Genomic DNA, 115,343 nt, shown 5'->3' on the forward strand with positions numbered 1-115,343 from the left:
GCCGATCTGGAAGCCGCGCGGGATCTCGGTCATGGCGTTGTAGAGGGGCATGAAGCAGGAGGTGTCCTGGTGGCCCCAAGCCAGCCAAACGAGACCGCCGATCGGGTCCGGCAGGCCGGCCCGGGCCTGGGTGATCGTGACGTACTCGGCCCGGTTGACGCTGATGATGCGGGAGGTGTTGTACTTCTTGCCGTCCAGAGTGAAGCCGTAGGGCAGGAAGTTGGGGTTACCGAAGGGGCCGCCCTGCAGGCCGCGGGCCGGATCGAAGATCGTCCCCTCGCAACGGTCGCGGACGATGGCGATGACGTCCTTGAGGCCGAGCTTCTTGTCGGGCTTGGCCGAGAAGGGCAGGTCCATGTTGGGGGTCTCGGGGCCGAGGCCGAGCGAGGGCGCGACCAGGTTGAAGAACCGCCACAGCCGGACGCGCGAGCCGCCAGAGGCCAGGGCGCTCGTCTCGGTCGGGTCATAGGCCCGCTTCCAATTGAAAGGCTTGCCGCTCTTGGGATCGTACAGCTTCTGCTCGACGGCGAAGGAGATGACGTTGGGCGAGGCCATGAACATGTCCTTGTTAGACAGATCGATCTCGCCGATGCGCGATTCGTTGGGGCAGACCGAAACGTGGTCGTCAGGGACCCGCTGGGCGCACCAGACCGCTCCGGGCTTGCCGCTCGTAGGCGTCCAAAGGGCGCCGGCCGGCATGATCTCGAACAGCCAGACTTCCTTGGGATCGGCCACGGCCAGCATCTCGCCGGAGTCGGTGAATCCGTAGCCGTATTTTTCGGCCAGCGCACCCATGACCTGGATCGCTTCGCGGGCCGTTCCGCCCCGCTCCATGGCGACGAGCGTCAACATGGTGATGTCGAACTTGGGGGCGGAGGTCGTGTTCTCGATCTTGGCCACGGCGCCGATCGTCGATTCGCCGATCGAGACCTGCTTGTCGTTCATGTAGCCGAAGTCGCCGTGGATGTAGCCGTAGGTGTGGGCCGGCTGGGGGAGGTCCAGCCCGGTGTAGCTGTCCCCGACCCGGTCCCACTTGAGGCCCAGGGCGGGGCTCATGGCGTCGAACTGGCCGATGTGGTAGATCTTGCGCACTTCGCCGGGCTTATGGTCGGCGGCGGGGATGCGGCGGAAGGTCCAGTCGCAGCTGCCGCAGTCGCAGGTGTGGGTGGTCATGACCGAGCCGTCGATCGAGGCCAGGCGGCCGACCAGGACGACGGTGCAGGCTTCCAACCGCGGATCGACGTCGCCGCAGGTCGGGCAGACGGCGGGGGAGATAGCCGCGGCCGGCTTGGCCTGCTGCGGTCCGCTGAAGACCGGTCCGCCGGCCAGTGCCAGGACGGCGACGGCCGACACGAGAATGACGAGTCGGGATTTCGGTGTCATGAGGTCCTCCTTCGCCGACTACTATAGCGGAAAGGAGGATCGGGGTTCAAATAGGTCCGCCGCGGTCATGCGGAGGGCGGGGGAGGAGACGCTGGCGGGGGAGGCGATCGCCTCCCCCGCGCGGCGGAAAATCGCTTAAAAACCGGGGTCGCTGATCTTCTTCTCGGTCCAAGTCCCGAACTTGGCCAGCTGAGCCTTGATCTCGGCGCTCTTCCCGACCACGACCAGGACGTAGCCGTCGGACGGCAGCAGCCGGGCCGCGGCGGCCTTGACGGCCGCTTGATCGGACTTCTGGATGCCGGCCAGGTAGCGGTCGTAGTAGTCGAAGCCCAGGCTGAAGAAAGCCAGGCGGGCGTAAGCCCCGGCCTTGCTGGCGTTGGTCTCGAGGGTCGGCGGGAACTGGCCCTGGATGTAGTTGCGCGAGCTCTCCACCTCCTCGGCCGAGAAGCCCTCGGTGCGGGCCTTCTTGAGCAAGTCGAAGGCGATCTGAAGCATCTCGCCGATCTTGTCGTTCTTGGTATAGGAAGAGGCGGTGAAGGTGCCCCCCGAGCTGAACACCGCGAACGAGCTGGAAGCGCCGTAGGTCAGGCCACGCTTGATCCGCAGCTCGGTCGAGAGCCACGAGGTGAAGCGGCCGCCGAAGAGGGTGTTCATGACGGCGGCGGCGGGTGTTTGGGGATCGCCCAGGGCGTAGCCGGGAGCGCCCAGAATCCAGTAGGCCTGGTTGGCATCCGGCTTGTCGACGAGTAAGAGCTTGATGCCTTGCGGTTTGGGCAGTGGGGGCAGAGTGACGGCCGGGACCTTGGCCGCCCCCTTCCACTTGCCGAATGTAGCGTTGAGCAGGGTCGTCAGGGCGGCCTTGTCGATGTCGCCCACGACGGCGGCCACGGCTTTGGCCGGGCCGTAGTAGGATTGGTGATAGGCCTTGACGTCGGCCGGGGTCATCTTGGCCAGCGACTCCTCGGAGCCGTTGCCCAGGTGGCCCAGGGGGTGGGTTCCATAATAGGCTTTGGTGAAGTAATAACGGACCGCGGCGCCGGGCGAATCCTTAACCGATTTCAGCCCGTCGCGCCGGGTCTTGACGGCCTTCTGGAACTCGTCCTCCTTGAAGGAGGGGATGGCAATACAGTCGGCGGCGATGCGCAGGAGCTTGGCGAAGTGTTCGCTCAAGCTGTCGGCCGAGACCGTGACCATCTCCTCGCTCGAGCCGATGGCCAGGCGCGCTCCCATGAAGTCGACCGCCTCGGCCACCGCGTCGGCGTCGAGCGATCCGGCGCCCTTCTGCAGGAGCTCCGCCGTGAGGCTGGCGATGCCCTCCAGGGCGGCCGGCTCCTGGGCCGAACCGGCGCCGCGGAGCATGAGCCGGAAGCTCACGATCGGGGTTTCGGTTGTCCGCAGGAAATAGACGGTGATCCCGTTCTTGAGGACGAATTTTTCCGGAACGGGCAGCTTGAAAGCGGCCGAGGCGGGCAGGGCCATAGCCAGGGCCAGCAGGATGAGGACGGCGATCGTCCGGGTCTTCACTTCTCACCTCCCGTCGGGACGAGCGTCCCGACCGTCTTGTTGTTCTCGTTGAAGACCTTGCGGGCGGCCTCCGCGATCCGCTCTCTCTTGACGGCACCGAAGTCGTCCATCCGGTTGAAGGCTTTCTCGTAGCTGCCGTAGAGTATCTCGGCCTGGCCTAGGGCGCCGGCCTTGCCGTTGATCGACTGCAGCCCGAAATAGTATTGGCTGCGAATCATGTTCAGGGACTTCTGGAGCTCGGCCTCGGTGATCCCGTTCGTCTTGATCTTGCCCAGCTCCTCCTCGATGACGGCCTCGATCCGGGCCAGATCGGCACCGGGCCGCGGCCGGACGTCGATCGTGAAGAGCATCGGATCGATCGTCTCGGACACACCGCCGCCGACGCCGAGGGCGAGCTGTTCCTCGCGGACCAGCCTCTTGTAGAGCCGGCTGCTGGTGCTGCCGAGGAGGGCGTTCTCCAGGAGGGCCAAGGGTAGATAGTCGGGGTCGGAAGCCGCGGGCGCGTGCCAAACCGCTTGGAACGAGGGCGCCTGGGCCTCCTTGCGGATCAGAACCCGCTTGGGCCCCATCTGGGGCGGCTCGACGGTGGTCACCGCCGGCGGGGGCGTGCCCTTGGGAATCGGCCCGTAGTAGCGATGGATGAGGTCGGAGGCCTTGGCCGGGTCGAAGTCGCCGACCAGGATCAGGATCGCGTTGTTGGGGGCATAGTACGTGTGGTAATAGCCCAGAATCTCGCCCCGTTTCCAGCCCAGGATGTCGCTCATCCAGCCGATGACGTCCCAATGATAAGGGTGGGCCATGATGGCCGTGGCTTGGACGTTCTCGCTCAGGATGGACTCGTTGCTGTTCTCGCCGTTGCGGCGCTCCGAGGCGACGACCCCGCGCTCGGACTCGAGGACTTGCGGGTCGAAGGACGCGTCCTGCATCCGGTCGGCCTCCATGGCCATCATCGATTCCAGGGCGGCGGCCGGGAACCAGTCGGTGTAGCCGGTCATGTCGTTGCCGGTGAAAGCGTTGTTGGCGCCGCCGGCGAACTCCATCCGGCGGTCGAACTCTCCCGGGCCGAACTTGGGCGAGCCGTTGAACATCATGTGCTCGATGAAGTGGGAAACGCCCGTCAGCCCCGGCCGCTCGTTGCGCGAGCCGACCCGGAAGTAGGTGTAAAGGGCGACATTGGGGATGGCGTGGTCCTCGACCAGGAGGACCTTGAGCCCGTTGTCCAGGCTGAAGACCTTGACGTCCTGCTTGCGGAAGGCGGCCGTCGCGGCCGCCGCCAGGGCGGTCGTCAGCAGGAGAGCGAAGACGATCTTTCTTTTCATGAACAGCCTCCGTGCGGATTTCCACTGTAGCAGAGCGGGGGGGAGGGGTCAATCCGATCCCCGACGGGCGCCGGCCGGGCGCTCTATCTGTTCCTCGGAATATCTTGTATAATAAATACGAAGAGGGTTTTGTCATGCATCCGGTCGATCAGATCAAAACGTTCGCGTCCCTTCTCGCCGACGAGATCTACCACACCTTCTCCTACCTGCGTCGTCGGCGCGGGGTTCTGCCGGGCGAAGTCGTCCATCAGCTGTACGCCATGGGCTACCGGTCGGCGCCCATCGTCTGCCTGATCACCTTCCTGATCGGCATCACCATCTCCATGACCTCGGCCGCCCAGCTCAAAATGTTCGGGGCCGACATCTACCTGGCCGACCTGGTCGGGATCGCCATGATCAAGGAGCTGGTCCCGCTGATGGCCGGCATCATGCTGGCCGGCAAGATCGGGGCCTCGATCACGGCCGAGATCGGGACCATGAGCCTCATGGACGAGATCGACGCCCTGACCACCATGGGGGTGGCGCCGGTCCGGTTCCTGATGGTGCCCCGACTCATCGCCATTACCCTGGCCGTGCCCCTCCTGGTCGCCCTGGCCGATTTCGTCGGCATCGCCGGCGGCGCCTTCGTGGCCCGGACGACCCTGGGCATCCCGATCACCGCCTTTCTGCGCGAAATCCTGACGGTCGTCACCCTGCGCGATTTTCTGACCGGACTGGGAAAAACGCTCGTCTTCGGCTGGGCCGTGGTCATCGCGGCCGGGTTCAAGGCCTTCACCCTCGAGCGCGGGGCCGAGGGCGTGGGCAAGGCGACCACGGAATCGGTCGTCCTGTCCATCGCCCTGATCATCGGGCTGGACTGCGTCTTTGCCTTTGTTCTGTATTAGGCAGCGCATGGATATCATACAGGTCCGCGATCTCGATGTCGGCTACGGGGCCGAAACCATCGTGCGTGGACTGAGCTTCACCGTCCCCGTCGGCCGGATCACCGTCATCGTCGGCGAAAGCGGGTCGGGCAAGTCCACTCTACTTAAAACCCTGATCGGGCTGCTGCCGCCGTTGCGGGGCGAGGTCCTCCTGTCCGGCGAACGGATTGACTTTGGCTCCGACCGGGAACTTCGCCGCTTCTACCGGAGGATCGGTGTCCTGTACCAGAACAGCGCTCTGCTCAACTCGCTGACCCTTTACGAGAACATCGCCCTGCCCATCCGGATGCATCATCGGGACTGGGCGCGGGAAAAAGAGGCCGAGCGGGTGAACGCCATGCTCAGCCGAGTCGGGCTGGACGGCCACGGGGCCAAGTACCCCTTCGAGCTGTCGGGCGGGATGCGCAAGCGGGCCGCTCTGGCCCGGGCTATGGTTCTCGAGCCCGACCTGGTCTTTTGCGATGAGCCTTCGGCCGGACTCGACCCGATCACCTCATCCGGATTGGACGCCCTCCTGAACGATCTCCGCACCGCCCACGGCGTGACCTTCGTCGTAGTCACCCACGAGCTTCGCTCGATCGCCCGCATCGCCGACCGGATCCTGGTCATCCGCGATGGACGTCTTCATTTCAACGGCGAATATAGCGACGCGACAGCTTCGCCCGATTCCTATCTTCAGGCCTTTTTCCTGAGAAAGGCGGCGTCATGATCAGCAAAGAGCAGAAGACGAGGCTGACGGTCTTCAGCCTGGCTTCACTGGCCCTGTTCATCCTCTTCCTGGCCCTTCTTGTCGTCCCCATGCTCAAGTCCCGCGGCCTTCGCTACGTCATCAACTTCACCGGGACGTCGGTCAACGGATTGGTCTCGAGCTCGCCCGTCAAGTACCAGGGGGTGGAGGTAGGCAAGGTGTCCGACATCAGCGTCCATCCCGACGACCTGGCCTCGATCCGGGTCCGGCTGGAGCTTTCCCGCGCCTTCCCGGTCAAGAAGGACATGACCGCGACCTTGGCCTTCGGCGGCATCACCGGATCCAAGTTCATCGAGCTGGCTGGCGGCAGCAACGGCTCCCAGCGGCTGCCGCCCGGAGGCGAGATCCTGACCGCCCGCGGCTTAAGCGAGAGGGCCGAGGACATCGTGACCAATATCGACACGGCTGTCCGGCGGATCAACAATTTGCTGGGGCCGGAGAATCAGACCCGGATCTCGGCCTTCCTGGAGAACACCGAAAAAAGCGCGGCCATCATCTCCGGCGTCCTGGAGGCCAAGCGGGAAAACCTGGCCAACGCCATCACCAACATCGAGAAGGCGGCCAATGACTTCGGCGCCGTGACCGAGAACCTTCGCAAGATCACGGGCGATCTGAGCGGCCTGACCTCCAAGCTCGACGCCAACGCGGGGGACGCCCTGGGCAACCTGACCAAGCGATTCTCGGACGAGGAGATGGGCAAGGTCCTGCGCAACCTGGAGAGCTTCATCGAGGTCGCCTCCTCCAGCCTGAAGAAGATCGAGAACATCATCATCGTCCAGCAAGTCGACTTGAAGTCCACCGTGGAGAGCATGAGCGCGGCGGTCGACAACCTGTCCAAGCTGTCACGCGATCTGATGGAGGATCCGACCATGTTCCTGCGCAACCGCAAGGGGAAGAAGTGATGAAAAAAACCGTCCTCCTGATGTTCCTGACCGCGAGCCTCTGGGCTTGCTTCTCGGCCTCGCCCGACAAGACCTACCTTCAGCTTCACCTGGAAGCGGCGGGCGCCCCGCCACCGGTCTTCGACAAGGCCCTGTTCATCGACCGCATCGTCGTCGACGAGCTTTATGACGACTTCCGGATCATTTACCGGGTCACGCCGTTCGAGATCAACTATTACGCATACAGCTTTTGGGCCGAGAAGCCCGCCCGGATGGTCCGCGATACCCTGGAGCATTATTTCGCCGAAAAGAAGACTTTCCGCCGGATCCTGCCGGATGCGACACGGGGCGAGCCCGACTGGATCCTGCGTACGGCCATCCACGCGATCGAAGAGATCGATTCGGTGACGTCCTGGTCGGCCAGGCTGGCGATGGAACTGGAAATGGTCGAGGCCAAGACGGGGGCCATCCTGGCCACGCGCCGCTTCGATCGCCGCGAGCCGATCGGCCGCAAGGACGTGGCCGCCGTCCCCCCGGTCCTGTCCCGCATCCTGGTCGAGGAGCTGGACGCCTTCCTGCGCGCGATCGAGGGTCGCTGACGGCAGGCCGGAATCAGAAGACCGGATCAGGCTTGGGGGCCGGACGCTTCCGGCACGTTGAGCACGCTCTTGCGACGGCCGTAGAAGACGTAAATGGTCAGCCCGATGATCAGCCAGACCAGGAACCGCTCCCAGGCCGTCCTGGGAAGGTTGGCCATCAGGTAGCCGCACAGCAGCACTCCCAAGGCCGGCAGGAAGGGAAAGACGGGGGTGCGGAAGGGCCGGACGATGTCGGGCCGGGTGTAGCGCAGGACGATGACCCCGGAACAGACGATGATGAAGGCGAACAGGGTGCCGATGGAGCATAATTGGGCCACGACTCCGATCGGCATGAGGGCCGAGGCGACGGCGACGATCAGCCCGGTCAGGATGGTTGTCCGGTGCGGCGTCTTGAAGCGCCGGTGGACTTTCGACAAGCCCGGCGGAAGAAGGCCGTCGCGGGACATGGCGAAGAGAATGCGCGGCTGGGCCAGGATGAGGACAAGCAGGACGCTGGTGATCCCGGCTAGGGCTCCGACGCTGACGATGGCCGAAGCCCAGGGCATCTTGAGCTGGTTGAGGACGAGGGCCACCGGGTCGGGTACGCCCAACTGCTGGTAGGGGACGATCCCGGTCATGATGGCGGAGACCGCCATATAGAGAACCGTAGCGACGGCCAGCGAGCTCATGATGGCGATGGGCATGTCCCGCTGAGGATTCTTGGCCTCCTCGGCTGCCGTCGAGACGGCGTCGAAACCGACAAAGGCCAGGAAGACGATGGCCGCCGCCGTCATCACCCCGCCGAACCCGAAGGGCATGAAGGGGTGCCACAAGCCGGGCTTGACGTGCCAGACGGCCAGGACGATGAAGAACACGATTACCGCCAGCTTGATGATGACGATGATCATGTTGATGCGCGAGCTTTCCTTGATGCCCCGGACCAGGAGGATGGTCAACAGCGCGACGATGAAGATGGCGGGAATGTTGATGACCGCGCCCGTGGCGACGAATTTATGGAGCGCGTCGCTCCATTCGAAGGGCGCGTTGACCAAGGCCGCGGGCATGGCGATTTTCCAGGGGCGGAGGATGTTATTGACCAGGTTGGTCAGATAGGCCGACCATCCGATCGCCACCAGGCAGGCGGCGACCATGTACTCGAGGAGGAGATCCCAGCCGATAATCCAGGCGGGGAGCTCGCCCAGCGTCGCGTAGCCGTAGGTGTAGGCCGATCCGGCGACGGGGATCATGGCCGCCAGCTCGGCGTAGCAGAGGGCGCTGCAGGCGCAGGCCAGGCCGGCGATGGCGAAGGACAGGATGATGCCGGGGCCGGCGTGTTTAGCCGCTTCGACGCCCGGCAGGACGAAGACGCCGACGCCGATGATGCAGCCGACGCCGAGCGCGATCAAGTCCCAGACGGTCAACGCCCGGCGGAGCCTGTGGCCCTCCGTCTCCGTGTCCGACAGGAGCTGGTTCAGGTGTTTCTTGCGGAAAAGGGCGTTGGCCATGGCTACCTCGCGGGTTCGGGTTTGAAGCTAGGCTTATAGCACAGCCGCAAAGCGGCGGTCAATTCGCGGGGGGCTCGGGCGGTTCTATGTGAATGACCACTCGGCCCAGCCGGGGCAGGCGCCGGCGCAGGGCCAGCTCAAAGCGCTCGGTGAAATGGTGGGCTTCCTCGAGCCCCGTGGCCGCGTCCACCGTGCAGTGGAAGGCGACCCGGACGCCGTCCGCGGCGGTCCGGATGTCGAAATCATGGGGGCGGCAGCGCAGGCCCATCCGCGGCGCCAGATCGGCGATGACCGTCCGGACCCGCTCCTCCTCGGCGGCTTCCGCCCCCGCTGCGGTATCGGCCCGCGGCCGGACGGGCTCGAGGTGGGTGACGATCCGCTCCAACCCCGGCGAGGCTTCGCGCAGATCGGCCTCGAACTGGCTGGCCTGTTCGTGGGCGTCCCCGACTCGTTCGGCGTCCCGGATCTCGAGGTGAAGGTCGACCGCCAGGTGCCCCTCCTCCTCGTGGAAGAGGATGTCGTGGGCGTCCATGTGGCGGCGGGCGGCCAGCGAGCGGACCAGGCCCACCAAGTCCTCGCCCCCCTCCCGGCTGGGGGCGACGTGCACGATGATGTCCGCGCCCGGCTGGCCGAGGGCCCTGCGGATGGCCGCTTTGGCCTGGTTGGAGATCTCGTGGGCGTGTTCGAAGGCCTCATGCCGGTTGACGAAGACCACCACGTCCACGAAGAGCTCGGGCCCGGCCCGGCGGATACGGGCCTGTTCCACGTCCAAGACCCCGGGGACGTGGGCGGCCTGGATCACCTCCTCCCGCAGAGTCGCGGGAACCCCGTCGAGAAGGTCGGTGATGGTCTTCTTGCCCAGCTCGAAGCTGACGAAGACGACGATGGCCGAGACGCCGAGGGCGGCCACGGCGTCGGCCTTGGCCAGCCAGGGCAGACCCAAGGCCTTGGATGCGCCGACCAGGGCCAAGCCCAGGATGACCACGGACGACGACCAGACATCGGTCGAGAAGTGGAGAGCGTCGGCTTCCAGGGCTTGGCTGTGGTGCTTGTCGGCCGCCCGCTTCAACATCCGGGAGCGGGTCAAGTCGATGAGGATCGAGATGGCCATGACTAGAAAGGCCCAGGCCGAAGCCTCGACGTGGACCTCCTGGAAGAAGAGCCGCCGGACGGCCTCATAGATGATCCAGACGCAGGTCAGAAGGAGAAGGGCCGTCTCCAGCAGGGCCGAGAGGTTTTCGACCTTGCCGTGGCCGTAAGGGTGGTTGGAGTCGGCTGGGCGGCTGGAGACCGTGACGGCGATCAGGGTCATGGCCGCGGCGACTAGGTCGAGGCCGGAGTGGGCGGCCTCCGCCAGGATGCCCAGAGAGCCCGTCAGGAGGCCGACGGCAATCTTCATCCCGGTCAGGAAGACGGCGGCGATGACGGAATTCAGGGCGGCGGCCCGCTTTTCCCGGTCGGAAGCGGCCAAGGGCGCTCGTGCGGCTTTGCTCATGATCGGCCGGAATATCATAAGGCCGTCGGACTTTGCAGGCAAGCCTCTTTTCGGTGGTTTGCATTTCGCCCGCCCGTCCGCTATAGTGCCCTCCGTCGCAACCCCAATCGAGAGGCGCAGCGCATGGCCGCCAAGAAGAAACGCCTGACCCTTTATATCTTCATCGGCATGGCCCTCGGCTTGGCCGTTGGGGCCGTCTTCCCCGACATCGGCGTCAAGCTCCGGCCGCTGTCCATGATCTTCATCCGGCTCATCAAGTCGATCATCGCTCCGCTCATCTTCTCCACCGTCGTTGTGGGCATCGCCGGGCATAGCGATCTCAAATCCGTCGGCCGGATGGGGCTGAAGGCCCTGCTCTATTTCGAGATTGTGACCACCATCGCCCTGTTCTTGGGTCTGGGCTTCGTCAACCTGATCCGGCCCGGCGTCGGCGTCCAGCTCGTATCCGGCGGCGACCTGGCCGGCATCGCGGCCAAGCCCCAAACCTTTGCTGAAGTCCTGGTCCATATCTTCCCCCAGAGCTTTTTCCAGGCGGCGGCCGAGGGCGACATTCTTCAGGTCGTCATTTTCAGCCTTATTTTCGCCGCGGGCTTGAGCCTGGCCCACCATAAAAAGAAAGTCCTTTTGGACGTCCTCGACAGCGTCGCCGAGACGATGTTCAAGTTTACCGGCATCGTCATGCGCTTCGCCCCGATCGGCGTTGGCGCGGCCATTGCCGTGGCCGTCGGGAGCAAGGGCCTGGGCGTGCTCGTCAACCTCGGGCTCCTGATCCTGACCTTCTATGCTTGCGCAATCACCTTTGTCGTCTTAGTCTTCGGCGCGATCATCCTGATCTTCAAGGTTCCCCTCCGGCTCTTTATCCGGGCCGTCAAGGAGCCGGCCATGATCGCCTTCTCGACGACGAGCTCGGAAGCGGCCTTGCCCAAGGCGCTTCAGAACATGGAGGCCATGGGCGTCCCCAGGGAAGTCGTTTCCTTTATCCTGCCGACCGGGTATTCCTTCAACCTTGATGGGACTTCGCTCTATCTTTCCCTGGCCTCGGTCTTCGTGGCCCAGGCCGCCGGCATCCATCTCGGGTTCGGCCGGCAGCTGATCATGGTCTTCACCCTGATGCTGACCAGCAAGGGGGTGGCCGGCGTGCCGCGGGCCTCCCTGGTCATCCTAGCCGGCACGCTGGCCTCGTTCGGCCTGCCCCTGGAAGGGGTGGCCATCCTGCTCGGGATCGACGAGCTCGTGGACATGGTCCGGACGACCGTCAACGTCATCGGCAACTGCCTGGCCTCGGTCGTGGTGGCCAAGTGGGAGAAGAAGTTCGTCGAGACCGAGGCGCCGGTCTTCGACTGACCCGGTTATTTCCGGCTGGAGGCGATCATGCGCGTCGAACGGATCGAGATCCGGCACACCAAGATGGAGCTGGTGTCGTCCTTCGAGACCTCGATGGGAGTCGAGCGCCATGAGGAGCACATCATCATCCGGGTGGACGGCGAGGGGCTGACCGGCTGGGGCGAGTGTGCGGTTGCGGACGCGCCCCTATATTCGTCCGAAACCGTCGGCACGGCTTGGCCGATCTTGCGGGATTTCCTGATCCCGGCCGTTTTGGGCCGGACCTTGGATCGGCCCGCCGCCGCGACCGCTCTCTGGTCCCGCTTTCGCGGCCATCGCATGGCCAAGGCCGGGCTCGAGGCGGCCCTCTGGGATGCTTTGGCCAAAGCCCGCGGCTTGTCCCTGGCCCGGATGATGGGCGGCGCGCGCGACCGCGTCCCGGTCGGCGTCAGCGTCGGCCTGCAAGCCGACCCGGAGGCCTTGATCCGCATGGTCGGGGCCTATCTTGAGGAAGGCTACGGCCGGATCAAGATCAAGATCTCCCCGGGCCGGGATGTCGCGCTGGTCAAGGCCTTGCGGGCCGCGTTCGGCGGCGTCCCGCTCCAAGTCGACGCCAACTCCGCCTACCGGCTCGAGGACGCCCCGGTCTTCGAGGCCATGGACGGTGAGGGCCTGCTTCTGATCGAACAGCCGCTCGGCTACGAAGACATTTACGACCACGCCAAGCTGCAGAGCCGGCTGCGCACGCCGATCTGCCTGGACGAGAGCATCCACAGTCTGGATGACGCCCGGGCCGCCATCGAATGGAAGAGCTGCGGCGTCATCAACATCAAGCCGGGCCGGGTGGGGGGGTTCCTGGAGTCGACGGCCATCCACGATTTCTGTGCCGGACGGGGCATCCCGGTCTGGCATGGGGGCATGCTGGAATCGGGGATCGGCCGGGCCGGAAACGTGGCCTTGGCCTCGCTGCCGAACTTCACCCTGCCGGGCGACATCTCGGCCAGCCGCCGCTATTACAAGCAGGATATCGTGGAGCCGGAGTTCGTGCTGGGGCCGGGTTCGACCCTGGCCGTCCCGACCGGGCCGGGCCTCGGGGTCGAGGTCATCCCCGATCGCCTGGCCCGGGTCACCGAACGGGTTCAGGAATTCCGGGCCGGCTGAGTCGGCCCCGCGGCTTGGGCCTCAGATATGGATGACGAGGCCGAAGCGCAGCGAGCCGCCCGTGAGATCGAGCTTGGCCTCCCGCACGCTCAAGTAGCCGGTCGGCGTCGCTTCGGATACCATGACGACCAGGAAGCGCTCGCTACCGACTCCCGGGATTTCGACCGCGTAGAACGTCCCCGTCGTCTCGAAGGAGTTGGAATTGTCGCTGGAAGAGAACGTGCCGGTCAGTCCGCCGAACTTGGCGTAGCGGCCGGCGATCTCCAGCAACAATCCGATCGAAGGGGACAGCCTGAACTCGAATGCGGCCGCGGCCTGGAAACCCAGGCCCGTGCCCTTGACGGTGTTTTCCTGGCGGATGGTGTCGGATCCTTCGGTCAGCGTCCAGAGCGTCGAGGCCCGGGCCAGATGCAGCTCCGGCCCGCCGCTGAGAACCACACTCATTTTAGAGGAGACCGGGATGGTGTAGAAAAGGCCCAGTCGGATCGGCACCGAGCCATAGGCGGGCTTGACGGTCTCGGGCAGCGTCTCCGAACCTTGTCTGAACTCAATTGAGCTCTCGCGCGCGGCGTTAATATATCCGGCGCCCAGCCCGATCCCCAGGTTCGGGCTGATCTGAAACACGATGTCGCCGCCGAACTCCAGACCGAAGCGGGCCGGACCGAACGCCCCTGTGACCGAGTAGCCGGCCATATCCGCCAACCGGCTCCAATAATCGGACATGCCCTGCTGGCCGTCGTTGACGTCGCCTCCCGAAAGAAGGGAGGGGGCGCCGTACAAACGGATCGAGAATCGTCCGCCCTGGGCGGCGGCGGGAACGGTCAGGCCGAGGACGGACAGGGCTAGGACGATGATCGCGGCTTTGAATCGATGCATGGCCAACGCTCCTTCGGCCGGGAGAGGCCCTCCCAGCCAATTCCTATAGTAATTGTCGGAAATGGTCTTGTCAAGGGCGGGCGGACCGGGCCGGTCCGGACCCGGGGGGCGGCTTGCATTCCCGCAGCCGAATGAATAGAATCCATCCTTCGAGGCTGCCATGAAATTCCTGCTTCCCAAAGAACCGGCGTTCTCCGAAAACTTCCAGAAGATGTCGGGCGCCCTGACCGACCTCACGGCCGTCTTCCAGGACTTCACCCGCGAATTCCGCGACTTCGAAGCCTACTGGCGGAAGACCAAGTCCATCGAGCACAAGGCCGACGAGATCGCCCACGCGATCATCGGCCTGATCAACAAGAGCTTCATCACCCCGTTCGACCGCGAAGACATCTACCAGCTGATCCACGAATTCGACGACATCATCGACCTGATCGAGAACACCGTCCACAACATCTACCTGTACGACGTCAGCGTCAAGAAGCCCTTTGTCGACGAATTCTCCCTGCTCATCGGCCGGGCCACCATCGCCCTCAATAAGCTGGTGGCCGAGATCTTCCACCAGCAGAAGTACACCGAGTCGATGTGGAAGCTGATCCGGGAGCTGCACGACCTGGAGGACGAGGGCGACCTGGTCTACCAGCGATCCATCCGGGCCCTTTTCCAGGAGGAGAAGGATCCCATCGCGGTCATCAAGTGGAAGGACATTCTGAATACGCTCGAGCACATCATGGATGTCTACCAGAACATGAGCAACACCGTCGAGGGGATCGTCGTCAAGGGCAGCTAGACATGGCCTGGAGCTTCGGGTTCATCGCCTTCATCATCGCCGTTGCCCTGGCCTTCGATTTCACCAACGGCATGCACGATGCGGCCAACTCCGTGGCCACGATCGTCTCGACCCGCGTGCTCTCCCCGAAGCAGGCCGTCATCTGGGCCGCCTTTTTCAATTTCGTTGCCTTCTTGATCTTCGGGACGGCCGTGGCCAAGACGATCGGCAAGGGCTTGATCGACATCACCGTGGTCACTCCCGTGGTCATTTTGGCCGGACTCTTGGGCGCGATCGCATGGAACCTCCTGACCTGGTGGTGGGGCCTGCCCTCCAGCTCCTCCCACTCGCTAATGGGCGGCTATATGGGCGCGGCCGTAGCCAAGGCCGGCTTCGGCGTCGTCATCCTCTCGGGCTGGATCAAAATCGTCATCTTCATCTTTCTGGCCCCCCTGATCGGCATGATTTTGGGGATCATTCTCGAGATCGCGATGACTTGGTTCTTCCACCGCCAGCCCCTGGCCGTGGTCAACGTCTGGTCCAAACGGCTGCAGTTCGTCTCGGCTGCCCTCTACAGCTTGGGCCACGGCGGCAACGACGCCCAAAAAACCATGGGCATCATCGCCAGTCTGATCTACTCTTCGGGCCACATGAAGGAATTCCATATCCCGCTCTGGATCGTCCTCTCGTGCCATGCCGCCATCGCCATGGGGACGTTGTCGGGCGGCTGGCGGATCGTCAAGACGATGGGTCAGAAGATCGTCAAGCTGCGGCCGATCGACGGCTTCTGCGCCGAGACGGCCAGCGCGGTTTCGATCTTCACCGCCACTCACCTGGGCGTCCCCGTTTCGACGACCCACGTCATCACCGGGGCCGTGGCCGGCGTCGGCGCGGCCAAGAACGCGGCGGCCGTCAAGTGGCAGGTCACGTTCAAAATCGTCTGGGCCTGGGTCCTGACGATCCCGGCCGCTGCCGCGATGGGGGCGATCCTCTTCAAGCTGGCTTCTCTCGTCTTCGGACGCTGATTTTTACCGGAGGTGCCCATGCCCCGTCCTCTCGCCTTTGCCGGGTCCCTGATCGTCGCACTGGCGGCCTGCGTCGGCCTCGCCGCCGCGGCCGACTCGTTCCGCCCGCCCGCCGTCCCTCTCATCACCCACGACCCGTACTTCAGCATCTGGTCGACGGCCGACCGCCTGACCGACGACTGGCCCAAGCATTGGACCGGCCGGGCCCACGCCCTGTCCGGCCTCGTTCGCATCGACGGCAAGCCGTATCGGATCATGGGCCCGTACCCGCGGCGCGTGCCTGCTCTGGCCCAGGCATCGCTGGAGATCTTCCCGACCCGGACCGTCTACACCTTCCGCGACGCCGGCGTCGAGCTGACCGCCTCGTTCCTCTCGCCGCTTCTGGCCGAGGATCTCGACGTTCTTTCTCGGCCCGCGAGCTATCTGACCCTGGCGGTCCGGTCGACGGACGGACGCCCTCATGAGGTGGCGGCTTATGTCGACTCCTCGAGCGAAATCGCGGTCAACGACGCGGGGCAGAGTGTCGTCTGGTCTCGTCTGCGGCTGAACGGCTTGGAGGCGCTGGCGATGGGCACCCGAGACCAGCCCGTCCTGGCCCGTAAGGGTGACGACGTGCGCATCGATTGGGGCTTCTTCTATCTCGGTGTCCCGGACGGCCAGGGCGCCCGAACCTGCCTCGCCCTGGCCCAGCCGGCCCGGGACTCGTTCCTGGCCGACGGACGCCTGCCGGCCCGGGACGAGACGGACATGCCGCGCCCGGTCGATGACGGCTATCCCGTGGCCGCCGCCGCCTTCGATCTGGGGCCCGTCGGCGCCGAGCCGGTCGCCCGCCGGGTCATCCTGGCCTATGACGACCGGTTTTCGATCGAATACTTCTTCCGCAAGCTGCGGCCGTACTGGCGGCGAGGGGGCTGGGACGCTGCGGATCTGCTGGAGGCCGCCAGCCGCGATTACGCCGGACTGACCGAGCGGTGCCGCCGCTTCGACGCCGAGGTCATGGCCGATCTCACTGCGGCGGGGGGGGCCAAGTACGCCCTGCTCTCGGCCTTGGCCTATCGTCAATCGCTGGCGGCCCACAAGCTGGCCGCGGACATCGACGGCACGCCTCTCTTCTTCCCCAAGGAGAATTTCAGCAACGGCTGCATCTCGACGGTCGACGTCATTTATCCCGAGGCCCCGATGTACCTGCTCTTCAGCCCGGCCCTGATGCGGGCCTTGCTGACGCCGGTCTTCGAATACGGCCGGCTCGGCGAATGGAAATTTCCGTTCGCCCCGCACGACCTGGGCACCTATCCGCTGGCCAACGGCCAGGTCTACGGCGGGGGAGCCAAGACCGAGGAGGATCAGATGCCGGTCGAGGAGAGCGGCAACATGATCCTCATGGCCGCGGCCCTGGCCCGGGCCGAAGGGACGCCCGCCTATGCCCTCCGCTATTGGGACCAGATTAAGACTTGGGCCGAATACCTGAAGGCCAAGGGGCTCGATCCGGAAAACCAGCTCTGCACGGACGACTTCGCCGGCCACCTGGCCCACAATGCCAACCTGTCGCTCAAGGCGATTCTGGCGCTTCGCGCCTATGCCGATTTGTGCGAGAAGACCGGGAAGAAGACCGAGGCCGCGGCTTACAAGTCGCTGGCCTCCGATTTCGCCGCCCGCTGGGTCAAGATGGCGGACGACGGCGACCACTACCGGCTGGCCTTCGACAAGCCCGGTACCTGGAGTCAGAAATACAATCTGGTCTGGGACAAGCTCCTCGGCTACAACCTCTTCCCGCCCGAAGTGGCCCGCCGCGAGCTGGCTTATTACCGCAAGGTCCAGGCGCCCTTCGGTTTGCCGCTCGACAACCGCAAGGAATACACCAAGATCGACTGGCTTCTCTGGACGGCGACCTTGGCCGGGACGGCCGAAGAATTCGCCGCCTTCATGGATCCTGTCTACGCCTGGATGAACGCCACAACCGACCGGGTGCCTTTGACGGACTGGTACTGGACCAACACCGGCCGCAAGGCCGGATTTCAGGCCCGGCCCGTGGTCGGCGGCATCCTGGTGAAGATGTTGGCCGATCCGGCCTTGGCGGCCAAGTGGGCCCGCCGGTCGGCCCCGACCGGAAAATAATCTCCGCAATCCGAAGAGGAGGATGATCCCATGACTAAAAAAGCTCTCATCATCGTCGCCGCCGCTGTGCTTCTGGCGGCGTGCGCCAAGCCGGCGGCGGAGAAGCCGAAGGCCGACCAAACACCGTCGGCCGTCCCGGCAGGAGGCATCATGTTCAAGGACGACGTCGATTTTCTCAAGGCCCACACCAAAGTCGAAGTCCTGACCGACCCGACCGGGATGGCCCAAGTCGCGGTGAATCCCGATCTCCAGGGCCGGGTCATGACCAGCACGGCCGGCGGCCCGCAGGGCCCGAGCTTCGGCTGGATCAACCGAGCCCCGCTTCTTTCGGGAGAGAACAACCTCCACATGAACGCCTTCGGCGGCGAGGACCGTTTCTGGCTGGGCCCGGAAGGCGGCCAGTTCTCGATCTTCTTCAAGAAAGGCGAGGCCTTCGACCTCGATCATTGGTTCACCCCCCCGCCCATCAACGAGGGGGCTTTGCCGGTGGCCGAAAAGAGCGCGGATCGGATCGTGTTCAAGGCCCCGATGCGGCTGACGAACTACTCGGGAACGCAATTCGATCTGGAGGTGGTCCGGGCGGTCTCTCTCCTGAATAAGGAGCGGCTGGCGGCATTGGGCGTGGACGCTCCGGCCGGTTTGTCATGGGTGGCCTATGAAACCAGCAATGAGATCACCAATACCGGGACGGCGCCGTGGACCAAAGACACGGGCCTGCTCTCGATCTGGATTCTGGGGATGTTCAACCCCTCGCCGGCGACGACCATCGTGGCCCCGTTCCGGGCCGGTGCGGAGAGCGAGCTGGGACCGATCGTCAACGACGCCTATTTCGGCAAGGTCCCGGCCGACCGCTTGAAGGTGGACGTCGATAAGAGCGTCATCTATTTCAAAGGCGACGGCCTCTATCGCAGCAAGATCGGCTTGACGCCGAAACGGGCGGCGGCGTTCATCGGCAGCTACGACGCCGCCGGGAAGGTTCTGACTCTGGTTAAGGTGACGGTCGATCCGGCCGGCGACTATGTCAATTCGATGTGGGAGATCCAAAAGGAGCCGTTCCGGGGCGACGCCGTCAATTCCTACAATGACGGCCCAGCCTCGCCCGGGGCCAAGCCGTTGGGCCCCTTCTACGAGCTGGAGACCTCCTCGCCCGCGGCCGCGCTGGCCCCGGGGGCGAAGCGCGTCCATCGCCATGTGACTATGCATTTCCAGGGCGACGAGGCGGCGCTGGACGTCATCGCCCGCAAGGCGCTGGGCGTCGGCTTGGCGGACATCAAAGCTGCATTCGTAAATTAGATTCAGATCCCGTTTCCGAGGGCGGAATAAGCGTCGCGGTATCCGGCCAACGGCGAAATTGCGAGGGCGACGCCTTTTTCCATAACTCTCCGAGGGAAGCTAGCGGCCGCCGAGGGCTGTTTGAGCATGCGACAATCTGCCGGAATCGAAACGGAGTGGGTGGTCTCCGGGACCGGGCGATCTCGCATGCGGAGTTCCGCCCTCGCGGGGACTTTCGAAGCGACGTCCCGACGAGGACTGCGAAGCGCTGAGGCGCCGAGAAGAGTAACGCAAAAAAGGCGTTAAAAACCCGCGCCGCCGGGCCGATCACCGTGCCGCAGGCCCCGAAAACGGAAGATTATAGTTTGGCGATCCGGGCCAGGGATTTCCCGAAGCGGGCGATCTCGTCCCGGGTGTTGTAGTGGACCGCGCCGACCCGAACCATCCCGCCCGTCTCCTCGACGCCGAGGCGGCGGGTGACTTCCAGGGCGTAATAGTTCCCTTCCCAGACGAAGATCCCGTCCTTGTCCATCTCTTCGGCGATTCGCCGGGGCGATAGATGGGGCAGGCGGAAGGCGAAGGTGGGCGCCCTTTCCTCGAAGCGAGCCGGATCGGTCAGGCCGTAGACGGTCGCGCTGGGAGTGTCCTGAAGCGCCTTGAGCAGGGCCAGAGTAAGGTCTTTTTCATGAGCCCGGATCGCGGCCAGGGCTTGTTTGAAAAGAAGTGCGCGCCCCTGAAAGCGGTCGGCCAGGACGGAGCCGAAGTCTTTGCCGTATTCACGGCCCAGCCACTCGAAATACTCCAATGTGCCCAGAAGTCCGGCGATGGCCTCGTGATTCTGAGTCCCCGTCTCGAACTTGGTCGGCAGATCATCCGAGGCGGGCCGGACTTTGTATGCGAAGAGCTCGTCCAGAAGCCCCCTCCGGCCGTAGAGCACGCCCATGTGGGGGCCGAAGAACTTGTACGGCGAGCAGGCCAGGAAATCGAAGCCCCCGGCCCGGACGTCGATCGGGCCGTGCGGCGCGTAGTGCACGGCGTCGATGAAGACGAGCGCTCCGGCCCGGTGGGCGATCTCGGTCAGCTTCTCGACCGGGTTGATTGTGCCGAGGGCGTTGGAGGCGTAGCCGAGGCAGACCAGCGCCGGCTTCTTCTCCATGGCCTTTTCGAATGAGCCCAGGTCCAGCGTTCCGTCCGAAGGATTGAAATCGACCCATTTGATGGAAGCGCCGCGGTCCTCGGCCAGCAGGAGCCAGGGCGAGATATTGGCGTCGTGGTCGAGCCGGGTGACGACGATGGCGTCGCCGGGCCGGATCTGTCTGGCCAGGGATCGGGCCAAGTGGAACGCGAGAGTGGTCATGTTGGCCCCGAAGATGATCTCCTCCGGTCCGGCCGCGTTCAGAAAGTCGGCCATGGCCGCCCGGGAGCGGGCGATGATCTCGTCCGAGGCGCGGCTGGTGGCGAAGACCCCCTCATGATTGGAGTTGGTCTCGATCAGGTACTCGAGCATGCGGTCGAGGGCGTGCTTGGCGACCTGAGTGCCGCCGGGATTGTCGAGATAGACCTCCGGCCGCTGGAGGGCCGGGAACTGGTGGCGGATCTTGTGCGGGTCGAGTGCCATGAGGGGCTCCTTTCATGCGGCCGGGGAGATGATTGCGCAGCCGCACGCTCCTGTCAAGGAGGGCTCACAGTGCGGAGGTTCGCTCTGGCGGAAATTTTTGCGCCGTGGCATCTCGTTTTTCTCGGCGGCTCGGAACTCGCGTCTCGCATCGATTTTACGGTTTTGGTACGGTCCGCTCAGACATCCTCGCCGTCCCTCTTCTTTCCGAGCGGGATTCCCTCGACACCTGCCGGAGCCGCATGACGTATCCTCCCCTGTTTAGGGGAGGCAGGAGGGGTAATATCAATAAAGGAAATTGGAATGCGGCTACGTTTAGGCGAAATTTCCGCCCTCGCGACGACGGGCGAAACGCCGGTCGTAACGAGGACTGCGAAGCGACCGCATCGGCGCTCACCTCCACACCGTTCGCCCCAATGGAAGAGTCTTTCGATAACGATCAAATTGAGTCTAAATGACGAAGATGGAACAGAAGTGAAGTTATGATTTGACCGGGACGATCGGCTTGGGAATAATAGCCGCATGACAGCAGCGAAAAGACCCAAGGTCATCATTCGCAATGCGCCGGCTTACGACCCGGCCAAGATCGAGGCCATCGTCCGCGAGGGGATCGAAGAGCTCGGCCTGACCGGCCGGGTCCGAGGCCGGATCACGATCAAGCCCAACCTGGTCATGGCCCACGCCAAGATCGCCCCCTCGGCCTACACCAGGCCCGAGCTCATGGCCGGCATCCTGGGCGCTCTGCGCGGTGCCGGCGGGGCCGAGGTGCGGCTCTCGATCGCCGAGAAAAGCGGGGCCGGCCTCCCCACGCCCCGGATTTTCCGTCGGGCGGGCTACCATCGCCTCCGCCGGCCTTACGGCGTGCGCCTGGTGGCCATCGAGGAGGCTCGCAAAGTCCGCGCCCCGCTCTATAAAGGCAAGGTCCACGACCACATCCTGACCGCGCCCGAGATCGTCGACCGGGATTTCCTGGTCTACGCGCCCAAGCTCAAGACGAATTACTTGACCCATGGCTTGACCGCGGCCGTGAAGCTCAACGTCGGCATCTATCGTGACCGGCAGCGGATGAAAGACCACAACTATCTTCTGGACGCCAAGATCGTGGATGCCCTGGAGATCGGTTATCCCGACCTCATCGTCACCGACGCCATCGAGGTCGGATTCGGCGGCAACCAGTTCACCGAGCACGGCCGACATTTGGGCCTTGTTCTGATCTCCGATTCGCCCTTGGCCCACGACGTCGTCTGCGCTCTTTTGCTGAACCTCGAGCCGCGCTCGATCGGCCACCTGGTCGAGGCCGAGGCCCGCGGATACGGTTCGCTGGATCTAGCCGGGATCGATTTCGGCGGCGATGTGACCCTGGCCGAAGCCCGGGCCCGCACCTTGGGCTGGGATCCCAACGTCATCCGGGTGGAGAAGGCCCACGGCAACATCCGGGTCTTGAGCGGAGAGCCCTACTGCACGGGCGGCTGCCACGGCGTCTTCCTGGATTGGCTCTACATGATCAAGGACCGCAAACCGAAGCTCTGGCCCAAGCTCCCGGCTTGGACCGTCGTCATCGGGGAATATACGGGCGACGTCGAAGCGGACCGGCTGCTGCTCATCGGGACTTGCACCAAGATCAACGGCCAGGTCCGGGCCCGGAAGGTGCGGCGGGTGCGGGGCTGTCCGCCCAAGCACAAGGTCCTGGTCCTGTCGCTCCTGCTGAAAGCCCGGATCTGGAACCCCTTAATCCGGCCCGAGCTGGTTTTCGACGGCTACATCTATCAAGCCTTCGCCATCGTGCGCCGCTTCCTGCGCGGCCGGATGGGATGAGAACGATCCGGACTAGGGCTTGCGGCCCGGAAGCCCTTTTTCCATCTCCCGGTTGAGAAGGAACTGCTCCAAGTACGACTCGATCTGATCGGCCGTCCGTTCGTAGGCGTCGATACCCAGCCCGCAGGGGTCGACGACATCCCAGCCGTATAAGCGCTCTTGCGGTATCTGCGGCATCCCCGAAAGCCGCAGGAAGACCGAGTTATCCATGGCGATGATGTAGTCGAAATCCTGCGGGCGGCTGTCGAGGACGAAGCGGGGGACATGCGTGGACAGATCCAGCCCGGTCAGGCGGCGAATCACCAGCAAGGCCTCGGGGAACATCCGGCCGGGGGAGGGCGAGACTCCGGCGCTCGAGGCCTCGATCGCGGGGGCGTGCCAGCGGCGGGCGATGGCCATGGCCATCGGGCTGCGGCAGAGATTGGCCAGGCAGACAAACAGGATCTTGACGGGCTTGGCGGCCGGATCGTTGGCGTTCATGAACTCCCGGATGTTATATCCGGGCGGAGGCCTTTCGTCAAGAAGGCTCGGATAATGGGGGGCCAAAGACGCTCGCTCCCCCAGCGAGGGAGCTCGCTCCGGCCGACTCGGTCGCTCCCATCCCTTCGGGGCTGGACCATGCCCGCTCCCTCGTCGATGGCTTTGGCCCCCCATCACCCTCGCCTAGATTAAGCTCTGGCGAATATATGCGGAGCAAAACGAGAAAGCTATGTTGACCCGAAACCGAACTCGGTCGATAATGAAGGCATGAAAACAGCGCTTCTTCTCACCACGATTCTCCTGGCCGGAGCCGCCGCGGCTCCGCGCCTCTCCGAGGACAAGCCCCTGGCCACGGTGCCTTCCGTCGACTTGCAAAAGTATATGGGCGTCTGGTTCGAAATCGCATCCTTCCCCCAGAAATTCCAAAAGGGATGCCACTGCACCACGGCCGAGTATTCGATGACCGACAAGGGATACGTCAGGGTCGTCAACACTTGCCGGAAGGATTCCGCCGCGGGCAAGGTCAAGACGGCCTCGGGCAAAGCCTTCGTCGTCGCGGGAAGCCATAACGCCAAGCTGAAGGTCCAGTTCTTCTGGCCGTTCCGGGGGGACTACTGGATCATCGACCTGGCGGCCGATTACAGCTATGCCGTGGTCGGGGATCCCAGTCGGAAATATCTTTGGATCCTGGCCCGGACGCCGAAGATGGAGGAGCCTCTTTACCGGGAGATCGTGGGCCGGATCGCGGCGAAGGGCTTCGACGTCGCCAAGCTCGTCCTTCAGGACCAGGCCTGCGCCGGGAAATAAGGTCCATCTCCCGATTCCGGGAAGCGTGGCCCGGGGTGTCGGCCCGCCTCACTTCTCCCAGCGGAAGGGGGCCGTCAGCCGTTCTTCGATCCAGGCTTTGTTGATCAGGATCCCGAACTGGTCGTGGCGCATGGTCTGGCCCGTGTCGTAGCGGAGGGCCTCCCGATAATGCCCCAGGGCCTCGTCGCGCTCGCCCAGCAGATCCTTGAGCATACCCATCCAGGCGCGGGCAGCGAAGCGTTCCAACGTTTCGGGTGTCGTTTCGGCCAGGGTCGAGAAGGATTGGAAAGCCTCCGGCCAATACCCGCCGTCGAAGAGGACGAGGCCTAGCCGGAACCAGACGTTGCGGTCGGGAATCTTTTGGGCCCGGGCGATCTCATAGAGGCGGAGGGCTTTTTCGCCGGCGCCGGTGGATGGAAGCTCGAACAGAACGGCGGATTGAAGCTCCTCTGCATCCATTGGAATCGGATCCTGCCGCAAGGCGAAAGCCCGATCCGGATCGAGGGCGACCGTCTTCAGCGGGGACCGGCTTTCGAAGCGCAGGACGGTCAGATCGGACAGCCGGTCCGTCGTCGCCGTCCGGGCCGTGCCGTCCTCGAACTCGGCCCGAACGGGCACCGGCATCTGCATCGTCCCCTGTGAAAGAATCCGGATCTCGCTGACGAACCCGGCACCCTCGGGACGGCAGGTTTGGGCCGTGATCTTGTAGCTCGGGTAGGTATTGGAGCGAACCCAGGCCAGGAAGAACCAGCCCAGGTCGAGCCCGCTCTCCTCTTCGGCCAGGCGGCGGAAGTCGCGCCAACCCAGGCGGCGGCCGCCGTATTCCCGCAGGGCCCGGGCGTAGACGCGATGGAACGTCTCGCGGCCCAGGACGCCGTCCAGGGCGCTGACGACGCTGAATCCCTTGCCCTCGACGACAGTTTTGTTGCGGTCCCAATCGATCAGGGTCTCCTGGGCGGGGGGGATGTCCAAGGTCGTGTCGAGGCGCTTCTCCATCCCTATCAGGAACTGGGCGAAGAAGCCCGGATGGCGATCGGGCGAAAGGCCTTTGGCCCGGGTGTATTCCCGGTCGGCGAAGATACCCAGGCCGATCCACAGCCAGGCCGGATCGTCGGCGTCCAGAACGTACTCTCCCCAGTATTGGTGCCCGACCTCGTGCGAGGTGATCCATTGCCAGAAGTCCGCGTTGCGGGAGGCCATCTTCTCCTGGCCGTGGATGACCACGATCCCCGTGGCGAATGGATAGCCGCCCCAGGGGTCCGAACCGCCCGGGATGACGGTCAGCGATGGGAAGGGATAGAAGCCGAGCCATTTTTTGTAGAAACGGACGGTGTCGGCGGCCGTGGCCAGGCAGAGGCGGGCGCAATCCGCCCCGGCCTCCGTAAACAGCGCCCGGATCAGGACGCCGTCGGCCGCGATCTCCTCGGCCTTCATGCCGCGCCCGAGATAGAGCCCGAACGTCGCGGCTGCATCCGTCTTGTACGTCCCGGTCCCTTGGTCGAGCCGACCGCTGGCCGCCAGGGCGTAACCGGGCGGCGCGGCGACCTTGACCTCGAACGCGTCATGCCCCGCCATTCCGTTCCACCAGAGCCGCGGATGCCAGCCGGTCAGCTTGTACTCCCGGCCGTCCCCGCGCAACAGGTCGGACGCCGAGAAATCGATCTGCAAGATCAGCTCGGCCTTGGGCGCGAGAGGCGCCGGCAGGTCGAAAAGCAGGGGAGCCGCCAGCCGCTCCCGTCCGACCGGGTTAAGCGGCTCCAAGCGGCGTCCTCCGACCCGGACCTCGACCGATCGCGTTTTGGAAACGGTCCAATCTAAGGCGATCCGGGTCATAGGGAGCAAGCCCGGGTTGACGAGACGGACGGTTTCGCTCCCGGAAACGGTCCCGTTTTCGGGGCTGATCGCCGCTTCGATCTTGTACCGGGACTTGGGGGGATCCGCGGGAACGCGGAGGGCTTCCCCGGCGGCGCCTCCAACGAGGCAAGCGAAGAATAGGGCGGCCAAGCCCGCGTCGCGAAGAGTCATGGCGTCTCTCCTCTGCGAATCCATTATAAAGGAAAAGGGGAGGCATCGTCCCGTCCCGATGACAACCGTCCTGCCACGAGGGCGGCCGGGCGCCCCGGCATCCGCCGTCAACAGGCGGCCCGAATCGGCACGATTCTTGCGTGTTTCAGTACGTTCGCGGCGCTCGGACCCCGATTTTCAAATCGGGGGATTATGCGCCGCTCAGTATGAACCCTGCTAATACCCCGGGCTCGGGGTATCGAGCGGGTTCATTTGTCCGAGCTGACGACAAATGCTATCATGGACTCGTCAGAGGGAACGCACTCGCGAGGAGCAGGGACTATGAAATCAGCCCGTTGGATTCTTTTATTTACGGCCGCGGCGGTCTTGAGCGGTTGCGCCATGAACATGCTGCCGTCCAAGGACCCCTGGTACGCCCAGCACTATTTCTTGATGCAGAAGTTCGAGCAGGATGCCTATCGGGCCATGAGCGAAAACGGTCGCCTGGAGTTCCAGAAGATCTTCTGGGCCGAGCGTGCCCCGGCCGCCCGCGCCGAGTTCGATCGGCGGCTGGCCTATATCGACCAGACTTTCCGGCGGGAAAACTCGGCTCAGCCCTGGAACACCGACCGGGCCCGCATCTATCTTCTCAACGGCAGCCCGGCCTCGATCGAGTACAGCCAGAACGACGCCTGGGGTATGCAGGGGGCCGGCGGCGGGGCGGCGGGCGGAGCGGCCGGCATCAACAGCCGGACCAACGAGGACATCCAGGCCAACACCCTGGAAGTCTGGTCTTATCCCTACCAGCAGTACCTCGTCGCCTACGCTTTCAACTTCCAGCCTCCGAACAAATGGAAGGCCGTCTCGATGACCGCCGGTGGGGCGCGCTACATCGGTGACCTGGAGTCGATGAACCGGATGGGCGTGTGGGGCCCCAAGGATCCCGACGGCTACACCCGCAAGCTTGACGAGCTTCTGGCCATCAAATAGTTCGGTTGACACGCCGTTCGGGTATTCGCAATAATAGGTCCTCTTGACGAGGAGGACCGCATGATTCTGACGTCCCGTTCGCACGCCTGGAAACGCATTCTGTCCGTGGGCCTGCTGCTTCTGGCGGCCGGCCTGATCAGCGCCTCGGCCGCCAAGGCGCCCCAACCGACCTCGCCCTGGGCCAAGCCCTGGCCGGCGGAGTTCGACGGCTGCACCAGCATCATGGTCGGCCGCCTGGCCTCGGCCGACGGCTCGGTCATGACCGCCCACACCTGCGACGGCAACTACCGCCAGTGGGTCGCCATCGTGCCCCACGGCAAGTTCCCGGAGGGAGCCAAGAACAAGATCTATTCCGGACTGATGCACACCGAGACCCCGGTCGAGATGCGCAACGTCAAGCCAACCGGCGAGATTCCTCAGGTGGCCGAGACCTATGCCTTCATGAACACGGCCTACCCGTGCATGAACGAGGCCGGTCTGGCCATCGGCGAGACGACCATCGGCGGCCGCCGGGAGCTCTTCAACCCCGAAGGCCAGCTCATGATCGAGGAGATCGAGCGGATCGTCCTGGAGCGCTGCAAGACCGCCCGCGAGGCCATCAAGCTGGCCGGCGAGCTGATCAAGACCTACGGCTACGGCGACTTCGGCGAGTGCATCACCATCGCCGATGCCAAGGAAGTTTGGCATTGCGAATTCATGGGCGAGGGCCCGCTGCAGAAGGGCGGCGTCTGGGCCGCCGTCCGCATCCCTGACGACCAGGTCGGCATCTCGGCCAATATCCCGCGCATCAGCGAGATCGACCTCAAGAACCCCGATCGCTACATGGCTTCGGAGAACATCTTCAAGGTGGCCCAGGACATGGGTTGGTACGATCCTGCGAAGGGCGAGCCCTTTAAGTTTTGGAAGGCTTACAGCGGCATGAAACCGTTCATGATCCGCGAGTTCTACGTTCTCAGCACCCTAGCCCCTTCGCTCAACCTGAAGATGGACATGGCCGAGCTTCCGTTCTCCGTCAAGCCCGAGAAGAAGCTCTCCATCAGCGACGTTCTCAAGTACTACCGGGAAACATACGCCGGAACCGAGTGGGATCCGACCAAGAACCTGATGGTTCCGCGCCGCCAACAGATGCGCCGGCCCGGCTCTGAACCGGCCCAGCCGACCGCTCCGGCCCCGGCCCCCGAGATGGTCAAAAGCCCGCTGGCCCAGCCGTTCATCTCCGGCGACCTGGCCCAGCTCGTCAACGCCCTGAAGCCCGGGACGGTTTCCAATAGCCGGGCCATCGCCATCAGCGGCTGCGCCTACGCCACGGTGCTTCAGTGCCGGGCCAACATGCCGCCCGCGATCGGCACGGTCTGCTGGTTTGCCTTCGACAATCCCGGCTTGAGCGTGCGCATCCCCATCTATGCCGGGGTCACGGAGCTCCCTCCGAGTTTCGCCATCTGCGGCCAGTGGCGCTACCGGATGGATGCGGCGCCCTGGGTCTTCCGCCGGACCAATCGCCTGGCCACCGTCAAGTGGGGCGCGGCCGAGAAGATCATGATGGACAACCTGGCCGCCTTCGAGAAGAAGGCCCTGCTGGAGATGCCTCTGGTCGAGAAGACCTACCTGGAACTGCTGGCCTCCAAGACGCCCGAAAAGCTCCCCTTCACTCCGGCCCAGTACCTGACCAAGTACACCAACGACTTCGCCTACGCGGCCATGGGCAAGTCCATCGAGCTGGGCGACCAGTTCATGTTCCTGCTCCGCGGCGGGTTGTAAGCCGCGATTCCGTAGACGGACCGGCCCTCCGCCTCGCCTCGGAGCGATCCTCCGGGGCGGGGGGAGGGCTTTTTTTTAGTAGAGGTCGATGCCCCGGACGCTGCCGTTGAAGCGGTCTACGGCGCAGCGGAAGTTCATCCGGATGCGGCCGCGGTCGCGAGCCGAACGGTAAAAGGTGATCCGGCCGAAGACCTGGGCTTCAACCCGGCTGAGGGCCCGGATGTCGAGGGAGGACATGCCGGGCTGGGCGTCGCGCCCATATCGCCGGATGACGTAGTCGTAGACCGCCTGCCGGGCCATGTTCAGAATCTCGCCTCGCGACAAGCCGCGGTCGTAGCCGTAGCGGCCATAGGGGCCGACGCAGGCCGACGCGGCCAGGAACAGAACGAGAACAAGGAGAATCCATTTGCCCGCGGGGCGGGTTGCGCTGAAGAGCGGATTGATCATCGGTCAACCTCCTGAACGGATTTTCGAAGCCTCCGCCGGAGACTGAAAGCCCCCTTGCGAAAGGGCCCCTTCCGACGCCTTCATAATGCCGCGAAGCCGGGCCCTTGTCAAATGGCGGCGGGCGTGCTACCTTCTTTCTTCGGTCTGCGGCCCGCGGGACGCGCGGAGCGGGCCGGACTTGCGACGACGAACCCGCTCTGCGGATGCCGGTGGCGGGACCGCCCGGCGTCCGGAAGGAGACCCGCCATGGCCAAGTTCGAAGGCATCCGTTGGGCCGACAAACAGCTGCGCTTTCTCCTGACGGACAAGTCCGTCCAGATCCTTCCCGGGGACGCGCCGGTGGCCGCCTGCTCGCGCTCGACCAACTATGCCATCTTCCTGGCCTTCGAGGGCATCCGCTTCTTCTGCCGGAAAAACGCGGCCGGCCGCCTTGAGGTCGTCTTCCTGAACTGGGATAGGAACCTGGAGCGCTTCCGCCGCGGCATGGCCTTCAACATCGGGGCCGATCAGGAAGCGCTCGTCCCGACCCGGGAGGAGATGGAGGAGGTCTTTGTCCGGCGCTATTTCGCGGATCCGGCCATGCGCCCGTTCTTCGAGGAAATGGCGGCGATGGGGGCTCAAGGCTACCTTCGTCCGTTCACGATCGACGAAGAGCAGTCGATCGGCGTCACTTATCCCGCCCAGCCCGCCATCCGGGTCCTGGCCAGCCGGTATGACCATTACCTGGGCGAGCCGTTCGAGGGGGTCGTCATTCCCCATCTGGTCCGGGCGGTCGCGATCAACGCTATGGGCTGCCTCAAGCTGGGCGTCAACTATGTCGTCAGCATCAAGGCCATCGAGGCGGCCCGCAAGATCCATCCGGGGGCGGCGGCCGCGCTCTTCCTGGACGATCAGACCCATATCCCCATCGAAGACCGGCACATTACGGAGTGGGACACGTCCTGCTGCCTGTTTGCTTTCACCGACGGGACCGTCGTCAAGATTCCCGAAAGCAATCTCATCCTGCCCTCGATCACCATCCAAGGCATCACCGCGATCCTCCGCCACCGGGGGGTCGCGGTCGAGGAGCGCCATCTGCCCTACGGCGAGCTTGTCCGCCGGGCCGAGACCGGCCAGCTCGTCGCCGTCTGCAGCGTCGGCACCGCCGGCATCCTCAACCGCTGTGCCGGGCTCGTCCTGGTCGACGGCAAGGGCGGGCGCCGCAGCCTGCATCGCCCCGATCCCACGCATCCTCTCTACGCCGAGCTGGCCGAAGCCCGGGCGTATTATTGGGACATCTACAAGGGGCTGGCTGAGCCCCTGCCCGGGATGAATCTGTTCCGGTACGAAATCTAGTATTTCCAGCTCGTCAGGTCCGCCCCCAGCGGCGCCGTCTTGCGCATCCGCTCGACCGCCTGGGGGATATACATTTGATGATAGCGCAGGCGTGATAAGGCGTTCGGCCGAGTCGGGTCGCCGTTCCAGCAATGCTCGGCCCGGTCGCCGTAGGCCACGTCGCCCGCGTAATAAGGGTCCTTGGTGCTCTTCAGGAATGATTCCACGAGATACACCGCGTTGTTGAGATAGTAGTTGTCCATATCGCCGACATAGATGCGGATCTTGCCCTGGAGCTTGGGGCCGAGCGTCTTCCAGTCGCGTTGGAGAATGGCCCCTAGATCATAGTGCTCCTTCCAATAGGCCGCCACCTGGGGGTCGATCACTCCGGTCCGCTTGTCCCAGATGGGCTTGGGGTAGCCGTCCGCTCCGACCGGGGAGAAGACCGCCTGCCAGATGTCCCACTGATCGCCCGATCGGCCCTTCGAGGCGATGGCCAGCTCACGGTGGTTGGCCTGCTCCAGGGTGGTGGCGACTTCGCCCAGGTAGTTGCGCAGGCCCGGGCGCGGCGTCTTCTTCCATGGGCCGTCCGGATAGTAGGCGTTTTTCTGGGAATAGATGTCGACGACCGTATAGGCCCGGAAGTCAATCGGGTCGGGGCATGCGGCGACGCAGCCGTTGAACTCGTCGGGGTAGAAGACCTGGGAGGCCAATGCCTCCCAGCCGCCGGTGGATCCGCCGTAGAGATAGCGGGCCCAGCCCGCGCCCAGGCCGCGGAAAGTTTTTTCGATATAGGGGATGAGCTCATAGACGATCGCGTCGCCGTAAGGCCCCAGGTTGGCCGAGTTGACGGCATAGGAATCATCATAGTAAGGGTTGGCGTGCTGAATCTCCATCAAGATGGCCCGGGGGAAGTCCTTGCCCGTCCAGTCCTTGTAGAACTGATAGGCGTACTCCTCCTGGATGCGGTTGTAACCCGGCAGGTGAAAGCGGTCGCTGTAGTCGGGCTTCAGGTTCGGATCGGGCGGCTCCTCCCGGAAGCCGTCCACCGTATACGGGAAATGGCCGTGGTAGACGATCAGGGGATAGCGTGCGTTTGGATGTTCGTTGAACCCCTCGGGCAGGAGCAGGCAGGCGCCCAGCTCCACCGGGCGGCCCCAGAACGCCGACAGCTTTTCGCTGCGGATCTTGATGTGCTTGACGTGTTTGGTGTCCCGGGGCGGGGCGATCGGCGGAATTTCCTTGTTCAGAGAAAGGCTGATGGTTCGCGAGGCCATCGGGTCGATGGTGATCTTTTCCGGCGCGCTGTAGAGGTTGCCCGGCTTGGCGTTCCAGCGCTGGCCCTCGCCCTTGTCGGGCGGGAGTTTGACGGTGTGGCCGTCGGAACGAGTATACGTCTCGTAACGGTTGAACAAGGCTTGGACGTAGTATTCCCCGGCCGGGAGGTCGGCCAGGCTGGGCAGGGGATAGCCGAAGACCGAGGCGTCGATGACGGCCTCCGTTCCGGGAGCCAGCCCGTCGACGTCGATCCCGAAGACGATCTGGGTCGCGGCTCCGTCGCTGACCTGAAACCGCGGCTCGGCCGAACCGTCGTTGGAGATGAGAAGCAGGATTCGGCCGTCCAGCGGGGCGGCGCTCCGCTCGGCCGGGAAGGAGACGGCGAATTTCAACAGGACGCTGGCCTTGCCGTTAGCGGCCGGCTGGCAGGAGAAGGCGGCGAGCAACAGCACGGCCAGTCCCGTGATCCGAGCGAACTGCGAGCGGAGGCGGCTTAGGATGTTCGACATGGCATTTCCTCCTTGTATTCGGTAGGCGCGCGGCCGAGCGGGGACTTCTTCTGCCCGGCTTGGCCCATTACAATGCCGACGGGGCCGGCTTGTCAATTCCTCCGCGCCGTCGTTACGACGGAGCTTCGGTCGGGGGGGCGGGGGCTTTCTGAGGAATTTTTTCGTGGTCATAGCGAGTCCTGCCCAAAGGGCAGAGAGTGGCTATCTCAACGTTGGCAGGGAACGAGGTTGCCGCGTCATCGCCTTCGGCGAGGACGCGCAACGACAAAAAATCCCGCAAGGTCGCCGGTCCAATTCGGATTTGGAAGAAACAACTAATTTTGGGTTAGAATGAATCCATACTCTGCTGGAAGCGCACTCTCGGGAGGTGAGCCCATGCCGTTCGGGAAAGCCGTTCTTCTCTACGCCCTGACCGTTCCGGTTTTCTTCGCCGTTGATATGGTCTGGCTGGGGCTGATCGCGAAGCCTTTCTATGCCAAGCATATCGGTCACCTGATGGCGGCCAAGGTCCGCTGGACGCCGGCCCTGATCTTCTATTTCCTGTATATTGCCGGCATCATCTTCTTTGCCGTGCTGCCCGCCTTGGAGAGAGGAGGGCTTGGCCGGGCGGTCCTATCCGGCGCCTTGCTGGGGCTTATCGCCTATGCCACCTACGACCTGACCAACCTGGCGACGCTGCGCGATTGGCCCGTCCAGGTCACCGTCATCGACCTCGTCTGGGGAATGGTCTTGACCGGATCGGTCGCCGCGGCCGGTTTCGGGATCGCGGGGAAAATTCTCTGAGGGGATCTCCCCCCATCCGCGCTGGAACGGAAGCCCGTCCCTCTGATAGAATCCTCCCCATCCGGCCCGGCCGGAAACAGGAGGCGACATGATTCCGTTCGTCCTCGCATTATCCCTGGCCCTGGCCGCCCCGCCCGTCCGTCCCGCTGCGCCGGAAGTGAATCCCCGGGTCATCCTTCGAACCGAAATGGGGGATATCACCATCGAGGTCGCCGTCGATCAGGCTCCCCTCACCGCGGCCAATTTTCTTCGCTACGTGGATGCGGGCCGTTACAATGGAACAGTCTTTCATCGGACTGTGACCCCGTCCAGTCCCCGCAACAAACCGGTGCCGATCGCGGTTATCCAGGGCGGCCAGGTTGTCGGCGACAAATCCTTTCCGGCCATCGCTCTCGAGCGGACAAGCGCCACCGGACTCCGGCACGCCGACGGAGCGGTCTCCATGGCCCGCTCGGGGCCGGACACGGCGACATCCAGCTTCTTCATCTGTGTCGGCGACCAGCCCGAGCTCGATTTCGGCGGCAAGCGCAACGCCGACGGGCAGGGCTTCGCCGTTTTCGGGCGGGTCGTCGCCGGGACGGAAGTCGTGCGCCGGATTCACCAGTCCCCGGTCGATGAGCGGGAGCTTCTGACGCCGTCGATCCGCATTCTCACGGCGTCCCGCGTCCCGCCCATGTGACGGCCGCGAAGTCGATCAGGAGATGAACATGAAAAAATGCGTTTATGCGACGATCCTGCGGCGGGCCTTGGCCGGGGTCCTGCTTCTCCCCTTTCTGGCGGGCCTGCTGGCCGCCCAGCGGGTCGGCTTCTCCAAGGAAGAATTCGTCCGTCGGCGCCAAGCCCTCTGCGAGCGGACCAAGGACGGCCTGATCGTCCTCTTCGGCGAGGACAGGCCTCCCGCCGGGGCTCCTTCCCGGCAGGATAACGACTTCTTTTACCTCTGCGGCGTCGAGGATCTGGGCGCCATCCTGGCCATGAACGCCCGCACGGGGGAGACTAATCTTTTTCTGCCCCGACAATCGGCGCGCGAGGAGATGGTCAGCGGCGCCAATCTGCTTAAGGACGAGTCGGCCAAGGCCCGACTCGGCCTGGCCAACCTCTATGATGTCGGCTACTTCGACGAATACCTGGCCCGTATCCTGCCTGGAGGAAGACCGCTCTGGCTTCGCCTCCAGCCGGGCGACACGGCGGACAACGCCCGCAGCGAAGTCCTCATCTTTGAAGCCCGCAAGAACCGGACCCATTACAACGCCCAGATGACCCGCGATGATTTCCGCATCGAGCGGTTGCGCGAGCGGTATCCCGCCGCGGAGCTGAGGGATGTCACGCCGTTCCTGGATGCCCTGCGGGCGGTCAAGAGCCCGGAGGAGATCGCCGTTATGCGCCGCAACGGCAAGCTTTCGGCCGAGGCCGTGCGGCAGGCCATGCTGGCTTCGCGGCCGGGCGTCTTCGAATATGAAATCGAGGCCGCGGCCCGATACGTGACGCTCAAGGGCGGGGCCAGCGGGATGGCCTTCGCTCCCATCGTCGGCTCGGGTCCCAACACCTGCGTCTGGCATTACGACCAGAACGGCCGCCAGACCAAGCCCGGCGACCTGGTCCTGATGGACTTCGGGGCCGATCTCGACCATATGGCCATGGATATCACTCGGACTTGGCCCGTTTCAGGCGTCTTCAGCCGCGAGCAGCGCGAAGTCTACGAGATCGTCCTGGCCATCGAACAGGCTTGCATCGAAGCCTACAAGCCCGGCGCTACGACGGCCGACGTCCAAGTCCACGTGGCCGAGGTCCTCAAGCGCAAGGGGTTGGACGCCCGCGGCGAAAGGGGCGGGTTCGGCCATTTCGTCGGCTTGGGGACGCACGACGTCGGGCCCCGGATCGCCAAGCTCGAGGAAGGCATGATCTTCGCCATCGAGCCGGCCTTGTATTATCCGGAAAAGGCCATCGGTATCCGGATCGAAGATACGGTGCTCATCACCAAGGACGGCTGCGAAGTCCTGACCCGCGACGCCCCTAAAGAGATCGCCGACATCGAGAAGCTCCTCGGCCGCCGCTGACCGGGGAATCGCGCCGAAAACAGGAGGAAAGCATGAAACGCATCGTTCGCATGTTCGCCCCGCTCATTCTGGCCGCGGTTTTGGCGGCCCAGACGGCCGCCCCAGCCCAGAAGCCGGACGGCGAGCCGGATCGGATCACCCTCCAGCACATCCTGATTTCGTTCCTGGGAAGCGCCGGGACCGTCCCCGACGTCACCCGGACCCAGGCTGAGGCCAAGGCCCTGGCCGAAATGATCCTCGGCCTGGCCCGCCAAGGCGGGGATTACGGAGCCCTGGTCAAGCAGTATACCGACGACCGCGCGCCCGGCATCTACAAGATGGCCAATTTCGGCGTCGACCCGATCCAGGGCCCGCCGAGCAAGAAGGAATACGCCCGGGCCAAGATGGTGGCCGCCTTCGGCGACGTCGGATTCAAGCTCAAGGTCGGGGAGGTCGGGCTGGCGGTCTACGACCCGATCAAGTCTAAATATGGCTGGCATGTCATCAAGCGGCTGGAATAATCTCCGGCCGAAGGCCAAGGGAACGCACCCATGAGAAACTCGTCGCATCGCTGTCGCTTCGGATACGGGTTCGCTCTGATCCTCCTCCTGGCCGGCTTGGCCGCGGCCCAGTCCCGGGGGCTCAAGCTCATCCGGGCGGAAGACATGAGCCGCTGGCTGGAGTTCCTGGCCGCTCCCGAGTTCGAAGGCCGCAACTCGCCCTCGACGCCCTACACCATCGCTGCCCGTTATGTCGCTCTGGAAGCCCGGCGGATCGGACTCAAACCGCTTCTGCCCGGCGGCGAATGGTTTCAGCCCGTGCCGGTGGAAGTGACGACTGTTTCCGCGGCGAAGTCCCGCCTGCGCGTCGTCGGCTCGGGCGGCGAACAGACGTTTTTCTTTCCCCAGTCTTTCGTCGCCAATCCCCGCGGGATGAACGAAGGGACGGCGTCCGGCGGGCTTGTCTTGGTTGAACCATGGCCCGCCCTTCCGGCCGCCGAGCTCGAAAAGGCGTTGAACGCCGTTGGCCTGGATTTCCGGGGCAAGATCGTGGTGACGCTCGCCTCGACCCCTCCCGCCGCCGCTTCATCCCAGGCCGGCGGCACGGCCGCCATGATCCTGGCGCGATTCCTGCGGAGCAAAGGGGCGGCGGGTATGGTCACCATCATCACCCCCGAAAGAGAGAAAAACCTGGCCCAGAAAGGGCTTTGGTTCGATGTCGGCGAGCGGCTACGCTTCCCGGATATCGACACCTCGATCCCCGGCTCCGCGGCGCCGGCCGTCGCGGCGCCCGGCGCCGGCGCGGCTCCCGCTCCCTTCTATCAGGCCGAAGTCCGTCACGACGCCGGGGCCGCCATCCTGGGCCTTTCCCGCCCCGAGCTCGAGGCGCTGTTCGACGGCGCCGGCCGGGCCGCCGCCGTCACGGCCAAGGAGATGGCCGGCCGGACGGTCGAGATTGCGATCTACTTCGATGTTCGTGCCGCCTCGACGCCGAATGTCGTCGGCTGGATCGAAGGCTCCGATTCGAAGCTCAAGGACGAGTTCGTCGTCCTCAGCTCCCATATCGATCACCTCGCCTCCCGGGAAGGAAGGATCTTCCCCGGGGCCGACGACAACGGTTCGGCCACGGTCGGAATGCTGTCCTTAGCCAAAGCCTTGACGGCGGAGCGGCCGCGCCGTTCGATCGTCTTCCTGTGGAACACCTGCGAGGAGGATGGACTGGTTGGGGCCTATTATTTCGTCCAGCACTGCCCGGTCCCCGTGGACAAAATCAGCGCGAATCTGAATATGGACATGCTCTCACGCAACGATCCGGGCATGATCTATCTCATCGGCTCGAACAAGATCTCTTCCGAGCTTGACCGCAGCTTCCAGGTCCAGAACGAGCGTTCGGTCCGGCTGAGGCTCGACTATACCTTCGAGTCTCCGACCCATCCCGACCGGTTCTTCTTCCGCAGCGATCAGTACCCTTTTATCCGCTTCGGGATTCCCGGCGTCTGGGTCTTTTGCGGGACGACCCCCGACTATCATCAGGCGACGGATTCGTTCGAGCGGGCCGATTTGGCCAAGGCCGAGAAGGTCGTCAAGCTGGTCTACCTGGTGGCGCTGGATATCGGCAACAAACCGGCTTTGCTCAAGCTGGATCTCAATCCCGAGATTGCGACCCGGGGCGCCCACAACATGCGGATCAACTGGCAGCGGCCGGCCGGACCGACCGAGAAGCGCTGACCGGAATCAGATCCGAGTGCGATCCTTCCAGGCCCACCACTTGAGCAGCGCCGGCTTGGGGGCCTTGCGGGAGGCGAAATAGACGAGACTGCGGAAGACGTACAATTGGCAGCGGTCGATCCTAACTCCTTTCAGGGCGCATAGCCGCTCGTACATCTCCAGCGGGTCCCGGCCTTTAAGCTCGGTCGGGCTTCGGAAGCCCAGCCGCCAAAGGTCCTCGGCCGTTTTAGGGCCGACGTTGGGGAGGGTCCGGAACCGCTTCAGGACGGACGCCCGCTCCATCAATTCCCCCCGCCGGCCTGGATCGGGTCGAGGCGGACGGCGACCTTGCCGCTATAGGCCTTGCCGTTGACGGTCAGCTTGACGGCATAAACGCCCGGCTCGGCGGTTTGGCCGCCGCCGGCGCGCCCGGCGTAGCCGCCGCCCATCATGCCGCCGCGCCCAAGCAGCGGCTGGATCAGTCGTTGGATCTCGGTGACCTTGCGGAAGTTCGCTCCGAAGGCCTCGAGCTGCTTGGCCGCGTCCCTCAAAGTCGTCTTGGCGGCCTCGCTAAGGTCGGACCGAAGAAGTCCGCCCTCGATCTGTTTTTTGAGAGTGCCTGCCAGGTTCTGGGCCGTCGGCGTAGGCGGGTCGAAGCGCAAGTCCCAAACCACCCGGTTGACGCCCGCGTCGGCCGCGTCCAGGATGAACGTCGTCTTGAGCGTTCCGGTGGCGTCGGTGATTTCCATGGTCGCCGGAGCCTGCGGCTTGTCTTTAAGATAGAAGTGGAGGAGAGCCCCGGAGGGCGGGTTTTCGCCCTTGAAGAAGAGGTCACCCCGGCCGTAGCCGCCCCGCTGGATGCTGAGCCACCGCGTGCCCGGTTTATTGCCTTCGAACAGCGCGGCGTCCTGGGCCAGGACGGCGTCGGTCGCCTGGCGCAGCCCGGTGATGTCGTCCAGGATCCAAAAGCCGCGGCCGTGGGTGGCGGCGATCAGGTCGTTGTCGCGGGGATGGATCAGCAGGTCGTGGACCGCGACCGTGGGCAGGTTGAGGTTCAGGGACGACCAGCTCTGGCCGCCGTTGCGGCTGACGAAGGCTCCGAACTCGGTGCCCAGAAAAAGCAGATTCTTGGCCTTGAGGTCCTCGCGGATGACATAGACGGGCTGGCCGTCCGGAATGCCCGCGGAAGCCGCCGTCCAGGTCTTGCCGAAGTCGGCGGTTTTGAAAACATAGGGGTGGAAATCGTCCGAACGGTGCCCGTCGAAGGCGACGAAGCAGGTGCCCTCGTCGAAGTGCGAGGCCTCGACCCGGCTGCACCACAGCCCGGCCGGTACGCCCTTGATGGCCGGTCGGACGTTGGCCCAGGTGACTCCGCCGTCGCGGGTCATCTGGACGTTGCCGTCGTCCGTGCCCACCCAGATCAGCCCGGGCGTCAGGGGCGATTCGGAGATGGTGATGATCGTGCCGTATGTTTCGGCCCCGGTCACGTCCGGGGTGATGCCGCCGGTCGGCTTGGCGGGGGCGTATTTGCTCTTGTCGTTGGTCGTCAGGTCGGGGCTGATGAGCATCCAATGATCGCCCCGATCCACCGATTTGAAGAGGTGATTGCCGCCGAAGAAAACCGTGCGCGGGTTGTGGGGCGAAAGGACGATAGGCGTGCTCCAGTTGAAGCGGAAGACGCTTGTCCGTCCCTGCCCGGCCGCGGTCTGGGGGGAGCCCGCGGCGCCGGCCGCACCGCCCCGGGCGCCGGCCTGGGGCTTGGCCGGAGGCTGTGGCGCCTGCGCGCCGCGCTGACCGGCGGCCGGCTGGGCCGGAGCGTCCGGGAAGTACTGCTTGTAGTTGGCGATATTGCCCTGGGAGGGCCGAATGCTCTTGGCTTCCCGGGTCTCGACGTTGACCCGCTGGACGGAGCCGCCCTGGCTCTCGCCGTAGAGCGTCCGCCAGTCGGTCGGATCGTTCTGGGTGTGGAATCCGTCGCCGCCCCCGACGTTGAACCAGAAGTCGGTCAGGATGGTCCCTTCCCGGCTCATCGACGGGCCGCCCCAGGTTCCGTTGTCCTGCAGGCCGCCGTAGACATAGTAGGGATCGCGCATGTCGGCGCTGACGGCGTAGAACTGGCTGACGCAGAGATTGTCATAGAAGAGCCAGGTCTTGCCGTGGTCATAGGTGATCGAGGCGCCGCCGTCCTGGCCGACGTAGAAGCGGTTCTTGTTGGCCGGATCAAGCCACATGGCGTGGAAGTCGGGGTGCAGGCCGCCGATCGTCGACCAGGTCTTGCCGCTGTCGGCCGAGAAATTCAGGCTGGTGTTGAGGAAATAAACCCATTTGTCCTCGACCGGGTTGATGTAGATGTGGCTATAGTAGAACGGCCGGTTGTTCAGCCGGTTCTGGTAGGACCAGGTGGCGCCGCCGTCCTCGGACCGGTAGATGCCCGTGCCCAGTTTGGTCATGTCGTCGTACTCGGGGTTGGGCTTGGACTCGGTTCCGGACAGGATCGTCTGCCGGGGCTGGAAGCCGTGCTCCACGACGGCCATCAGGATCTTGGGATTGGACCGCGAGACGGCCAAGCCGATGCGGCCGACGTCCCCGGCCGGGAGCCCCTTGGTCAGCTTGGTCCAGGTGGCGCCGCCGTCGGTCGTCTTGAAGATGCCGCCGTTCGGCCCGCCCGAGTCGAACCGCCAAGGTAGGCGCAGCCGCTCCCAGAACGAGACGTAGAGGACGTTGGGATCGACCGGGTCCATGACCAGATCGATGGCGCCGGTCTTGCCGTCGTTGGGCAGGCCGCCGGCCAGCTTGGTCCAGGTCTTGCCGCCGTCGGCCGTCTTGAACAGCCCCCGGTCGCCCGTGAAGCCCCAGGGGTGGCCTGAAGCCGCGGCGTAGACGATATCGGGATTCGTCGGGTGGGTCAGGACGCGCCCGATCGTCTGGGTCGTCTCCAGTCCCGTACGGACAAACGTCTTGCCGCCGTCCGTTGATTTATAGATGCCGTCGCCCCAGGCGATGCTGTTGCGGGCGCATTCCTCGCCGGTGCCGACCCAGATGAGGTCCGGGTTCTTCTGGAAGACGGCGACGTCGCCGATCGAGGCGGAGCCGTATTTGTCGAAGATGGGCTCCCAGGTGGTCCCCGCGTTGATCGACTTGAAGACGCCGCCGGAGGCCGAGGCGACCAGGACGAAGCTGAAGTCGTTGTCCAGGGCTTCGAAGTCGGAGATGCGGCCGACCATGTTGGCCGGGCCGATGGATCGCCACTTCAGGTGCTTGATCAGGCTCGACTCGTTGACGGCCGGAGCGTTCTGAGCCGAAAACGCGCCGCTGAAGGCCAGGACGAGGATGACGGCTGCGACCGCCCGAACGGTGGCTCTTCGTGTTGTCATGGGGAGACCTCCTGGAAGATGCGCCCGGAGCCCATCGATCGGCCTCGCGGGTTTATTCCAGGCGATTATATGTAATTAGGCCAATCGGAGTCCACCCGCTGACTAGACGCCGGCTTGCCCCGGCGGCCGCACGCCGCGTCCGACCCGGCCCGTCAAGGCGTCGCCCAGCTCTTGGCGCGCCTTTTCGGCCAAGGCCTGCAAGTCCTTGACGACGTCGGGATGGCTCGCGGCGACGTCCGTCGTCTCGCCGATGTCCGACTCGAGGTCGTAAAGCTCCAGCCCGGTCTTCCCCTGGGCATAAGGTCCCGGGAATCCATTTTGGCCCGGATCGACGCCCCGATAGGACCGGTAGACGTGGGGGAAATGGAGCTTCCAGCGGCCTTGCCGGACCGCCTGCAGCTCGCGGCCGTAATAGAAAAAGAAGTGGTCGCGGGGCACGGCCTTCTCGTCGCCGGCCAGGATCGGCACCAGGCTGACGCCGTCGATCGGCTGCGGCGGCAACGGGGCGCCGACGATCTCCGCCAGCGTTGGCAGGATGTCGATCGTCGAGGCGATCAGGCTGATGGTGCGTCCAGCGGGGATCCGGCCCGGCCAACGCATCAAGCAAGGTACCCGGGCTCCTCCCTCCCACATCGTCCCTTTGCCCTCGCGAAGCGGCCCCGCCGACCCCGAGCTGGTCCCGAAGTTCAGCCAGGGGCCGTTGTCACTGGCAAAAACAACCAGGGTGTTCTCGTCCAACTTGAGGCGGTGGAGCGTCTCGAAGAGGCGTCCGGCCGACCAATCGATCTCCATCATCACGTCGCCGTAAGGCCCCTGGCGGCTGCGGCCGCGGAATTTGTCGGAGACCCCGAGCGGTGTGTGGGGCATGGAGTGGGCCAGGTAGAGGAAGAACGGCCGCTCCCGATTGGCCTCGATGAATCTGACCGCCCGCTCGGTGTAGCGCGTCGTCAGCGCGTCCATCTGGGCCAGGCTCCCGATCGTCTCGACCGTCCGGGCGCCGCTTCGGTGGTCTTGTCCCGGGCGCTCCCATTTTACGTGATACGTTCGCGGCGCCAAACCCCGATTTTCAAATCGGGTCACGGCTTCATGCCTGCCCCGGCCGCCGGCCTGCTCCTGGCCTAGGAGATCCTGGACGGGCGGGCCGCGACAATCAACATCTCGCCCCTCCGGCTGGAACGCTTCCGGACGGGGGATCTGCTCAGCGAATACAACGTCTTCTGACCTCCGCGCCCGGTCGGCGTTTCTGCTACAATGGCAGCCCGGAGCACACTCATGAAGCTGTTCGGAAAACCGGCCGTTGAAGGCGTCATGGCCCGCCAGGATGGAGGCTTCCGTCTGGAGGCTTCCGTGGCGACGATCGCCGGCGGGTTTATGGCTTCCGGCCGGGTTCGGGGCCGGGGCGACCGGATCGAAGTCTTCCGCGCGCCCGCTCCCCGCCGCTTTCTCCTCAACAACTGGCAGTCTTGGGGGCCCACCCAGGCCCTTGACCTCGGCGGCCGGCTCGAAGGCGTCGCGGAACGGATGGCGAACTACAGTCGTTGGGTTTTCTCGCCCATCCCCGCAGTCTTCGCCGGGGCCGTGGTCAGTGATTATTTCATCGCTTGGGAGGACACGCTCGTCGGGTTTCTCTCTTCCCAAATCGCCCACCCGTATTTCGTCGTCGAGGGCGACGAAATCGCCGGCTATCTGGAGTATTTCGGCGCCGACCAGCCCGACTGGGTCCGGCTGGAACCCCTGGTCATCCTGCGGGGAGCTCCGATCGAGGACTTGCTCGAGGCCTACGCGCTTTTAGCGGGTTCGGACGCGGATGTCCGAGTCCCCGCCCCCAACCCGGTCGGGTGGTCCAGCTGGTATCAATATTTCACCAACCTGACCGGCGCCGACGTGGACAAGAACCTCCGCTTGGCGGGCCAGGGGTTCCCCTTTGAAGTCTTCCAGATCGACGACGGCTATGAGGCCGACATAGGCGATTGGCGGACCGTCAAGCCCGGATTTCCCAACCCGGCGGACCTGGCTCGCCGTATTCGCGAGCGAGGTTTCATGGCCGGGATCTGGACCGCGCCGTTCAGCGCTTCGGAGACTTCGGAGATTTTCGGCCGGCACCCGGACTGGTTCGTCTCGGAGGACGGACGGCCCAAGCCCTGTTATAGGAATTGGAAAAAAACCATTTACGCCCTGGATACCACCCACCCTGACGTCCAGGCCTGGCTGTTCGAGACGTTCGAGGCCTTTAAAAGGATGGGGTATACCTATTTCAAGATCGACTTTCTCTTCGCCGCAGCCATGGCGGGAGAGCGACGCGAAGCGGCGACTCCCATGCAAGCCTATCGGCGGGGGATGGACGTCATCAACAAGGCGGCGGCCGGCGGCTTCGTCCTGGCCTGCGGCGCGCCGCTTCTGCCCTCGCTCGGATTCTGCCGGGGCATGCGCGTCGGCGAGGATACGGCCCCGTTCTGGAATCCGCGGATGTCGGGCCTGCAGGGGCCCAACGCCTACATCGCCCTGAAAAACCCGATTTTGCGTTGGTTTATGCACCGGCGTTGGTGGCTCAACGACCCCGACTGCCTGCTGCTGCGCGAGATGGACATCGATCTGACCTTCGACGAGAAGGCCCTCTACGCCCGCGCCGCGGGGCTCCTGGACGCCATGCTCATCGACAGCGACGATCTGGAGCTTGTCGATGCCCGCGGCCGGGCCCTGCTGGCCGAGGCCGTATCACTGAAAGGCGGCCGGCCCCGCGTTCGCGGCGTGCTGGACGACGATTTCTACCTGATCGAATCGATAGGCGGCCCGGCAGGAGATAAGCGCTTCGCTGCCAACCTGTCGGAGCGGATGCGGGTGATGGATGGGCGCGAGGTGGGCCCCCGCTCGGGCGCTTTTCTTTAGAGTCCGAAGCCGAGCCCGGCCACGGCCCGGAATCCGCCCAGATCGACCCGGTCGTCGAAGGGGTCGACCCAGAGGACGCCGTACTTGATCTCGGCCGAGAGGAAAACCCGCTTCATGATCCGGGCGTTCAGCCCGAGGGCCATGGAGAATGAGATGTCGTTGCCTTTGACGTTGTAAGCGGTCAGAAAAGGGCTGTCGATATGGATCTTGTACATGGAAACGCCGGGGCCGATTTTGAGATAGGGGGTCAGCCGGCCGGTCGGCCATTCCTGCCGGTAGAAAAGCTCGAACCCGGAAACGCTCAATGAAAAGAGGTCTCCGAATAGGCCGACCCGGGCCTCGCGTTTGTAGGCGGCTTCATAGGACAGGCCGACGCTACCGGTAGGGGAGACGCGGAAGGTGATCGTCGGGACGGCCACGACGCCGCTTCCAAACACGCCCCGCAGGTTGGCGTCCTTGAGCGTTCGGACGCCGTAGAGGAGACCGATCTCTCCCCGGAAGCCCCAGGCGGATGCCGCCAGGACGAAGAGGAGCAGGCCGGCCGGGATGGTTTTCTTCATCGGCCGGGATGTCAGATCGAGAATTCGGCGGGGTCGCTCTCGCGGCCGTCCGCCAAGACGGCGGTGACGCGGTAGACGAAGGCGTCGTCCTTCTTCACCGCCCGGACGAAAAAGATCAGCTGCGTGGAGATCGTTTCGCCCAACAGGGCGAACGCGGCATCCGTGTCCGCCTGGGCTCGGCGGTAAATCCGGTACTTGGACACGGCCGCCGTGTTCTTGGGGTTGGCCAGCCAAGTCAGCTTGTCGACATACTCCTTGAAAAAGAAGAAGTTGTTGGTCAGCCGCTCGACCTTGAGCTCGGCCGGGGGATAGGCGGCGGGATAGCCCGCATAGGCCTTGAGGCAAAGGCTGGTCCGGGCGTATTTCGTCCCGTCGGCCGCGGTCAGATCGGTCCAAACCGCGCCGTCGGGGCTGATGAAGCCTTCGCCCGGATTGGCGGTGAATGCAGCCGTCATGTCGGCGATCGGATGTTCCAAGGGGATGGGGAACTCGTCGCCGTCTGTCTGAAGCCTGACGACGACGGAGAAGCGCTGATTGAGGAGCAGCGGAAGGGAGGTCGTCAGCGGGATGGTCATGAAACCGGGAGTTGAGAAGGACCCGGTCTGGCGGAGGGCCAGGCTGCCGCTCCTCGGCCGGCCGGGGACGGCATCCTTATAAATCAAAATCTCGTATGTGCCCGCGGCCGTGAAGGCGTAGAAGCCCACGGCGGCCAATGGGTCGGCGGACGAGGCCACGAACTGGGAGGCGAACCAGCCGGCATCCGCATCGAAGCCCAGCCGCGAGGTGCAGCCGTTGGGATCGTAGGCGTACTGGACGGTGTAGCCGGCCTTGGGCTCGGCCGTGAACGCGGCGCTGAAATAGCGGCGGGCCAGGAACGCGTCGTAGTAGGAGACGTAGAAATAACCGCCGCTTCCCCAGGCGGAGCCGAGGCTGTTCTTGCACAGGAAGGCGCCGTTGCCGGGCGCCGGGGGGGAGAACTTCGCTCGATCGAACGAGTCATCCCAGCCGGCGATGGCGACCGCCCTTGTTTCGCCTTCCGTGCCGGTGTTGAGGTAGGCGGCCTGGGGGGCGTTATAAGCGGCGGCGGTGAAGACCATATCCGCCCAGATCGCGCCGTAATCCATGACGGCCTGCTTGAGGCGGTCGTTGTCCAAGGCCGCGGTCCGGGGCGGGAAATAGGCCACGTTCTGGACGTGCTTGACGGCGCTGTCGTCGCGGATCGCCGCCGGCCACGGGTCGTCGGATTCGCGGATGGGGTCGGTCCAGCGGGCCAAGGCGCCGACCACGGCGTCGAGCGAGACGGTGCCGAGAAGCCCGGCCCGGAGGTGTTGCTCGGAGAAATCCCAGACTTCGGAAGGCTTGAGAGAAGACTCCAACGAGGCCAGGGCGGCAAAGACGGTCGATCCGCCGAGCACGCCTTCGTTCCGAACGGGCGTCATCTTGTTCAGGGCCCGCAGGTCATAGTATGCGGGCAAGGCTTCGGCTTGCATAGGGGCGGAAGCCGCCGTCAGGCGGACGGCATCATGCGTCCCGGCGACGATGGCGCCCGGGAGGAGCGAGCCCTGGAGCCGGAGAAGTCGGGCCACATCCGGGTGGAGCGGCGCTTGAATGGGCGGAACGCCCGCCGGCGCGGTCTGCGCGCCGGGCCGGGCCGAGCTGATCCCGCCCGCCGTTAAAATTAGGATAACCGCCAAAAAGGCGCATTTTCGCATGAAACACTCCGCTTTGTCCCCGATGGGCAGGGCTATTGTAACATAAAGAGGAAACGCGTTGAACGCGATGTGGGCTCACAGCGGAACCGGTCGAGGGCGGTTTTGGCGGCACCCGGCCCGGCGCCGGTCAACAGGGCGGAGATGTCCCGGCCGTTGGGCCGCCAGGCGACCGTGCGCCCTTTGTCGTCCGTTGCGGTCAGAGTTTCTTCCGCGGATATGGCGATATTCTTGTATTTTCCCGCCGCTTCGAGCGCTTTCCGGATCTCGGGGATCCGGGCGGCTGCTTCCTTGGCGGACGCAAATCGGAAGAGAAAGGCCCATTCGCCGCCCTTCTCGGCCGCGGCGGCCTCCGCGAAGCGGAGTACGTCGCCCGTGAAAAACGGGTGGATATTGTAAAGCCCGATCACGCCTTTGATGTATTTCCGATGCGGGGAGGATGCGAACTCCGCTGGGAGTCGTTCGAAGAGGTCCGGCGGAGTTCCCCGCGAAGGGAGAAGCGATGCCGCGGCCTCGCCTATCGCCCGCACGCCGGCCAGGCATTCCGGGCTATCATCGAATCCCGTCACCGTGACCTGGTAGGACCCTTTCCAGAAGTTGAGGTAATAATCCTCGAGATCGGCACCTTGGCCGATGGGCACGGATTTGCCTCGTCCGCTGGCCTTGAAGGAAAAGGCGCCGAACGCGGCCCGGGGATCGGTCATTTCGAAGATCTCGAGCGTGACGGTTCGGCCCGCGGCGTTGCGGTAATCCCGGGCGATCACCCGGCGGAATCCGTATTCCTGATAGATCTCGGCTCCGCCGTCGATGTAGACGAACAGCTCTTCGCCCTGAAAGCGCTGGATATCGCCGTTCGGCGACCAGCCGGGAACCCGGCCCGCGGGCGGGAGAAAGCCGGCCAAATCGCCGGGCCGCTCGGACTGGGTGGAGAGAGCCGCCGGTGCGAACAAGACAAGTAGGAGCGCGGCCGTCCAGGCCGCCTGCCGGAGCATCCCCGCCACGTCAGACCTTGGCCGTCTCGATCCGGACTTTGCGCAGGTCGATCTCGCCCAGCTTGCGCTCGAAGGCCTTGCGGATGCAGACGACGTCCGCGGGGTTCAGCCCGATGATCTCCTTGGCGCAGTAGGCGTCGATTGCCACCCGGTCCACCCCGGCGATGATCTTGCCGGGCTTGGCCAGGTCGCCGGGTCCCATCGGCCCGTTGCTGGTGATGATCTCAGTGGCGTCGACGATGTTGAGATGGGGCTTGAAAACGGTGTTGAGGTCGACGATGCAAGTCTCCAAATGCTCGATGTCGGCCGGGTCGGTCTTCCAGTTGGTTTTGTGGAAGGTCCGGTTGCTGGCCCCGGAGTTAAGCCCCATATGATTTTTGAGCGTGCCGGTGAACTTGTTTCCGGCATGATCCTTGGTGATCGGCATGTTGATATAGAGGTCGTAGCCGTCGAGCTCCTTGGGCACTCGGGCCTCCGTCAAGGCCTGGCCGCCGGGGATCGCAACGGCCTTGAAATTAGCCTCGTCGCGGGGGATGAGCTTGAGCGTGATCCCCTCTTCCTGGACGACCTGGGCCAGCCCGGCGCCGTCCCAGTGGGCCTGGGTCAGCAGGCTCAAGCAGGCGATCTCGGAGGCCCCGGCCGCCTTGCAGAGCTTGATGACGGAGCGCAGAATCTCGGGCTTGGTGAACGTGCCGGGATGCTTGCTCTGGACGTTGGGCAGGAGGGCCACCTTGGCCCCCTTGGGGACGAAAGCTCCCATGCCGCCCAAGATCGAGACGGCTTTGGCCGTCATAGCGGCCGCGTCCGTGCCGGAGACCACGGCCAGACCGATCGGCTGGGCGTCCGGGCGCCCGGTCCGGGCCCAGCCCTTCGTCGCTTGAGTTCCGATCAGGGCTGCCGCTCCGAGGGTCGCGCTGCGCCCAATGAATTCGCGTCTTTTTAGGGTATTTCCGGCCATGGTGTCCTCCGCGGGGATCGTTTGATCGATATAACGCTATCGCAAATCGCCAATAAAATCAATGTTCTGGACTCCCTTGGGACTCCCTTGGAGGGGGGGATCCCTTTGGATGGGGACCCTTTGGTCGGTTCCCCCTCCAACGTCGCCCCGTCTGAGAGACGGGACTCCTGCCACCCCCTCAAGGTAGCCTTCTCCGTTTGCCTTTCATCTTACTATCGGGAGAAATTAGTTTTTAAACTCGGGCGAGGGGTTCGGGGGTGAGCGCCGATGCGGAAATTTCGCTGCGTTGTCTCGGCTTTTGAGGGGAGCCGGCCCGGAAAGAGGCCGGCCGGCGAGGATGTTTGAGCGTTCCGGGCGAAATCCGTAAAATCGATCACGGAACGCGAGTTCCGAGCCGCCGAAAAAGGCGAGCCGAAACGGCGCAAAAATTTCCGCCGGAGCGAACCCCTGACCCCGAGCCCTTCTTTGACTATGGGCCGCCCATGCCTTATATTGAGTCTTCGAGGAAAAACCGATGATCCGCTCCACCACCATCCTCTGCGTCCGCCACGAAGGCAAGGTCGCCATCGCCGGCGACGGCCAGGTCACCCTGGACAAGATCGTGCTCAAGCACTCGGCCCGCAAGCTCCGCCGGCTCTACGGCGAAAAAGTCCTGGCCGGCTTCGCCGGCGCCACCTCGGACGCCTTCGCCCTGTTCACCCGGTTCGAGGCCAAGCTTGAGGAATACAAGGGCAATCTCTCCCGGGCGGCCATCGAGCTGGCCAAAGACTGGCGGATGGACAAGGCCTTGCGCCAATTGCAGGCCTTGATGATCGTGGCCGACGCCGCGGATTCGTTTCTTATTTCGGGCACCGGCGACGTAGTCCAGCCCGACGACGGGATCCTGGCCATCGGCTCCGGCGGGCCCTTCGCCCTGGCCGCGGCCCGGGCCCTCGTCAAGCACGCCCATCTGACCGCGGCCGAGATCGCCCGCGAAGCCCTGGCCATCGCCTCGGAGATCTGCATCTACACCAACGACCGGATCACGGTCGAGGAGCTGTAATGGCCGAAGACAAGGATTTCGAAGTCGAGCGCACGCCGCGCGAGATCGTGGCCGAGCTCGATAAATACATCATCGGGCAGACCGCGGCCAAGAAGGCCGTCTCCATCGCCCTGCGCAACCGCTTCCGGCGCCGCCGCGTCCCGGGGGCCCTGGCCGAGGAGATCACGCCCAAGAACATCCTGATGATCGGGCCGACCGGCGTCGGCAAGACCGAGATCAGCCGCCGCCTGGCCAAGCTGACCTCCTCGCCCTTCCTGAAAATCGAAGCCAGCAAGTTCACCGAAGTGGGCTATGTCGGGCGCGACGTGGAATCCATTGTCCGCGACCTGGTCCGCATGTCCGTGGACTTGGTCCGCCAGGAGAAGGCGGCCGAGACCCTGGACAAGGCCGCGGCCGGAGTGGAGGAAAAGCTTCTCGATCTGCTGGTGCCGCCGCCCCGCCGCCACGACGCGCCGCCCACCGAGGACGAGTACCAAAGCCTTTTCGAGACCCGCGAGAAGATGCGCAAACAGCTCCGCGACGGCCTGCTCGAGGACCGCGTCGTGGAGGTTGAGGTCAAGGACAAGCCCTCCGGGCCGATGGATATCTTCGCCAACTCCGGGATGGAGGACATCGGCATCCAGATCCAGGAGATCCTGCCCGGGTTCGCCGGCAAGAGCAAGAAGCGCAAGGTTAAAGTGCACGAAGCCCGCGAGCTTCTGCTGGACGAAGAGCAGCGCCGCCTCATCGATATGGACCAGGTCAGCCGCCTGGCCATCGAGCGGGTGGAGCGCTCCGGCATCGTCTTCCTGGACGAGCTCGATAAGATCGCCGGCCGCGAGAGGGGCCAGGGACCCGAGGTCAGCCGGGAAGGCGTTCAGCGCGATCTGCTGCCGATCGTCGAGGGCACGACCGTCCACACCCGCTACGGCCTGGTCAAGACCGACCATGTCCTGTTCATCGGGGCGGGGGCTTTCAACGTGGCCAAGCCGTCGGACCTCATTCCGGAGCTCCAAGGCCGCTTCCCGATCCGGGTCGAGCTGCAATCGCTGGTCAAGGCCGATTTCGTCCGGATCCTGACCGAGCCGGAGAACGCCCTGATCAAGCAATACGCGGCTTTGATGGCCACCGAGGGCATCCGAGTGGATTTCGCCGCCGACGCCATCGACGAAATTGCCCAGATCGCCGAAGACGTCAATCGCGAGGCCGAGGATATCGGCGCCCGGCGGTTGCATACGATCCTGGAAAAGGTCATGGAGGAGATCGCCTTCCGGGCTCCCGATCTCGACTCCAAGCACGTGACCATCGACCGGGCCTACGTCCAGGCTCAGCTGCGGGACGTGCTCAAGAGCCAGGATCTCAAGAAATTCATCCTATGATGAGAGGCCCGCGTCCCATCCCCGCCGTGCTGGCCGCCGTCCTCCTTTTGCTCGCCGGCGGGTGCGGCAAGAAGGGGAATCTGCGGCCTCCTTTGCGCCTCGTGCCGCAAGCGGCGGAAGGCCTGCGGGCTTCGCAGCGGGGGGCCCGGATCGTCCTGGCCTGGACCAACCCCGAATCCTACAACGACGGCTCGCCCCTGGGCCCCGTCGGATCCGTCGAGATCTGGGAAGGCGCCGCGGCGGGCGATTTCCCGGACGCCGCCCGTCTGGTCAAATCCCTCGCTGCCGCCGACCTCGAACCGCTGCGGGCAACACCCGATCCGTCGTCGCGCGCCTACGCGATCTCGTTTCTTCCCTCCGGCGAGTCTCCTGCCGCCGGCCGGCCGAGGCTGTTCGCCTTGCGGGTCGTCGACGCTCGGCGGAAACGGGCCTCCGCGTTCACTCCGCCTATCGGCGTGAATTATGTTCCCGTCCCCCTGCCTCCGGCCGACGTGCGGGCGGAAGTGAGGGAGGACCGGATCGTCCTGCGCTGGACGCCGCCGACGGCCAATGCCGACACCTCCACGCCGCCGGCGTTGGGGGGGTACAACGTCTATCGCGCGGAAGGCGGGGCGCCCTTGCGTCGGCTGACCGAACGCCCCTTGACCGAGCCCCCGTTCGCCGACGCGGATTTCCAGTTCGGCCGCGCCTATCGCTATGTCGTCCGCGCCGTCGCGGCCGCCGACGCCGCGGCCGAGAGCGAGGACTCGGCGCTTCTCAACCTGACGCCGCGCGACGTCTTCGCCCCGGCTTTGCCGTCGGGGCTGACGGCGACGGCGGGGGGCTCCGTGATCACCCTGCTTTGGGACCCGGGGCGGGAGGCCGACCTGGCCGGCTATAAAGTCTGGCGTCGGGACGCCGGCGGCGGCGGATGGACGCTGTTGACGGAGGCGCCCGTCGCCGGAAATGCCTATACCGACGTCTCGGCCGCGAAGGGGATCCGATACGAGTATGCGGTTGCCGCCATCGACGCCTCCGGCAACGAGAGCGCCCGCTGTGCTCCGGTTGCCGAGATCCTCAAGGAGGGGCGGGCATGAAGTTCGTCCGCTACGCGCACCGCGACGAAATCGGGGCCGGGATTCTGGAGGAAGACCGGATCCGACCGGTCCGGGGCTCGATCTTCGATTCCGTCCAGCCCGAAGATCGAACGATTCCCCTCGGCCAAGCGACTCTTTTGGCGCCCGTCCTGCCTTCGAAGATCGTCGCCGTCGGGCTTAACTACAAAGACCATGCCGCGGAGCGGAACAAGCCTCTGCCCGACGAGCCCCTGCTCTTCCTCAAGCCGTCCACCGCGGTTATCGGCCCCCACGACGCGATCATCTATCCCCGCATGTCCCGCCGGGTCGACTATGAAGGCGAGCTGGCCTTCGTCATCGGCCGCCGGGCCTACGGCTTGACCGAGGCCGATAAGGCCGAGGATTATATCTTCGGCTACACCTGCTGCAACGATGTGACCGCCCGCGACCTGCAGGACAAGGACAAGCAGTTCACCCGGGCCAAATCGTTCGACACGTTCGCCGCCCTCGGGCCCTGCCTGGTTACGGGGCTCGACCCCTCGGCCCTGGCCATCCAGACTTTTCTGAACGGCGATCTCCGCCAATCTTCGAATACGTCGAACCTGATTTTCCCGGTGCCGTTCCTGCTTTGGTTCATTTCCCAGGTCATGACCCTCCTGCCGGGGGATGTGGTTACGACCGGCACGCCCGCCGGGATCGGACCGATGCACCCGGGCGACCGGGTCGACATCCGGATCGAAGGCATCGGAACGCTTTCCAACCAGGTGCTGAAAATCACATCGTCCGCATGAGGAGGCCCGCATGAAGTTCTTTCTCGACACCGCCAACCTGGAGGAAATCCGCGAAGTCGCCGGCTGGGGCGTCCTCGACGGCGTGACGACCAATCCCTCGCTGGTGGCCAAGGAAAACCTCAAGTTCGAGGATCTCGTCCGCCGGATCTGCGGGCTCTGTTCCGGCCCCGTCAGCGCCGAGGCCGTCTCGGAGAAAGCGCCCGAGATCATCGTCGAAGGCCGCCGGCTGGCGGCTCTGGCCCCCAACATCGTCGTCAAGATCCCCATCACGGTCGAGGGCTTGAAGGCCATCAAGGTGTTGGCCTCCGAAGGGATCGCCGTCAACACGACGCTCATCTTCTCGGCGGGCCAGGCGCTGATGGCCGCCAAGGCCGGCGCCCGTTTCGTCAGCCCCTTCATCGGGCGGCTCGACGACGTGTCGCAAGACGGCATGGGCCTGATCGAGGAGATCGCCGGCATCTTCGAGAACTATAGCTTCGACTGTCAGATCATCGTGGCCAGTGTCCGCCATCCCCGCCATGTCATCGACGCGGCCCTGATCGGGGCCGACATCTGCACCATCCCGTTCTCGGTGATGGACAAGCTCGTCCGTCATCCTTTGACCGATCTGGGGGTTGAAAAGTTCCTCAAGGACTGGGGCCAAGCCTTGAAGTGAAGGGCGGGCTTTCGGGATGCGTCCAGGCCCCGCTCGTAGGACGGTATGGGGGCGGGAAGGACCTTGAGCCGGGCGAGAAGATCTGGCATCGTCGTTCTTCAATCCTTGACTGAAATCCAAGCACGTTCAGACCTCGAGGCCTGCTTCTTCTTGGCCGAAAAGATTTTCTTTAAGAAGTTTCCCTGCCTCGGCCCGCGCTGACTTTTCGCCCGAATCATGATATATTTTTATACGGAGAAGTGTGGCCCGATCGAGATGAATAAATTCCGCAGGCTTCGCCGTTTCGTCGTCTCCCTGACGATCCTGGCGCTGCTCGTCGGGGCGGGGATCGTCGTCAAGAACATCGTCCTGCGGCAAATCCGGGTCCGGATCGAGTCGACGCTTCACTATGCTAAGCTCCGGCTGACCGTCATTCCTCCCGCCATCATCCTCGAGGATGTCCGGTCCGCCACCGCTTCGCCCTACTTCTCGGCCCAGAAGGTCGTCCTGCGCTTTTCATACCTCACCCTGTTCAAACGAGACCGCCCCTTGACGGTCTTCATCGATCAGCCCGTTGTGCGGCTTTACGAGGCCGACCCATCGCGGCCGCCCGCCAAACTCGACCTGCGTTTGCCCTTCTCCATCCAGAGCGGCTACATCCTGAACGGCGATTTTTCTTATTGGAGCCGGGGCGTATCCGTCCGGGCGACGGGCCTGAAAGCGGCGTTCCGGCAGGTCAAGGACAGCTTCACGCTTGAAGTGCTGGCGCCCGAGGCCACCGTCCGGGCGGAGGCCATGGATCATCCCGTCAATGGCCGAATCCAGGGCCTGGTTGAAGGAAGGGGCAACCGGCTCTCCCTTCACCGCTTGACCTTCGACGGCCCCGACATCCTGGTCAAGCTGAACGGCCTCTTTTTCAATGCCGACCGGCTGACCTACGATCTTCAGGCCCTGGTTCACGCGCCGGCGGGCCGCCTGGCCGATTTTCTGAATCTTCCGTTTATTTGGGACGGTCAGCTCGAGGCCGAAGGCAAGGTGTCCAATACCGCGGGCGCGCTGGCCGTGAGTGCCTCCGTCCGCAGCCCCGCGCTGCGCCTCAACGGAGATCTCGTCGGCCGCGTCGAGGGGCCTCTGATCATGAGCCCGGGTCCGCGCGGAACCCTGCGTCTTACGCTGCACAAGGAATCCGCTCCGGTCGAAAGTGTCGACATCGACTTCCGGCCCGGTCTCGTTGAGGGAACCGCCAAAGGCTTTCGGGTCGACCCGATCGTCAAGGATTTCCGGATTCCCTGGCCCGTCCGTTCCCCGGTCGATGGGACCTTCAGGGTCGAGAGCGGGCTGGTCCGGGTCAAGGCGTCCTTCGTCGACGATCCGGCCGCGCTGCCGGCCTCCGGGCGGTTCGCCTTCCGCGGCCCGATCGACCTGACCTGGAACGGGCGCCAAAAACGGCTCGATTTCAGCTCGGAAAAGCTCGAGACCGTCTTCGGCACCCTGCGGGCCTCGGGCCGGGTCGAGATCGGCGGTGAAGTCGGCGTCGTCCTCAACGGGAACGTCTCCGACGTCCGGCAGGCCAGGGCGTTCACTTCGCTGATCCTGCGGGATCCCCTCCGGTTCCCGGAGATCAGGGGGCGAGGGACGACCGAGGTCAAAATCCTGGGGCCGTTTCGAAGCCCCCAGGTCAAGATCGGCTTCTCGCTGGCCCCGGCCGGTTTTGCCGCGTTCAACGCCGCCGCCGTCGACGGCTTGCTCGAAGTCGCCGGGGGCGAAGTGACGGGCCTTTTTAAGGTCGATGATCCGGACGCCAAAGGCGACCTCAGGCTGGCGGTCAAAGGCGGGGAGGTCGTCGTCCGCGCCCAGGTGGAGGATGCCCAGGTCGAGCGGATTCTGACCGCCCTGAATCTGTCGCTTCCGTTCAAGGGCCGCGCCTCCGGCGACCTGACCATCCGATCCTCGCCGGCGGGGCTGGGGCTGACGGGGAACCTGAAAGCCGATGTTCTGGAGGCGGCCGGCCTGCGGTTGACCGGTGTCACGACGGGGTTGGGATGGAGTTCGCCGTCATCGGAAATCCGGCTCACGGATCTCGAGGCCGGCTTATTCGGCGGCCGGGTTTTCGGCCGCCTCCGCATCGGCTTCGCGGACAAGACATACGACGCCGACTTAAAAGCCGAGGGCATGGACCTGGCGGGCTTGACCGAAGGCCTGCGAGGCACTGTGGGATTCGCCTTGGCCGGCCGGGGTTCGTTGGACGGCGAATTCGCCAAGGGCCCTTTCGCCGTCAAGGGCTTGGGTTTCCGCGCCTTCGGGCCGGCGGACGCGTCCGGTACAATTGAAGCCGGGTTCCAGGCCGGCCGGCCTATGGTTCGCATGGCCGGGAAGCTCGACCCGGGCGGAAACGAGATCTCGGCTTCGTTCACCGCCCCCGGGGGCGGCGAAGGATTTGTTCTTTCGGCCCGGGGCCATCTCCTCAACCCCGCCCTGTTCGGGTCCTTGACCGGTGTCCAGGCCGAGCTCGACTTTCTGGCCGATGTCCGGGGCGGCGGGAAGGGGATTCAGGTGGATGGAGCCGTCGACATCAAGGGGAAGCTCCTGCCGATCCCGGGTTTCCCCCACGCTCTAACCGATTTTTCCGCGCTCATCCGCGTCCAGAACAACAAAGCCGCCCTGCGGTCTTTCCAAGGCCGGCTGGCCGGCGGCGAAGTCCAGGGTACGGGCGAAGTGCGTTTCGGCAGCCAGGGCCTGGAAACGGCGGATCTTTCCATCGACGGCCGGAGCCTGACGCTGGTCCTGATCGAGGGGACACGCATGCTGGCCGATATCGGCCTCCGCCTGGAGGGGACAAACGGCCGGTTGGCCTTATCGGGCAACGTGGACGTCCGGCAATTGTCCTGGCGCCGAGAGTTCTCGGACAAGCTCGTCTTCGCCTTTTCGCCGCGCCTCGAGCCGAAGGCGGGACGATCCCTGTTCGACGGACTGGCGCTCGACATCCGCCTGCGGGCCGATGAAAACGTGCTCCTCGAGAACGCCATGGGCCGGATCCAGAGCCGTTTCGATCTGACTCTGGCGGGCACCGTCGAGGCTCCCGTCGTGCTGGGCGAGATCGAAGCCCTGCGCGGCGAAGTCTTTTTCCAAGGTCGGACTTTCCGGATTTTGAAAGGCCGGTTGAGCTTCTTCAACCCCGCCTCGATCGAGCCTTATCTCGATTTCCGGGGCGAGACGTTCCTCAAGGATTACCGCGTTACGTTCTCCCTGAGCGGCCGGATGGACCGCCTTCAGCCCGAGTTCGCTTCTTCGCCGCCGCTTCCGCCCGAGGATGTTCTGGCTCTGCTGGCCTTGGGCGAGTCCTTCAAGCGGACATACTCCTACGAGGCCAGTGCGCAAATGGGAACGGGTTCGCTGCTGTCGTTCCAGCTGGCCGAGCAGGCCCAAAAGCGGGCCGAGAAGCTCTTCGCCCTGGACAGCCTGCGAATCGATCCCTTCGTTCTGGGGGCGTCCACGGAAATGACCGCTCGCCTGACGGTGGGCAAGAAGATCTCTCGCAACATCATCCTCTTATACTCGACTAACCTGACCAGCCAGAGGGAAGACCTCATCCGGCTGGAATGGGACTTCACTCAAAGCTTCGCTCTCGTCGCCGTCCGCGACGAGCGCGGGCGGCTCAGCCTCGATGTCAAGGTTCGCAAGCGGTTCTAAGGTTGTCCGGGCCGCGGCCGTCGCCGCCCTGGCCTTGATCTTTGCCCTGATCGGAGCCGCTCCGGCCGGAGCCGGTCAGGCCTCGGCCACCGTGACGTCCGTCTCCGTGTTTGTGGACGGCCTCCCCGCCGACGCCGATTTCGCGGCCCTGGTCCCGATCGCGCCGGGCCTCGCCTTCTCGGCCAAGTCTTGCGACGCCGCTCTCCGACAGCTTTACCGGACCGGCCTTTTCGCGGATATCCAGATCCTCCGTCGGGAAGGGACGGACATCCGGCTGACCGTTCTGTTGGAGCGCCGGCTGACCACCCGAGCGGTGACGTTCCGTGGCGGACACGGGGTGTCCTCCCGACTGCTCAGCGAAAGCCTGTTCGCCATCCGTCCCGACGCCCCTTACACGGAGAACTTGCGGGTCCGGGCCGAAGCTGAGCTGCGCGAGGCGCTGCGTCGGGAAGGCTATCTGAACGGTGTCGTCATCAGCTCGGCCCGCCGGGTCAAGGACCGCCCGGCCGTGGACGTCCTGTTCGAAATCGTCCTGGGCGCGCGCTTCACCGTCAGCGCGATCGGTTTCAAGGGCCGGCCGATCGCCGAACCGTCCACCTTGGCCCGGCTCATCAAAACCAAGCCGGGGAAGCCGTACAATCCGACGGTAGTGGAGGCGGATCTGGCCCGCTTGAAAACCGCTTACAACGATCTTGGGTATCCGCGGGCCGAAATCTCACTCCGGGGACGGGTTTTCCACGAATCCGACAACACCGTATCCCTGAATTTTTTCGTCGTCCCCCAGGAGCGGATCGTCATCGAGGTCAGGGGAGCGAAAGTCGATCAAGCGCCCCTCCGCGCCATCTGGGAGCAGCCTGTCTTCGAGGATTGGGCCGTCGAACGGGCCGAAGCCCGCATTCTCGCCGACCTTCGAGCCGACGGCTACCTCTTCGCCGCGATCCGTTCCCGGATGGAGCGCACGCCGGAGGAGATTCGAGTCATCCACGAGGCTGTGCCGGGGGAGAAGGTCCGCCTTCGGGACGTTGTCATCGAGGGCGCGACCCACTTCGCTCCGGACGATCTGAAGCGGGCCCTGGGAGGAACGCCCAGGCTCCCGCTCGGCGGCGCGGCGGTCTATGACTTGCCGAGCCGGATTATCGACTATTATAAATCGCAGGGCTTCCCGGAGGCCCGGGCCGAGCTGAGCTTCCGATCGGCGGATCAAGCCACCGACGCCGTGTTGACCATCGTGGAAGGCCCCCGGCAGACGATCGAGCGCGTCACCGCAACCGGAGCCTTGCTCTTTACGGCGGAGGAGCTCCTGACCCAGGTGACGGCCGCCGCCGGCGGCGCCTATGTCTCGCCGTCCGTTCAACGGGACGTCGGCCGCTTGGAGGCCTTTTACGCCAACCGGGGCGTACGCGATACGAAGATCGTCGCCGCCGTCGAGACGGTGGCCGAAAACAGGCATACGGTGGAGTTCCGCATCGTCGAAGGCCGCCGCCTCCGGGTGGAACGGATCGTGGTGGCCGGTTCCCCGATCACCCAGCGGCGTCTCATCGACCGCCAGCTCCGGCTGCGGGAGGGCGATTGGGCCGGGGCCGAAGCCATCCAGGAGTCCAAGCGGGAGTTGGAGCGATTGGGGGTCTTTTCCGAGATCCAGATCGAAGAGGTCCCGACCGGCCCGGAGACGGTCGACTTGGTCATCAACCTCCGCGAGGGCGAACGGAACTTGGTCAGCCTGGGATTGGGACTGGAGACCAAGAACGAACCGATGCGGCTGGACCTGGCCAAGAATGTCATCGGACCACGAGCCACGGCCGAATACACCCGCGGCAACGTCTTCGGACGGGCCGCCCAGCTCAGCCTGATCAGCCAGTTCAGCGAGCGGGAAAAGAGGGCCGTCGTCTCCTGGGAGGAGCCGTTCCTGTTCGGCTGGTCGATGCCGATCACTCTGAACGGCTGGGCGGAGAGCGAGGCCCGGGAAAGCTATGGGTTCGACCGCCGGGGCATCAGCCTGAGCGGGTCCCGGACCCTGGCCTCGGGCTGGATTTCGCTGACGACCTTGCGCTGGGCCAGCACCACCCTGAATTCCTTGGAGATCGCGGCGAACGAAGTCGACCGCCAGTTCTTTCCCTACTCGGCCACCTCGGTTTCGGAGACCTTCCTCCTCGACCGGCGCGATGATTCTTTCAACCCGGAGCGGGGGACTTTCCTGAGCGGCGTGCTGGAATGGGCTTATCCGCTGTTTAAAGTCGAGTCGGATTACGTCAAGACCTTCGTCAAGGGCCAGGTTTACCAACCCCTCTTCGGCCGCTGGAATTTGAGCTTGACGGGCCGGGCCGGATTGGCCATGGGCCGCATCCCCATCCACGAGAGGTTCTTCGCCGGCGGCAGCAACTCCTTCCGTGGCCGGTCTTTCGACCGCCTGGGACCCAAAGACATCGGCTCGGATATGCCGGTCGGCGGCAAGGCGATTGTCCTTTTCAACCTGGAGCTGCGTTTCCCCTTGCTGCCTTCCTTGCCGGCCTTGACCGGCGCCGTTTTCTATGACGCCGGCAACGTCTTCGCCCACCGCGGCGATTTCAGCCTAGCCGGCTTGGAGAATGCCGTCGGGGCGGGCTTGCGCTACCGGACGCCGCTCGGCCCGATCCGCTTCGATCTCGGTTGGAACCTCAACGCGCCGGCCGGGCAGGCCCGGATGAAAATCTTCATCACCATCGGGGACGTCTTCTAAAATGCGTCGAAACATCCTTCTTTTGGCGGCCACGGCCGGATTCCTCCTCCAGCCTGTTCCCGCGGCGGCTCAGAATCGGCCCGTGGATTGCGTCGCGGCCGTGGTCAACGGCGGAATCATCACCCGATTCGACGTCGAGGTGGCGGATGCGTTTGGTTTATTCGAGCGGGTGGCCGTGGCCCCCCGGGTCATCTCCGCCGATCCGAGCGCTCCGAAAAGCCAGGCCCAGACCGCCGCCCCAGCCGCCCGGCGAGCGGCCCTGTTGAACCTGCTGATCGACCAGAAGCTCGTCGTCGATCAGGTCCGCCCTTCCGCCGCGGCGCCCGATCCGGCGGCCGTCGACGCGGAATGGCGGAAGCTCCTGGCCCGGGCCGGCGCGGCCTCAATCCGGAGCAGCCTGGACCGGTTGGGCATGAACGAGGCCGGCGTCCGTCCGTATATCGAAGAGAAGGTGCTGTTCCGAAAAACCCTCGATGATCGCTTTCTGCGGACGGTCAGCGTCAGCCTGCGGGAAATCGAATCCTTTTATGCCGAGACTTACGTTCCCGCCCGGAAGGCCGAAGGCCAGCCGGCGCGGCCTTTGGTCGAGGTCCTGGATGCCATCGAAGCCGAGATCAAGAAGGCCAAGATCGAAGCCCAGGCCACGGCCTGGATCGACGCGCTGAGGGATCAAGCCGGAGTGGAGATTAGAACCGACTGTTTAAAATAGAGCAGAAACCGGAGATCGCGATGAAGAAGGCCGCTTTTCTATTTCCCGGACAAGGATCCCAGGCCGTCGGCATGGGTAAGAGCTTCTACGACTATGCCGACGAGGCCAAGAAGCTGTTCCGCGCGGCCGACGACGTCCTCGGCTTTTCCCTCTCGCGCCTGTGCTTCGAAGGCCCCGAGGAGGATCTGCGGCTGACCCGCAACACCCAGCCCGCCCTGCTCGTCGTCAGCGTCATCGCCTACCGTCTTCTCGAGCGCGAGCCGGCCGTCGCGGCGGGCCACAGCCTGGGCGAGTATTCGGCCTTGGTCGCGGCCGGGGCTCTCGACTTCGAGGATGCCGTCCGGCTCGTCCACAAGCGCGGCACGTACATGCAGGACGCCGTCCCCGTCGGCGCGGGCGCCATGGCTGCCGTTCTGGGGATGCCGTACGAGGCGCTGGAGACCTGCCTGGCCCATGTGACACAGGGCGCTGTTCAGGTCGCCAACTGGAACAGCCCCGACCAGATCGTCATTTCCGGCGACAAGGCCGCCGTCGAGGAGGCTCTCCGGCTGGCCAAGCCGCCCAAGTCGGTGATGCTCCCGGTCAGCGCCCCGTTCCATTCGCCCCTGATGAAGCCGGCCGAAGACCGCCTGGCCGCGGATCTCGACGCGATCGCCTTCCGCGATCTTCGCTTTCCCGTCGTCAACAACGTCGACGCGCGCCGGATCACCGCGGCGGCCGAGGCCCGCGACGGGCTGAAGCGACAGGTCAGCCGGCCGGTTCTCTGGACCAAGGCCATGGAGACCCTGCGCGAGGAGGGGATCGACGTCTTCGTCGAGACGGGGCCGGGCAAGGTCCTGTCGGGGCTGATGAAGCGGATCGGCCGGGGCTGGCCGCACCCGTTCGTCCTGGCGAACGTCGAGGATCGGGACTCGCTGGAGACGGCGGCCGCCGCGCTCTGACCCAGACTTAGGGGTTCTCCCGGACCAGGCCGGGGCCGTACTTGACGAAATACTCCGCGGCCGAATAGACTGCCGCGGCCATGGTCAGCCACAGAAAAACCCGCGGGGCGCCGGCCAGCGAGCCCAGCCACGCGGGCTTCACGAGGAGCAGCGAGATGGCCGCGGTCTCGAGCCAGACCTTGATCTTGCCCGGCCAGGACGCGGCGATGACGATGCCCTTGGACGCGGCGATGGCCCGGAAGCCCGTCACCGCCAACTCCCGGCCGATGATGACGACGGCCATCCAGGCCGGGACATTCCCCGCTTCGACCAGGCAGACGAAGGCGGCCGTGATCAGCAGCTTGTCCGCGATCGGGTCGAGAAGCTTGCCCAGCTCGGTGATGGCGTTGGTCCGCCGGGCCAGGATGCCGTCCACCGTGTCGGTCAGCATGGCCAGCCAGAAGACGCCCAGGGCGAACCATTCATGGCCCCGGAAGCCGGCCAGCAGGAAGGCCATGAGGACGGGCACCAGCAGGATGCGGAAGGTCGTCAGGGCGTTGGGCGCGTTCATGATCGCTGGCGTAGCGTAGCGCAATTCCCCGGGCCGGTCAAACCGCCCTCCCCGGGCGGGTCCGGTTGCCACGGGGCCGCGTCGGGACTAGAATGCCTCGCGGGAGCCCGCCCTCCCCGGGCGTCGAGCTCACTCGGAACGGAGGTTTCCCTCATGCGATCCCCGCATCCCACAGTACCTCGGCTCGTTCTCCTGGCAGCCGCCGGGCTGGCCGCCTTCGCGGCCCTGCTCCCGGCCCAGCGGCCGGACCAGGCGCCGACTCGAATCGTCGGCACCGATCCGCAGCTCCGCCTGGCCTGGTACGACCAGTTCGTCCAGATGAAGGCGGTGTCCAAATACAAAGACCTTAAATGGCAGTTCCTCGGCCCGACCAACATCAGCGGCCGCATCACCGACGTCGCGGTCGTGTCGCCCAAGGGCCAAATTTATACGATCTATGTCGGCGCGGCCTCGGGTGGCGTCTGGAAGACGGATAACGAGGGCACGACCTGGGAACCGGTGTTCGACCAGGGCCCTTCGGCGGCCGTCGGCACGCTGGCCTTGGATCCCTCCGACCCGAAGACCCTTTATGTCGGGACGGGCGAAGCCAACATCTTCCGTAGCTCCCAATCGGGGACCGGCGTCTATAAGACCGCCGACGGCGGTAAGACCTGGACCCACCTGGGCCTGGCGGGGACGGGCACCATCGCCCGTATTGTGGTCCATCCCTCCGACAGGAAGATCATTTACGTAGCCGCATCCGGCAACGAGTGGACCCGGAACCCCGATCGGGGCGTCTACAAGACGGTCGACGGCGGTACGACCTGGGAGAAAGTCCTTTTCATCTCCGATGAGGCCGGGGCCATCGATCTGCGGATCGATCCCCAGGACTCGCAAACGCTGTACGCGGCGACGTGGCAGAGGACGCGCAAGAAATGGAACGATCCCCGCAACGAGCCGACTACGTCCGGCAGCGGAATCTGGAAGACAATCGACGCCGGCCGGACCTGGACGCCGATCAACGCCGGCCTGCCCGAGGCCCGCTTCCGCGGCCGCATCGGGCTGGACGTCTGCTTGACCAAGCCCAACGTGGTGTATGCCTTCCTCGATAATTACGAAAAGGCCCGCGAGCCGAGCGAAGAAGAGAAAGCCGACTCCTACGGCCTGCCGTCGGCCGGGATCATCAAGGGCGCAACGGTCTACCGTTCCGACGACAAGGGCGGCTCCTGGACCCGGGTGAGCGGCCTGACGCCGGAGCAGAAATCGTTCATGGAAAGCCATTCCAACACCTACGGCTGGGTCTTCGGCCGGATTCGGGTCGACCCCAACGACGACAACACGGTCTACACCATGGGCCTGCCGTTCTGCGCCTCGAACGACGGCGGCAAGACCTTCCGGACCGTGCCCGGCCCCGGCGGCGATCATCACGCCCTGTGGATCGATCCCGCCAATTCTTCCTACCTGGTCAAGGCCTTCGACCAGGGTGTAGCCGTGTCCTACGACAAGGGCAAGAATTGGCGCTATTTCCAGAGCCAGATCCCGGTCTGCCAGTTCTTCGACATCGCCTACGACATGGCCGTCCCGTTCAAGGTCTACGGCTCGATGCAGGACCACGGAAGCTTCCGGGCCCCGGTCGACCTAGGCCGCGGCCGCGACCGCATCCCGGCCCAGGCCTTCGAGAATGCCCCGGGCGGCGAGGGCTCCAATCACGCCATCGACCCCGGCAACCCCAACCTGGTCTATTCGGCGGGCTTCTACGGCACCATCGCCCGGGCCGAATACGGCCTGCCCGGTACGGCGTCCGGCCGCCCCTCCAGCAAGACGCTCCTGCCGCGGGCCTTCGAGAACGAGCCGCCGCTGCGCGGCCAGTGGCTGGCGCCCTTCATCCTCTCGCCGCACAACTCCTCGATCGTCTACCACGGCATGCAATTCCTCTTCCGTTCGCTCGATCGCGGCGACACCTGGGAGAAGATCAGTCCCGACTTGACGGCGCCGATCCCCTCCGAGATGGGCGATATTCCCTATCACACCCTGTTCGCCCTGTCCGAGTCGCCGCTTCGATCGGGGCTCGTCTATGCCGGGACCGACGACGGCCGGGTCTGGGTGACCCGGGACGGCGGCAAAGCCTGGTCCGAAATTGGGGCCGGGCTGCCGGCGAAGAAGTGGGTTTCCCGCCTGGTCGCGTCCAAGTACGCCTTGGGCACGGTCTACATGACCCAGAACGGCAAGCGCGACGACGACATGGCCGCCTACGTCTGGAAGTCGACCGACTACGGCAAAACCTGGGTCTCGATCGCCGCCGGCATTCCCCTCGGCCCGGTCAACGTCATCCGGGAAGACCCGGTCGACCGCAACGTTCTTTATGTCGGAACGGACGGCGGCGTCTTCGTCACCAACGACGCCGGCAAGACCTGGGCGGCGCTCGGGGCAGGACTGCCATTCGTCTACGTTCACGACCTGATCGTCCACCCGCGCGACAACATCGTCGTCATCGCGACGCACGGCCGGGGGATGTGGGCGCTGGATGCCAACCCGGTCAACGGCAAGGACAAGCGTTCGTCGCGATTCTGGGAAGAAGACTAGAGCCCATGGGAGGCGCCATGACTTCGAATCGACGCAACCGGATTTTTCTTTGTCTGTCCCTCGCCCTGGCCTTGGGCCTGAGCGGATTCTCTGCGGCGCAAAAAGCCGCTCCCGGCCGCCCGGCCCTGAAGACGGTCCAGAGCACCGATCCCGCCCTGCGCCTGAAATGGGCCGAACAGCATAAGGCCATGAAGGCCGCATCCCCGACCAAGGACCTCAAGTGGCGATTCATCGGCCCCGACATCATCGGCGGCCGCTGCACCGACATCGCCGTGCCCAAGGGCTCGAAGCACACGATCTACATCGGCTCGGCCACCGGCGGCGTTTGGAAGACCGTCAACTCGGGCGTCACCTGGGAGCCTCTGACCGATGAGCTTCCGACGCTGTCCGTCGGCGACCTGGCCATTGCGGACTCCGACCCGAATATCGTCTGGCTGGGGACCGGCGAGGCCAACATCTTCCGGGCTTCGATCGCCGGGACCGGCGTCTACAAGTCCGTCGATGCGGGCAAGACCTGGCGGCACATGGGTCTTCCCGGAACCCAGACCATCGCCCGCATCCTGATCCATCCCACGAATCCGGACATCGTCTACGTCGCCGCTACCGGGCATGAATGGACGGACAATCCCGATCGGGGCGTCTTTAAAACCACCGACGGCGGCCTGACCTGGCAAAAAATTCTTTATATCAACGAGAGGGTTGGGGCCAACGATCTGGTCATGGACCCGACCAAGCCCGACACGCTGATCGCCGCCACCTGGAACCGCATCCGCCGGCGCTACTCCGATCCCATGCCCGGCGGAGAAGACGGCCTGTTCAAGACGACTGACGGGGGCCGGACCTGGAAGCCCTGCGACTCGGGCTTGCCCGATACCGCCCTGACCGGACGCATCGGCCTCGACCTCTGCGCCGGCAAGCCCGACGTCGTCTATGCGTATGTGGACAACCACAACCCCGGCCGCGAGGCCGCCGCCGGCGAGCGCGACGCCTACGGCCGTCTCAAGACGGGCAAGAAGATCGTCGGCGCCGAGGTCTATCGCTCCGACGATCAGGGCGGGTTCTGGCGCAAGGTCAGCGTCTCCGACGCTCTGATGGAGGGCTTCGGCGGCACCTACGGCTGGGTCTTCGGCCAGATCCGGGTGGATCCCCAGGACGAGAACACCGTCTATATCATGGGCCTGGGACTCTACAAGTCCGTCGACGGCGGCAAGTCGTGGCGGGGCATCTACTATGAGAACCTGCATGGAGACCACCACGGGCTGTGGATCGACCCCGCCGATTCGAGCTACTTGATCAACGTCAACGACGGCGGGGCCAACGTGTCCTATGACGGCGGCCGGAGCTGGCGGGACTTCCACAAGGGCATTCCGACCATCCAGTTCTACAACGTGGCCCTGGACATGGCCAAGCCGTTCACGGCCTACGGCTCGGTCCAGGACCATTTCACTCACCGCGGCGTGGGGATCGCTCCTCTCGTCGGGAACGCCCGCCGATCACGCCTCCCGGCCGTCCGTTGGGAGCTGGCCCCCGGCGGCGAGGGCTCGCACATCGCCGTCGATCCGACCAATCCCGCCGTCGAGTTCTCGTCCACGTTTTACGGCCGGCTGCAGCGGTCGGAATATGCCGACGGGGCCTGGACCGACAAGGATATCTCCCCGAAGGCGGCCGAGGGGGAACCCGAGCTGCGCGGGCAGTGGCTGGCGCCCACGATCCTCTCCCCGCACAATCCCCAAGTCGTCTATCACGGCTTCCAATACCTTTACCGCTCCATGAACCGGGGCGAGACCTGGGATCGGATCAGCCCCGACCTGACGGCCTTTGACCCGCAAAAGCAGGGCCGGCTGCCGTTCGCCATCCCGTTTGCGACTCTAACCGCAGTGGCGGAGTCTCCCTTCCAGTTCGGGCTCCTCTATACCGGCAGCGACGACGGGCGCGTCCATGTGACCAAGGACGGCGGCGCGACTTGGACCGAGATCACGAACGGCCTGCCTTACAACAAGCACGTCTGGTCAATCGTCGCCTCCAAGTACGACCCGGCGGCGGTTTACATCACCCTGATCGGCCGGCACGACGACGATTTCGCCCCCTACGTTTACAAGTCGTCCGATTACGGGAAGACGTGGGTCAGCCTGGCCTCCAACCTGCCCGGCGGCCCGACCAACGTCATCCGCGAGGATCCCCGCAAAAAGGGCGTCCTCTATGTCGGGCTGGATTTCGGCGTCTATGCTTCGACCGACGACGGACGAACCTGGAATGATCTCGGTTCGGGCCTGCCCAACGCCCCGGTCTGGGACCTCCAGATCCATCCCCGCGACAACATGATCGTCATCGCCACCAACGGCCGCGGGATGTGGGTCCTGGATGATCCCTCGGTCCTGCAAAAATGACCGCGGCCGGAAAATTGATTTTCGTTTTTACCCGGTGATACAATCCCCGGGCGTCGTTCCCGAGGCGCACAGGCGCCGAGGGGATGGCCTGAACCCGAGCGAAAGGAGTCCCGCCATGACGAAAAAGATCGTTCTTCTGGCCCTGATCTTCGGGGTCGCGTTCCTCATCACCGCCTGCAAGAAAACCGAGCCCCAGCCCGAGCCGGCGGTGGCCGCGGTCGACGCCTTCCAGTGGCAGGTCGACCAGTTCGCCGACGTGAAAATCCTGCGCTACCAGGTCAAAGGCTTCGAGGCCCTCAGCCCGGCCCAGAAAGAGCTGATCTATTACCTGAGCCAGGCCGCGGTATCCGGGCGGGACATCACTTTCGCCCAGAACTACAAGCACAACCTCGTCATCCGCAAGACCCTGGACGCCATCGTCGAGGGCTACAAAGGCGACCGGAACGATCCGCAGTGGGCCAAGTTCCTGACCTATGTCAAGCAGGTCTGGTTCGCCAACGGCATCCACCACCATTACGCTTACGACAAGTTCGTCCCCGAATTCACCCCCGAATACTTCGAAGCCCTGGCCAAGGGGACCGAGGGGACGGCCTTCCCGCTGGCTCAGGGTCAGACCCTGGACGGCCTGCTGACCTTCCTGAAGCCCATCCTGTTCGACCCGGCCGTAGACGCCAAGAAGATCGGCCAGGACTCGAGCCAGGATTTGGTCAAGACCTCGGCCGTCAACTTCTACGAGGGTGTCACCCAGGCCGAGGCGGAGAAATTCTACGCCGGCCTGGCCAAGCCGAACGATCCCGAGCCGATTTCCTACGGCTTGAACTCGCGGCTGGTCAAGAAGAACGGCAAAGTGGTCGAGGAAGTGGCCAAGGTGGACGGCCTCTACGGGCCGGCCCTGGCCAAGATCGTCTTTTGGCTGGAGAAGGCGGCCGGTGTCGCCGAGAACGACCTCCAGAAGCGGATCATCGGCAAGCTCATCGAATACTACAAGACCGGCGACTTGAAGAAGTTCGACGAGTACAACGTCCTGTGGGTCTCCGATACCCAGTCGATGGTCGATTTCGTCAACGGCTTCATCGAGGTCTATAACGACCCGATGGGCCGCAAGGCGACCTGGGAGTCGTTGGTCAACTTCAAGGACCCCGAGGCCACCAAGCGGACCGAAGCCATCTCGGCGGCCGCCCAGTGGTTCGAGGACAACTCGCCGATCGATCCCCGCTTCAGGCGGAAAGAGGTCAAGGGCGTCTCGGCCAAGGTCATCAACGCCGCCATGTTGGGCGGGGCGACCTATCCCGCCACTCCCATCGGCATCAACCTGCCCAACGCCACCTGGATCCGCAAGGTCCACGGCTCCAAGTCCGTGACCCTGGGCAACATCACCTACGCCGGCTCGCAGTCGTCCTTGAGCTCCGGGTTCGGGCCCGAGTTCACCGCCTCGCCCGAAGAGCTGGCCCGGTCGCGCCAGTACGGCGCCCTGGCCGGCGACATCCATACCGACATGCATGAGGTCCTGGGCCACGGCTCCGGCCAGCTGCTGCCCGGCGTCTCGGTGGAAGCCCTCAAGAACTACCATTCGCCCATCGAGGAAGCTCGGGCGGATCTATTCGCCCTCTACTACATCATGGATCCCAAGATGATCGAGCTCGGCCTCCTGCCCTCGGTCGAGGCGGCCAAGGCCGACTACGACGGCAACGTCCGCAACGGCCTGCTGACCCAGATGGTCCGGATTCAGCCCGGCAAGACCATCACCCAGGCCCATATGCGGAACCGGGCCATGATCGCCCATTGGGTCTACGAGAAGGGCTTGCCCGAGAACGTGATCGCCAAGGAAGTCCGTGAAGGCAAGACCTATTTCGTGATCAAGGATTACCAGAAGCTGCGGGCCCTCTACGGCAAGCTTCTGGCCGAGATCCAGCGGATTACTTCCGAGGGCGACTACGAGACGGCCAAGGCGCTCATCGAGACCTACGGCGTCAACCTCGACCCCGTCCTGCACAAGGAAGTTCTGGCACGCTACGCCAAGCTCAACCTGGCCCCCTATACCGGCTTCCTCAACGTGGTCTACACGCCGGTCGTCGAGAACGGCAAGATCGTGGATGTCAAAGTCGAATATCCCACGGACTACGTCCAGCAGATGCTTCGGTACGGCAAGGAGTATTCGTTTCTCTGAGGCTCGGCCTGGTCAGCGCGGGCCGGCCAGAAGGCGGACGGCGAACCTGCCTTTGATGACGGCGCCCTTTTCAAGCGGCCGGTCGTCGACCTTGTGATGCGGGGCGAAGAAGATATCCCCGCCGCCGGTGTTGAAGTCGGCGATGAGCCATCCGATCCGATCGCCGTCGACGAAGGCCCGCGCAGCGTGCCGGCCGTCAGATGCCAACAGTGCGCCGTAGCCTTTGGCCGACGTCAGCGTGGCCCAGTCGAGGCCGGTCTTGGTGGAGCGGAAGTCGTTCGAGCCCAGGCTGTTCTGATCGTCTTTCCAGGCCCACTCGGGCGCCTGGCGAAATCGGAAATCGCGTCCGGCGGCGAGCGCTATGGCGGTGCCCCGGAGCCGGCCGATGTGGTCGTCGGGATAGACGGACCAGAGGCCTTGGCGGCTCCAATCGAGCCTGTCCATTTCGCGCGGCAGATAGAGCACCAGCCCCCATTGGCGAGGGTTCATCTTCTCTTCCACTGCGAAGGAGTACTCGATATCGGCCTGGCCCGCGCCGTCGATCCGGATCCGATACTCGCCGCGGGCTTCTTTATAGCGCCCTTTTACGGTCAAAACGACCGCACCGGCCTCCTGGACGGCCTTGACCGATTCCGCCGTCCATGCGGAGCCGACGTCGTTCAGCGGCTTGATGTCCAGGCTGAAGTCCGTCACACAAGGGCCCGAGGTTTGGGCCAGAAGCATCAGGACCGGTCCGCCGGCTAGGATCGGGACCCCGTCCGTCTCGGCGCCCAGGATGGCGCCCGTGGCCTTGTTGATCGTCCACCGGGTCGATGGGCCGGCGGCGATGTAGCGGCCGGCCTCCTCCTTGAGCTCGATCGTGCCGGCCATCGCCGCAGTGAAGGGCGGCGCGGGGATGGTCCGGCGGCCGATGGGAATCTCGACGGCCTCGGCCAGAAAGCCGCGCGGGCTCCAGAACTCGAGCTTCAAGGTCTGGCCCTGGAAATCGCCGGCCGGCGGGCGCAGCGCGAGAATGCCGCTCCGCCGCGGCGGAAGGTCCATGTGCGCCGTTCCCCGCGCCTCGCCCAGCCGCCATTCGATCCGCATCTCGGACAGGTTGGTGAAGTCGTGGCGGTTCTCGACCTCCAACCGGATCGGTTGGCCGGGGCCCGCAACGGGGATCACCTCCGGCTTGACCCGGACGGGCGAATAGCTTTTTTTCAGGTGCCAGTACTCCGGCTTTTCCCGCCGCCAACCGTCCAGCAGGCCCCACTCGCCGTAGCCGACCGCTTGGCCCGACGGCAATTGGAAGACGTCGTCGATCCCGGACCAGATGGCGCCGCCGATGACCGTGGCTGAGCCGGCCATCCTCTCCCACTGCCGCTGCAGGCCGTTGCCCCATTCGTCGCGCAGGCCCGGATCGGCGGCCAGCTCGGTCCGGTTGTAGCAGTTCAGATGGCAGTATTCGCCGTAGAGAAGCGGCCGCGGGAAGTTCAACGCCAGTTCGGGCCCCTGCGGGCCGGGGTAGTGATAATTGGCCACGGCCATGATCGAGGAGCCCAGGTTGTTGTAGTCGCCGTAAGCCTGGTCGTGAAACGTCTTGGGCCGGGTCGGATCGAGCGTCTCGGCGAAGGCCTTGACCTTGGCCCAATTGGGGCCCCAGGTCGATTCGTTGGCCAGCGACCAGAAGATGATCGATGGATGGCGATCGTCGAAGGCGATCATTTCGCCGACGGCCCGCTCGAGGAGGGGGTAGTACTTCGGATCGTTGGGCGCGTCGATCTTCCACTTGGGATTGGCGCCGTGGCCGATCCAGACCAGGGGCGCTTCGCATTCGACGAACAGGCCGAGCTCGTCGCAGGCGTCCAGAAACTCCTCGGCCGGCGGGTAGTGGGAGGTCCGTATATAGTTGACGTTGGCGGCCCGGAAAAGCTCCGCGTCCTTGCGTCCCAGCTCGGGGGTGAGGCTTCGCCCCAGCAAGGGATGGGTTTCGTGGCGGTTGACGCCGCGGATCTTGATCGGCGTCCCGTTGACGTAGACCCGCGTTCCCGCAACCTCGATTTCCCGGAACCCGAAGCGGCGGGAAACCGTCTCGACGGGGCGGCCCTCGACCGTCAGGGTCACGATCAGGGTATGGAGACGGGGATGCTCGGCGTCCCAGAGCTTCGGATCGCGCACGTCCGCTTCGAAGACCTTGTTCACCGCCGATCCCGGCGCCAAGTCCCAGGCGCTCAGAGGCGCGGTGGACAGGGGCATCGGGTTCCCGGACGGATCGAGCAGGGCGAAACGGACCTGGGCTTCGCGTGCGGCGCTGCGCCCGGCGTTCGCAAGCGATAGATCGACCCGCAGGCGGGCGTCGCGATAGGCGTCGTCCAAATCGGTCCGGATCCGCAGCCGGTCGACGTGGACCTCGGGCACCGCGAGCAGGCTGGCCTTGCGGGTGAGGCCGCCGAACTGGTAGGCGGCGTATTGGGTGCCGCTGGCCAGATCGTCGGCCGTCGATTCGTTTTGGACGGAGACGGCGATGGTGGCGGCCGAGCCGGGATGGACGAGGGCGGTCACGTCCAGCTCGAAGGCGTTGAACCCGCCATGGTGCGCGCCGGCCGGGCGCCCGTTGACCCAGACCTTGGCCTCGCTCTGGACGCCGTCGAAGCGGATGAGAACGCGGCTGCCGGCCCACGATTTGGGGATGGTCACGGTCTTAAGGTAGCCGGCGGCTGTGCCGGGCTTGACGGCAAAGCCCTGCATCGTCCAATCGCCGGGGACCTGGATGGGGGGCCAGGCGGCGGCGGAGCGCTCGGTGAGCGACCAGAAGGCCGGGGGCGGTGCGGCCTGGAATTTCCAGGCGCCGTTGAGCGGCAGGACGGACGCCTCGAGGCCGGCCACGGCTTCGGGCCGGGGCGTGAATCCATAATTGGTCGTCGGCGACGAGGGCATCGGAACGTCCGCTCCGTTCGATCCGAAGGCGATCGCAGCGACGATTCCGAGGGCAGCCAGGGACAGGCCCCGGGCGAGGGCCGAGGATTTCGTGGTCATCGAGCCTCCTTCCATTTTCCCAGTTTATCCAAGGCAGAGGAAAATTAAAACCCTTTTCGGTATAATCCCCCCGTGGAAAAAGCCGCCTTGACGCCGATGATGGAGCAGTATTTCCGGGTCAAGGCGCTTCACCCCGACGCGCTCCTGTTTTTCCGGCTGGGGGATTTCTACGAGATGTTCTATGAGGATGCCCGGACGGGCGCCCACGTCCTGGAAATCGCCCTGACCTCTCGCCAGAACGTGCCGATGTGCGGCGTGCCCTTCCACGCCGTCAACTCCTACTTGGCCAAGCTGTTGCGCCAGGGCTTCAAAGTGGCCGTCTGCGAGCAGGTCGAGGATCCCAGGACGGCCAAGGGAGTCGTCCGCCGCGAGGTCGTCAAGGTTCTGACTCCGGGGACGGCCGTGGAGATCGACCCCGAGCAAGGCAAGGACAGCGTCTTCGTGGCTGCCCTGCATGTCGGCCCGACGGGTTGGGGCCTGGCCTTGGCCGACCTGGCGGTGGGGGAAATCAGGGTTCTCGAAGGCAGTGAGTCCGACCTCAAGCCTCTCGTGGACGAGCTTTACAAGGCCGCGCCGCGGGAGATCGTCGTTGCGGAAGGCGAGGAGGATGCGGCCGCCCTGACGGCCGTCCTGGATCGAAGCGACCTACGCCGCGTCCTCAAGAGCCCGGTCGAGGCTTGGGCCTTTGAGATCGGCCATGCCCGCCACACCCTGACCAGCCATTTCGGGACGCCCACCCTGCACGGCTTCGACCTGGAAGACAAGCCGCGAGCCGCGACGGCGGCGGGAGCCCTCCTCTATTATCTTAAGAAAGTCCGCAAGGATTCGGTCTCGCTTATCGGCCGTTTGAGCTTGGTCCGGCCGTCCGACCGGCTGATCCTGGATGCGGCCACCATCCGCAATCTCGAGCTCGTCCGCAATGCCCGCGACGGCCGGAGCGAGGATTCGCTGCTCGACGTCATCGATCTGACCGTGACGGCCATGGGCGGCCGCCTGATCCGCGACTGGCTTCTGCGGCCCCTCACCGAGCGGGCCGGGATCGAAGCCCGGCTCGATGCCGTCGAGGCTTTTCTCGGAGCCCCCATCGCCCGCGGCGAGATGCGCGAAGCGCTCAAGGGCATCCTCGACCTGGAGCGGCTGACGGGCCGGATCAGCCTGGGGGCGGCCCATCCCCGCGATTGCGTGGCCCTGCGCAAGTCGCTTCTCCCCCTGCCGGGAGTCCGGGCGGCGATCGAACCGGTCGGAGGGGCGCTCCTGGACGGAATCCGCTCCTCCTGGGACGATGCCGGCGACATCGCCGGGCTCATCGGCCGGGCGATTTTGGACGAGCCCGCCTTCCTCCTGACCGAGGGCGGGATCATCCGGGACGGCTACGATGCGGAGCTCGACGAGCTGCGGGCGGTCAGCCGGTCCGGCAAGTCGTTCATCGTCGAGCTGGAGAAGCGCGAGCGGGAGCGGACCGGCATCGGCTCGCTTAAAGTCCGCTACAATCGGGTGGCCGGCTACTATATCGAAGTGACCAAGCCGAACCTGCCCCAGGTGCCGGCCGATTACATCCGCAAGCAAACGCTCGTTTCCTCGGAGCGGTTCCTGACCCCCGAGCTCAAGACCTACGAGGAGAAAGTCCTCCATGCCGAGGAGCGGATCGCCGAAATCGAAGCCCGCCTGTTCCAAGCGCTTCGCGAGACCGTGGCCGCCGAAACGAGACGGCTGCAGGCCGTCGCGGCCGCGGTGGCCCGGCTCGATGTCCTGGCCGGACTGGCCGAACTGGCTGCCCGCCGCGGCTATGCCCGTCCCGTCATCGACGAAGGGGACGCCCTGACCATCGCCGGCGGGCGGCACCCGGTGGTCGAGGCCGTCAGCCCCGAGCCGTTCATTCCCAATGACGCCCGGCTCGACTGCGAGGCCGACCAGATCCTGATCATCACCGGCCCCAACATGGGCGGCAAGTCGACCTTCCTGCGGCAGACCGCCTTGATCGCCCTCTTGGCCCAGATGGGCTCCTTCGTTCCCGCGGCATCGGCCTCCATCGGCCTGCTGGACCGCATCTTCACCCGGATCGGGGCCACCGATTTCCTGAGCGCCGGGCAGTCGACCTTCATGGTCGAGATGCTGGAGACGGCGGCCATTCTCCATAACGCGACACCGCGCAGCCTCATCCTCCTGGACGAGATCGGGCGCGGCACCAGCACCTTCGACGGCTTGAGCATCGCCTGGGCCGTGGCCGAGTATCTGCACGAGAACGAGCGGGTTCGGGCCAAGACGCTCTTCGCCACCCATTACCACGAGCTCACCGAGCTCGCCCTGACCCTGCCGCGGATCAAGAACCATCACGTGGCCGTCGAGGAAAGGGGCGGGGAGGTGGTCTTTCTCCGCCGCATCGTGCCCGGCCCTTCCGATCGCAGCTACGGCATTCACGTGGCCCAGCTGGCCGGATTGCCGCGCGAGGTCATCAGCCGAGCCCGGGAGATCTTGTTCAACCTGGAGAAGGCCGAGCTCGACGACGCCGGAACGCCGCGCCTGGCCTACGCCAAGGAGCGCAAGCCCGACCGGCGGCAGATGTGGCTGTTCGGGCAGGATCGCCAGAGCTCCGCCCTGGAAGAGATTCGGGAGTCTCTGGAAAACTGCGAGGTCGGCGCCCTCACCCCCCTGGAAGCGCTTAATCTATTGAACCGGCTGGTCGAGCGGTTGCGTCAGTAGTCTTCCTCTTCGCCCTCGGCCTCGAAAGCATCGTCCTCGTCGTCGTCTTCGTCGTCCTCGTCGAGATCGCGCTCCTCATCATAAGCGGCTTCGCCGTCCTCTTCCTTGCGCTGTTCGATGGCCGATTCGAATTCGTCCTTGTCCTCGAAACGGCGCAGGCAATTGGTCGTGGCATCGGTGTAGACGAGCTCCAGGTAGTCGTCCTCGATCTGGCAGAATACGGATGTGCTATGGCCGGTCTGGAGATTGCCGACGGTTTCGGCCACCTCCGCCTTCTTCTTCAGCGCATCCAGCGTCAGCCAGCTTGAGATTTCGATCTCTTCCATGATCGGCTCCCTCGAGTTCGTCCAAGACCATAAATAACCATTTCAACGGAAATGTCAAGCCGGCCCGGACCGGCGGCGGCTTGACTTTTCCGGCCCTAGAACCTATCTAAATAGTCAAGACAGGTTAAGGAGAAATGGCATGCGTTGGGAGCGCACCACGGTCAAATCGCAAGAGGCTTTCCAGGCCGCCGAGCGGAAGGCGGCCGAATCCGGCCACGCCGAGATTCGGGATCTCCATCTGCTGTACGCCCTACTCGGCCAGGACGGGGGGACCGTGGCCGCCGTTCTCGACAAGCTGGGCGCCGACCGCGGCCGGATGGGCGCCGAGCTGGACGGCGTCTTCCAGCGGATGCCCCGCGTCCAGGGCGGCACGGCCGCCCCGGCCGCGATGTCCGCCGGATTGGCCGCGCTGGCGGCGGGGGCGGAGAAGGAGGCCGAGGCGCTCAAGGATGAGTATGTCTCGACCGAGCATCTGCTGCTGGCGATGCTGAAACAGGAAGGCTCCGAAGCCGGCCGTCTGCTGGGCCGCTTCGGCGCGACCCCCGAAGGCGTCCTGCAGGCCTTGACCGTGATCCGCGGCAGCCAGCGGATCACCGATCCCGAACCTGAGGCCAAGTATCAGGCTCTGGACAAGTACACCCGGGATTTCACCGCGCTGGCCCGCCAAGGCAAGCTTGACCCGGTCATCGGCCGCGAAGAGGAGATTCGGCGGGTCATCCAAGTCCTGTCGCGGCGGACCAAGAACAACCCCGTGCTGATCGGCGAGGCGGGCGTCGGCAAGACGGCGGTGGCCGAGGGGCTGGCCCAGCGGATCGCCGACGGCGACGTCCCCCAGCCGCTCAAGGACAAGCGGCTTGTCGCTCTGGACGTGGGGGCGCTCCTGGCCGGGACCAAGTACCGCGGCGAGTTCGAGGACCGGCTCAAAGCCATCCTCAAGGAGATCAAGGACGCCGACGGCGGCATCATTCTATTTATCGATGAGCTCCACACCATCGTCGGGGCGGGCGCCGCGGAAGGGGCCATGGATGCCTCGAACATGCTCAAGCCCGCCCTGGCCCGGGGCGAGCTGCGCTGCGTCGGGGCCACGACCCTCAACGAATACCAGAAGCACATCGAGAAGGACGCCGCCCTGGAGCGCCGCTTCCAGCCCGTTTTGGTCGGCGAGCCGTCGGTCGAGGACACCATCTCCATCCTCCGCGGGCTGAAGGAGAAATACGAGCTGCATCACGGCGTCCGCATCCGCGACGCGGCGCTGATCGCCGCCGCAACCCTGTCCAACCGCTACATCACCAACCGCTTCCTGCCGGACAAAGCCATCGACCTGATGGACGAGGCCGCCTCCCACATCCGCATCGCCGTGGAAAGCCTGCCCGAGGACATCGACGAGCTGGACCGGCGCGTCCGCCAAATCGAGGTCGAGCGCCAGGCGCTCAAAAAGGAGTCGGATGCGGGGTCCAAGGAGAGGCTGGCCGGGCTGGCCAAGGAGCTGGCCGGCCTGAAGGAGAGGGGCGATGGGCTGAAGGCGCAGTGGCGGCGGGAGAAGGATCTCATCGACGCGGCCAAGGCCCTCAAGGGTCGGCAGGATGCGCTCAAGGCCGAGGAGCAGTCGGCCGAGCGGCGCGGCGACCTGGAGAAGGTGGCCGAGATCCGGTACGGCAAGCTTATCGAAGCCGGGCGCGAGATGGAGCGAATCACGGCCGAGCTGGCTACCGTCCAGAAGACCCGCAAAATGCTCAAAGAAGAGGTCGACGAGGAGGACGTTGCCGAGGTCGTTTCCAAGTGGACCGGCATCCCGGTGTCCAAGATGCTGGAAGGGGACGTCGAGCGGCTGATCAAGATGGAGCCGAGCCTGGCCCGGCGGGTCGTCGGCCAGGAGGAAGCCCTGCGGGCGGTCTCGGACACCATTCGGAGAGCCAGGGCCGGCCTGCAGGATGCGGCCCGCCCGTTGGGCTCGTTCATCTTCCTGGGGCCGACCGGCGTCGGCAAGACCGAGCTGGCCCGGGCCTTGGCCGAGTTCCTGTTCGATTCCGAGAAGGCCTTGATCCGGCTCGATATGTCCGAATACATGGAAAAGCACGCCGTAGCCCGCCTCATCGGCGCCCCTCCGGGCTATGTCGGCTACGAGGAGGGCGGCCAGCTGACCGAGGCCGTCAAGCGACGGCCCTATGCCATCATTCTTCTGGACGAGATCGAGAAGGCCCACCCCGACGTCTTCAACATCCTGCTCCAGATCCTCGACGACGGCCGGTTGACGGACGGCAAAGGGCGGACCGTGGATTTCCGCAACGCCCTCATCATCATGACCTCCAATCTGGGGAGTCAGGCGGTCAAGGATTTGAACCGCGACTACGAGGCCATGCAGCGCGAGGTCAAGCGCATTCTGGAGGGCCACTTCCGGCCGGAATTCCTGAACCGGGTGGACGAGATCATCATCTTCCGTCCGCTGGGCCAAGAGGCCATCCTCCGGATCGTCGACCTGCAGGCCGAACTGCTGCGGCGGCGCCTGGCCGACCGCAAACTGGGCCTCGAGCTGACCGCCAAGGCCAAGGAGCTTCTAGCCGACCGGGGCTACGATCCGGTCTACGGGGCCCGGCCGCTCAAGCGCACGATCCAGCAGGACATCCAGAACCCGCTGGCCATGAGGATCCTGGCCGGCGAGTTCCGTCCGGGCGAGACGATCGTCGTCGATGTGGACGGCCGAGGCGGCTTCGTCTTCAAGCGGGCTTGATGGGCTTCGCGGCCGGCGCGGCCGCTCCGGATTGACAAACTCGGGAGCGTCCGCTAGAGTCATTCTGGAGGTTTTTCCATGAAGATCCGCAAGATTCTAACGACCGCAGCCGCCCTCCTGGCGGTCTGTGTTCTCGCTTCCGGCAACGGCCTGAACCTGAACGGCCTCGGCAGCCGGGCCATCTCCATGGGCGGCGCCTACGTCGGCCTGGCCAACGATTTCAGCTCCCTCTTTTGGAACCCTGCGGGATTGGCCCATATCCGGAACAAGACCTTCGGCTTCTACGGCGCCGACATCCTGCCGTCGGGATCGTACAATTATTCGGTCTCCTATCCGGCCCCGGTCGGGACGCTGACCCTGGTCGACGCCAAGACCCTGACCAAGAACTACCTGGGCGGCATGGCCGTCTATGTCCAGCCCGTCACTTCGAACCTGGTTGTGGCCATGGGCGTCTACACGCCTTCGGGGTCCGGCGCCGCTTGGGACGGCGCGGACATGGGCGCCCTATCGGGCGGCGCCACGAACCTCGACTGGTCGAGCAAAGTCGGGCTGGTGACCTTCGCGCCGTCGATCGCCTACCGGCTCAACGACATGTTCACCTTCGGCGCCTCCCTGAACATCAACTACGGCATGTTCGATCTCTCCACGTACGGCGGCTCGATCCCCGGGCTCATCGATCTCGGGCAGTATACCGAATCGGAGACCGGCTGGGGCCTGGGGGCGACGTTCGGCATGCAGTTCCAGCCCCATCCGATGGTCCGCCTGGGCCTGGTCTACCGGACCTCCAGCACCGTCAAGTTCTCCGGCACGGCGGAAATGTCCCAGCTCCAGATCCTAGGCGCGTCGCCGGAATCGGACATGACCCGGGATCTGACCTGGCCGGCTTGGCTGGCCGGCGGTATCGCCATCATGCCGACCGATCGTCTGACCGTGACGGCCGACATCCAATATACCAACTGGAAGAAGATCGAGACCCTCGACACCGCCTATTTGAACCCGTTCTGGTCGCTGTTGATGACCACGGCGGGCCAGACCTCCATCCCCATGGCCTGGCGGGACGCCGTGCAGATCCGGTTCGGGGCCGAGTACAAGCTCAGCCCCTCGCTGGCGATCCGCGGCGGGTACTACAACGACCCCGCCCCGGCTCCCGATGAGACGATGACCATCCTCCTGCCCAACTACGACTTCAACGTCCTGACCTTCGGGCTCGGCTACGAGACCAAGGGCCTGAGCCTGGATTTCGGGGTGGAGGTCCTCATGGGCAAGGAGCGGTCGATCGGGGCCGAGCTCGTCGACGCCATGCCCGGCGTCTATAATATGAAAATCCTCCTCCCGACGATCTCGGTGCATTATAAGTTCTGAGCCGCGTCTCCGCTCCGGCGGAAAGCCCAACCATGCCCAAGGTTCGAAAAGTCCTCATCCCGGCCGCCGGCTTCGGCACCCGCTCCCTGCCCGCGTCCAAGGCCGTGCCGAAAGAGATGCTGCCGCTCGTCGACAAGCCCCTCATTCAAGTGGCGGTTGAGGAAGCGGTCGCGGCGGGGTTCAGCGAGATCGGGATCATCATCGCGCCCTGGAAGACGGCCATCCGCGACCATTTCGGACCCAGTCCCGCCCTCGAAGCCTTTCTGGCGAAGAAAGGCCGGGCGGACTTGCTCGACGGGCTCCGTCGGATCCAGTCCCTGGCCGAAATCACCTTCCTCGAACAACGCGAACAGCTCGGCCTCGGCCACGCCGTTTCGATGGGCGAGGCCTTTGCCGCGGGCGAGCCCGTCGCGGTGATGAATCCTGATACTGTCTACGACTGCGATGTGCCCTGCCTGGGCCAGTTGAAGGCGGTGTTTGAAGAGACCGGCGCCGCGACGGTCGTCCTCGGCCGAATCGGGCCCGAGGAGACGCGAACAAAGGGTGTTGCCCGTGTGGAGCCGATCCGGGGCAACGTCTATCGCGTCCTGGACCTGGTCGAGAAGCCCGGGCCCGAAAACGCCCCCTCGGACATGGGTGTCCTGGGACGCTATGTCTTCACTCCCGGCGTGTTCGAAGCCATCCGGGCGACGCGGCCCGGATACGGCGGCGAAATCCAGATCACCGACGCGATCCGGATTCTCCTGGGTCGGGAGCCGGTTCGGGGCGTCCTTTTCGAGGGCCGGCGGTTCGACGCCGGCGAGCCGGGGGGGTATATCGAGGCCTTCGCGGCGTTCGCCGCCAAGCGGCGGGAACCGTTCTAGTTCGCCTTGGGCGCGGCCATCAGAGCCGCGATCATCGCCTGGATCTCCGCGCCCTTGGCCTCGAATTCCCGCGCCAAGTTCTCGTCGCGCGTGGTCCTTTTCCCTTCCAAGCACAGGATCAGGCCCCGTTCGAGGAAGGTGATCTTGCCGGGCCGCTTGGGAATCTCGGCCGCCTTGGCCATCGCCTCCGCGACCTGTTCCATGATCCGATCGTGCAGGACGCGGTCTTTCTCGTCATGATAGAAGGCTTTCAGGTCGGAGGGGGTGGAGGGAGGGATATCGGGCAAGTCGTAATGCTCGGCCAGGGCGGAGAGCTTCTCGGCGTGGTCGCGGATGACTTCGAAGCGGGCCGAAATCGCGGCCGGATTGCGGGACGTCTGGATGATCCGTTTGCTCTCCTCGATCATTTTGGCGTGGCGGCGAGCGGTTTCTTCAGCCACTCGCTGGCGTTCGCGCTCGGCCGCTCGGGCCCGCCGAGCGCGGCGGAGCGATCGGACCAGCAAGGCCAGAATGAATCCGGCTAAAAGGACGGAGAAAACTCCTATCAGGACGAAATTGTTCATAAAAAATACACTCACGGGTCTGGGCCCATATTATCGAATTCGCAGGAAAAATCAAGAATCAACGACTGGGCGATATCGGCGGAGGGTAGGGGGAGGCGGGAAAGAGGGAATGGCGAGGGAGGGAATTGAACCCCCGACGCAGGGATTTTCAGTCCCTCGCTCTACCAGCTGAGCTACCTCGCCATCGGAAAGCGCCTCCGGACCCCGGAAGCGCGTCATAGTATATTTTTCCGGCCCCCGATTGTCAACAATTTCGCCGGAGCGCGGTTTCCGCGGCCCGCGAGAGCCGCCCGGTTATGGTAAAATGCCTTCGTGCCGCCGCTTCGGATCGCCGCCCTCCTGCCTCACGTGGACGTCTACGGAGGCGTCCGCCGGTACCTCGAGCTGGGCAACGCCCTGGCCGCCCGCGGCCATCGCTTCGTGCTGTACCATCCGGCGGGCGGCCCGCCTGCCTGGCTGGACTTCCGAGCCGAGACGCGCCCCTTTGCGGCCCTGGGCGAAGAGCCGTTCGACATCGGCATGTGCGGCGAGTATTCCATCCTCCCGGTCTTCGACAAGCTTCCGGCCGCCCGCCGCTTCTTCTACTTCGTCCTGGAAGGCCACAAGGCCGAGCGGGCCGTGGCCCGCCGCCGCGACCTGCTTTTCCTGGGCAATTCCGAGGGGATTTGCCGGCGGCTGGAAAAAAGATACGGGATAGTGGTCGAGCGTGCCCCGGGCGGAGTCAATCCCGCGATCTTCCACCCCGTCGAAGCAACTAGAGAGGGCGCGGAGTTCCGGGTGCTCTGCTACGGCCGGATCACCAGGAAGCGCAAGGGCGTGCCCCAAGTCATCCGGGCGGTCGAAGGATTGGCCCGTCGCGGCAGGCGGGTTCGCATGATTTTCTTCGATACCCAGGTCGGGCAGGACCGGCGCGATCCTCGGCCCCTGATCCGGACGGACGTGCCGTTCGATTTCCACCTCAACCTGCCCCAAGAGCGGATGGCCTGGCTTTACGCCCAAGCCGACGTCTTTGTCAGCGCCGAGCGCCGGGCCGGATGGTCGAACACCTGCGCCGAGGCCATGGCCTGCCGCGTGCCGGTCGTGTGCACGCCCAGCGGAACACGCGATTTCGCCGAAGATGGCCGCACCGCTCTCGTCGTGCCTCGGCCTTCGCCGCGCCTTTTACGCCGCGGGATCGAGCGCCTGATGCGCGACCCGGATCTCCGGGCCGGATTGGCCGGCAGAGGATACGACCGCATCCTGTCTTTCCGCTGGGAGACATTGGCCGAGCGATTGGAAGGAATTTTCCGGATCGCGATAGATCGTTAAGTGTCACGCCCTCTTTCCCGGGGCCTGATTAGGGGGAAAACGGTCTGCCCGGGCCAAAATTGAAAACGCCCCCCCCTTGTGATATTCTTTCAATCCGAGACGCGGCATGGACGAACAGCGGATAAAGGAACAGCTTTTAGTCTCGAATCCCGAATTCCGCCGGCTCCATGACGAGCACCGGCGGCACGAATCGCGGCTGGTTGAGATGGCCGCCAAGCCGTTCCTCAACCCGGACGAGCTGGTTCACGAAAAGGAGCTGAAGAAGCTCAAGCTCGTCCTGAAGGACAAAATGGCCCTTATGATCTCCGCATACGGGAAGTCCCTTTAAGGCGTGCGCAGTTCTGCCATGGCACCACAACCCAAGATCAAGCTGGCCCTCGTCGGCGGCGACAGCCTTCGCGGGCGGGAATTCAAGGAAGCCCTGGCGCGCTCGTCGTGGCAGGGCGTCGATATCGAGTTCTTTGATCCGGAGGTCCAGGAGGAGTTCGGCAAGCTGACCGATTTCCGGGACGAGCCCCGGGTCGTGCGGTCTCTCAAAGGCGAAGACCTGGAGGGCAAGGACCTGGTCTTTAGCGCGGCCGAGAAGAGCCAAGGCCCGGCCCTTCGCCTCTTAGCCTCCAAATTCAAATTCCGGCTGTACGACCTGAGCGAAGCCTTCAACGACGATCCGTCCGTCCCCCTGGTCGTCTCCGGCGTCAACGACCGGACCTTGGACCGCCGCAAGACGAAGATCCTGGCCAACCCCAATCCGGCCACGGTCATCCTGTCCCACCTTTTTCATCTCCTCGAGCCCGCCTATGGGCTGGCCAAGGCGGTGACTCTCGTTCTGCAGCCGGTCTCGGCCTTCGACGACCCGGGAATCCAAGAGCTGGCCAGCCAGAGCGCCGCCCTGTTGAGCGGCGCCGATCCCGAGAAGAAAGTCTTCAAGGAGCAGATCGCCTTCAACCTCCTGTCCCACACCGAAAAGCCGGATCCGGACGGTTCATGCACCGTCGAGCTGCAGATCGCAGCTGAGGTCAAACGCGTTCTGGACCGGCCCGACCTGCCGCTGTCCTTGGCCACGATCCAGGCGCCGGTATTCCATACCTACACCCTGGTCAGCTACATCGAGCTTGTCCGGGACGCCGACTTGGCCGGCCTGGAAGCTCTCTTCGCCGGCAACCCGATCTTCACCATGACGCCTTTCCGGGAAGGCTGCGCCGCCTCGCCCTTGAGTGTGGCCGGCAAGGACGAGATCTTCGTCGGCCGGCTGAAGCGCGAAACGGCCGTGCCACGGGCTTTCTGGGTTTGGCTGGTGGCCGACAACCTAACCCGCGGCTCGGCCTTGAACGCGGTGGAGACGGCGCGCCGCTTCGTGGGGGCGAAAGCCCGCTAGGGCGAAGCCGCCATGTTCCGACTCCTGAAGCTGACTCTCCGCGAGCGCAAATACGTCGCCCTGGCCTTCCTGGCCACCCTCTTCGTGGCGCTCTTCAGCTCCACGTTCCTCGCTCTCACTCAGCCCATCATCGACAATATGTTCATGCCCAAGGCCCAGCAGGTTGAACAACAGCAGCGGATGACGCAAGAGCACCCGGGGGCCGCGGTCGCCCGGACCCGGCTATTGGATGTCGTGTGGCGGACGCTGGGCGTTGCGCAGGACGATATCAAGCGGGTATTACCCTGGGTCGTTCTCTTCGTCCTCTTCGGCAAGAGCCTGTTCACCTTCCTGTCCTCGTTCTTCATGAAAGCGGTCGGCAACCGGATCGTCAAGACCCTGCGCGATCGGCTCTACGAACACATCCTCTATCAATCCACCTCTTTCTTCGATACTGCGACCACAGGCGACCTGATGTCCCGGCTGACCAACGACGTCGACCGCATCCAACAGGCGGTCGGAACGGCCATGAGCGATCTGGTCGAAGAGACCTTCGTCATGATCGGCATCCTGTTCTTGATGCTGACCATCGACTGGGAGCTGGCCCTGATGTCTCTCGTTCTGACTCCTTTGGCCGTCCTGCCCATGGCCGCCTTCAGCAAGCAGCTCAAGAAGCAGGGCCGCCGCAGCCAGGTCAAGATGGCCGAGATCTACGGCCACATCTACGAGACCATCGCCGGCCACCGCATCGTCAAGGCCTTCACCATGGAGCCGTTCGAGCTGCGCAAGTTCCTGAAGGCCTCCTGGCGCTACTTCCGGATCAACCTCAAGCTGGCCTGGATCTCCTCGCTGTCCTCGCCGTTCATGGAGTTCGTCGGCGGCCTGGTCGGCGCTTTCATCCTGGTCATCGGCTCGCGCCGGATCACCAGCGGCCACATCTCCGCCGGCGATTTCGGCGCCTTCACCTTGGCCATCTTCTCGCTATTCACCCCGATCAAGCGGCTGACTCGGGCCCAGAACACCGTCGTCCAGGCGACCGCCTGCCTGGACCGGGTGGAGGAAATCCTGCGGATGCCGAGGCAGGTGCAGGACCGGCCCGGCGCCTACCCCCTGCCGCCCATCCAGGGCCGGGTCCGCTACGAGGCCGTCCGCTTCTCCTACCAGTCCGACCGGCCCGTCCTGCACGACATCAGCTTCGAGGTCGAGCCGCGCCAGACCGTGGCGCTGGTCGGGTTCAGCGGCGCCGGCAAGACGACCATCATCAACCTGCTGGCCCGCTTTTACGAGCCGACCGCAGGCCGGGTGATGATCGACGGCATCGACATCCGCGACGTCACCCTGGCCTCGCTGCGGTCCCAGATCGGCCTGGTGACCCAGGACATCGTCCTCTTCAACGACACGGTCCGGGCCAACATCGCCTACGGGCTGGACGACGTGGCGCCCGAGCGGATCGTCGCCGCGGCCGAAGCGGCCGAGTGCCACCGCTTCATCGTCGACCTGCCGAAAGGCTACGACACCCCGATCGGCGAACGGGGCGGCCTGCTCTCGGTCGGCCAGCGGCAACGGCTGGCGATCGCCCGGGCTCTGCTCAAGAACCCGCCCATCCTGATCCTGGACGAGGCCACCAGCTCGCTTGATTCCGAGTCCGAGCGGCTGATCCAGAAGGCCCTGGCCCGGATCATGAAGGACCGCACCACCTTCGTCATCGCCCACCGCCTGTCCACCATCCGCAACGCCGACATCATCCTGGTCATCGAGAAGGGCCGCATCGTCGAGGCCGGCCCGCACGACAAGCTCCTCCGCAAGCGGGGAGTCTACCGGATGCTGTACGACCTGCAGTTCTCGCAGGACGAGGAGATCGCCCCATGATCATGAGCATGACCGGGTTCGCCGAGCGCAGCTTCGACGCCCCGACGATGCGGCTGAAGATCGCCATCAAGAGTCTCAACCACCGCTTCTTCGACTGGAGCTACAAGGGGGCCGCCGTGGGCGACGTGGAGAACCGGCTCCGGGTGCTCTGCCAGGCCCGCCTCCACCGCGGCCGCATCGAGGTTGTCCTCGACCTCCACCATCCCGACCCCTCGAGCTGGGACGTGACCGTCAACGAGGGCCTGATGGAGAAGATCCTGGGCGCCGTCCAACGGGCTTCCGCCAAGCTGGGGCGCGAGCTCCAAGTCACGGCCGAGAGCCTGCTGCGGATCCCCCAGATCATGGAGCTTCGCCGCAAGGAGTTCAGCCCGGCCGAGATCGAGTTCCTGGAGCGAAGCTTCCTGCGCACCCTGGAGGACGTCTTCAAGGCCCGCCGGGCCGAGGGTCGCAAGACCGCGGCCCAGCTCCAGGTCCATGTTCTCAACGTCCGTAAGGCCGTGCAGAGGCTGGAGAAGAGGGTCCGCAGCCACCCGCGGCTGGTCCGTCAGAAGCTCCGGCAGAAGGTCCGGGAGGGAAACAACCAGGTTTCCGGCTCCGAGACGCGGCTGGCCGAGGAAGTCGCTTATCTGGCCCAGCGTTACGACGTCAGCGAGGAGATCCACCGCCTCAAATGCCATCTTGAGCACGCCCTGCAGCTCATCCGCTCGACCAAAGGCGACCCGGCCGGCAAGATGCTGGACTTCCTGGCCCAGGAGCTCACCCGCGAGGCCAACACCCTGAACTCCAAGTCGCAGGACATCGACATGACCAAGGAAGGCCTGCTCATCAAAGGCGAGGTGGAGAGCATCCGCCAGCAGGTCCAGAACCTGGAATAGGGGAGGAACGCCATGGTCTTCGTCGTCACCGGGCCCTCGGGCAGCGGCAAATCCACGATCCTCCGCCACGTCCTCAAGGACATGCGCCAAGTCGCCTTCTCGGTCTCGCATACAACCCGGCCGCCCCGACCCTCCGAGCAGGACGGTCGGGAGTACCATTTCGTCTCCGAAGCCGAATTCCGGCGGCTGATCAATCGGGAGGCCTTCGCCGAGTGGGCCGTCGTCCACGGCCACCATTACGGGACCTCCAAAGCCGAGATCCGCCGCCTGGGCCGGACCTCGGACGTCATCCTGGACATCGACGTTCAGGGCGCCCGCCAGATTCGGGAGCGAGTCCCCGGGGCCGTCTTCATCTTCGTCATGCCGCCCTCGCTGGCGACCCTTCGCAAGCGGCTGCGGGAACGGGATGAAGACGATGCGGCGACCATCGGGACGCGGCTTCGCAACGCCAAGTCCGAGATCCGCGAGGCCGGCCGGTTCGATTACATCGTCGTCAACGACCGGCTGGACCGGGCCGTGCTCGAGCTCGAGGCCATCGTCCTCAGCGCCCGCTGCCGGGCCGAAATCCGGCGGCGTCTGGTCCGAACCGTCCTGGCCGGACGGACCTGAAGGCGGGTCGAAATCCATGCCGCGAAAAAGCGCTAAGATCCTGGACGGCCTCGAGGTCAACCTCCGATTCCTGAAGGAGATCGGAGTCGAGGAGTTCGACGTGCCTGCAAAAAAGAAGACGGTTTACGCACCGTATGCCCCGCAAGGCGGGGCCGACGGTGCCGCAAAGCCGGGCGCCGCCAAGTCCACCGCCGAGTTCGCCGTAAAATCCGCTCCGGCCGATCCTTCGGTTCTGGAGGAGCTCCGCCGGACGATTCTGGCCTGCCGGCTGTGCGGCCTGGCTCAAGGCCGGACCCAAGCCGTCCCGGGCGAAGGCGATCCTCGGGCCGAGCTGATGTTCGTGGGCGAGGGCCCCGGCCGGGACGAGGACGCCCAAGGCCGGCCGTTCGTGGGCCGGGCCGGCCAGCTTCTGACCAGGATCATCGCCGCCATGGGCTTTGACCGGAGCCGGGTCTTCATCGCCAACATCGTCAAGTGCCGGCCGCCCGACAACCGCGTGCCCCATCGGGACGAAGTGGAAAGCTGCACGCCTCATCTTCTCCGCCAGATCGAGCTCATTCGGCCCCGGATCATCGTCAGCCTGGGCAAGACGGCGACGGATTTCTTCCTGCCCGACACAACCGGCGGCATGACTTCCATCCGCGGCCGGTTCTACGATTGGCGGGGAATCCGGATCATGCCCACCTTCCATCCTTCGTACCTCATCCGCAACGAGGGCAACAAAGAGATCAAGAAGATGGTCTGGGACGACATGAAGCTGGTCATGGCGCTCCTGGCCGAAAAATGAGCCTGTTCGCCGACGTCGTCTTCGCTCTGCCCCTGGCCCGGGCGTTCACTTATGCCATCTCCGAGGGGCTCCGCGGCCGCGTCCGTCCAGGATCGCGGGTCCTCGTCCCGTTCGGGCCGCGCACGGCCACGGGCTTTGTCGTCCGGACGCACGACCAGACGCCTCCGGCCGAGGCCAAGGCGATCTTCGAGCTGGTCGACGCTGACCCGATCATCCCGCCCGATCTCCTCAGCCTCACGGACCGATTGAGCCGGCGCTATTTGTCCTCGCAGGGCGAGATGCTGCGGACCGCGGTGCCTCCGTCGCTGTCGCGGCGGGCCACGGTCCGTCTCCAGCTGACGGAGTCCGGCCGGGCCGCCGCCGCGGCCGGCGCCCTGTCGCCCGCCGAAGCCGGCCTCGCGTCCCTGTTGGCGGTCAAGGGCTACAGCCTGGCTTACCTGAAAAAGCGTCTGAAAACGGCCGATGCGGCCTCCGTCGCCGCCCGCCTGGTGAAGAAAGACTGGGCTTCGGAGAAGGCCGTTGCCAAAGCCGTCAAGCCCTCGCCCCCTCCGCCCGAGCCGGTCGCCTCGCTCCAGCTGGGGCTCGATTTTCGGATCGACGAGGCCGCCGCCGGCGCCATCCGAAGCTTGACGGCCGACCTGGCCGTTCCCGGATTCGCCCCTTTCCTGCTCGTCGCGCCCGCCGCCCGCCGGATGGCCGCTCTTCTGGCCGTCTGCGGCGAGGTCCTGGCTCGCGGCCGGTCCGTGCTGGCTCTTTTCCCGGAGATCGGGATGAGCCGGGCGGCCTCGGCGGCTTTCGCCTCGCGGCTGGGGGAGCGGGTCGTGATGCTGCACGGGGGGATGAGCGATCGGGCCCGGGAGGATGCCCGGCGGCGGATCGTCGTGGAGAGCGCTGTCGTCGTGGCCGGCCCCCGCTCGTCCATCTTTATCCCGCTTCCGAACCTAGGGCTCATCGTCGTCGACGAGGAATCCGACGAGTCGTATTACCAGACCGAAAGTCCGGCCTACGACGCCCGGTCCGGAGCCTGGATGCGGGCCGAAGCCGCGGGCGCGCGCCTCGTCCTGGCCGCTGAAGCGCCCCGGGTCGAAGCCTATGAGCGGGCCCGGCGCGGCGGCTGGCTGGTCGAGATCGCGGGGCCGCCGCCCCGCCCGGCCGAAATCCTGGACGATCGCGGGACGCGCGGCATTCTGGCCCGCGGCGTCGCCGATCGGATCGCGGCCGCGGACGCCGCCGGCCGGCCCGTTCTGGTGATCGGCCGGCGCAAAGGCTATGCCTCGTTTCTCTTCTGCCCCCGCTGCGGCCATGTCCCGGCCTGCGGCCGCTGCGGTACGGCCCTAAGCCTCGGCGGCCAGCCGCGGCGGCTGACTTGCCGAGCCTGCGGATGGCAGATTCCCTATTCTGCGGCTTGCGAAAGCTGCGGCGCCCGGGTCGTCGAGCCGCGGGGGCCCGGTGTGGAGGCTGTGGAAGAGGAGCTTCGGCGCCTTTTCCCCGGCCTCTCGGTGGCCGGTTTGGATCCCGACCGGGTCCGCACCCGGGCCGCCCGGGAAGCGATCCTGGCCCGCTTCGGGGCCGGCCGGATCGGGATTTTGGTTGGTTCGCCGCTTTTGGCCCATCAGGCCGAGCTTCGGCCTGCGTCGCTCATTGTTCTGCTCAACCCCGAAGGAACGCTGGGGCTGACCGATTTCCGGGCCTCGGCCCGGCTCTATGCCGAAATCCGGCGGCCGCTCAGGCTCTTGGATGAGGCCGATCCCGAGGCGGCGGCCGTTATCCAGACTTCCTGGCCCGATCATTTCGCCTTGAGGGCGGCTGCGGCGGGGGACTATCGGGCGTTTTTCGAGGAAGAAATCTTCCGGCGGCGATCGATGGGGGACCCGCCTTTTTCGGCTTTGGCCGAGATCATCCTCTCGGCGGCCGACGGTCGGACCCTGGGCCGGGCGGCCCGGGATGCGGCGGCTTCCCTGCGGGCGTCCGATCGCCGGCTGGATGTGCTGGGCCCCTCCGAGATTTTCCTGCCCGCGGCCAATAAAGCTAAAGCCATTCAAATCGTCGTACGGGCGGAGGATCCGGATATCCTGGATGCGGCGGTGGGCGAAGCCCTTCGGGATGTCCGGGCAAAAAAGCTTATTGTCCGCGCCGATTAACCGGCTTTGCGGTGCCGGGCTTCACCGTCCCGTCGCTTCTTCCCCTTTGAGGACCCGGATCTCGATGGTCTTATGGACGTAATCGGGGCTCGATGTTTCCGGCTGGGCTTTGATCTGGACGGTGGTGTCGGCGCCAAGCTCGGCGGCGACGGGGCCGAGATACGTCACGGTCGCCGTCCCGGTCGAATCGGTCAGGGCCATCGTTCGGCGGGTGTAGTCGGAGAACTCGCCCGGGCCGAGCAGCACCGTGAAGTACACAGCTTGGTTGGCCAGGGGGGATCCGTTCCGCTTGACGATGCCCTTGACCAGGGCCGCGGGCCGTTCGCCGGTGGCCATGATGACGTTGGGATGGGCTTCCAGCGTGAAGGTCAGGGATAGGGTGGAAGGGCCGGTCGGCGAATCGATGTCCAGCCCGGTCCGAGTGCAGGCGGCGGCCAAAGCCAGGAGGGCGGCGAGGGCCAGAAGGAGGAAGGGCCGGCGTTGGAGTCTCATGCGCATGCTCCTCAAATGTTGGCGTAATCGGCGAACGTGATCGGGAGATACCCGGTCGCCATGACCGCCCGTCCCGACAAATCCTTGCCGTAGAAGATGATCGTGGCCGTCGCCTCCAGGACATCGCCCGTTCCCTGCAAAGTCACCAACGGTCTCTCTTCCTTGGCCGCTTCGCGGACCAGAGTGAAAGAGAGCATGGTCAACGACCCGACCCGGACCGTGCCGGACAATCCCGCTTCGAAGGAGTAGGGCACGTCGGTACCGGGAATGTTATGGCCGTCGGCGCGGGTGTAGCTGACGGCGATTTTCTCGAGCTGGATGTCCAGGTAGGTCGAATTGCCCACGATCGGGCTGGGATCCAGGGGCTGGGACGAAAGGGTCGCCTTGCCGATGTCGGCCACAATCGTGGCCGTCCCTGTCTGGGAATTGGTGACCAAAACGTCGGACCGGCAGAATTGGCTGTCGATGCCCTGCAAGTCGAGGCCGGTCAGGTTTTCGATGATCAGCCGGGTGTTGGAGGTGGTGCCGTTCTCGATCGGGTTGCAGGCGGCGGCCGCCAATACGGCCAGGGCGAGGACGGCGGCCCATTGGACGGAGGGACGGATCGATCGGATGTTCATGGCGCGGTCCTCCTACTTGATGATCCGGGGCGTGATGAAGATCAGCAGCTCCCGGTTCTGTTTGGTCCGGGCGAAGTTCTTGAACAAGGCTCCCAGGATGGGAATCTGGTGCAGGAACGGCACCCGCTCCCGGGTAATCGAGTCCTCGATCCGGGAGATGCCCCCGATGACGGTCGTCCCGCCGTCCGCCACCATGACCTGGGTCTTGGCGCTCTGGGTCGTGATCGGCGGGATGCCGTTGACCAGGTTGGCGAAGTCGGCGGCGTTGTTCTGGATGTCGAGCGCCATGATGATCGAGCCGTCGGCCGTGATCTGCGGCGTGGCCTTGAGCTGGAGGGCGGCGTTGATGTACTGCGTCGTGACCGTGAAGTTGGCCGTGGTCTGAACGGGTATCTGGCGGCCTTGGATGACTTCGGCCTCCTTGTTATTGATGGCCGTCACCTTGGTGCTGGAAATGATCTGGCCCTCGCCCTGGCTCTCCAGAGCGGTCAGGGCCACGTCCAGCCGCAGGGTGTCGAGGACGTTGGCGAAGGAAAAACCGACGGCCGAGCTGAAGGCCGGCGCCGGCAGGTTCACGGCGTAACCGCCCAGCGGCCCGCCGATGCCCTTGGTCACCAGGCCTTCGGGGATCAAAGCCCCGTTGACGTTGATCTTGTTGGGGAACTGGAGCGAGGTCTGGTTGCCGTAGTAGGGATCGGCCACACCCTTGGCGCCCCATTGCACGCCGAGATTGCGGACGAAGTTGGACGAGGCCTCGACGATGCGGGCCTCGATCATGACCTGCGGGGTCGCCGTGTCCAGGACTTCGATGAGCTTCTCGATCAGGTCCAGCTTGTCCTTGGTGTCGACCAGGAGCAGGGTGTTGGTTCGTTGGTCGACGGTGATCTCGCCCCGGGAGGACTTCTTGCTCTTGATCAGGGGCTCGACCTCGGCCGCCTTGGCGTAGGACAGGGTGTAGGTCTTGGTCAGGAGCGGGCCGGCCTGTTCCCGGGCGTCCACGAGCTTCTGCTCTTCGGCCTGCTCGGTCGAGAGGGTGGACATCGGGGCGATGCGCAGAACGTTGCCCTCCAGGGATTTGCCCAGCTTCTTGCTCTTCAGGATGTAGTCCAGGAACTGGTCCCAGGGGACGTCATTGAAGCTGCAAGTGACCGTGCCTTTGACTTCATCGTCGAAGATGACGTTGAGGCCGACTTCCTCGCCCAGCCAGAGGATGACGTCGCGGATGTCGGCGTCCTTGAACTTGGGGCTGTAGAGAGCGCCCGAGTATTTTTTCTCGGGGTTGTCGATCGTCAGGGCCTGGTATCGGTCGGATTTTGTCGGGGCCTGGGCCGGCGCCGGCTTGGGCTCGGCTTTGGCCTCGGTCCGCGTCTCGGGCGGGGCCGGGGGCGTGACGACCTTGGCGGACTCGTCGCCGCCGATCGTCGGCTTGGGCGCCGGCGCGGTCTCGGGCAGAACAACGGCCGGAGTCGTCGATGCGCCGAAGCCGATCCGGAGCCCGTCGGCCCCGTCGGCCAGCGAGAACATCGCGGCTTCCCGCAGATCGAAGACCAGCCGGGTGATGGTGTAGGGTTCGCCGGCCATGAACTGGCCGACCTTGAAGTTTTCCACACCACCGCGTTCGATCACTCGCTTCCCGGTCGGGCCGGTGTAGATCGCGTCGAAGACGTCGACGACGAGCCGCAGGGGATTGTCCAGGGCAAAGATGTTGGTCACGGCGGGGCGTCCCAGGCGGGCGGCGATCTCCAGCCGGTCCTCCTTTTCGGTTACCGCAGGCGGGCCGACTTCTATCCTGGTCCGGACCGCCGCGGCCAGGGCCTTCTCGACGTCGGGCCCGATCGCGTACTCGCCGCCGCCCCGCTGGATCTTCTCCAGCTCGATGATCGTCTGCGTCCCGTCCCGGTAGACCCGGAAGGGAACTTTTTCGGCCATGATCAGGATGAGGTCCGTGCGGGCGTTGGTCCGAGTTTCGACGCGCAGGCCCTGTAGGAGAAGCTCGCCGCCGGGAACGCCGGGCAGGCTGGGCCAGCGACAGGGTCCGAATTCGAACTTCAGCTCGGCCGGCGAGACGGCTGCGGAATAGGAAGAGGCCAGGGGCGCCACGGAGGCGCCGGCCTGCAGGATGATGCGGGTGGAGACGGCGGACGCGGAGATGACGACGGCATCGACGGTCGGAGGGGATTGGGCCCAGGCGGCCAGGAGCGTCAGGAGAAGCGCCGCCGGAGCGGCGAGCCGAACGAAAGTCCTTTCCATGTTATCGCTCCTCGGAGTTGATGTCCCGCACGATGTCCTTGGGCTTGAGCAGGGGAATCCCGCGCTCCGTGGTCTTGCGGAAGACGATCTCGCCTTCCCGGATCGACAGGACGTAGCCGTCGGCGAACTTGTCGCCCTCGCGGGCCGTCAGCGGGAAGCCGTCGGTCATGGCGATCAGGGCCCTGAAGCCGTTCTTGGACTTGATGACCCCGACGACCTGGATCTCTTCGACCAGCAGGTCGGCCGGGCCGGCGACCCCGCGGTGCTCCTTGACGTCCTTGCCGGCGAACAGGTTTTTGAACGGGTCGCGGCGGCCGGTCGGGTCATAGGAGGGTGCCTGGGCGCGCGGCTTGGCGGTGTCCTGGGCTCCTGCCCCGGCAACCAAGCCGAGGGCCAGGAGGAAGGCAGCGGTCGCGGTCTTAAAATTCATTGCGTTCCTGCTTGGCTGCGGCTGCGGGCTTGGGCTTCTCGGGCCGCTTGATCTGGGAGATGTCCAGGAAGAAATAGGTCTTGGCCGTAAAGAGGGCCGAAATGGTGGTCTCGGCGGTCTGGTTGGGCAGGGCCCGGATGGTGAAGTCGTCGATGTTGAAGATGCGCGGGAAGCGCATCATCCGGTCGAAGAAAAGCGCCAGGTTATGGAAGGAGCCGACGACTTCCACGGCGATCGGCTTCTCGTTGTAGTAGTCCTTGGGGAGCTCCCGGTCGGGGGAGAAGCGGAGCACGTCGAGCTGGGTGTCGAAGGCCAGCTGCTGAACGTTGCGCAGGATCTCGCCCTCTTCCTTCTTGGCCGGGATGAGCGGCTCGAGCTCGGCGATGGATTTGCCCAGTTCGGTCAGCTCGGCCTTCAGCTTGTCGATCTGGCGCTTCTTGATCTGCAGCTTGGCCACCTGGTCTTCGACCATGATCCGCTCTTCCCGGACGCTCTTAAGATCCGCCTGTTTGGGCTTGAAGTAGGCCACGTAGGCGAAGAAGCCGACCGCCAGGCACAGCAGAAGATATTGGTACCAGGGTCGCTCGTTCATCGCGGGGCTCCGGAAACGGACGGGGCGGCCGTCGGGGTCTTCGCCCCCGCGGCCGGCGGCGGGATCGGCGCAGGAAGGGTCGCGTTGAGGGTGAATTCCAGGTACTGGTTGCTGCCTTCGGCTCTTTGCTGGGTGTTGACGATGCCCACGGCGCCGAACGGGCCGGCCTTCTCGAGGGCGCGGACATAATCGGAGACGAGCACGTTGGACAAGGCCCGGCCCTTGATCAGGACTCCCGTCTTGTTCAGGACGAGCTCGGTCAGCCAGACCCACTCGGGGATGTCCCGGCTGACCGCGTCCAGGATGCCCACGGCCAGCCCCTGCTGGGCCTTGAGGTCCCGGATCAGCCCGACTTTCTTTTCCAGGTAGAGCTTCTGCCACTCGATCTCGTCCAGCTTGTCGACGACCGGCTGGAGGCGCTGGGCCTCCTCCTGGGCCGAGGCCAGAAGGCCCCGCTCGCGGCTCAACGATTGGCGCTGCAGCACGGCCAGGCCGCCCAGGAGGATCAGAGCCAGGAAGACGATGAGGTTGCCGATCGGGGTTTTCTTCTTCGGCTCGCCGGACTTGTCCTGGCCGGGTTTGTGCTTGCCGAGTTTGCGCCTGCCGGCCTTGGTCACTTTGCCGCCGTCGGCGTCTTCGCCGACCGGCGAGCGGTCCTCGACATCCTTCTTTTCGGCCTTGAGAAGGTTGACGCGGATCATGGCTTCACTTCTCTCTCTGCCGGGTCGCCAACCCCGCCGCGACCCCGAAGAACGGCGCCATCTCCTGATAATACAACGGACCCAACTTTTTTTCATTATAGTGGATGCGCCGGAAGGGGTCAAACAAGGTCGTCTTGACGCTGAACTTCTGCTCGAAGGAGGTCGTGATCGTGCGCAGGTTGGCCAGCCCGCCGCTGAGCAGAATCTGCTCGATGCGGTTGTCGTGTTTGTCTTCGGCCTGATAGAAGCTGAAAGTCTTCTCGACCTCGTCGATCAGGCTGCGGGTGTTCATGGACAGGACGGCGTCGACCTGGAAGGCTTCGACCTGGCGGGAGGGCAGGCCTTTAAGCAGATCTTCGGCCTCCTGCGGGCCGACATTGAGGTCTTTGCGGAGGTTTTCGGTGAAGTAGGATCCGCCGAGCGACAGGTCGCGAAAGAGCTGCGGCGTCCCATGGTCGCAGATGACGATGGTGGTGATGTTGGCGCCCAGGTTGATCAGAGCCACCGTCTTTTCGGCGAACTCCTCGGGATAGTTGATTTCCAGGGCGTTGTAGAGGGCGAAAGCGTCGACCTCGATGGCTACCAGGTTCTTGCGGGCCTGGCTGATCAGATTGCCGTAGGCCGCCACCTTGTCCTTCTTGACGGCGACCAGCAGGATCTCCAGCCCGGTGGCTGCTCCGTCGCGGGGCCGGAGGATGGCGTAGTCGACGTTGGTCTCTTCGTAGGGGTAGGGGATGTTATGCTTGGCTTCCCAGATGATGGATTCGGCCAGCTCCTCGGTCTCCATGGCCGGGAGGCTGATCTTCTTGATGATGACCGAGTTGCCGGCGATGGAGATGGCCACGTCCTTGTTGACGATTTTGGCCTTGTCGAAGGCCGTCCGGATGGCCTCGGCCACGGCGGCCGCGTCGATGATCTGGCCTTCGACGATGGCGTCGTGGGGGAGAGGCTCGTAGCCGATCCGGGCCACGCTGTAGGCGTCCTTCTTGCCCTTGCGGCGGACATCGAGCTCGACGACCTTGATGGCGTGCGACCCGATGTCCAGTCCGACGACCGGCCGGTCATGCTTGATCCCGAACATGGCGCTCCTCGGTCACTCCGTAATAGGGGACGGATCCCCGCGATGGAATTTCTCACGCAGACGCCGTTCGACGACGGGCGGCACAAGGGTGCCCACTTCGCCTCCCAGGCCGAAAACTTCCTTGACCAGGCTCGAGCTCAGGAAAGTGAACGGCGAGCTGGGCATCATAAACAGCGTCTCGAGCTGGGGGTCAAGGGTCTGATTCATCAGGGCCATCTGAAACTCGTACTCGAAATCGGAGACGGCCCGCAAGCCGCGGATGACGATCCGGGCCTCGTGCTCGGCGGCGAACCGAACCAGGAGGCCGTGGAAGTGGACCACCTGGATGGCGGGCTGGTCATGGAAGATCTCCCGGATGATCTCGATTCGTTCGTCGGTGGTGAACAGAGTCGATTTTTTGGGGTTCTCCAGGACGGCAACGATGATGCGGGGAAAAAGCTTGGCGCCGCGCCCGATGATGTCGATGTGCCCGTTGGTGATCGGATCGAACGAGCCCGGGTATATCGCGATTCTTTCCATCCCTGCCTGTCCTTCTGAGGTTCTCGGTCCTTTCTATCTGATTAACAAAAAACGTCATCCCTGTCAAACACATTCGGAAGCCGGAAAGCCCTAACTAACAGTCCTTCCTTCATTTGTTCGTCCTGGGCCATTCTCGCAGATTGCCGTTTTTTGGCTATCCCCCCCCCCGGTGAACCGAGGGGTGATTTTTTGTCGGCGCGGTAATTTGATTTATAGGCGCGTTTTGCGGACAATAGGGCCATGAGACGGGAACTGCGCCGGCCGGCCGGATTGATGCTGGCCATCCTCTGCCTCGCCTCCCCGGCCATCCGCTCCGGCCAGACGGAGGACGAAGCCTTCTACGCCGCGAAGCGCAAGGCTATGGTCGAGACCCAGCTCAAGGCCCGGGATATCAAGGATCCCCGGATCCTCGAGATCATGGGCTCCCTGCCGCGCCAGCTTTTCGTCGGCGCCGAATACAGGCGCCGGGCCTATGAAGACTATCCCCTCCCGATCGACGAGGGCCAGACCATCTCCCAGCCCTATATCGTGGCCCTGATGACCCAGGCCCTGGGCGTCAAGCCCGGCGACAAGGTTTTGGAGGTGGGGACGGGGTCGGGTTACCAGGCGGCGGTCCTCTCGCGTCTAGCCCGCCGGGTCTACAGCATCGACATCAGCGTCGCCCTGACCCGCAAGGCCGGGCAAACCCTGGCCGCTCTCGGTTGCGCCAATGTCGAGGTCAAGAGCGACGACGGCTACTTCGGCTGGGTCGAGCAGGCGCCCTTCGACGCCGTCATGGTCACCTGCGCCGCCCGCCAGATCCCGCCGCCTCTCATCCAACAGCTCAAGGAGGGCGGCCGGCTGGTCATCCCCTTGGAGGAAACCGACGAATACCAGTCGCTCAAGCGGGTGACCAAGACGAACGGCAAGCCGGTCATCGAGCAATTGGCCCAGGTCCGGTTCGTCCCCATGCTCGGCCAGGACAAGAAGAAGCACGCCGCTGGGGCGGAGCGGCCGTGATCCGATTCGGGACCAACGGCTGGCGGGCGGTGATGGGGGAAGAGTTTACCTTCCACAACGTCCGGCTCTGCGTCCAGGCCATCGCCAATGTCCTCGGCCGCAAGTTCCCCGGCCGCGAGATCACCGTCATCGTCAACTACGACACCCGCTTCCTGTCCGAGCGCTACGCGGCCGAAGCGGCCAAGGTCCTGTCGCACAACCGGATCCAGGTTCTGCTGGCGGAGCGCGATTCGCCCACCCAGGCCCAAGCTTTTCAGATCATCCGCCGCGGCGCCCAGGGCGGGATCAATTTTACCGCCTCCTTCAACCCCCCCCAGTACAACGGCCTCAAATACAATACCGAGACGGGCGCCCCGGCCCTGCCCGACGAGACCGGGGCCATCGAGACCGAGATCAAGAGCCTGGAGAAGGGGTTCGATTTCTTTCCCCGGTATCCGCGCTCCGAAGCCATCCAGCGCATCGACCTGCGGGCCGACTACCTGCGGTCTCTGCCGGACAAGATTGATTTCGAGGCTATTCGGGCCTCCGGCCTCAAGATCGGGGTCGACCTTCTCTACGGCACGAGCCGCGAATACCTGGACGAGATCCTCGAGGACAACGGGATCCCCGTCGAGGAGATCCACGGCTTCATTGATCCCTATTTCGGCGGCATCGCCCCGTCCTGCACCGAGGAGAACCTGGCCGAGCTGGCCGCTTTGGTGCGGGAGAAGAACTGCGATCTGGGGCTGGCCACGGACGCGGACGGCGATCGCTTCGGCATCGTCGACCACGAGGGGACCGTGGTCATCCAAAACCTCGTCCTGGCGATGCTCCTGCAATACCTGGTGACCAAGCGCGGCTGGCACGGCGGGGTGGCCCGGTCGGTGGCCACCACCCACCTCATCGACCGCATCGCCCGGCCGCACGACCTGCCCATCTTCCGAACCCCGGTCGGATTCAAGTTCATCGCCGACCTCTTGCTCAAGGGCGAAATCATGTTCGGCGGCGAGGAGAGCGCGGCCCTGGGCCTGCGCGATCATCTGCCGGAAAAAGACGGGATCATTGCGGGACTGCTCGTGGCCGAGATGGTGGCCAAATCGGGCCGCAGCCTGGCCGAGCTGCTGCAGGACCTCTACAAGGAGTACGGGGAGCGGATCGGCGTCCAGAAGAGCCTGCCCTTGACCCCCGGCCGGGAGAAAGCTTTGCGCAAGCTGGCCAAATCCCCCCCTTCCAAGCTGGCCGGCCGCTATATCGTCAACACCGAGACTATCGACGGCGTCAAGTTCGATTTCGCCGACGATGACTGGCTCTTGATCCGCTTCTCCGGCACGGAGCCGCTGGTGCGCTGCTACGCCGAGGCGGGCTCGCGCAAGGATCTGCGCGAGCTGCTCAAGGCCGGCCTGGACAAGATCGGATGACGCCGGAACGGACGAAAGAGGAGCGCCGGATTCCACGGGCGGCCTCAATCGCCGCCACCGCGGTGGCGTTCCTCCTTTTCGTGCTGCTCGTCTCCACCGTCTTCGGCAAGAAAGGCCTGCTGGAGATCGCCAAGGCCCGCCGGACCTATGCCGAGCTGGAGACGGAGATACGCGGGCTCCAGGAAAAGAAGGCCCGGCTGGAGAAGGAAATCGCCGCCCTGGACGCCGACCCCAAGGCCGTCGAGCGCGAAGCTCGGGAGAAGCTCTGGCTGATGAAGCCGGACGAGAAGGTCCTGATAAAAAAGAAGGGTTAAAAGGGCACGATCGCCAGCACCTGATTGCGGCCCAGCATCTTCAGAAACCCGGCCGCCCGTTCCATTTCCGCCGTCAAGCCTGTCCGCGCGTCCGCCCCCCGGCGGCCGAACAGGGCCCCCAGGAACGAAGTCCGGCCGGGCCGGACCGCGAGCCGGACATCCTCCTCCGGGCCGATCCCGGCCAGCGCTTTGGCGATCTCGATAGCCTTGCTCAGCCCGCCCAGCTCGTCGACCAGCCCGCGGGCCTTGGCCTGGGCCCCGGTCCAGACTCGGCCCCGCCCGAGGCGGTCGATCTGCTCGGGAGCTAAATGGCGTCCGGCCGCGGCCTTGGCCACGAAGCGCTCGTAAATCCAACGGATGTCCGCCTTCAGCAGGACCCGCTCCTCGGCGGTGGCGGGCCGGAAAGGCGAGTAGAGATCCGCGAAACGGCCGAATCGTACGGTTTCGGAGCCGATGCCGAGCTTGGCCAGAAGCCCGGAGGCGTCGATCTTACCGGCCAGGACGCCGATCGATCCGGTCAAGGTCTGGGGCTGGGCCACGATCCGGCTGGCGCCCATGGCGATCCAATAGCCTCCGGATCCCGCGACATCCGACATCGAAACCACGATGGGCTTGACGGCCCGGGTCAGCTCGACCTCGCGGGCGATGACGTCCGAGGCCACGGCCGCGCCGCCGGGACTGTCCACCCGCAGGACGACCGCGGCGATCGCCGAGTCCTCGCGGGCTTCGCGCAGCCATCGGCCCAAAGTGTCGGACCCGATCGTCCCGGCCAGGCTCTCTCCGCCGTGGATGGGGCCAACGGCATAAAGAAGGGCCAGCCGCCTCCCGCGGCCGAGCCCGACCGAGGAAGGGCTGATTCGAGAGTAGCGGGAAATGGGGATGAGGACGGCGGGCCGACCTTGGCGCCCGAAAAGCGCCCTGACCTGATCTTCATACAGGCACTCGTCGACCAGGCCAGCCCGGACCGCATCCTCGCCCCGGAAAAGAGCTCGATCGACGAGAGCCCGGATCTCCGGCTCGGACTTGCCCCGGGCTGCCGCGACGTCTTTCAGGAAGTGATCAAACTGATCGGCCAGCAGGGACTCGGTCATCTCCCGATGGGCCGGCGTGAAGCCTTTCTCGGTGAACTGGTTGTAGGCGGTCTTGTATTCCTCGATATGCTCGATTTCGGCCCGGATGCCGAGCTTGTCGAGGGCGTTCTTGAAAAAAGGCACCTGGCCGCCCAGCCCGGTGATTCCCAGGCCGCCCAGGGGGTGCAGGACGATCCGGTCGCAGGCCGTGGCGATGTAGTATTCCTTGGTGGCCAGCGGAGCGTCCTCGAAGTAAGCCACCGCCTTTTTACCCGAGCGGCGGAAGTCCAGGACGGCGTCCCGGATCTCGGCGCACTTGGCCCAGTCGCAGTCCAAAAGGCCAAGCCGCAGCAGCACGCCCGTCACCCGGCGGTCGGCGCGGGCCAGGCGAAGGCCGTTCCAGATGTCGAGCATGGACTGCGGCCGGCCCGCGAACAGGGCCGCCAGGGCCCCCGGGTCGGCGAACTCGGCCAGCGGCCCTTCGACCCGGATTTCAAGGACGGCGGCCTCGGGCACGACGGGCTCGCTCCGCAGGGTCATGAAGACCCAGGACACGGCTGCGGCCAGGATGAGCCCGGCGAAGATGAGGACGAGAAGGAGGACGGAACGGCCTTTTTTCATGGCGGGCTCCTGGCGGTATCCTCATCATAGCAGAACGCTGCGGGGCCCGCCAAACCCGCTTCCGGCTTCTTGATTTTCCCCGGCCCCTATGATTGAATGAATTTCCATTCGGAGCGGGCTAAGGCCCAGGAGGATTTTTGAATGAGTTCGAAAAAGCTCTATGTCGGTAACCTCAACTACAAAATGACGGACGAGGCGCTTAAGGCGGTCTTCTCCCCTTACGGCGAGGTTACCTCGGCCAACGTCCTTCAGGGCCGCGGCTTCGGGTTCGTCGAGATGGCCGCTTCCGAGGCGGCCGACGAGGCCCGGGCCCGGTTGAACGGAACGGACTTGGATGGCCGCAAGATCGTCGTCAATGAAGCCCGCCCCCAGACCCTCCGGACGCGCGAGCCGGCCTCGTAAACCTTTCCGGCGGGGCTTTCGTAGAGTCAGGTGAACGCCGCTCTCCGTCGAGGTGGAATATGACTCCGATCCGCGCCGCCCTCCCAGCCGGGGAGCGGTCCGTACGGGGGAGCGCCTGATGACCGAGGAGGGGACCGCACCGTATGCCTCAGCTGCGGGCCTTGCGCCTGAGGCGCTGGAGGGTCTCCTCCGGCGGATCCGGCAGGGCGACCGGGATGCGTTCCTCCTCCTGACCCGGGCTTATCAGAAAAAAGTCTTCGGCTTGGCCTACGCTTTTTTCCGCGACCGCGAAGACGCCCTCGACCTCGTCCAGGAGACATTCCTTAGGCTGTTCCAGAAGATCGAGACTTACCAGGAAGGCCGCAACTTCGAGGCCTGGCTGCTGCAGGTGGCGCGCAACCTCTGCATCGACCATTATCGCAAGCATTATCGGAAGCGCCGGGAGATGGAATGCGCCACCCCCGTGGACGAGCTGCCTCTGGCCGCCGCCGGGGCCGAGGATGCGGTCCACGCCTCCGACCTCAAGGACATCCTATCCCGCTGTGTCGAACGGCTGGCCGACCGCCAGCGCCAGATCTTCATCATGCGCCACTATAACCAGCTTAAAAACGAGGAGATCGCCCGCACTCTCGACATCTCCCTGGGAACCGTTAAGTCCCTTCATTTCAAGGCCATCCAGAACCTGCGGGCCCTGATGGAGCCGTACATGGGGTGCCGGACATGAACGCTTGCCGCCGAAACCGCCGGGCCGTCCGCAACGCCGTCGGGACGGATCTCTTCGTCCCCGAAGGTGCGGATAAGGAGCATATCGCCGTGTGCAAGGAATGCCGACGCGAACATGAAGATCTCCGAGCCATCGGGATCGGAGCGGAAGCCGTCCGCGACGAGATCGGTGCGGCCATGGCAGGCGTCGATTGGGACGCTCTGTCCGAACGGATCGCCGATGCCGCCCTGGCCGAGAGGCGGACTGCCCCGCAGCCGGCCCCGCGCCCGATCGTTCGGCCGTTCTTTTCGCGATCGCTCCTGGCCGGAGCGGCGGCCGGGCTGCTGGTCGGGGTTTTGGCCACCCTGTTCTTTCTGCGCCGCGGGTCCCAATCTGCCGCGCTCCCGACGACTTCGGCGGCTTCCGCTGTTCCGGCGGCCGGATCCTATTCGGCCTCCGGGGAGTTCCTGCAGAGAGTGGAGCTGGAGCTGGCCAAGCGCGAGACCATCGATTACCTCGAGAAGAGCGAGTATGTTCTGCTCGATCTTCTCGAACCGCGATCGGCGGGAGCCGCCCCGGGACCGCCGGTCGCCCCCATCGATCGAACCAGCGGCCTGCTGGCCCAAAAGCGCTATTTCAACGCCCATTTGGGCGATGTCCGAATGGCCAAGGCGCGGGCTTTGTGCGACCAAATCGAATTCCTTTTCCTGGAGCTGTCCCAGATCAGCCGGACGCTGGATCCCAAGGAGACGGCCGAGATCCGCAAATTCGTCGAGGACAAACAGCTCCTCCTCCAGATCCGCCTGCTGAAGAAAGAGCTCCGGGAAAACGAGGCCTGACATGAGAAAAAATATCTATGGAATTATTCTATTCAGCCTGGCGCTGGCTCTGGCGAATGTCGCCGCCCTAGCGGCCCCCGCGGCATCAGAGACCGATGCCGTCGGGCCGTCTAGGACGACCGAAATGGTCGTCGAGCCGCAGGGGCCGGACGAGAAAGCCTTCCAGGAGGTCAAGATCCTCATCTTTGACCAGAAATGGGCCGAGGCCGGGATCCGTCTGGACGAGTTCCTGGCCCGCTTCGCCAAGAGCCCCCTTGTCCCGCAAGCCGTCTACTACAAAGGCAAATGCCTGGAGGAGCGGGGCGGCCGGGAGCGCGAGGCCCTGCGGTCTTACCGCGACTTTCTGCTGTACAAGGACCAAAATCGGAACCTGGTCGAGGACGCCGAAGTCTCGATCGTCGACCTGGCCCTGGCCCTCTTCAACCGGGGCGACTCGGAAGCCTGGGACGATCTCGAGGTCCGGCTGACCCATCCCAACCGGACCGTCCGCCAGTACGCCGCCCTCCAGATCAGCACGCTCAAGGACCGCAAGATGGCCGAGATGGCCGTCCCCATCCTGCTCCTGATGGCGGAGAAGGAAACCAACGAAGAGCTTCGCGACCGGGCCAAGATCGCGCTGCTGCGGATCGCGCCGGACCGGCTGTCGGACCTTCAGAACGAGCCGCCTCCGGCGCGCCGGGCCCGCATGTTGCGGATCGAAGTGACCGTCGACGGCGGCCGCGAGGCGTTATTTTCCATTTCGCTGCCCTGGGCCCTGGCCGACCTGGCCTTGGCCGCGATCCCGGACGAGGAAAAGCAGGCCCTCCGTCGGCAGGGCTACGACATCCAGCGGATCATGGCCGAGCTGCAGTCCACTCGCGGCAAGATCGTCGAAATCCGCTCCGAAGGCAAGCGCCTCCGGATCTGGCTGGAATAGCGTCCGCGGCCGGCCGGGGACCCGCCGCGCTTGCGCCGGAAGCCTCAAAACGGTATCCTGACTTTCTCATTCGGCACGGAAAGAGGCTTCCATGGACATCAAACTGTCGAGGGCGCAATACGAGACCCTGATGCGCCTGGTCTATCTCGGGAACTGGATGGTTAACGGTTTCCGGGACAAGGACAAGGACTCCGACACCGACGCTCTCGAAAACTATATCTATGCCAAGGCCCGCGACTTCGGGCTGGGCGACCGGATCACTTATGACGAAGAGGCGGACGCCCATTTCCCGACCGAAACCCAGGAGAGCGAGTGGCTGGCCGATCTGGACGACGGCAAGAACGATCTCTTCTGGGACGAGCTGATGTACCGGCTGGCCGATCGTGATTTGGTGGCCCGCTTCGGCGAGGCCAATGTCGACGCCATGTCCGCCGAGGAGCGGAAGCGGATGGAAGACGAGCTGGCGGACCTGTACTATAAGGAATTCGAAAAGAACGGGCTGGACAAACTTCAGCTCATCCGACCGAGCTGATGCGGCTTCCCACCCCGCCAACGGCGGGGCAGGGTCAGTCTTCTTTGACGGCCTTCTTCAGCCAGGCGTCGTATACCAGCAACCCGATGAACGAGACCACCCCGATGCCGCCGATGATGAGCCACATAGGGGCCGGGTTGACCGGCAGGCCCGCCAGGGCCGGCTTCTTGACGTAGATCTCGAACAGGCGGCCGCCCAGCGGTCCGCCGATCATGCTGGCCAGAGCGAGCGGCAGGTTCGCATAGCCCAGATAGAGGCCTTCCTGGCCCTTCGGGGCGATCCCCCCTATGTATTCGTAGATGCGGGGCGAGGCGAACATCTCGCCGACGGCCATCGCGGCGATGGATCCGATCAGAAATATTCCGGCCACGGGAATGATCAAGCCCAGGTTGATCGTCTTGGTCAGCCCGCCGTGCAGGAGGGCGGGGACCACGTTGAGGAGCATGAAGGTCGTCGTCACCCCGACGCCGATCAGGATCGATCGGACCGGCTTCCATTTCTTGGATAGCCGGGTGATCAGCAATTGGAAGGCCACGATCATGATCGGGTTGGCCAGGGTGTAGAGCTCCATGGGTGCTTTGGGGTCCAGGTGCCGCATGTAGAGCGGCATCAGGTTGTAGAGCTGGACATAGAGAAACCAGAACAGGCTGATGACGATGATGAAGAAGACGAAGCGGATGTTGCGCAGGACGATAAAGATGCCCAGAAGCGCTTCACCCATCGTGCGCTTCTTGACCGGCGTCGCGTCCGCCTTGCCGTCGGGGACGTACTGCGGTTCGCGGTAGGCCAGAGCGGTGACGGCCAGCCCGATCAGGGCGAAGGCCGAGGCGGTATAGGTGAAAATGGCCGGGATGCCGAAGTTGGTCCGGATGACGTAGGAGATGCTGCGGCCGGTGATCGAGCCGATGTTGATGACCATATAGAAGATGCCGAAGCCCAGCGTCTTCCATTGGCCGGAGGTCTTCTGAATCGTGCCGGCGATGCAGGGCTTGACGATCGAGCCGCCGATGCCGATCAGGACGACGCCCAGGACGACCGGAACGGTGAAATCGACAGTTGCCGCGTCGCGCGCCCCGATCAGGCCCGGCCAGATCCTCTGGAGATTGCCCATGATGAGGTAGCCCAGGGCGATCAGGACGAAGGAAAAGGTCAGGGATCGCCGGAAGCCGATCTTGTCGGCCACGGTGCCCGAGAGGATCGGCAGGAAATAGATCAGGCCCCACAGGACGGTCGCGTTGAGAAAGGTGGCTGTGGAGGGGCGCATGCCCAAGTTTTCGACCAGATAGATGACCATGAAAGAGGCCATCGAATAATAGGCGGCGCGCTCGAACAGCTCGATGATGTTGGCGGTCCAGAAGGTGCGGGGGAATTTCGCTTTGGGGGCCGGGGCGTCGGTCATGGCGACTCTCCTTGGCGGGGGTGGGCCTCGCGGGCCGCAGTAGTCATACCGGAAATCGGCGGCGATGTCCAGAGGCCGACACCCAGATTATTTAAGGTTCATCTCCCAACTCCGGGATACGCGGCCAGGGATATCGGCCCGGCGGCTTCGGCCTCTTCTCGCCTTTTCCCACAGTTCTCTTCGGCGCCTCGGAACTCCGCGTTCCAGATCGTCCGATCTTGGAGGCCCCTCCCTCCTTTTCGATTCCGATAAATCGTCGCGTGCTCAAACAGCCCTCGGCGCCTGGCAAAAGCCAGGTTCCCTCAGAGAACTATGGAAAAAGGCGCCGGCCTCGCAATTTCGCCGTTGGCCGATATCCCCCTCCGCGTTGTTATCCCGGAGTCGGGAGATGATCCTCATTTAAGCAGGTTCTCGATCTTCGCCAGCTTGGCGACGGCCGTGCGGACGGCAGGCGCGTCGCCCCAGGCCATGATCTTGGTCATTGCCGCCGCCAAACGGCCGCCCGCCTCGTCCGCCGCAGCGGCATCGGGCTTGAGGCGCTCGGGGGCGGCGGCGGGATCCCCCAGGCCGGGGAACTCGGCCCCCAGCGAACGGATCGCGGCGGCGACGGGCTGCAGCTCCGCGACGAGCGTCTCCACGGCCGCTGCGGCGGCGGTCGGGTCGGTGACTTTTTCCGCTCGGGCCGCGAAGGCGTCCACGGCGGCGACATACCCGGCCAGCGCTTTCCGGGCCGGGGCGACGGGATCCTTGCCGCGGCAAGCGGGGACGAATAGGACGGCCGCGGCGAGACATACGGCGGTGATCTTGGCGTTCGGCATCATTGCGGCTTTTAGGGGGCCGGATTATTTTATGACGAGCTGGGCTGCTTGGCAAACTGATAGGGGTCAGGTCTTAACATTTAACGGATTTACCCCGGCCTGACCCCTTGGTGCCAGGCCTCGCCAAAAGCGTTATAAGTTAAGACCTGACCCCTGAGGCTGGCGTCGAAGCCTGCGGATGGATAAAATACCTCTGCCGACGAACGCCGATCGAGGATGCCGTCATGAAACGATCTCCGTGCCTACCCGACCCCGGACGCCCCTGGCAGCGCCGCGAATTTCTGCGCCTTGGAGGCTTGGCCGCGCTGGCCGCGGGCGGCCGCGGGCTGGCAGCCGCACCGCTCCTGGATGCGACTCAAGGCGTAGGCGGCGCCTCTTATGATGCGGTCATTGTCGGCGGCGGGATCGCCGGATTGACGGCCGCGTACTATCTGCGCGAGCTGCGGATTCTGGTCCTGGAAAAAGAAGCTCGGACGGGGGGGCGGATTCGTCGGGCACCGGGGCCTGGAGGAGCCGTTTCGCAGGCGACCTATATCGGCAAGCCCTATGGCGCTCTCAAGGAAATCATCGAGACGCTGGGCTTGGAACCGTTGGAGATTCCGGCCCCCATGGAGTCCGCCTTCCGCGACGAGCAGTTTTATTTCGGAGCGGACGGCCTGGCCGGATTCTTCGGGGAGCGCAGCCGTCCGGCCGATTTCGAGCGCTTCAAGAGCGAAATCCTGGAGGCGGCCGGGGATTACCAGGATATCCCAGAGCTCGACTTCACGCCCCAGCAGGCCAAGCTGGACGACCTGACGGCCCGGCAATGGTTCGCCGAGCGCAAATTCCCGCCCGTTTTCCAGGAGTACTACGATCTCGCCATCCGGGGCCGGTTTGGCGCCTCGCTCGAGGACGTCTCCGCCCTGGGGGTCATTCCGGAGATCGCCTTCAAGCTGGGCGGCGCCACCGGCGACGTCGCCGCTCCCGAAACGGGCACCGGCGCTTTCACCTTCGAAGGCGGATTAGCGGCGATTACCGAGGCTTTGGCCGGAAGCCTGGGCGAAAAAATCTTGTCCCGATCCCGGGTCGTCCGGGTCAGCAAATCCGAGACCGACTATCTCGTGGAATACGCCGACGCTGCGGGCCGGATCCGCTCCGTCCGGGCCAAGTTCGTCATCCTGGCGGTTCCGGCGCCCGCGGCCCTGTCCATCAGCGGAAGCATGCTCAAGCCCGAGGCGCGGAGCCTGCTCGAGTCCATGGCATACTCCTCCTGCGCCGCAGTGGCTCTCACGACCCGTGAGCCGCTTTTCGGCCGGGCCTTCGACCTGAGCCTGCCCGACGGTGGGATCGCCGCCGACCTGCGCGACGCGGACTGGATCTTCCGGACCCGCGAAGCGGGCCGGAGCGGTCCGCGTTCGGCAGGCGTCGTCATCCGGGCCGTCCCGGCGCGGCTCGGCGATCCCGCTTGGCCGTCGCTGACCGACGACGAGATCGCCGCGGCGGCCGTCCGCGCGGCCAGCCGGATCTTTCCCGGCCTTTCGGCTCGACTCACGGGCCGCCAAGTGATGCGCTTCCCGCAAGCCTATCCGGTGATGATCCCCGGTGCCTTCAGGCGGATGGCCCGGCTGAACGAGATCTCCGACGGCCGGGTGCTCCTGGCCGGCGACCACATGATTTATCCCGACTTCGAGGCCGCTGCCGATTCGGGCGATTTCGCGGCCGAGAAGGTCGGCGAACTGTTCTGAAATGTTGAGACCTGACCCCTATTGGCTTATACTCCAGGGACGATCACATGGCCAAGCTGTACGAGTACCAAAGTAAGAAGCTTCTCAAGGATGCCGGTATCCGCATCCCCGAAGGCGGCATTGCGGGAACGCCGCGAGAAGCCAGGGACATCGCCGAAGCGCTGGGCCGGCCCGTTGTGCTCAAGATCCAGGCCTGGGTCACCGGCCGCGCGGCGCTGGGCGGCATCCAGTTTGCCGCGACCCCCGAAGAAGCCGAGGCCAAAGCCCGCGAACTCCTCGGCCTGAAGGTCAAGGCCTATGTCGTGGACCGCATCTTGGTCGAGGAGCAGCTTGCGATTCGGGCCGAGTATTTCGCCGGCTTGGTGCTGGACGACGCCCGCAAGATTCCCCTGCTTATTTTCAGCCCGGTGGGAGGGTCGGGGGTGGAGGAGATCGCCCGGCTCCATCCGGAGCGGATCGTCACTCTGCCTATCGACGTCAGGTTCGGCCTGCGCGAGTTCGAGACTCGCAACCTGGCCCGCCGAGCCGGCCTGACCGGCCCCGTCCTGATGCAGGTGGCGGACATCCTGGCCCGTCTGTACAAGACGGCGCGGGCGGTGGAAGCCAGATCGGCCGAAGTCAATCCGCTTGTCCTGGCCGAGGACGGCAACGTCTATGCCGCCGATTGCCATCTCGTGGTGGACGATTACGCCGTTCACCGCCATCCCGAGCTGGGCATCGAGATCGCCCGCGAGTTCGACCGGCCGCCGACCGGGCTGGAGAAGATCGCCTATAAAGTCGAAGAGAAGGACCATCGCGGCACTTTCTATTTTCTCCAGATGGCCGAGGCCGGCTCCGAGGCCGAAGGGGAAACCCTGATTGGTTTTCACGGCGCCGGCGGCGGCGGATCGATGATGTCCATGGACGCCGTCCTGGCCAAGGGCTTCAAGCTGGCCAACTACTGCGACACGAGCGGAAACCCGCCGGCCAGTAAAGTCTATCGGGCGGCCAAGATCATTCTCTCCCAGCCCGGCCTGCGAGGCTACTTCGCCTCGGGATCCGGTGTGGCCAGCCAGGAGCAGTACAATTCCGCCCGCGGCCTGGTCAAGGCCTTCGCCGAAGAGGGCCTGGAAATACCGGCGGTCATTCGGCTGGGCGGCAACTGCGAGGAGGAGGCCATCCGCATCCTGGCTTCCTACTTGAAACGAATTCCCGGCCGCGTCGAGGGCTACGGCCGCGACGACGCCCCGGAATTTTGCGCTGCCCGGATGGAAACCCTCATCCGCGAGGGCGGGGGAGCCGTACACGCCGTACGAACCTCGCCGTTGCCCGAGCCTGTGGCAGGCGCTTTTGCGTTTGCCACATCTACCGGGCGCCTATCCATCGACCAGTCCCGCTGTACGGCCTGCGTCTCCAAGGGCTGCGTCGGGGCCTGCACGCCGGGCATCCTCAAGCTGGAGCAAGGCCGCCCCGTCCTGGCCGTCTCGGCCGAGGAGGCGGGCAAGGGCAAGTGCACGGAATGCCTGGCCTGCGAGATCTACTGCCGCTATCACGAACAGGCCGCCATCCTCATTCAGCTGCCGATCCCGGGGCTGGACGATTACCGGAAATCCCTGTAGAGAGACAACGATGTCGATCCTGGTGGACGAACGCTCGCGAGTCATCATTCAAGGCATTACCGGGCGCGAAGGCACGGCCCGAGCCCGGCTGATGAAGGACTACGGCACCAACCTCGTCGGCGGGGTCACCCCGGGGCGGGGGGGGCAGGACGCGGCCGGCGTGCCGGTCTACGATTCGGTCGAGGAAGCCTGGGAGAAGACGGGCCCGATCGATGTCAGCGTCATTTTTGTTCCCGCTCCGCTCGTCCGCGACGCGGCCTTGGAGGCCATCGCGGCCGGCGTCAAGCTGCTGGTGCTTGTGCCCGATCGGGTTCCCATTTACGACGTTCTGGAGATCGCCCGAACGGCCGAGGATAAAGGCGCCCGCTTTATCGGCCCCAACACGCTGGGCCTGCTCAGCCCCGGGAAAGCGGTCCTGGGCATGATCGGAGGCAAGGCCGAGCGGGCCCGGGAGTGGTTTCGGCAGGGGCCGGTCGGGGTCAGCTCGCGCAGCGGCGGCATGACCTCCTCGATCGCCTACTATCTATCCAAGGCCGGGATCGGGCTGAGCACGATCGTCCATGTCGGGGGGGATTCGATCGTCGGCACCTCGCATCCCGAGGTCATGGAGCTCTTCCAGGACGATCCCGAGACGCGCCTGGCCGTCATGTTCGGCGAAATCGGGACCAGCCAGGAAGAGCGGGTGGCCGACCTGATCGAGGCCGGCCGCTTCCGCAAGCCGCTCATCGCCTATATCGGCGGCAAGGCGGCCAAGCCGGGGACCCGGTTTTCCCACGCCGGCGCCATCGTCGAAGGGAACCGCGGCTCGTACGAAACGAAAGTCCAGCGCTTGCGGGCGGCGGGGGTCCATGTTGTGGACGCCATCGCCGAAATATCGGCCAAGGCGGCCGAGATCCTGGCGGCCGGCAAGGAGGCCTGATATGGGCGACGGCAGCGAAAAATGGATGACTGCGATCACCGACGTCCGTCCGAACCGCATCGTCACCCGAGGCTATCCGATCGACGAGCTGATGGGGCGGGTCACTTTCGCCCAGGCCATCTATCTGGTGCTGAAGGGCGATCTGCCCACACCCGAGGTGGGGCGCTTGCTGGACGCGATCTTCGTCTCGTCCATCGATCACGGCGCGTCCCCTCCATCCGTGCTGACGGCGCGAACCGTGGCCTCGACCGGGGCCGACCTCAACGACGCGGTCGCGGCCGGGGTGCTGGCCATCTCGCGGCTTCACGGCGGGGCCATCGAGGAAGGCCAGCGGATGTTCCTGGCCGTCGCCGCGCGGATGGAGGCCAAGGGTCTGGACGAGGAGACGGCGGCCCGCGAGGTCCTGGACGAGATGAAGGCCAAGGGCAAAAGGGCCTCGGGGTTCGGGCATCGTCTCCACACCAAGGATCCGCGGACGGCCCGGCTGTTCGACTTGGCCGCGGAAACGGGGCTGGCGGGCCGTCATGTCCGCATCGCCCGGGCGGCCGAGAAGGCGTTGGCTGCCCAGCTCGGCAAGCCCCTGCCGATCAACGTCGACGGGGCCATCGCCGCCGTACTGTGCGACCTGGGCATCCCGCCCGAAATCGGCAACGCCTTCTTCATCATCGCCCGCGTGCCCGGGCTGGTGGCCCATGTTCACGAGGAAAAGACCCGGATGAAGCCGATGCGCAAAGTTGACCCCGAGGATTTCGCATATGACGGGCCGGCCGAAAGGAAGCTGCCATGAGCATCGACATCCTCGAGTGGCTGCCGGAGATCAATGAGATCAGCGAGCCCAAGCTGCGGGATCTGACGGCCCGGGTCTGGAACGAGGCTGTGATCCGCGGCGGCTGGACGGACGACGACCTGCGCGAGTTGCCGTTTACCCTTCTACTGAAGACGGTGCCGATCACTCTGATCGAGCACACTCGGGCCGTGACCAAGACGTCGCACGAAATTGCCAAGGTCATAAACGAGACCTATGCGGGCAAGGTGACGGTCGACTTGGACTATCTGCTGGCGGGGGCCATCTTGCACGACGTCGGCAAGCTCTTTGAATACCGTCGACAGGGCGGCGTCTTCGTCAAAAGCCGGGAGGGAGAGCTGCTGCGCCATCCGATCTCGGGGGCGGCCTTCGCGTTCAAGCACGGCCTGCCGCAGGAAGTCATCCATATCATCGCTGCCCACAGCAAGGAAGGGGACGGCGGGAGGCGGACAATCGAGGCGGTCATTGTCAACCACGCCGACTTTGTAAATTTCGATATTTTCAAATAGGGGTCAGGTCTTAAGATATAAGTTATCTCCAAAAAACGGCACTCTCAACGAAGAATCGTCACGAGAAAACTAATATCTTAAGACCTGACCCCTATCGGGACTCGGAGGCGAGATGGGACTGACGTTTTCGGAAAAGATTCTGGCGCGCAAGGCGGGGCGCCCGGTCCGGGCCGGGGACGTCATCACCGCCTCGCCCGACTTCTACCTGTCCCACGACAACTCCTCGGCCATCATCGGCGAGTTCAAGAAGCTCGGCTTGGCCAAGGTCAAGGCCCCCGAGAAGATCGTCATCATCCTGGACCACATCGTCCCGGCGGCCGACGAAAAATACGCCCAGAACCACAAGACCATCCGCGAATTCGTTTGGGCCCAATCCATTCCGAACTTCTTCGATATCCAGCATGGCGTCTGCCATCAGGTCTTGTCCGAATCGGGCTTCGCCCTGCCGGGTCGCCTCATCATGGGCAGCGACTCGCACACCACGACTTATGGTGCATACGGCGTCTTCGCCGCCGGCATCGGCCGGACCGAGATGGCCTCCATCTGGGCTACGGACGAGATCTGGCTTCGCGTCCCCGAGACGCTGCGAATCGAATTTGCCGGCGACTTCCCGCACGGCGTCTTTGCCAAGGACGCCATCCTCAAGATTATCGGCGACCAAGGCGCCGATCGAGCCAATTACGAGGCCGTCGAGTTCGCCGGCCCGGCGGCCGCATCCTTCAGCCTGGCCTCCCGCATGGTCCTGGCCAACATGGCGGCCGAAATGGGAGCCAAGAACGGCTATTTCGAGCCCGACGAGCTGACCCTGGCCTGGGCCCGAAAGCACGGCCGCGGCGATTTCGAGCCGGTTCGATCCGATCCCGACGCCGCTTATGAGGCCGTCCTCCAATACGATTTGTCCGTCCTCGAACCGCAAATCGCCTGTCCTCATACTGTGGACAACGTCAAGCCGGTCCGCGAGGTCGCGGGCAAGCCGTTCCACCAAGCCCTGCTCGGCACCTGCACCAACGGCCGCTTCGAGGACCTCGAAGTCGCGGCCCGCATCCTCCGCGGCCGATCGGTCCACCCGCATATCCGCCTGCTCGTCCTTCCCGCTTCCCGCGCCGTTTATCTCGAAGCCATGAAGGCCGGCCTCCTGGAGACGCTCTCCGAGGCGGGAGGCGTCATCCTGAACCCCGGTTGCGGCCCCTGCCTGGGCGCCCACGAAGGGCTCCTGGCCCCCGGCGAAGTCGTGGTCGGGACGTCCAACCGCAACTTCAAGGGGCGCATGGGAGGCCGCGGCTCCGAGATCTACCTCGCCTCGCCCGCCACCGTCGCCGCCTCGGCCCTGGAGGGCAAGATCGCCGACCCGAGGAAATACCTATGAGCAAGGGCCGCGTCTGGAAGTACGGCGACGACGTCAACACCGACGTCATCTACGCCGGCAAATACACCTACCAACAGCTCGAACCGGCCGAGATGGCCAAGAAGTCGCTGGAGGATCTGGATCCGTCGTTCGCCGCGGCCGTCAAGCCCGGCGACGTGATCGTGGCCGGAAAAAACTTCGGCTGCGGCAGCTCGCGCGAGCAGGCCGCCGCCTGCCTCCGCTACGCCGGCGTCCAGGCCGTGGTAGCCAAATCCTTCTCCCGGATCTACTTCCGCAACGCCATCAACCTCGGGTTGGCCGTCCTGCAGGCGCTCGACGCCCCCGACGCTCTTCGCTCCGGCGACGAGATCGAGATCGATTTCGAGGGCGGCCGCATTCTCTCCGCCGGCCGCGAATTCAAGTTTCCCCCCTTGCCCGAGTCCGTCCTCGACATCGTCCGGGCCGGCGGATTGCTCGAATGGACCAAGAAAAAGCTGGCCCGCCCGTGAGCCCGCAGCCGTGAAGCGCTTCAGCATCTTCAACCATGTCCTGGGCCCCGTGATGCGCGGGCCGTCCAGCTCCCACACCGCGGGGGCTTATCATCTCGGCTGCATGGTCCGCTCCCTGGCCGGAGGTTCCATCAGCCGGGCCGCCGTCACCTTCGATCCGAACGGCTCTTACGCCCGCACCTACGCCCAGCAGGGCGCGGATCGGGCCTTCGCCATGGGCTTCATGGGCAAGCCGCTGACCGACGAGTCGTTCTTCACCGCCCTCGAGGATGCGCCCCGGGCCGGGCTCCGTCTTCTCTTCCAGATCCGGCCGCTGGAGCATCCCGATCATCCCAACGCCATGATGATTGATGTCCGCGACGCGGCCGGGGAGATCTTTTCCGTCGAAGCCCGTTCGATCGGCGGGGGAGACGTAGAGATCATCAGCCTGGACGGCATTGAAATCGCTTTTAACGGCTCCGCCTTCGAGCTTTTCATCGAAGCCGCCCACTCCCAACAAGCCTTTCTGGCGGCCGCACTCGCCGGCGACGGCGCCCTCATGAGCGGCCCGAATCCGATCGCCCTAGGCGGCCGTCAGGCCTTCGTCGCCAGACGCTCAAAGGCGCTGTCGGGATTTATACGGTCATCCGTCGAAGAGCTTGTCCCGGGCGCTATCATCCGCGAATCGGCCCCGGTCTATCTCGTTCAAATCGCCGAGCCGCTTTTCTTCGATGCGGAGGCGCTAGTCCGGCTGTGCGAAAAGCGCGGCTGGTCGTTGGGGCGAGCGGGCCTCGAGTACGAAACCCGGATCCTTGGGCTGCGGCCGGAGGAAGTGATCGCCGAAATGCTCCGCCGTTACGACATCATGGCCGCGGCCGCGGCCCGCGGGCTCGATCCCGCGTTTTCGGGGATGCAGCTCCTGGCGGCCAGCGCCGGCTCGGTTTTTCGGGCGGAAGCGGAAGGCCGCCTCGCACTCGGCGGCCCGTCGGCCCGGGCGGCCGCGCGCGCCTTGGCGGTCATGCACGTCAACAGCGCCATGGGGGTCGTCTGCGCCGCGCCCACCGGCGGTTCGGCCGGAACGATCCCAGGAACAATCCTCACGCTGGCCGAGGAACGGCATCTTTCCCGCGACGAGATCGCTTTATCTCTTCTGGCCGCCGGCGTCATCGGCGTAATTACTGCCCAGCGAGCCACCTTTGCCGCGGAAGTGGCCGGATGCCAGGTCGAAATCGGCGCCGCCGGGGCCATGGCCGCCGCCGCCGTCGTCGACGCCTGCGGCGGAAGCGCCCGCCAAGCCTGCGACGCGGCCGCCATCGCCTATCAGAACACCATGGGCTCGGTCTGCGACCTGGTCCAGGGATTGGTCGAGATCCCCTGTCATACCCGTAACGCCGTGGCAGCCGCTTCGGCCTTCGTCTGCGCCGACCTCGTCCTGGGCGGCTATGCGAACCCGATCCCGCTCGACGAGACGATCGACGCGGTCTATTCCGTCGGCCGCCTGCTGCCCGCGGAGCTGCGCTGCACCGCCCGCGGCGGCCTCGCACTGACGCACTCGGCCCTGGCCATGAAATCGCGGCTGGGAGGGGACAAGCCGTGAGCGGCGCGCCCGCGACAAGGCCGCCGCTTCTCTATCTCGGTGCGGAAGACGTACGCCGGGCTTTGCCCATGCGTGCGGCCGTGGAAGCCATGAGGGAGGCCTTTCGCGACTTGGCAAACGGCGCCGTGGCTATGCCGCCGCGAACGCGGATGGCGAATCCCGAAGGCGATGAAGTCAGCTTGATCATGTCCAGCCGGAGCAACGGGATTTCCCGTCTGGGCGTCAAGCTCATCACGCTCTACGATCGCAATCGCACCATAGGCCTGCCCCTGGCCCAGGCCCTCTTTATGCTTGTCGACGGCCAAACGGGCGTTCCGTTAGCCATCTTCGACGGCGCGTCGCTGACGGCCCTGCGAACGGGGGCGGTGTCCGGCCTGGCGACGGATGTCCTGGCCCGCCCCGGCGGCGCGGTAGCTGCCATTTTCGGCGCCGGGGTCCAGGCCCGCGCCCAACTCGAGGCGATCGCCGCCGTTCGGCCCATCCGTGAAGCCCGTGTTTTCGATCCTATTGCGCCTGCGGCCGAGGCCTTTGCGGCCGAGATGTCCGGGCGGTTGAGCGTGCTCGTTCATCCCGCGTCCGACCCCGCCGCCATGCTCCAGGGTGCGGACATCGTCTGCACGGCGACGAATTCGCGAACGCCGCTCTTCGCCGACGGCGATATTGCACCCGGGACGCATATCAATGCCGTCGGCGTCTACCAGCCCGAACGGGCCGAGATCCCGGCCGAGACCGTCCGCCGGGCCCGCACCGTCGTCGATCAAACCGGGGCCGCTCTCGAGGAGGCGGGCGATCTGCTCCAGCCGCTTGCCGCGGGGATGATCGATCGATCCCGCTTCGATCTGACCCTGGGCGATATCCTCATCGGCCGGGCCGAAGGCCGCCGGTCGCCCGCCGAGATCACCCTCTTCAAATCCGTGGGCCTCGCCGTCCAAGATCTCTACGCCGCCGCCCGAGCTTATGACAACGCTCTTCGTTTGGGCGTTGGGCGCGAGCTGGAGCGTTAGGTTTCAAACCCATATGATGCGGCTATAATGGGGCCATGACCTCCAGGAAGAAAGGGAGCGATAAATGAAAAAAAGCACGCTCATCGGCGTCCTGTCGGTGCTGGCGCTGGCGTTGCTGGGCCCATCCGTTTCCGGACACGC

General features: G+C 64.9%; 96 protein-coding genes and 1 tRNA gene (1 of these 97 running past the window's edge). 63 read left to right on the forward strand and 34 right to left on the reverse strand.

Going from position 1 to position 115,343, the window contains the following annotated elements; genetic code table 11:
* From NTZ26_07800 to NTZ26_07810, 3 genes are all read right to left on the reverse strand, one after another.
* Positions 1–1,383, reverse strand: a 1,383-nt coding sequence (locus NTZ26_07800) for a C69 family dipeptidase (protein ID MCX6560404.1), incomplete at its 3' end; no start/stop codon positions are given.
* A 135-nt stretch (positions 1,384–1,518) separates the two neighbouring features.
* Positions 1,519–2,907, reverse strand: coding sequence for a pitrilysin family protein (locus NTZ26_07805; GenBank protein ID MCX6560405.1), 1,389 nt, complete (start codon positions 2,905–2,907; stop codon positions 1,519–1,521).
* Entirely contained in the window at positions 2,904–4,226 is a 1,323-nt protein-coding gene (locus NTZ26_07810) for a pitrilysin family protein (protein ID MCX6560406.1), read from the reverse strand. Before NTZ26_07810 ends, NTZ26_07805 begins: the two co-directional genes overlap by 4 nt.
* Positions 4,227–4,360: 134 nt before the next feature.
* Between NTZ26_07810 and NTZ26_07815 the strand changes: the two genes are divergently transcribed.
* Genes NTZ26_07815 through NTZ26_07830 form a run of 4 tightly spaced genes read left to right on the forward strand, consistent with a single transcriptional unit; the run spans position 4,361 to position 7,377 of the window.
* Complete coding sequence (locus tag NTZ26_07815; protein MCX6560407.1) at positions 4,361–5,110, forward strand: ABC transporter permease; 750 nt, start codon at positions 4,361–4,363, stop codon at positions 5,108–5,110.
* Positions 5,111–5,117: 7 nt separating this feature from the next.
* A complete protein-coding gene (locus NTZ26_07820) occupies positions 5,118–5,858 on the forward strand; it encodes an ATP-binding cassette domain-containing protein (GenBank protein MCX6560408.1) in 741 nt (246 codons plus the stop codon).
* Positions 5,855–6,799: an MlaD family protein gene (locus tag NTZ26_07825; GenBank protein ID MCX6560409.1), complete on the forward strand. Its 945-nt coding sequence runs from the start codon at positions 5,855–5,857 to the stop codon at positions 6,797–6,799. The genes NTZ26_07820 and NTZ26_07825 overlap by 4 nt, the downstream gene beginning before the upstream one ends.
* Entirely contained in the window at positions 6,799–7,377 is a 579-nt protein-coding gene (locus NTZ26_07830) for an ABC-type transport auxiliary lipoprotein family protein (GenBank protein MCX6560410.1), read from the forward strand. Before NTZ26_07825 ends, NTZ26_07830 begins: the two co-directional genes overlap by 1 nt.
* Before the next feature lie 26 nt (positions 7,378–7,403).
* Here the strand turns inward: NTZ26_07830 and NTZ26_07835 are convergent, their stop codons facing one another.
* Together NTZ26_07835 and NTZ26_07840 are read right to left on the reverse strand one after the other, a co-directional pair.
* Positions 7,404–8,861 carry an amino acid permease gene (locus NTZ26_07835; protein ID MCX6560411.1) on the reverse strand — a complete coding sequence of 486 codons (1,458 nt, stop codon included), beginning with the start codon at positions 8,859–8,861 and terminating at the stop codon, positions 7,404–7,406.
* Positions 8,862–8,919: 58 nt separating this feature from the next.
* Complete coding sequence (locus NTZ26_07840; GenBank protein MCX6560412.1) at positions 8,920–10,356, reverse strand: cation diffusion facilitator family transporter; 1,437 nt, start codon at positions 10,354–10,356, stop codon at positions 8,920–8,922.
* Between the two features lie 123 nt (positions 10,357–10,479).
* On the opposite strand from NTZ26_07840, the gene NTZ26_07845 reads away from it, so the two are divergent.
* Positions 10,480–11,700 carry a cation:dicarboxylase symporter family transporter gene (locus NTZ26_07845; GenBank protein ID MCX6560413.1) on the forward strand — a complete coding sequence of 407 codons (1,221 nt, stop codon included), beginning with the start codon at positions 10,480–10,482 and terminating at the stop codon, positions 11,698–11,700.
* Between the two features lie 27 nt (positions 11,701–11,727).
* On the forward strand, positions 11,728–12,840 hold the full coding sequence (gene menC / locus NTZ26_07850) for an o-succinylbenzoate synthase (GenBank protein ID MCX6560414.1): 1,113 nt from the start codon (positions 11,728–11,730) through the stop codon (positions 12,838–12,840).
* A 21-nt stretch (positions 12,841–12,861) separates the two neighbouring features.
* Here the strand turns inward: menC and NTZ26_07855 are convergent, their stop codons facing one another.
* Complete coding sequence (locus NTZ26_07855; GenBank protein ID MCX6560415.1) at positions 12,862–13,716, reverse strand: outer membrane beta-barrel protein; 855 nt, start codon at positions 13,714–13,716, stop codon at positions 12,862–12,864.
* 160 nt (positions 13,717–13,876) lie between these two features.
* On the opposite strand from NTZ26_07855, the gene NTZ26_07860 reads away from it, so the two are divergent.
* From NTZ26_07860 to NTZ26_07875, 4 genes are read left to right on the forward strand one after another with little or no spacing between them, the layout of a single operon-like run.
* Positions 13,877–14,503, forward strand: a complete 627-nt coding sequence (locus NTZ26_07860; protein MCX6560416.1) for a DUF47 family protein — start codon at positions 13,877–13,879, stop codon at positions 14,501–14,503.
* Between the two features lie 2 nt (positions 14,504–14,505).
* Positions 14,506–15,507 (forward strand): inorganic phosphate transporter, encoded by a 1,002-nt coding sequence (locus NTZ26_07865; GenBank protein ID MCX6560417.1) that lies wholly within the window; start codon positions 14,506–14,508, stop codon positions 15,505–15,507.
* Between the two features lie 18 nt (positions 15,508–15,525).
* Complete coding sequence (locus tag NTZ26_07870; GenBank protein MCX6560418.1) at positions 15,526–17,622, forward strand: DUF4965 domain-containing protein; 2,097 nt, start codon at positions 15,526–15,528, stop codon at positions 17,620–17,622.
* A gap of 30 nt (positions 17,623–17,652) precedes the next feature.
* On the forward strand, positions 17,653–18,915 hold the full coding sequence (locus NTZ26_07875; GenBank protein ID MCX6560419.1) for a hypothetical protein: 1,263 nt from the start codon (positions 17,653–17,655) through the stop codon (positions 18,913–18,915).
* Positions 18,916–19,252: 337 nt separating this feature from the next.
* Here NTZ26_07875 and NTZ26_07880 read toward each other — a convergent pair whose 3' ends face one another.
* On the reverse strand, positions 19,253–20,512 hold the full coding sequence (locus NTZ26_07880) for a cysteine desulfurase-like protein (protein ID MCX6560420.1): 1,260 nt from the start codon (positions 20,510–20,512) through the stop codon (positions 19,253–19,255).
* A 519-nt stretch (positions 20,513–21,031) separates the two neighbouring features.
* Between NTZ26_07880 and NTZ26_07885 the strand changes: the two genes are divergently transcribed.
* Positions 21,032–22,324 carry a DUF362 domain-containing protein gene (locus tag NTZ26_07885; GenBank protein ID MCX6560421.1) on the forward strand — a complete coding sequence of 431 codons (1,293 nt, stop codon included), beginning with the start codon at positions 21,032–21,034 and terminating at the stop codon, positions 22,322–22,324.
* A gap of 12 nt (positions 22,325–22,336) precedes the next feature.
* Here NTZ26_07885 and NTZ26_07890 read toward each other — a convergent pair whose 3' ends face one another.
* Entirely contained in the window at positions 22,337–22,804 is a 468-nt protein-coding gene (locus tag NTZ26_07890) for a low molecular weight phosphatase family protein (protein MCX6560422.1), read from the reverse strand.
* A gap of 267 nt (positions 22,805–23,071) precedes the next feature.
* Here NTZ26_07890 and NTZ26_07895 point away from each other — a divergent pair, with 267 nt between their 5' ends.
* Entirely contained in the window at positions 23,072–23,611 is a 540-nt protein-coding gene (locus tag NTZ26_07895; GenBank protein ID MCX6560423.1) for a lipocalin family protein, read from the forward strand.
* A 48-nt stretch (positions 23,612–23,659) separates the two neighbouring features.
* Here the strand turns inward: NTZ26_07895 and NTZ26_07900 are convergent, their stop codons facing one another.
* Positions 23,660–25,636 carry a hypothetical protein gene (locus NTZ26_07900; protein MCX6560424.1) on the reverse strand — a complete coding sequence of 659 codons (1,977 nt, stop codon included), beginning with the start codon at positions 25,634–25,636 and terminating at the stop codon, positions 23,660–23,662.
* 321 nt (positions 25,637–25,957) lie between these two features.
* Between NTZ26_07900 and NTZ26_07905 the strand changes: the two genes are divergently transcribed.
* Both NTZ26_07905 and NTZ26_07910 read left to right on the forward strand, forming a co-directional pair.
* On the forward strand, positions 25,958–26,605 hold the full coding sequence (locus NTZ26_07905) for a GWxTD domain-containing protein (GenBank protein ID MCX6560425.1): 648 nt from the start codon (positions 25,958–25,960) through the stop codon (positions 26,603–26,605).
* A 60-nt stretch (positions 26,606–26,665) separates the two neighbouring features.
* Entirely contained in the window at positions 26,666–28,363 is a 1,698-nt protein-coding gene (locus tag NTZ26_07910) for a C69 family dipeptidase (protein ID MCX6560426.1), read from the forward strand.
* Between the two features lie 75 nt (positions 28,364–28,438).
* Here NTZ26_07910 and NTZ26_07915 read toward each other — a convergent pair whose 3' ends face one another.
* A complete protein-coding gene (locus NTZ26_07915; protein MCX6560427.1) occupies positions 28,439–28,810 on the reverse strand; it encodes a hypothetical protein in 372 nt (123 codons plus the stop codon).
* Positions 28,811–29,056: 246 nt separating this feature from the next.
* On the opposite strand from NTZ26_07915, the gene NTZ26_07920 reads away from it, so the two are divergent.
* Entirely contained in the window at positions 29,057–30,145 is a 1,089-nt protein-coding gene (locus NTZ26_07920; protein ID MCX6560428.1) for a hypothetical protein, read from the forward strand.
* Here the strand turns inward: NTZ26_07920 and NTZ26_07925 are convergent.
* A complete protein-coding gene (locus NTZ26_07925; GenBank protein MCX6560429.1) occupies positions 30,142–31,911 on the reverse strand; it encodes an alpha/beta hydrolase-fold protein in 1,770 nt (589 codons plus the stop codon). The two genes, NTZ26_07920 and NTZ26_07925, sit on opposite strands and share 4 nt — an antisense overlap.
* A 375-nt stretch (positions 31,912–32,286) precedes the next feature.
* Here NTZ26_07925 and NTZ26_07930 point away from each other — a divergent pair, with 375 nt between their 5' ends.
* From NTZ26_07930 to NTZ26_07950, 5 genes are all read left to right on the forward strand, one after another.
* Positions 32,287–32,694 (forward strand): DUF2177 family protein, encoded by a 408-nt coding sequence (locus tag NTZ26_07930; protein MCX6560430.1) that lies wholly within the window; start codon positions 32,287–32,289, stop codon positions 32,692–32,694.
* 88 nt (positions 32,695–32,782) lie between these two features.
* The gene (locus NTZ26_07935; GenBank protein ID MCX6560431.1) at positions 32,783–33,373 is read left to right on the forward strand and encodes a peptidylprolyl isomerase; all 591 of its coding nucleotides are present in this window, start codon (positions 32,783–32,785) and stop codon (positions 33,371–33,373) included.
* Positions 33,374–33,401: 28 nt separating this feature from the next.
* Complete coding sequence (locus tag NTZ26_07940; GenBank protein MCX6560432.1) at positions 33,402–34,751, forward strand: Xaa-Pro peptidase family protein; 1,350 nt, start codon at positions 33,402–33,404, stop codon at positions 34,749–34,751.
* 32 nt (positions 34,752–34,783) lie between these two features.
* Entirely contained in the window at positions 34,784–35,251 is a 468-nt protein-coding gene (locus tag NTZ26_07945) for a peptidylprolyl isomerase (GenBank protein MCX6560433.1), read from the forward strand.
* A gap of 30 nt (positions 35,252–35,281) precedes the next feature.
* Positions 35,282–36,958 (forward strand): M28 family peptidase, encoded by a 1,677-nt coding sequence (locus tag NTZ26_07950; GenBank protein MCX6560434.1) that lies wholly within the window; start codon positions 35,282–35,284, stop codon positions 36,956–36,958.
* A gap of 6 nt (positions 36,959–36,964) precedes the next feature.
* Here NTZ26_07950 and NTZ26_07955 read toward each other — a convergent pair whose 3' ends face one another.
* From NTZ26_07955 to NTZ26_07965, 3 genes are all read right to left on the reverse strand, one after another.
* A complete protein-coding gene (locus NTZ26_07955) occupies positions 36,965–37,240 on the reverse strand; it encodes a helix-hairpin-helix domain-containing protein (GenBank protein MCX6560435.1) in 276 nt (91 codons plus the stop codon).
* Entirely contained in the window at positions 37,240–40,311 is a 3,072-nt protein-coding gene (locus NTZ26_07960) for a hypothetical protein (protein ID MCX6560436.1), read from the reverse strand. The genes NTZ26_07955 and NTZ26_07960 overlap by 1 nt, the downstream gene beginning before the upstream one ends.
* Before the next feature lie 102 nt (positions 40,312–40,413).
* Positions 40,414–41,391 carry a sulfatase-like hydrolase/transferase gene (locus NTZ26_07965; GenBank protein MCX6560437.1) on the reverse strand — a complete coding sequence of 326 codons (978 nt, stop codon included), beginning with the start codon at positions 41,389–41,391 and terminating at the stop codon, positions 40,414–40,416.
* A 192-nt stretch (positions 41,392–41,583) separates the two neighbouring features.
* On the opposite strand from NTZ26_07965, the gene NTZ26_07970 reads away from it, so the two are divergent.
* Positions 41,584–43,197 carry an alpha-galactosidase gene (locus tag NTZ26_07970; protein MCX6560438.1) on the forward strand — a complete coding sequence of 538 codons (1,614 nt, stop codon included), beginning with the start codon at positions 41,584–41,586 and terminating at the stop codon, positions 43,195–43,197.
* Here the strand turns inward: NTZ26_07970 and NTZ26_07975 are convergent.
* From NTZ26_07975 to NTZ26_07990, 4 genes are read right to left on the reverse strand one after another with little or no spacing between them, the layout of a single operon-like run.
* Positions 43,194–43,757 (reverse strand): hypothetical protein, encoded by a 564-nt coding sequence (locus NTZ26_07975; GenBank protein ID MCX6560439.1) that lies wholly within the window; start codon positions 43,755–43,757, stop codon positions 43,194–43,196. The two genes, NTZ26_07970 and NTZ26_07975, sit on opposite strands and share 4 nt — an antisense overlap.
* 11 nt (positions 43,758–43,768) lie before the next feature.
* Positions 43,769–45,469, reverse strand: coding sequence for a lectin like domain-containing protein (locus NTZ26_07980; protein ID MCX6560440.1), 1,701 nt, complete (start codon positions 45,467–45,469; stop codon positions 43,769–43,771).
* 32 nt (positions 45,470–45,501) lie between these two features.
* A complete protein-coding gene (locus NTZ26_07985; protein MCX6560441.1) occupies positions 45,502–46,467 on the reverse strand; it encodes a hypothetical protein in 966 nt (321 codons plus the stop codon).
* A 1-nt stretch (position 46,468) separates the two neighbouring features.
* Complete coding sequence (locus NTZ26_07990) at positions 46,469–47,416, reverse strand: DUF362 domain-containing protein (GenBank protein MCX6560442.1); 948 nt, start codon at positions 47,414–47,416, stop codon at positions 46,469–46,471.
* Positions 47,417–47,930: 514 nt separating this feature from the next.
* On the opposite strand from NTZ26_07990, the gene hslV reads away from it, so the two are divergent.
* The 9 genes from hslV to fabD all read left to right on the forward strand — a co-directional run bounded on the left by hslV (position 47,931) and on the right by fabD (position 60,352).
* The gene (gene hslV, locus NTZ26_07995; GenBank protein ID MCX6560443.1) at positions 47,931–48,458 is read left to right on the forward strand and encodes an ATP-dependent protease subunit HslV; all 528 of its coding nucleotides are present in this window, start codon (positions 47,931–47,933) and stop codon (positions 48,456–48,458) included.
* Positions 48,458–49,816: an ATP-dependent protease ATPase subunit HslU gene (hslU, locus tag NTZ26_08000; protein MCX6560444.1), complete on the forward strand. Its 1,359-nt coding sequence runs from the start codon at positions 48,458–48,460 to the stop codon at positions 49,814–49,816. Before hslV ends, hslU begins: the two co-directional genes overlap by 1 nt.
* Positions 49,813–50,892 carry a fibronectin type III domain-containing protein gene (locus NTZ26_08005; protein MCX6560445.1) on the forward strand — a complete coding sequence of 360 codons (1,080 nt, stop codon included), beginning with the start codon at positions 49,813–49,815 and terminating at the stop codon, positions 50,890–50,892. The genes hslU and NTZ26_08005 overlap by 4 nt, the downstream gene beginning before the upstream one ends.
* Positions 50,889–51,662, forward strand: coding sequence for a fumarylacetoacetate hydrolase family protein (locus NTZ26_08010; protein MCX6560446.1), 774 nt, complete (start codon positions 50,889–50,891; stop codon positions 51,660–51,662). The genes NTZ26_08005 and NTZ26_08010 overlap by 4 nt, the downstream gene beginning before the upstream one ends.
* Before the next feature lie 10 nt (positions 51,663–51,672).
* Positions 51,673–52,317, forward strand: coding sequence for a fructose-6-phosphate aldolase (fsa, locus tag NTZ26_08015; GenBank protein ID MCX6560447.1), 645 nt, complete (start codon positions 51,673–51,675; stop codon positions 52,315–52,317).
* Between the two features lie 255 nt (positions 52,318–52,572).
* Positions 52,573–55,986 carry a translocation/assembly module TamB domain-containing protein gene (locus NTZ26_08020; protein MCX6560448.1) on the forward strand — a complete coding sequence of 1,138 codons (3,414 nt, stop codon included), beginning with the start codon at positions 52,573–52,575 and terminating at the stop codon, positions 55,984–55,986.
* Positions 55,961–58,702, forward strand: coding sequence for a BamA/TamA family outer membrane protein (locus tag NTZ26_08025; GenBank protein MCX6560449.1), 2,742 nt, complete (start codon positions 55,961–55,963; stop codon positions 58,700–58,702). The genes NTZ26_08020 and NTZ26_08025 overlap by 26 nt, the downstream gene beginning before the upstream one ends.
* Position 58,703: 1 nt before the next feature.
* Positions 58,704–59,411: a hypothetical protein gene (locus NTZ26_08030; protein ID MCX6560450.1), complete on the forward strand. Its 708-nt coding sequence runs from the start codon at positions 58,704–58,706 to the stop codon at positions 59,409–59,411.
* A gap of 20 nt (positions 59,412–59,431) precedes the next feature.
* A complete protein-coding gene (gene fabD, locus NTZ26_08035; GenBank protein ID MCX6560451.1) occupies positions 59,432–60,352 on the forward strand; it encodes an ACP S-malonyltransferase in 921 nt (306 codons plus the stop codon).
* Between the two features lie 7 nt (positions 60,353–60,359).
* Here the strand turns inward: fabD and pgsA are convergent, their stop codons facing one another.
* A complete protein-coding gene (gene pgsA / locus NTZ26_08040) occupies positions 60,360–60,902 on the reverse strand; it encodes a CDP-diacylglycerol--glycerol-3-phosphate 3-phosphatidyltransferase (GenBank protein ID MCX6560452.1) in 543 nt (180 codons plus the stop codon).
* Positions 60,903–61,055: 153 nt separating this feature from the next.
* Here pgsA and NTZ26_08045 point away from each other — a divergent pair, with 153 nt between their 5' ends.
* From NTZ26_08045 to NTZ26_08055, 3 genes are all read left to right on the forward strand, one after another.
* The gene (locus NTZ26_08045) at positions 61,056–63,464 is read left to right on the forward strand and encodes a hypothetical protein (protein ID MCX6560453.1); all 2,409 of its coding nucleotides are present in this window, start codon (positions 61,056–61,058) and stop codon (positions 63,462–63,464) included.
* Between the two features lie 17 nt (positions 63,465–63,481).
* Positions 63,482–65,851, forward strand: a complete 2,370-nt coding sequence (locus NTZ26_08050) for a hypothetical protein (GenBank protein MCX6560454.1) — start codon at positions 63,482–63,484, stop codon at positions 65,849–65,851.
* Positions 65,852–65,966: 115 nt separating this feature from the next.
* On the forward strand, positions 65,967–68,018 hold the full coding sequence (locus NTZ26_08055; GenBank protein MCX6560455.1) for a dihydrofolate reductase: 2,052 nt from the start codon (positions 65,967–65,969) through the stop codon (positions 68,016–68,018).
* 12 nt (positions 68,019–68,030) lie between these two features.
* Here the strand turns inward: NTZ26_08055 and NTZ26_08060 are convergent, their stop codons facing one another.
* Entirely contained in the window at positions 68,031–71,033 is a 3,003-nt protein-coding gene (locus NTZ26_08060; protein MCX6560456.1) for a glycoside hydrolase family 2, read from the reverse strand.
* Between the two features lie 96 nt (positions 71,034–71,129).
* On the opposite strand from NTZ26_08060, the gene mutS reads away from it, so the two are divergent.
* On the forward strand, positions 71,130–73,733 hold the full coding sequence (mutS, locus tag NTZ26_08065; GenBank protein MCX6560457.1) for a DNA mismatch repair protein MutS: 2,604 nt from the start codon (positions 71,130–71,132) through the stop codon (positions 73,731–73,733).
* Here mutS and NTZ26_08070 read toward each other — a convergent pair.
* Positions 73,727–74,059 (reverse strand): hypothetical protein, encoded by a 333-nt coding sequence (locus NTZ26_08070; protein ID MCX6560458.1) that lies wholly within the window; start codon positions 74,057–74,059, stop codon positions 73,727–73,729. The genes mutS and NTZ26_08070 overlap by 7 nt on opposite strands.
* Before the next feature lie 139 nt (positions 74,060–74,198).
* On the opposite strand from NTZ26_08070, the gene clpB reads away from it, so the two are divergent.
* From clpB to NTZ26_08085, 3 genes are all read left to right on the forward strand, one after another.
* Positions 74,199–76,787 (forward strand): ATP-dependent chaperone ClpB, encoded by a 2,589-nt coding sequence (clpB, locus tag NTZ26_08075; GenBank protein ID MCX6560459.1) that lies wholly within the window; start codon positions 74,199–74,201, stop codon positions 76,785–76,787.
* Between the two features lie 78 nt (positions 76,788–76,865).
* A complete protein-coding gene (locus NTZ26_08080) occupies positions 76,866–78,149 on the forward strand; it encodes an outer membrane protein transport protein (GenBank protein ID MCX6560460.1) in 1,284 nt (427 codons plus the stop codon).
* Positions 78,150–78,181: 32 nt separating this feature from the next.
* Positions 78,182–79,012, forward strand: a complete 831-nt coding sequence (locus tag NTZ26_08085; GenBank protein ID MCX6560461.1) for a UTP--glucose-1-phosphate uridylyltransferase — start codon at positions 78,182–78,184, stop codon at positions 79,010–79,012.
* Here the strand turns inward: NTZ26_08085 and NTZ26_08090 are convergent.
* Together NTZ26_08090 and NTZ26_08095 are read right to left on the reverse strand one after the other, a co-directional pair.
* Positions 79,009–79,575: a hypothetical protein gene (locus NTZ26_08090; protein ID MCX6560462.1), complete on the reverse strand. Its 567-nt coding sequence runs from the start codon at positions 79,573–79,575 to the stop codon at positions 79,009–79,011. The two genes, NTZ26_08085 and NTZ26_08090, sit on opposite strands and share 4 nt — an antisense overlap.
* Positions 79,576–79,685: 110 nt before the next feature.
* Positions 79,686–79,758: transfer RNA gene (locus NTZ26_08095), tRNA-Phe, on the reverse strand.
* A gap of 129 nt (positions 79,759–79,887) precedes the next feature.
* On the opposite strand from NTZ26_08095, the gene NTZ26_08100 reads away from it, so the two are divergent.
* From NTZ26_08100 to priA, 8 genes are all read left to right on the forward strand, one after another.
* Positions 79,888–80,883, forward strand: a complete 996-nt coding sequence (locus NTZ26_08100) for a glycosyltransferase family 4 protein (protein ID MCX6560463.1) — start codon at positions 79,888–79,890, stop codon at positions 80,881–80,883.
* Between the two features lie 106 nt (positions 80,884–80,989).
* Positions 80,990–81,211, forward strand: a complete 222-nt coding sequence (locus NTZ26_08105; protein MCX6560464.1) for a DUF465 domain-containing protein — start codon at positions 80,990–80,992, stop codon at positions 81,209–81,211.
* Between the two features lie 18 nt (positions 81,212–81,229).
* Positions 81,230–82,258: an Asd/ArgC dimerization domain-containing protein gene (locus NTZ26_08110; protein ID MCX6560465.1), complete on the forward strand. Its 1,029-nt coding sequence runs from the start codon at positions 81,230–81,232 to the stop codon at positions 82,256–82,258.
* Between the two features lie 12 nt (positions 82,259–82,270).
* A complete protein-coding gene (locus tag NTZ26_08115; GenBank protein MCX6560466.1) occupies positions 82,271–84,106 on the forward strand; it encodes an ABC transporter ATP-binding protein in 1,836 nt (611 codons plus the stop codon).
* Positions 84,103–84,981, forward strand: a complete 879-nt coding sequence (locus tag NTZ26_08120) for a DUF1732 domain-containing protein (protein MCX6560467.1) — start codon at positions 84,103–84,105, stop codon at positions 84,979–84,981. The genes NTZ26_08115 and NTZ26_08120 overlap by 4 nt, the downstream gene beginning before the upstream one ends.
* A gap of 12 nt (positions 84,982–84,993) precedes the next feature.
* Entirely contained in the window at positions 84,994–85,590 is a 597-nt protein-coding gene (gene gmk / locus NTZ26_08125; GenBank protein MCX6560468.1) for a guanylate kinase, read from the forward strand.
* Positions 85,591–85,606: 16 nt separating this feature from the next.
* Positions 85,607–86,377: a uracil-DNA glycosylase gene (locus NTZ26_08130; protein MCX6560469.1), complete on the forward strand. Its 771-nt coding sequence runs from the start codon at positions 85,607–85,609 to the stop codon at positions 86,375–86,377.
* Positions 86,374–88,518: a primosomal protein N' gene (priA, locus tag NTZ26_08135; GenBank protein MCX6560470.1), complete on the forward strand. Its 2,145-nt coding sequence runs from the start codon at positions 86,374–86,376 to the stop codon at positions 88,516–88,518. Before NTZ26_08130 ends, priA begins: the two co-directional genes overlap by 4 nt.
* Before the next feature lie 21 nt (positions 88,519–88,539).
* On the opposite strand, the gene NTZ26_08140 is transcribed toward priA, so the two are convergent.
* Genes NTZ26_08140 through coaD form a run of 8 tightly spaced genes read right to left on the reverse strand, consistent with a single transcriptional unit; the run spans position 88,540 to position 95,203 of the window.
* On the reverse strand, positions 88,540–89,010 hold the full coding sequence (locus tag NTZ26_08140) for a hypothetical protein (GenBank protein ID MCX6560471.1): 471 nt from the start codon (positions 89,008–89,010) through the stop codon (positions 88,540–88,542).
* Positions 89,011–89,021: 11 nt separating this feature from the next.
* A complete protein-coding gene (locus NTZ26_08145; GenBank protein MCX6560472.1) occupies positions 89,022–89,630 on the reverse strand; it encodes a hypothetical protein in 609 nt (202 codons plus the stop codon).
* A gap of 12 nt (positions 89,631–89,642) precedes the next feature.
* On the reverse strand, positions 89,643–91,880 hold the full coding sequence (pilQ, locus tag NTZ26_08150; GenBank protein ID MCX6560473.1) for a type IV pilus secretin PilQ: 2,238 nt from the start codon (positions 91,878–91,880) through the stop codon (positions 89,643–89,645).
* Position 91,881: 1 nt separating this feature from the next.
* Entirely contained in the window at positions 91,882–92,310 is a 429-nt protein-coding gene (locus tag NTZ26_08155; protein MCX6560474.1) for a hypothetical protein, read from the reverse strand.
* The gene (gene pilO, locus NTZ26_08160; protein ID MCX6560475.1) at positions 92,300–92,902 is read right to left on the reverse strand and encodes a type 4a pilus biogenesis protein PilO; all 603 of its coding nucleotides are present in this window, start codon (positions 92,900–92,902) and stop codon (positions 92,300–92,302) included. The genes NTZ26_08155 and pilO overlap by 11 nt, the downstream gene beginning before the upstream one ends.
* On the reverse strand, positions 92,899–93,603 hold the full coding sequence (locus NTZ26_08165; GenBank protein MCX6560476.1) for a PilN domain-containing protein: 705 nt from the start codon (positions 93,601–93,603) through the stop codon (positions 92,899–92,901). The genes pilO and NTZ26_08165 overlap by 4 nt, the downstream gene beginning before the upstream one ends.
* A gap of 4 nt (positions 93,604–93,607) precedes the next feature.
* Positions 93,608–94,684 carry a type IV pilus assembly protein PilM gene (gene pilM, locus NTZ26_08170; GenBank protein ID MCX6560477.1) on the reverse strand — a complete coding sequence of 359 codons (1,077 nt, stop codon included), beginning with the start codon at positions 94,682–94,684 and terminating at the stop codon, positions 93,608–93,610.
* 12 nt (positions 94,685–94,696) lie between these two features.
* On the reverse strand, positions 94,697–95,203 hold the full coding sequence (gene coaD, locus NTZ26_08175) for a pantetheine-phosphate adenylyltransferase (GenBank protein ID MCX6560478.1): 507 nt from the start codon (positions 95,201–95,203) through the stop codon (positions 94,697–94,699).
* Positions 95,204–95,443: 240 nt separating this feature from the next.
* Here coaD and NTZ26_08180 point away from each other — a divergent pair, with 240 nt between their 5' ends.
* From NTZ26_08180 to NTZ26_08190, 3 genes are read left to right on the forward strand one after another with little or no spacing between them, the layout of a single operon-like run.
* Positions 95,444–96,202, forward strand: coding sequence for a protein-L-isoaspartate(D-aspartate) O-methyltransferase (locus NTZ26_08180; protein ID MCX6560479.1), 759 nt, complete (start codon positions 95,444–95,446; stop codon positions 96,200–96,202).
* Positions 96,199–97,599: a phosphoglucomutase/phosphomannomutase family protein gene (locus NTZ26_08185; protein ID MCX6560480.1), complete on the forward strand. Its 1,401-nt coding sequence runs from the start codon at positions 96,199–96,201 to the stop codon at positions 97,597–97,599. The genes NTZ26_08180 and NTZ26_08185 overlap by 4 nt, the downstream gene beginning before the upstream one ends.
* Positions 97,596–97,913 carry a septum formation initiator family protein gene (locus NTZ26_08190; GenBank protein MCX6560481.1) on the forward strand — a complete coding sequence of 106 codons (318 nt, stop codon included), beginning with the start codon at positions 97,596–97,598 and terminating at the stop codon, positions 97,911–97,913. The genes NTZ26_08185 and NTZ26_08190 overlap by 4 nt, the downstream gene beginning before the upstream one ends.
* Here the strand turns inward: NTZ26_08190 and sppA are convergent.
* The gene (sppA, locus tag NTZ26_08195; protein ID MCX6560482.1) at positions 97,910–99,604 is read right to left on the reverse strand and encodes a signal peptide peptidase SppA; all 1,695 of its coding nucleotides are present in this window, start codon (positions 99,602–99,604) and stop codon (positions 97,910–97,912) included. The genes NTZ26_08190 and sppA overlap by 4 nt on opposite strands.
* A gap of 141 nt (positions 99,605–99,745) precedes the next feature.
* On the opposite strand from sppA, the gene NTZ26_08200 reads away from it, so the two are divergent.
* From NTZ26_08200 to NTZ26_08220, 5 genes are all read left to right on the forward strand, one after another.
* Positions 99,746–100,006 carry an RNA-binding protein gene (locus NTZ26_08200; GenBank protein ID MCX6560483.1) on the forward strand — a complete coding sequence of 87 codons (261 nt, stop codon included), beginning with the start codon at positions 99,746–99,748 and terminating at the stop codon, positions 100,004–100,006.
* A gap of 118 nt (positions 100,007–100,124) precedes the next feature.
* Entirely contained in the window at positions 100,125–100,730 is a 606-nt protein-coding gene (locus NTZ26_08205; GenBank protein ID MCX6560484.1) for an RNA polymerase sigma factor, read from the forward strand.
* On the forward strand, positions 100,727–101,548 hold the full coding sequence (locus NTZ26_08210; GenBank protein ID MCX6560485.1) for a hypothetical protein: 822 nt from the start codon (positions 100,727–100,729) through the stop codon (positions 101,546–101,548). Before NTZ26_08205 ends, NTZ26_08210 begins: the two co-directional genes overlap by 4 nt.
* Position 101,549: 1 nt before the next feature.
* Positions 101,550–102,464: a hypothetical protein gene (locus NTZ26_08215; protein MCX6560486.1), complete on the forward strand. Its 915-nt coding sequence runs from the start codon at positions 101,550–101,552 to the stop codon at positions 102,462–102,464.
* A 91-nt stretch (positions 102,465–102,555) separates the two neighbouring features.
* Positions 102,556–102,996 (forward strand): hypothetical protein, encoded by a 441-nt coding sequence (locus tag NTZ26_08220; protein ID MCX6560487.1) that lies wholly within the window; start codon positions 102,556–102,558, stop codon positions 102,994–102,996.
* 34 nt (positions 102,997–103,030) lie between these two features.
* Here the strand turns inward: NTZ26_08220 and NTZ26_08225 are convergent, their stop codons facing one another.
* Positions 103,031–104,395 carry an MFS transporter gene (locus tag NTZ26_08225; protein MCX6560488.1) on the reverse strand — a complete coding sequence of 455 codons (1,365 nt, stop codon included), beginning with the start codon at positions 104,393–104,395 and terminating at the stop codon, positions 103,031–103,033.
* A 395-nt stretch (positions 104,396–104,790) separates the two neighbouring features.
* Positions 104,791–105,216 (reverse strand): hypothetical protein, encoded by a 426-nt coding sequence (locus NTZ26_08230; GenBank protein MCX6560489.1) that lies wholly within the window; start codon positions 105,214–105,216, stop codon positions 104,791–104,793.
* A 221-nt stretch (positions 105,217–105,437) separates the two neighbouring features.
* Here NTZ26_08230 and NTZ26_08235 point away from each other — a divergent pair, with 221 nt between their 5' ends.
* The 10 genes from NTZ26_08235 to NTZ26_08280 form a co-directional block, all read left to right on the forward strand.
* The gene (locus tag NTZ26_08235; protein ID MCX6560490.1) at positions 105,438–106,937 is read left to right on the forward strand and encodes an FAD-dependent oxidoreductase; all 1,500 of its coding nucleotides are present in this window, start codon (positions 105,438–105,440) and stop codon (positions 106,935–106,937) included.
* Between the two features lie 47 nt (positions 106,938–106,984).
* Positions 106,985–108,535 (forward strand): acetate--CoA ligase family protein, encoded by a 1,551-nt coding sequence (locus tag NTZ26_08240; GenBank protein MCX6560491.1) that lies wholly within the window; start codon positions 106,985–106,987, stop codon positions 108,533–108,535.
* A 10-nt stretch (positions 108,536–108,545) separates the two neighbouring features.
* Positions 108,546–109,454 (forward strand): CoA-binding protein, encoded by a 909-nt coding sequence (locus tag NTZ26_08245; protein ID MCX6560492.1) that lies wholly within the window; start codon positions 108,546–108,548, stop codon positions 109,452–109,454.
* Position 109,455: 1 nt separating this feature from the next.
* Positions 109,456–110,241 (forward strand): citryl-CoA lyase, encoded by a 786-nt coding sequence (locus NTZ26_08250; protein MCX6560493.1) that lies wholly within the window; start codon positions 109,456–109,458, stop codon positions 110,239–110,241.
* A complete protein-coding gene (locus NTZ26_08255; GenBank protein MCX6560494.1) occupies positions 110,238–110,768 on the forward strand; it encodes an HD domain-containing protein in 531 nt (176 codons plus the stop codon). Before NTZ26_08250 ends, NTZ26_08255 begins: the two co-directional genes overlap by 4 nt.
* Positions 110,769–110,880: 112 nt before the next feature.
* Complete coding sequence (locus NTZ26_08260; GenBank protein ID MCX6560495.1) at positions 110,881–112,134, forward strand: 3-isopropylmalate dehydratase large subunit; 1,254 nt, start codon at positions 110,881–110,883, stop codon at positions 112,132–112,134.
* Positions 112,131–112,622 (forward strand): 3-isopropylmalate dehydratase small subunit, encoded by a 492-nt coding sequence (locus NTZ26_08265; GenBank protein MCX6560496.1) that lies wholly within the window; start codon positions 112,131–112,133, stop codon positions 112,620–112,622. Before NTZ26_08260 ends, NTZ26_08265 begins: the two co-directional genes overlap by 4 nt.
* Before the next feature lie 10 nt (positions 112,623–112,632).
* Complete coding sequence (locus NTZ26_08270; protein ID MCX6560497.1) at positions 112,633–114,198, forward strand: L-serine ammonia-lyase, iron-sulfur-dependent, subunit alpha; 1,566 nt, start codon at positions 112,633–112,635, stop codon at positions 114,196–114,198.
* Positions 114,195–115,202: an ornithine cyclodeaminase family protein gene (locus tag NTZ26_08275; GenBank protein ID MCX6560498.1), complete on the forward strand. Its 1,008-nt coding sequence runs from the start codon at positions 114,195–114,197 to the stop codon at positions 115,200–115,202. The genes NTZ26_08270 and NTZ26_08275 overlap by 4 nt, the downstream gene beginning before the upstream one ends.
* A gap of 64 nt (positions 115,203–115,266) precedes the next feature.
* Positions 115,267–115,343: the 5' portion of a hypothetical protein gene (locus NTZ26_08280; GenBank protein MCX6560499.1), read on the forward strand. The gene runs 1,153 nt beyond the window's last position; only the first 77 of its 1,230 coding nucleotides appear in the window; it begins with the start codon at positions 115,267–115,269; its stop codon lies off the right edge, out of view.

The organism is Candidatus Aminicenantes bacterium (genome assembly GCA_026393855.1).
Taxonomy (GTDB): Bacteria; Acidobacteriota; Aminicenantia; order Aminicenantales; family UBA4085; genus UBA4085.

Coding starts and splice junctions, on each gene's coding strand:
- NTZ26_08245 (MCX6560492.1), top strand. CDS start 108,546: ATGTCGATCCTGGTGGACGAACGCTCGCGAGTCATCATTCAAGGCATT.
- NTZ26_07855 (MCX6560415.1), bottom strand. CDS start 13,716: ATGCATCGATTCAAAGCCGCGATCATCGTCCTAGCCCTGTCCGTCCTC.
- NTZ26_08140 (MCX6560471.1), bottom strand. CDS start 89,010: ATGAGACTCCAACGCCGGCCCTTCCTCCTTCTGGCCCTCGCCGCCCTC.
- NTZ26_08085 (MCX6560461.1), top strand. CDS start 78,182: ATGCCCAAGGTTCGAAAAGTCCTCATCCCGGCCGCCGGCTTCGGCACC.
- NTZ26_07890 (MCX6560422.1), bottom strand. CDS start 22,804: ATGAACGCCAACGATCCGGCCGCCAAGCCCGTCAAGATCCTGTTTGTC.
- NTZ26_08220 (MCX6560487.1), top strand. CDS start 102,556: ATGGACATCAAACTGTCGAGGGCGCAATACGAGACCCTGATGCGCCTG.
- NTZ26_08200 (MCX6560483.1), top strand. CDS start 99,746: ATGAGTTCGAAAAAGCTCTATGTCGGTAACCTCAACTACAAAATGACG.
- NTZ26_07840 (MCX6560412.1), bottom strand. CDS start 10,356: ATGAGCAAAGCCGCACGAGCGCCCTTGGCCGCTTCCGACCGGGAAAAG.
- NTZ26_08250 (MCX6560493.1), top strand. CDS start 109,456: ATGGGCGACGGCAGCGAAAAATGGATGACTGCGATCACCGACGTCCGT.
- NTZ26_07930 (MCX6560430.1), top strand. CDS start 32,287: ATGCCGTTCGGGAAAGCCGTTCTTCTCTACGCCCTGACCGTTCCGGTT.
- pgsA (MCX6560452.1), bottom strand. CDS start 60,902: ATGAACGCGCCCAACGCCCTGACGACCTTCCGCATCCTGCTGGTGCCC.
- NTZ26_08260 (MCX6560495.1), top strand. CDS start 110,881: ATGGGACTGACGTTTTCGGAAAAGATTCTGGCGCGCAAGGCGGGGCGC.
- NTZ26_07905 (MCX6560425.1), top strand. CDS start 25,958: ATGAAATCAGCCCGTTGGATTCTTTTATTTACGGCCGCGGCGGTCTTG.
- NTZ26_08025 (MCX6560449.1), top strand. CDS start 55,961: ATGTCAAGGTTCGCAAGCGGTTCTAAGGTTGTCCGGGCCGCGGCCGTC.
- NTZ26_08105 (MCX6560464.1), top strand. CDS start 80,990: ATGGACGAACAGCGGATAAAGGAACAGCTTTTAGTCTCGAATCCCGAA.
- NTZ26_08115 (MCX6560466.1), top strand. CDS start 82,271: ATGTTCCGACTCCTGAAGCTGACTCTCCGCGAGCGCAAATACGTCGCC.
- NTZ26_08165 (MCX6560476.1), bottom strand. CDS start 93,603: ATGATCCGCGTCAACCTTCTCAAGGCCGAAAAGAAGGATGTCGAGGAC.
- NTZ26_08120 (MCX6560467.1), top strand. CDS start 84,103: ATGATCATGAGCATGACCGGGTTCGCCGAGCGCAGCTTCGACGCCCCG.
- NTZ26_07835 (MCX6560411.1), bottom strand. CDS start 8,861: ATGGCCAACGCCCTTTTCCGCAAGAAACACCTGAACCAGCTCCTGTCG.
- fabD (MCX6560451.1), top strand. CDS start 59,432: ATGAAGAAGGCCGCTTTTCTATTTCCCGGACAAGGATCCCAGGCCGTC.
- NTZ26_08050 (MCX6560454.1), top strand. CDS start 63,482: ATGACTTCGAATCGACGCAACCGGATTTTTCTTTGTCTGTCCCTCGCC.
- NTZ26_08240 (MCX6560491.1), top strand. CDS start 106,985: ATGGCCAAGCTGTACGAGTACCAAAGTAAGAAGCTTCTCAAGGATGCC.
- NTZ26_07825 (MCX6560409.1), top strand. CDS start 5,855: ATGATCAGCAAAGAGCAGAAGACGAGGCTGACGGTCTTCAGCCTGGCT.
- priA (MCX6560470.1), top strand. CDS start 86,374: ATGAGCCTGTTCGCCGACGTCGTCTTCGCTCTGCCCCTGGCCCGGGCG.
- NTZ26_07940 (MCX6560432.1), top strand. CDS start 33,402: ATGAAAAAATGCGTTTATGCGACGATCCTGCGGCGGGCCTTGGCCGGG.
- NTZ26_07895 (MCX6560423.1), top strand. CDS start 23,072: ATGAAAACAGCGCTTCTTCTCACCACGATTCTCCTGGCCGGAGCCGCC.
- NTZ26_07845 (MCX6560413.1), top strand. CDS start 10,480: ATGGCCGCCAAGAAGAAACGCCTGACCCTTTATATCTTCATCGGCATG.
- hslV (MCX6560443.1), top strand. CDS start 47,931: ATGATCCGCTCCACCACCATCCTCTGCGTCCGCCACGAAGGCAAGGTC.
- NTZ26_08055 (MCX6560455.1), top strand. CDS start 65,967: ATGACGAAAAAGATCGTTCTTCTGGCCCTGATCTTCGGGGTCGCGTTC.
- NTZ26_08020 (MCX6560448.1), top strand. CDS start 52,573: ATGAATAAATTCCGCAGGCTTCGCCGTTTCGTCGTCTCCCTGACGATC.
- NTZ26_08090 (MCX6560462.1), bottom strand. CDS start 79,575: ATGAACAATTTCGTCCTGATAGGAGTTTTCTCCGTCCTTTTAGCCGGA.
- NTZ26_08180 (MCX6560479.1), top strand. CDS start 95,444: ATGAGACGGGAACTGCGCCGGCCGGCCGGATTGATGCTGGCCATCCTC.
- NTZ26_08030 (MCX6560450.1), top strand. CDS start 58,704: ATGCGTCGAAACATCCTTCTTTTGGCGGCCACGGCCGGATTCCTCCTC.
- NTZ26_08005 (MCX6560445.1), top strand. CDS start 49,813: ATGATGAGAGGCCCGCGTCCCATCCCCGCCGTGCTGGCCGCCGTCCTC.
- NTZ26_07960 (MCX6560436.1), bottom strand. CDS start 40,311: ATGACAACACGAAGAGCCACCGTTCGGGCGGTCGCAGCCGTCATCCTC.
- NTZ26_08215 (MCX6560486.1), top strand. CDS start 101,550: ATGAGAAAAAATATCTATGGAATTATTCTATTCAGCCTGGCGCTGGCT.
- pilM (MCX6560477.1), bottom strand. CDS start 94,684: ATGTTCGGGATCAAGCATGACCGGCCGGTCGTCGGACTGGACATCGGG.
- NTZ26_07860 (MCX6560416.1), top strand. CDS start 13,877: ATGAAATTCCTGCTTCCCAAAGAACCGGCGTTCTCCGAAAACTTCCAG.
- NTZ26_07935 (MCX6560431.1), top strand. CDS start 32,783: ATGATTCCGTTCGTCCTCGCATTATCCCTGGCCCTGGCCGCCCCGCCC.
- pilQ (MCX6560473.1), bottom strand. CDS start 91,880: ATGGAAAGGACTTTCGTTCGGCTCGCCGCTCCGGCGGCGCTTCTCCTG.
- mutS (MCX6560457.1), top strand. CDS start 71,130: ATGATGGAGCAGTATTTCCGGGTCAAGGCGCTTCACCCCGACGCGCTC.
- NTZ26_07865 (MCX6560417.1), top strand. CDS start 14,506: ATGGCCTGGAGCTTCGGGTTCATCGCCTTCATCATCGCCGTTGCCCTG.
- NTZ26_08265 (MCX6560496.1), top strand. CDS start 112,131: ATGAGCAAGGGCCGCGTCTGGAAGTACGGCGACGACGTCAACACCGAC.
- coaD (MCX6560478.1), bottom strand. CDS start 95,203: ATGGAAAGAATCGCGATATACCCGGGCTCGTTCGATCCGATCACCAAC.
- NTZ26_07820 (MCX6560408.1), top strand. CDS start 5,118: ATGGATATCATACAGGTCCGCGATCTCGATGTCGGCTACGGGGCCGAA.
- NTZ26_07915 (MCX6560427.1), bottom strand. CDS start 28,810: ATGATCAATCCGCTCTTCAGCGCAACCCGCCCCGCGGGCAAATGGATT.
- NTZ26_08080 (MCX6560460.1), top strand. CDS start 76,866: ATGAAGATCCGCAAGATTCTAACGACCGCAGCCGCCCTCCTGGCGGTC.
- NTZ26_07920 (MCX6560428.1), top strand. CDS start 29,057: ATGGCCAAGTTCGAAGGCATCCGTTGGGCCGACAAACAGCTGCGCTTT.
- NTZ26_08235 (MCX6560490.1), top strand. CDS start 105,438: ATGAAACGATCTCCGTGCCTACCCGACCCCGGACGCCCCTGGCAGCGC.
- NTZ26_08225 (MCX6560488.1), bottom strand. CDS start 104,395: ATGACCGACGCCCCGGCCCCCAAAGCGAAATTCCCCCGCACCTTCTGG.
- gmk (MCX6560468.1), top strand. CDS start 84,994: ATGGTCTTCGTCGTCACCGGGCCCTCGGGCAGCGGCAAATCCACGATC.
- NTZ26_07925 (MCX6560429.1), bottom strand. CDS start 31,911: ATGTCGAACATCCTAAGCCGCCTCCGCTCGCAGTTCGCTCGGATCACG.
- NTZ26_07945 (MCX6560433.1), top strand. CDS start 34,784: ATGAAACGCATCGTTCGCATGTTCGCCCCGCTCATTCTGGCCGCGGTT.
- NTZ26_08070 (MCX6560458.1), bottom strand. CDS start 74,059: ATGGAAGAGATCGAAATCTCAAGCTGGCTGACGCTGGATGCGCTGAAG.
- NTZ26_08230 (MCX6560489.1), bottom strand. CDS start 105,216: ATGATGCCGAACGCCAAGATCACCGCCGTATGTCTCGCCGCGGCCGTC.
- NTZ26_08155 (MCX6560474.1), bottom strand. CDS start 92,310: ATGAATTTTAAGACCGCGACCGCTGCCTTCCTCCTGGCCCTCGGCTTG.
- hslU (MCX6560444.1), top strand. CDS start 48,458: ATGGCCGAAGACAAGGATTTCGAAGTCGAGCGCACGCCGCGCGAGATC.
- NTZ26_07980 (MCX6560440.1), bottom strand. CDS start 45,469: ATGCGAAAATGCGCCTTTTTGGCGGTTATCCTAATTTTAACGGCGGGC.
- NTZ26_08145 (MCX6560472.1), bottom strand. CDS start 89,630: ATGAACATCCGATCGATCCGTCCCTCCGTCCAATGGGCCGCCGTCCTC.
- NTZ26_07900 (MCX6560424.1), bottom strand. CDS start 25,636: ATGACTCTTCGCGACGCGGGCTTGGCCGCCCTATTCTTCGCTTGCCTC.
- NTZ26_07875 (MCX6560419.1), top strand. CDS start 17,653: ATGACTAAAAAAGCTCTCATCATCGTCGCCGCCGCTGTGCTTCTGGCG.
- pilO (MCX6560475.1), bottom strand. CDS start 92,902: ATGAACGAGCGACCCTGGTACCAATATCTTCTGCTGTGCCTGGCGGTC.
- NTZ26_07955 (MCX6560435.1), bottom strand. CDS start 37,240: ATGGAGCGGGCGTCCGTCCTGAAGCGGTTCCGGACCCTCCCCAACGTC.
- sppA (MCX6560482.1), bottom strand. CDS start 99,604: ATGAAAAAAGGCCGTTCCGTCCTCCTTCTCGTCCTCATCTTCGCCGGG.
- clpB (MCX6560459.1), top strand. CDS start 74,199: ATGCGTTGGGAGCGCACCACGGTCAAATCGCAAGAGGCTTTCCAGGCC.
- NTZ26_07990 (MCX6560442.1), bottom strand. CDS start 47,416: ATGGCCGGAAATACCCTAAAAAGACGCGAATTCATTGGGCGCAGCGCG.
- NTZ26_07910 (MCX6560426.1), top strand. CDS start 26,666: ATGATTCTGACGTCCCGTTCGCACGCCTGGAAACGCATTCTGTCCGTG.
- NTZ26_07970 (MCX6560438.1), top strand. CDS start 41,584: ATGAAGCTGTTCGGAAAACCGGCCGTTGAAGGCGTCATGGCCCGCCAG.
- NTZ26_08045 (MCX6560453.1), top strand. CDS start 61,056: ATGCGATCCCCGCATCCCACAGTACCTCGGCTCGTTCTCCTGGCAGCC.
- menC (MCX6560414.1), top strand. CDS start 11,728: ATGCGCGTCGAACGGATCGAGATCCGGCACACCAAGATGGAGCTGGTG.
- NTZ26_08010 (MCX6560446.1), top strand. CDS start 50,889: ATGAAGTTCGTCCGCTACGCGCACCGCGACGAAATCGGGGCCGGGATT.
- NTZ26_07830 (MCX6560410.1), top strand. CDS start 6,799: ATGAAAAAAACCGTCCTCCTGATGTTCCTGACCGCGAGCCTCTGGGCT.
- NTZ26_08060 (MCX6560456.1), bottom strand. CDS start 71,033: ATGACCACGAAATCCTCGGCCCTCGCCCGGGGCCTGTCCCTGGCTGCC.
- NTZ26_07975 (MCX6560439.1), bottom strand. CDS start 43,757: ATGAAGAAAACCATCCCGGCCGGCCTGCTCCTCTTCGTCCTGGCGGCA.
- NTZ26_08205 (MCX6560484.1), top strand. CDS start 100,125: ATGACCGAGGAGGGGACCGCACCGTATGCCTCAGCTGCGGGCCTTGCG.
- NTZ26_07885 (MCX6560421.1), top strand. CDS start 21,032: ATGACAGCAGCGAAAAGACCCAAGGTCATCATTCGCAATGCGCCGGCT.
- NTZ26_07950 (MCX6560434.1), top strand. CDS start 35,282: ATGAGAAACTCGTCGCATCGCTGTCGCTTCGGATACGGGTTCGCTCTG.
- fsa (MCX6560447.1), top strand. CDS start 51,673: ATGAAGTTCTTTCTCGACACCGCCAACCTGGAGGAAATCCGCGAAGTC.
- NTZ26_07815 (MCX6560407.1), top strand. CDS start 4,361: ATGCATCCGGTCGATCAGATCAAAACGTTCGCGTCCCTTCTCGCCGAC.
- NTZ26_08190 (MCX6560481.1), top strand. CDS start 97,596: ATGACGCCGGAACGGACGAAAGAGGAGCGCCGGATTCCACGGGCGGCC.
- NTZ26_08130 (MCX6560469.1), top strand. CDS start 85,607: ATGCCGCGAAAAAGCGCTAAGATCCTGGACGGCCTCGAGGTCAACCTC.
- NTZ26_07810 (MCX6560406.1), bottom strand. CDS start 4,226: ATGAAAAGAAAGATCGTCTTCGCTCTCCTGCTGACGACCGCCCTGGCG.
- NTZ26_08210 (MCX6560485.1), top strand. CDS start 100,727: ATGAACGCTTGCCGCCGAAACCGCCGGGCCGTCCGCAACGCCGTCGGG.
- NTZ26_08110 (MCX6560465.1), top strand. CDS start 81,230: ATGGCACCACAACCCAAGATCAAGCTGGCCCTCGTCGGCGGCGACAGC.
- NTZ26_07880 (MCX6560420.1), bottom strand. CDS start 20,512: ATGGCACTCGACCCGCACAAGATCCGCCACCAGTTCCCGGCCCTCCAG.
- NTZ26_08255 (MCX6560494.1), top strand. CDS start 110,238: ATGAGCATCGACATCCTCGAGTGGCTGCCGGAGATCAATGAGATCAGC.
- NTZ26_07870 (MCX6560418.1), top strand. CDS start 15,526: ATGCCCCGTCCTCTCGCCTTTGCCGGGTCCCTGATCGTCGCACTGGCG.